Origin of the sequence: Streptomyces sp. NPDC006309 (assembly GCF_040613095.1) — a bacterium.
Lineage (GTDB): Bacteria > Actinomycetota > Actinomycetes > Streptomycetales > Streptomycetaceae > Streptomyces.
Map to the genome: position 1 here is coordinate 1 of NZ_JBEXRO010000006.1, position 113,673 is coordinate 113,673.

96 protein-coding genes and 2 pseudogenes are annotated in these 113,673 nt (G+C 72.7%); 50 read left to right on the forward strand and 48 right to left on the reverse strand.

Going from position 1 to position 113,673, the window contains the following annotated elements:
- The first annotated feature begins 28 nt into the window (after positions 1-28).
- The gene (locus ABZ117_RS10840; RefSeq protein WP_356819396.1) at positions 29-4,219 is read left to right on the forward strand and encodes an SDR family NAD(P)-dependent oxidoreductase; all 4,191 of its coding nucleotides are present in this window, start codon (positions 29-31) and stop codon (positions 4,217-4,219) included.
- Between the two features lie 101 nt (positions 4,220-4,320).
- Here the strand turns inward: ABZ117_RS10840 and ABZ117_RS10845 are convergent, their stop codons facing one another.
- Positions 4,321-7,128: an AAA family ATPase gene (locus ABZ117_RS10845; protein ID WP_356819398.1), complete on the reverse strand. Its 2,808-nt coding sequence runs from the start codon at positions 7,126-7,128 to the stop codon at positions 4,321-4,323.
- 839 nt (positions 7,129-7,967) lie between these two features.
- Entirely contained in the window at positions 7,968-9,074 is a 1,107-nt protein-coding gene (locus tag ABZ117_RS10850) for a zinc-binding alcohol dehydrogenase family protein (RefSeq protein ID WP_356819400.1), read from the reverse strand.
- Positions 9,075-9,176: 102 nt separating this feature from the next.
- On the opposite strand from ABZ117_RS10850, the gene ABZ117_RS10855 reads away from it, so the two are divergent.
- The 9 genes from ABZ117_RS10855 (at position 9,177) to ABZ117_RS10895 (ending at position 24,495) form a co-directional block, all read left to right on the forward strand.
- A complete protein-coding gene (locus ABZ117_RS10855) occupies positions 9,177-10,070 on the forward strand; it encodes a LysR family transcriptional regulator (protein WP_356819402.1) in 894 nt (297 codons plus the stop codon).
- Positions 10,071-10,625: 555 nt separating this feature from the next.
- Positions 10,626-13,229 (forward strand): Pls/PosA family non-ribosomal peptide synthetase, encoded by a 2,604-nt coding sequence (locus ABZ117_RS10860; protein WP_356819404.1) that lies wholly within the window; start codon positions 10,626-10,628, stop codon positions 13,227-13,229.
- Positions 13,230-13,242: 13 nt separating this feature from the next.
- Positions 13,243-16,500 (forward strand): amino acid adenylation domain-containing protein, encoded by a 3,258-nt coding sequence (locus ABZ117_RS10865; protein WP_356819406.1) that lies wholly within the window; start codon positions 13,243-13,245, stop codon positions 16,498-16,500.
- Positions 16,501-16,553: 53 nt separating this feature from the next.
- Positions 16,554-17,558, forward strand: coding sequence for a TauD/TfdA family dioxygenase (locus tag ABZ117_RS10870; RefSeq protein WP_356819407.1), 1,005 nt, complete (start codon positions 16,554-16,556; stop codon positions 17,556-17,558).
- The gene (sbnB, locus tag ABZ117_RS10875; RefSeq protein ID WP_356819409.1) at positions 17,555-18,625 is read left to right on the forward strand and encodes a 2,3-diaminopropionate biosynthesis protein SbnB; all 1,071 of its coding nucleotides are present in this window, start codon (positions 17,555-17,557) and stop codon (positions 18,623-18,625) included. The genes ABZ117_RS10870 and sbnB overlap by 4 nt, the downstream gene beginning before the upstream one ends.
- A gap of 37 nt (positions 18,626-18,662) precedes the next feature.
- Positions 18,663-19,637 carry a 2,3-diaminopropionate biosynthesis protein SbnA gene (sbnA, locus tag ABZ117_RS10880; protein ID WP_356819411.1) on the forward strand — a complete coding sequence of 325 codons (975 nt, stop codon included), beginning with the start codon at positions 18,663-18,665 and terminating at the stop codon, positions 19,635-19,637.
- A gap of 690 nt (positions 19,638-20,327) precedes the next feature.
- Complete coding sequence (locus tag ABZ117_RS10885; protein ID WP_356819413.1) at positions 20,328-21,308, forward strand: LysR family transcriptional regulator; 981 nt, start codon at positions 20,328-20,330, stop codon at positions 21,306-21,308.
- Positions 21,309-21,448: 140 nt separating this feature from the next.
- The gene (locus tag ABZ117_RS10890) at positions 21,449-23,050 is read left to right on the forward strand and encodes a M4 family metallopeptidase (protein WP_356819415.1); all 1,602 of its coding nucleotides are present in this window, start codon (positions 21,449-21,451) and stop codon (positions 23,048-23,050) included.
- A 260-nt stretch (positions 23,051-23,310) separates the two neighbouring features.
- Entirely contained in the window at positions 23,311-24,495 is a 1,185-nt protein-coding gene (locus ABZ117_RS10895) for a type III polyketide synthase (RefSeq protein WP_356819417.1), read from the forward strand.
- An 85-nt stretch (positions 24,496-24,580) separates the two neighbouring features.
- On the opposite strand, the gene ABZ117_RS10900 is transcribed toward ABZ117_RS10895, so the two are convergent.
- Positions 24,581-26,743: a SpoIIE family protein phosphatase gene (locus ABZ117_RS10900; RefSeq protein ID WP_356819419.1), complete on the reverse strand. Its 2,163-nt coding sequence runs from the start codon at positions 26,741-26,743 to the stop codon at positions 24,581-24,583.
- A gap of 334 nt (positions 26,744-27,077) precedes the next feature.
- Between ABZ117_RS10900 and ABZ117_RS10905 the strand changes: the two genes are divergently transcribed.
- On the forward strand, positions 27,078-27,650 hold the full coding sequence (locus ABZ117_RS10905) for a PadR family transcriptional regulator (RefSeq protein WP_356819420.1): 573 nt from the start codon (positions 27,078-27,080) through the stop codon (positions 27,648-27,650).
- A gap of 153 nt (positions 27,651-27,803) precedes the next feature.
- Positions 27,804-29,528, forward strand: a complete 1,725-nt coding sequence (locus ABZ117_RS10910; protein ID WP_356819422.1) for an acyl-CoA dehydrogenase family protein — start codon at positions 27,804-27,806, stop codon at positions 29,526-29,528.
- Between the two features lie 104 nt (positions 29,529-29,632).
- On the opposite strand, the gene ABZ117_RS10915 is transcribed toward ABZ117_RS10910, so the two are convergent.
- Entirely contained in the window at positions 29,633-32,239 is a 2,607-nt protein-coding gene (locus ABZ117_RS10915; protein WP_356819423.1) for a PA14 domain-containing protein, read from the reverse strand.
- A 469-nt stretch (positions 32,240-32,708) separates the two neighbouring features.
- On the opposite strand from ABZ117_RS10915, the gene ABZ117_RS10920 reads away from it, so the two are divergent.
- From ABZ117_RS10920 to ABZ117_RS10950, 7 genes are all read left to right on the forward strand, one after another.
- The gene (locus ABZ117_RS10920; protein WP_356819424.1) at positions 32,709-33,740 is read left to right on the forward strand and encodes a LacI family DNA-binding transcriptional regulator; all 1,032 of its coding nucleotides are present in this window, start codon (positions 32,709-32,711) and stop codon (positions 33,738-33,740) included.
- Positions 33,741-34,247: 507 nt separating this feature from the next.
- Positions 34,248-35,345 carry an ABC transporter substrate-binding protein gene (locus tag ABZ117_RS10925; protein WP_356819425.1) on the forward strand — a complete coding sequence of 366 codons (1,098 nt, stop codon included), beginning with the start codon at positions 34,248-34,250 and terminating at the stop codon, positions 35,343-35,345.
- 81 nt (positions 35,346-35,426) lie between these two features.
- The gene (locus ABZ117_RS10930; RefSeq protein ID WP_356819427.1) at positions 35,427-36,986 is read left to right on the forward strand and encodes a sugar ABC transporter ATP-binding protein; all 1,560 of its coding nucleotides are present in this window, start codon (positions 35,427-35,429) and stop codon (positions 36,984-36,986) included.
- A complete protein-coding gene (locus tag ABZ117_RS10935) occupies positions 36,979-37,941 on the forward strand; it encodes an ABC transporter permease (protein WP_356819428.1) in 963 nt (320 codons plus the stop codon). The genes ABZ117_RS10930 and ABZ117_RS10935 overlap by 8 nt, the downstream gene beginning before the upstream one ends.
- Positions 37,938-38,972: an ABC transporter permease gene (locus tag ABZ117_RS10940; protein WP_356819429.1), complete on the forward strand. Its 1,035-nt coding sequence runs from the start codon at positions 37,938-37,940 to the stop codon at positions 38,970-38,972. Before ABZ117_RS10935 ends, ABZ117_RS10940 begins: the two co-directional genes overlap by 4 nt.
- Positions 38,973-39,205: 233 nt before the next feature.
- Complete coding sequence (locus ABZ117_RS10945; protein ID WP_356819846.1) at positions 39,206-41,971, forward strand: RICIN domain-containing protein; 2,766 nt, start codon at positions 39,206-39,208, stop codon at positions 41,969-41,971.
- A gap of 25 nt (positions 41,972-41,996) precedes the next feature.
- Positions 41,997-43,889: an arabinofuranosidase catalytic domain-containing protein gene (locus ABZ117_RS10950; RefSeq protein WP_356819431.1), complete on the forward strand. Its 1,893-nt coding sequence runs from the start codon at positions 41,997-41,999 to the stop codon at positions 43,887-43,889.
- A gap of 101 nt (positions 43,890-43,990) precedes the next feature.
- Here the strand turns inward: ABZ117_RS10950 and ABZ117_RS10955 are convergent, their stop codons facing one another.
- Positions 43,991-45,298 (reverse strand): hypothetical protein, encoded by a 1,308-nt coding sequence (locus ABZ117_RS10955; RefSeq protein ID WP_356819433.1) that lies wholly within the window; start codon positions 45,296-45,298, stop codon positions 43,991-43,993.
- Between the two features lie 301 nt (positions 45,299-45,599).
- Here ABZ117_RS10955 and ABZ117_RS10960 point away from each other — a divergent pair, with 301 nt between their 5' ends.
- Positions 45,600-46,136, forward strand: coding sequence for a phosphatase PAP2 family protein (locus tag ABZ117_RS10960; protein WP_356819435.1), 537 nt, complete (start codon positions 45,600-45,602; stop codon positions 46,134-46,136).
- Positions 46,137-46,341: 205 nt separating this feature from the next.
- Here ABZ117_RS10960 and ABZ117_RS10965 read toward each other — a convergent pair whose 3' ends face one another.
- The 5 genes from ABZ117_RS10965 to ABZ117_RS10985 all read right to left on the reverse strand — a co-directional run bounded on the left by ABZ117_RS10965 (position 46,342) and on the right by ABZ117_RS10985 (position 50,785).
- On the reverse strand, positions 46,342-46,716 hold the full coding sequence (locus ABZ117_RS10965) for an STAS domain-containing protein (protein WP_356819436.1): 375 nt from the start codon (positions 46,714-46,716) through the stop codon (positions 46,342-46,344).
- Positions 46,717-47,043: 327 nt separating this feature from the next.
- Positions 47,044-47,349, reverse strand: coding sequence for a hypothetical protein (locus tag ABZ117_RS10970; protein WP_356819438.1), 306 nt, complete (start codon positions 47,347-47,349; stop codon positions 47,044-47,046).
- Between the two features lie 173 nt (positions 47,350-47,522).
- The gene (locus ABZ117_RS10975; RefSeq protein ID WP_356819440.1) at positions 47,523-47,957 is read right to left on the reverse strand and encodes a hypothetical protein; all 435 of its coding nucleotides are present in this window, start codon (positions 47,955-47,957) and stop codon (positions 47,523-47,525) included.
- A 100-nt stretch (positions 47,958-48,057) separates the two neighbouring features.
- Complete coding sequence (locus tag ABZ117_RS10980) at positions 48,058-49,689, reverse strand: alpha-galactosidase (RefSeq protein WP_356819442.1); 1,632 nt, start codon at positions 49,687-49,689, stop codon at positions 48,058-48,060.
- Positions 49,690-49,993: 304 nt separating this feature from the next.
- Positions 49,994-50,785 carry a hypothetical protein gene (locus ABZ117_RS10985; protein WP_356819444.1) on the reverse strand — a complete coding sequence of 264 codons (792 nt, stop codon included), beginning with the start codon at positions 50,783-50,785 and terminating at the stop codon, positions 49,994-49,996.
- Positions 50,786-50,987: 202 nt separating this feature from the next.
- On the opposite strand from ABZ117_RS10985, the gene ABZ117_RS10990 reads away from it, so the two are divergent.
- From ABZ117_RS10990 to ABZ117_RS11005, 4 genes are read left to right on the forward strand one after another with little or no spacing between them, the layout of a single operon-like run.
- Positions 50,988-51,932, forward strand: a complete 945-nt coding sequence (locus ABZ117_RS10990; protein WP_356819446.1) for an ATP-binding cassette domain-containing protein — start codon at positions 50,988-50,990, stop codon at positions 51,930-51,932.
- Entirely contained in the window at positions 51,929-52,768 is an 840-nt protein-coding gene (locus ABZ117_RS10995; protein ID WP_356819448.1) for an ABC transporter permease, read from the forward strand. Before ABZ117_RS10990 ends, ABZ117_RS10995 begins: the two co-directional genes overlap by 4 nt.
- 11 nt (positions 52,769-52,779) lie before the next feature.
- On the forward strand, positions 52,780-54,081 hold the full coding sequence (locus ABZ117_RS11000; protein ID WP_356819450.1) for a sensor histidine kinase: 1,302 nt from the start codon (positions 52,780-52,782) through the stop codon (positions 54,079-54,081).
- Positions 54,078-54,743: a response regulator transcription factor gene (locus ABZ117_RS11005; RefSeq protein WP_356819452.1), complete on the forward strand. Its 666-nt coding sequence runs from the start codon at positions 54,078-54,080 to the stop codon at positions 54,741-54,743. The genes ABZ117_RS11000 and ABZ117_RS11005 overlap by 4 nt, the downstream gene beginning before the upstream one ends.
- A 318-nt stretch (positions 54,744-55,061) precedes the next feature.
- On the opposite strand, the gene ABZ117_RS11010 is transcribed toward ABZ117_RS11005, so the two are convergent.
- Genes ABZ117_RS11010 through ABZ117_RS11025 form a run of 4 tightly spaced genes read right to left on the reverse strand, consistent with a single transcriptional unit; the run spans position 55,062 to position 57,688 of the window.
- Complete coding sequence (locus tag ABZ117_RS11010; RefSeq protein WP_356819454.1) at positions 55,062-55,724, reverse strand: response regulator transcription factor; 663 nt, start codon at positions 55,722-55,724, stop codon at positions 55,062-55,064.
- Positions 55,678-56,406 (reverse strand): phosphatase PAP2 family protein, encoded by a 729-nt coding sequence (locus ABZ117_RS11015; protein ID WP_356819456.1) that lies wholly within the window; start codon positions 56,404-56,406, stop codon positions 55,678-55,680. The genes ABZ117_RS11010 and ABZ117_RS11015 overlap by 47 nt, the downstream gene beginning before the upstream one ends.
- Positions 56,403-57,008, reverse strand: a complete 606-nt coding sequence (locus tag ABZ117_RS11020) for a phosphatase PAP2 family protein (protein ID WP_356819458.1) — start codon at positions 57,006-57,008, stop codon at positions 56,403-56,405. Before ABZ117_RS11020 ends, ABZ117_RS11015 begins: the two co-directional genes overlap by 4 nt.
- Positions 57,005-57,688 carry a DedA family protein gene (locus ABZ117_RS11025; protein WP_356819459.1) on the reverse strand — a complete coding sequence of 228 codons (684 nt, stop codon included), beginning with the start codon at positions 57,686-57,688 and terminating at the stop codon, positions 57,005-57,007. Before ABZ117_RS11025 ends, ABZ117_RS11020 begins: the two co-directional genes overlap by 4 nt.
- Positions 57,689-57,805: 117 nt before the next feature.
- Between ABZ117_RS11025 and ABZ117_RS11030 the strand changes: the two genes are divergently transcribed.
- From ABZ117_RS11030 to ABZ117_RS11045, 4 genes and pseudogenes are all read left to right on the forward strand, one after another.
- The gene (locus ABZ117_RS11030) at positions 57,806-58,177 is read left to right on the forward strand and encodes a BlaI/MecI/CopY family transcriptional regulator (RefSeq protein WP_356819460.1); all 372 of its coding nucleotides are present in this window, start codon (positions 57,806-57,808) and stop codon (positions 58,175-58,177) included.
- Entirely contained in the window at positions 58,174-59,103 is a 930-nt protein-coding gene (locus tag ABZ117_RS11035) for a M48 family metalloprotease (RefSeq protein WP_356819462.1), read from the forward strand. Before ABZ117_RS11030 ends, ABZ117_RS11035 begins: the two co-directional genes overlap by 4 nt.
- Before the next feature lie 648 nt (positions 59,104-59,751).
- A complete protein-coding gene (locus ABZ117_RS11040) occupies positions 59,752-62,136 on the forward strand; it encodes a phosphoketolase family protein (RefSeq protein ID WP_356819464.1) in 2,385 nt (794 codons plus the stop codon).
- A 155-nt stretch (positions 62,137-62,291) separates the two neighbouring features.
- A pseudogene (locus ABZ117_RS11045) lies at positions 62,292-62,527 on the forward strand (histidine kinase); the annotation flags it as partial.
- Between the two features lie 60 nt (positions 62,528-62,587).
- On the opposite strand, the gene ABZ117_RS11050 reads toward ABZ117_RS11045, so the two are convergent.
- Positions 62,588-64,540 carry a PAS domain S-box protein gene (locus tag ABZ117_RS11050; RefSeq protein WP_356819465.1) on the reverse strand — a complete coding sequence of 651 codons (1,953 nt, stop codon included), beginning with the start codon at positions 64,538-64,540 and terminating at the stop codon, positions 62,588-62,590.
- Between the two features lie 316 nt (positions 64,541-64,856).
- Between ABZ117_RS11050 and ABZ117_RS11055 the strand changes: the two genes are divergently transcribed.
- The 3 genes and pseudogenes from ABZ117_RS11055 to ABZ117_RS11065 all read left to right on the forward strand — a co-directional run bounded on the left by ABZ117_RS11055 (position 64,857) and on the right by ABZ117_RS11065 (position 66,206).
- Positions 64,857-65,180, forward strand: a complete 324-nt coding sequence (locus ABZ117_RS11055; RefSeq protein ID WP_356819466.1) for a hypothetical protein — start codon at positions 64,857-64,859, stop codon at positions 65,178-65,180.
- 5 nt (positions 65,181-65,185) lie between these two features.
- Positions 65,186-65,338: pseudogene (locus ABZ117_RS11060) on the forward strand (universal stress protein); the annotation flags it as partial.
- A gap of 175 nt (positions 65,339-65,513) precedes the next feature.
- Entirely contained in the window at positions 65,514-66,206 is a 693-nt protein-coding gene (locus tag ABZ117_RS11065; RefSeq protein ID WP_356819467.1) for a pyridoxamine 5'-phosphate oxidase family protein, read from the forward strand.
- Positions 66,207-66,613: 407 nt separating this feature from the next.
- Here ABZ117_RS11065 and ABZ117_RS11070 read toward each other — a convergent pair whose 3' ends face one another.
- Positions 66,614-67,072, reverse strand: a complete 459-nt coding sequence (locus tag ABZ117_RS11070; protein ID WP_356819469.1) for a GNAT family N-acetyltransferase — start codon at positions 67,070-67,072, stop codon at positions 66,614-66,616.
- Between the two features lie 290 nt (positions 67,073-67,362).
- On the opposite strand from ABZ117_RS11070, the gene ABZ117_RS11075 reads away from it, so the two are divergent.
- The 3 genes from ABZ117_RS11075 (at position 67,363) to ABZ117_RS11085 (ending at position 69,298) form a co-directional block, all read left to right on the forward strand.
- Positions 67,363-67,704 (forward strand): STAS domain-containing protein, encoded by a 342-nt coding sequence (locus ABZ117_RS11075; protein ID WP_356819470.1) that lies wholly within the window; start codon positions 67,363-67,365, stop codon positions 67,702-67,704.
- Positions 67,705-68,342: 638 nt separating this feature from the next.
- Entirely contained in the window at positions 68,343-68,831 is a 489-nt protein-coding gene (locus ABZ117_RS11080; RefSeq protein WP_356819472.1) for a hypothetical protein, read from the forward strand.
- Complete coding sequence (locus ABZ117_RS11085; RefSeq protein WP_356819474.1) at positions 68,828-69,298, forward strand: PP2C family protein-serine/threonine phosphatase; 471 nt, start codon at positions 68,828-68,830, stop codon at positions 69,296-69,298. Before ABZ117_RS11080 ends, ABZ117_RS11085 begins: the two co-directional genes overlap by 4 nt.
- An 85-nt stretch (positions 69,299-69,383) precedes the next feature.
- On the opposite strand, the gene ABZ117_RS11090 is transcribed toward ABZ117_RS11085, so the two are convergent.
- Complete coding sequence (locus tag ABZ117_RS11090; RefSeq protein WP_356819476.1) at positions 69,384-70,229, reverse strand: RNA polymerase sigma factor SigF; 846 nt, start codon at positions 70,227-70,229, stop codon at positions 69,384-69,386.
- A 285-nt stretch (positions 70,230-70,514) separates the two neighbouring features.
- On the opposite strand from ABZ117_RS11090, the gene ABZ117_RS11095 reads away from it, so the two are divergent.
- Complete coding sequence (locus tag ABZ117_RS11095) at positions 70,515-70,922, forward strand: YciI family protein (RefSeq protein WP_356819478.1); 408 nt, start codon at positions 70,515-70,517, stop codon at positions 70,920-70,922.
- Between the two features lie 8 nt (positions 70,923-70,930).
- Positions 70,931-72,076, forward strand: a complete 1,146-nt coding sequence (locus tag ABZ117_RS11100) for a DUF6596 domain-containing protein (protein WP_356819848.1) — start codon at positions 70,931-70,933, stop codon at positions 72,074-72,076.
- 406 nt (positions 72,077-72,482) lie between these two features.
- Here ABZ117_RS11100 and ABZ117_RS11105 read toward each other — a convergent pair whose 3' ends face one another.
- The 10 genes from ABZ117_RS11105 to ABZ117_RS11150 form a co-directional block, all read right to left on the reverse strand.
- On the reverse strand, positions 72,483-73,436 hold the full coding sequence (locus ABZ117_RS11105) for an anti-sigma factor RsbA family regulatory protein (RefSeq protein ID WP_356819480.1): 954 nt from the start codon (positions 73,434-73,436) through the stop codon (positions 72,483-72,485).
- Positions 73,433-74,308, reverse strand: coding sequence for an MEDS domain-containing protein (locus ABZ117_RS11110; protein WP_356819482.1), 876 nt, complete (start codon positions 74,306-74,308; stop codon positions 73,433-73,435). The genes ABZ117_RS11105 and ABZ117_RS11110 overlap by 4 nt, the downstream gene beginning before the upstream one ends.
- A 79-nt stretch (positions 74,309-74,387) precedes the next feature.
- Complete coding sequence (locus ABZ117_RS11115; protein WP_356819484.1) at positions 74,388-74,756, reverse strand: STAS domain-containing protein; 369 nt, start codon at positions 74,754-74,756, stop codon at positions 74,388-74,390.
- Positions 74,753-76,042: a SpoIIE family protein phosphatase gene (locus ABZ117_RS11120; protein WP_356819486.1), complete on the reverse strand. Its 1,290-nt coding sequence runs from the start codon at positions 76,040-76,042 to the stop codon at positions 74,753-74,755. Before ABZ117_RS11120 ends, ABZ117_RS11115 begins: the two co-directional genes overlap by 4 nt.
- Positions 76,042-76,845: an alpha/beta hydrolase gene (locus ABZ117_RS11125; protein WP_356819488.1), complete on the reverse strand. Its 804-nt coding sequence runs from the start codon at positions 76,843-76,845 to the stop codon at positions 76,042-76,044. Before ABZ117_RS11125 ends, ABZ117_RS11120 begins: the two co-directional genes overlap by 1 nt.
- Before the next feature lie 72 nt (positions 76,846-76,917).
- Positions 76,918-77,232: an ANTAR domain-containing protein gene (locus tag ABZ117_RS11130; protein ID WP_356819490.1), complete on the reverse strand. Its 315-nt coding sequence runs from the start codon at positions 77,230-77,232 to the stop codon at positions 76,918-76,920.
- Entirely contained in the window at positions 77,229-77,612 is a 384-nt protein-coding gene (locus ABZ117_RS11135) for a GAF domain-containing protein (RefSeq protein ID WP_356819492.1), read from the reverse strand. The genes ABZ117_RS11130 and ABZ117_RS11135 overlap by 4 nt, the downstream gene beginning before the upstream one ends.
- A 497-nt stretch (positions 77,613-78,109) precedes the next feature.
- Entirely contained in the window at positions 78,110-78,637 is a 528-nt protein-coding gene (locus tag ABZ117_RS11140) for a hypothetical protein (protein ID WP_333738840.1), read from the reverse strand.
- A 154-nt stretch (positions 78,638-78,791) separates the two neighbouring features.
- Positions 78,792-79,316 carry an ATP-binding protein gene (locus ABZ117_RS11145; protein ID WP_356819495.1) on the reverse strand — a complete coding sequence of 175 codons (525 nt, stop codon included), beginning with the start codon at positions 79,314-79,316 and terminating at the stop codon, positions 78,792-78,794.
- Between the two features lie 321 nt (positions 79,317-79,637).
- A complete protein-coding gene (locus tag ABZ117_RS11150) occupies positions 79,638-80,561 on the reverse strand; it encodes an NADP-dependent oxidoreductase (protein WP_356819497.1) in 924 nt (307 codons plus the stop codon).
- A 138-nt stretch (positions 80,562-80,699) separates the two neighbouring features.
- Between ABZ117_RS11150 and ABZ117_RS11155 the strand changes: the two genes are divergently transcribed.
- Positions 80,700-81,734: a helix-turn-helix domain-containing protein gene (locus ABZ117_RS11155; RefSeq protein WP_356819849.1), complete on the forward strand. Its 1,035-nt coding sequence runs from the start codon at positions 80,700-80,702 to the stop codon at positions 81,732-81,734.
- On the opposite strand, the gene ABZ117_RS11160 is transcribed toward ABZ117_RS11155, so the two are convergent.
- Complete coding sequence (locus ABZ117_RS11160; protein ID WP_356819499.1) at positions 81,686-82,195, reverse strand: DoxX family protein; 510 nt, start codon at positions 82,193-82,195, stop codon at positions 81,686-81,688. The two genes, ABZ117_RS11155 and ABZ117_RS11160, sit on opposite strands and share 49 nt — an antisense overlap.
- 210 nt (positions 82,196-82,405) lie before the next feature.
- Between ABZ117_RS11160 and ABZ117_RS11165 the strand changes: the two genes are divergently transcribed.
- Together ABZ117_RS11165 and ABZ117_RS11170 are read left to right on the forward strand one after the other, a co-directional pair.
- Positions 82,406-83,443: a zinc-dependent alcohol dehydrogenase family protein gene (locus ABZ117_RS11165; protein WP_356819501.1), complete on the forward strand. Its 1,038-nt coding sequence runs from the start codon at positions 82,406-82,408 to the stop codon at positions 83,441-83,443.
- Positions 83,444-83,608: 165 nt separating this feature from the next.
- Entirely contained in the window at positions 83,609-83,980 is a 372-nt protein-coding gene (locus ABZ117_RS11170) for a hypothetical protein (protein WP_356819503.1), read from the forward strand.
- A 261-nt stretch (positions 83,981-84,241) separates the two neighbouring features.
- Here ABZ117_RS11170 and ABZ117_RS11175 read toward each other — a convergent pair whose 3' ends face one another.
- Positions 84,242-85,105, reverse strand: a complete 864-nt coding sequence (locus ABZ117_RS11175; RefSeq protein WP_356819505.1) for an ANTAR domain-containing protein — start codon at positions 85,103-85,105, stop codon at positions 84,242-84,244.
- Positions 85,106-85,375: 270 nt separating this feature from the next.
- Here ABZ117_RS11175 and ABZ117_RS11180 point away from each other — a divergent pair, with 270 nt between their 5' ends.
- The 3 genes from ABZ117_RS11180 to ABZ117_RS11190 all read left to right on the forward strand — a co-directional run bounded on the left by ABZ117_RS11180 (position 85,376) and on the right by ABZ117_RS11190 (position 86,816).
- Positions 85,376-85,549, forward strand: coding sequence for a hypothetical protein (locus tag ABZ117_RS11180; RefSeq protein WP_356819507.1), 174 nt, complete (start codon positions 85,376-85,378; stop codon positions 85,547-85,549).
- Positions 85,546-86,244 (forward strand): hemerythrin domain-containing protein, encoded by a 699-nt coding sequence (locus ABZ117_RS11185; RefSeq protein ID WP_356819509.1) that lies wholly within the window; start codon positions 85,546-85,548, stop codon positions 86,242-86,244. Before ABZ117_RS11180 ends, ABZ117_RS11185 begins: the two co-directional genes overlap by 4 nt.
- Positions 86,245-86,351: 107 nt before the next feature.
- Positions 86,352-86,816 carry an SPW repeat protein gene (locus tag ABZ117_RS11190; RefSeq protein WP_356819851.1) on the forward strand — a complete coding sequence of 155 codons (465 nt, stop codon included), beginning with the start codon at positions 86,352-86,354 and terminating at the stop codon, positions 86,814-86,816.
- Positions 86,817-86,978: 162 nt separating this feature from the next.
- Here the strand turns inward: ABZ117_RS11190 and ABZ117_RS11195 are convergent, their stop codons facing one another.
- The 9 genes from ABZ117_RS11195 to ABZ117_RS11235 all read right to left on the reverse strand — a co-directional run bounded on the left by ABZ117_RS11195 (position 86,979) and on the right by ABZ117_RS11235 (position 95,235).
- Complete coding sequence (locus tag ABZ117_RS11195; protein WP_356819511.1) at positions 86,979-88,073, reverse strand: glutamate--cysteine ligase; 1,095 nt, start codon at positions 88,071-88,073, stop codon at positions 86,979-86,981.
- Positions 88,074-88,369: 296 nt separating this feature from the next.
- The gene (locus ABZ117_RS11200; RefSeq protein WP_356819513.1) at positions 88,370-88,960 is read right to left on the reverse strand and encodes a hemerythrin domain-containing protein; all 591 of its coding nucleotides are present in this window, start codon (positions 88,958-88,960) and stop codon (positions 88,370-88,372) included.
- Between the two features lie 11 nt (positions 88,961-88,971).
- Positions 88,972-90,171, reverse strand: coding sequence for a hypothetical protein (locus tag ABZ117_RS11205; RefSeq protein WP_356819515.1), 1,200 nt, complete (start codon positions 90,169-90,171; stop codon positions 88,972-88,974).
- Between the two features lie 302 nt (positions 90,172-90,473).
- A complete protein-coding gene (locus ABZ117_RS11210) occupies positions 90,474-91,418 on the reverse strand; it encodes a Rieske (2Fe-2S) protein (RefSeq protein ID WP_356819517.1) in 945 nt (314 codons plus the stop codon).
- A gap of 107 nt (positions 91,419-91,525) precedes the next feature.
- Positions 91,526-91,768, reverse strand: a complete 243-nt coding sequence (locus ABZ117_RS11215) for an acyl carrier protein (RefSeq protein WP_356819519.1) — start codon at positions 91,766-91,768, stop codon at positions 91,526-91,528.
- A 125-nt stretch (positions 91,769-91,893) separates the two neighbouring features.
- Positions 91,894-92,154, reverse strand: coding sequence for a GlsB/YeaQ/YmgE family stress response membrane protein (locus ABZ117_RS11220; RefSeq protein ID WP_121790226.1), 261 nt, complete (start codon positions 92,152-92,154; stop codon positions 91,894-91,896).
- A 176-nt stretch (positions 92,155-92,330) separates the two neighbouring features.
- Positions 92,331-93,299, reverse strand: a complete 969-nt coding sequence (locus ABZ117_RS11225) for a threo-3-hydroxy-L-aspartate ammonia-lyase (protein ID WP_356819522.1) — start codon at positions 93,297-93,299, stop codon at positions 92,331-92,333.
- A gap of 54 nt (positions 93,300-93,353) precedes the next feature.
- The gene (locus ABZ117_RS11230; protein ID WP_356819524.1) at positions 93,354-94,550 is read right to left on the reverse strand and encodes an alanine racemase; all 1,197 of its coding nucleotides are present in this window, start codon (positions 94,548-94,550) and stop codon (positions 93,354-93,356) included.
- 10 nt (positions 94,551-94,560) lie between these two features.
- Positions 94,561-95,235: a PAS domain-containing protein gene (locus tag ABZ117_RS11235; RefSeq protein ID WP_356819526.1), complete on the reverse strand. Its 675-nt coding sequence runs from the start codon at positions 95,233-95,235 to the stop codon at positions 94,561-94,563.
- 183 nt (positions 95,236-95,418) lie between these two features.
- Between ABZ117_RS11235 and ABZ117_RS11240 the strand changes: the two genes are divergently transcribed.
- Positions 95,419-96,198: an alpha/beta fold hydrolase gene (locus ABZ117_RS11240; protein WP_356819528.1), complete on the forward strand. Its 780-nt coding sequence runs from the start codon at positions 95,419-95,421 to the stop codon at positions 96,196-96,198.
- A gap of 66 nt (positions 96,199-96,264) precedes the next feature.
- Here the strand turns inward: ABZ117_RS11240 and ABZ117_RS11245 are convergent, their stop codons facing one another.
- From ABZ117_RS11245 to ABZ117_RS11255, 3 genes are all read right to left on the reverse strand, one after another.
- Positions 96,265-96,765, reverse strand: coding sequence for a peptidylprolyl isomerase (locus tag ABZ117_RS11245; RefSeq protein ID WP_356819530.1), 501 nt, complete (start codon positions 96,763-96,765; stop codon positions 96,265-96,267).
- Between the two features lie 272 nt (positions 96,766-97,037).
- Positions 97,038-98,111, reverse strand: coding sequence for an NAD(+)/NADH kinase (locus tag ABZ117_RS11250; protein WP_356819532.1), 1,074 nt, complete (start codon positions 98,109-98,111; stop codon positions 97,038-97,040).
- Positions 98,112-98,468: 357 nt separating this feature from the next.
- Positions 98,469-98,684 carry a hypothetical protein gene (locus tag ABZ117_RS11255; RefSeq protein ID WP_356819534.1) on the reverse strand — a complete coding sequence of 72 codons (216 nt, stop codon included), beginning with the start codon at positions 98,682-98,684 and terminating at the stop codon, positions 98,469-98,471.
- A 1-nt stretch (position 98,685) separates the two neighbouring features.
- Here ABZ117_RS11255 and ABZ117_RS11260 point away from each other — a divergent pair, with 1 nt between their 5' ends.
- Both ABZ117_RS11260 and ABZ117_RS11265 read left to right on the forward strand, forming a co-directional pair.
- Positions 98,686-99,099: a DUF4232 domain-containing protein gene (locus tag ABZ117_RS11260; RefSeq protein WP_356819536.1), complete on the forward strand. Its 414-nt coding sequence runs from the start codon at positions 98,686-98,688 to the stop codon at positions 99,097-99,099.
- 233 nt (positions 99,100-99,332) lie between these two features.
- Positions 99,333-101,144 carry a sigma-70 family RNA polymerase sigma factor gene (locus ABZ117_RS11265; protein WP_356819537.1) on the forward strand — a complete coding sequence of 604 codons (1,812 nt, stop codon included), beginning with the start codon at positions 99,333-99,335 and terminating at the stop codon, positions 101,142-101,144.
- Between the two features lie 12 nt (positions 101,145-101,156).
- Here the strand turns inward: ABZ117_RS11265 and ABZ117_RS11270 are convergent, their stop codons facing one another.
- Entirely contained in the window at positions 101,157-101,966 is an 810-nt protein-coding gene (locus ABZ117_RS11270) for a CAP domain-containing protein (RefSeq protein WP_356819538.1), read from the reverse strand.
- Positions 101,967-102,431: 465 nt separating this feature from the next.
- Between ABZ117_RS11270 and ABZ117_RS11275 the strand changes: the two genes are divergently transcribed.
- From ABZ117_RS11275 to ABZ117_RS11285, 3 genes are all read left to right on the forward strand, one after another.
- Positions 102,432-102,569, forward strand: a complete 138-nt coding sequence (locus ABZ117_RS11275; RefSeq protein ID WP_356819540.1) for a hypothetical protein — start codon at positions 102,432-102,434, stop codon at positions 102,567-102,569.
- A 10-nt stretch (positions 102,570-102,579) separates the two neighbouring features.
- The gene (locus tag ABZ117_RS11280; RefSeq protein ID WP_356819542.1) at positions 102,580-102,903 is read left to right on the forward strand and encodes a DUF2795 domain-containing protein; all 324 of its coding nucleotides are present in this window, start codon (positions 102,580-102,582) and stop codon (positions 102,901-102,903) included.
- Between the two features lie 945 nt (positions 102,904-103,848).
- Positions 103,849-104,253: an SseB family protein gene (locus ABZ117_RS11285; protein ID WP_356819544.1), complete on the forward strand. Its 405-nt coding sequence runs from the start codon at positions 103,849-103,851 to the stop codon at positions 104,251-104,253.
- Between the two features lie 109 nt (positions 104,254-104,362).
- On the opposite strand, the gene ABZ117_RS11290 is transcribed toward ABZ117_RS11285, so the two are convergent.
- From ABZ117_RS11290 to ABZ117_RS11315, 6 genes are all read right to left on the reverse strand, one after another.
- Positions 104,363-104,773: a MarR family transcriptional regulator gene (locus ABZ117_RS11290; RefSeq protein ID WP_356819546.1), complete on the reverse strand. Its 411-nt coding sequence runs from the start codon at positions 104,771-104,773 to the stop codon at positions 104,363-104,365.
- A gap of 73 nt (positions 104,774-104,846) precedes the next feature.
- Positions 104,847-105,197 (reverse strand): VOC family protein, encoded by a 351-nt coding sequence (locus ABZ117_RS11295; RefSeq protein WP_356819548.1) that lies wholly within the window; start codon positions 105,195-105,197, stop codon positions 104,847-104,849.
- A 146-nt stretch (positions 105,198-105,343) separates the two neighbouring features.
- A complete protein-coding gene (locus tag ABZ117_RS11300; protein ID WP_356819550.1) occupies positions 105,344-106,375 on the reverse strand; it encodes a LacI family DNA-binding transcriptional regulator in 1,032 nt (343 codons plus the stop codon).
- Positions 106,372-107,277, reverse strand: coding sequence for a carbohydrate ABC transporter permease (locus tag ABZ117_RS11305; RefSeq protein ID WP_356819552.1), 906 nt, complete (start codon positions 107,275-107,277; stop codon positions 106,372-106,374). Before ABZ117_RS11305 ends, ABZ117_RS11300 begins: the two co-directional genes overlap by 4 nt.
- Positions 107,274-108,155, reverse strand: a complete 882-nt coding sequence (locus ABZ117_RS11310) for a sugar ABC transporter permease (RefSeq protein ID WP_356819853.1) — start codon at positions 108,153-108,155, stop codon at positions 107,274-107,276. Before ABZ117_RS11310 ends, ABZ117_RS11305 begins: the two co-directional genes overlap by 4 nt.
- A 101-nt stretch (positions 108,156-108,256) precedes the next feature.
- A complete protein-coding gene (locus ABZ117_RS11315) occupies positions 108,257-109,573 on the reverse strand; it encodes an extracellular solute-binding protein (RefSeq protein WP_356819554.1) in 1,317 nt (438 codons plus the stop codon).
- Between the two features lie 235 nt (positions 109,574-109,808).
- Here ABZ117_RS11315 and ABZ117_RS11320 point away from each other — a divergent pair, with 235 nt between their 5' ends.
- Together ABZ117_RS11320 and ABZ117_RS11325 are read left to right on the forward strand one after the other, a co-directional pair.
- Complete coding sequence (locus ABZ117_RS11320) at positions 109,809-111,830, forward strand: beta-galactosidase (RefSeq protein WP_356819556.1); 2,022 nt, start codon at positions 109,809-109,811, stop codon at positions 111,828-111,830.
- 108 nt (positions 111,831-111,938) lie between these two features.
- Positions 111,939-113,510 (forward strand): glycosyl hydrolase 53 family protein, encoded by a 1,572-nt coding sequence (locus tag ABZ117_RS11325; RefSeq protein ID WP_356819558.1) that lies wholly within the window; start codon positions 111,939-111,941, stop codon positions 113,508-113,510.
- Positions 113,511-113,673 lie beyond the last annotated feature (163 nt).

A 113,673-nucleotide genomic window follows, 5' to 3' on the forward strand; every position in this document is an offset into this window, starting at 1 on the left:
TCACGGGGTGCTGCCGAGGACGCTGCATGTGGACCGGCCGTCCACGAAGGTCGACTGGGAGGCGGGGCGGGTACGGCTGCTGACCGAGGAGCGGGACTGGCCGGCGACGGAGCGTCCGCGCCGGGCGGGCGTCTCCTCCTTCGGCATCAGCGGCACCAACGTGCACACGATCATCGAGGAGGCACCGGCCCAGGAGCCCGCCCCGGAACCGGGGCCGGCCCCGCTGCTGCCCCTCGTGATCTCCGGCGCCACCCCCGAGGCGCTGGCCGCCCAGGCGGCCCGGCTGCGCGCGGTCGCCGACCGGCCGCTGCCCGACCTCGCCCGCTCGCTGGCCACGGACCGTGCCGCCCTCACCCACCGGGCCGCCGTCGTCGCCCGCGACCGGGACGAACTCCTCGCCGCACTCACCGCGCTGGCCGACGGCACCGCCACGGACAGCGTGGTCCGCGGCCGGCCCGGCACCGGCGGGACCGCCTTCCTCTTCACCGGCCAGGGCGCCCAGCGCCCGGGCATGGGCCGCGGCCTGTACGCCGCCCATCCCGTCTTCCGGCAGGCACTGGACGAGGCCTGCGAGGCACTCGACGCCCACCTCGACCGCCCGCTGCGGGACGTGATGTGGGCCGAGCCCGGCACCGAGGCGGCCGACCTGCTCGACCACACCCTTTACACGCAGAGCGCCCTGTTCGCCGTCGGGACCGCCCTGTACAGGCTGCTGGAGTCCCACGGCGTACGGGCCGACCGGCTGGCCGGCCACTCCATCGGCGAACTGACCGCCGCGCACGCCGCCGGGGTCTGGGACCTGGCGGACGCCGCCCGGCTGGTCACCGCGCGCGGCCGGCTGATGCAGGCACTGCCCGCCGGGGGCGCGATGCTCGCCGTCGACGCCACCGAGGCGGAGGTGCTGCCCCACCTCGGCCCCGAGGTGTCCGTCGCCGCCGTCAACGGGCCCCGCGCCGTCGTCGTCTCCGGCACCGAGGCCGCCGTGGACGCGGTCGCCGCGGCCTTCGCCGGCCGCCGCACCAAGCGGCTGCGGGTCAGCCACGCCTTCCACTCTCCGCTGATGGACCCGATGCTGGCGGAGTTCGAGAAGACCGCCCGCGAGCTGCGGTACGCGCCGCCCGCCCGCCCCGTCGTCTCCAACGTCACCGGAGCGCACGCCGGCGAGGACGAGCTGTGCGACCCCGCGTACTGGGTCCGGCACGTCCGCGAGGCGGTCCGCTTCGGCGACGGCGTCCGCGCGCTGGAGGCCGACGGCGTGCGCACCTTCGTCGAACTCGGCCCCGACGCCGTCCTGTCGCCCATGGCCGCGCACGCCGTCACCGACGCCGGACGGTCGGCCTTCGTCCCGGCACTGCGCCGCGACCGGGACGAGGAGCGGACCTTCGCGGCCCTGCTCGGCACCGCCCACGTGCGCGGGGTGCCCGTCGACTGGCGGCGGGTGTTCGCCGGCACCGGCGCCCGCCGCACCGACCTGCCGACCTACGCCTTCCAGCGCCGGCGGCTGTGGCTGGACGACGAGCCCGGCGCGGTCGCCGGCGCGAGCGGCCTCGGGCAGGCCCCGGCCGGGCACCCGCTGCTCGGCGCGGCCCTGGAGCTGGCCGGCGACGACCGGCTGGCCCTGACCGGCCGCATCTCCCTGGCCACGCATCCCTGGCTGGCCGACCACGCCGTGGCGGGCGTCGTCCTCGTCCCGGGCAGCGCCTTCGTGGAACTGGCCGTCCAGGCCGGCGACCGCACCCACTGCCCGCACGTGGAGGAACTCACCCTGGAACGCCCCCTGGTCCTGCCCGGGTACGGCGCCGTCCACCTCCAGGTGGCCGCCGCGGCCCCGGACGCCGACGGCCGCCGGCGCCTCACCGTGCACGCCCGCCCGGAGGGCGCGGACGGCGCGTGGACCCGGCACGCCACCGGCGTCCTCGCCCCGCGCACCCTGCCCGAACCGGCCCCCGCGACCCACTGGCCGCCCACCGGAGCCGTCCCCGTCGATGTCACCGGCACCTACGACCACCTGGCCGCACAGGGCTACGCCTACGGCCCGTTGTTCCGCTGCCTGCGCGGTGCGTGGCGGCTCGGCGAGGAGGTCTGGGCCGAACTCGCCCTGCCGGACGCCGACGCGGCCGACGGGTTCGCCCTGCACCCGGCGCTGCTCGATTCCACGCTGCACGCCATCGACCTGCTCGACGGCCAGGACCCGACCGTGCTGACCCTGCCCTTCTCCTGGGAGGGCGTCACCCTGTACGCGGCCGGCGCCACGGCCGTGCGGCTGCGCCTCACCCCGCACGGCACCGACCACATGACCCTGCGCCTGTACGACGGCGCGGGCGCACCCGTGGCCGAGGTGGCCTCGCTGCGCATCCGCCAGGTGACCGCCGCACAGCTGGCCGCGGCCACGCCGGAGCCCGGCGACCTGTTCCGGGTGCGGTGGACCGAACTGCCGGTCACCGCCGACGGATCCGCGCCCGCACCCCGCACCCTCACCCTCACCGTGGACACCGACCCCGGCGAAGCACCGCCCGAGGTGGCCCGCGAGACCGCCGTACAGGCCCTCGCCGCGCTGCAGGGCCACCTCGCCGACGCACCGGACGACGCACCGCTGGTGGTGCTGACCCGGTCCGCCGTCGCCGTCCACGCCGACGGCGCGCCCGACCCGGGGCAGGCCGTGATCTGGGGCATGGTGCGGGCGGCGGCGGTCGAGCACCCCGGCCGGTTCGTGCTCGCCGACACCGACGGCGACCCCGCCTCTGCCGCCGCCCTCCCGGCCGCCGTCGCCACCGGCGCACCCGAACTGGCCCTGCGCTCCGGCACGGTGTACGTGCCGGAACTGGTGCGGGCGCCCGACCCGGAGCCGGGCCGGGCGCCCGCCCTGGACCCGGCGGGAACCGTCCTCGTCACCGGCGGCACCGGCAGTCTCGGCAGGCTGCTGGCCCGGCACCTGGTCACCCGGCACGGCGTACGCCATCTGCTGCTCGCCGGCCGCGGCGGGCGGCTTCCCGAGCCCGGCGCCCTGGACGAACTGGCCGCCCTGGGCGCGACGGTGACCGTGGCCGCCTGCGACGTCACCGACCGGACCGCGCTCGGCGCCCTGCTGGCGTCGGTGCCGGCGGAGCACCCGCTGACCGCCGTGGTGCACGCCGCGGGTGTCCTGGACGACGGACTGCTCACCGACCTCACCCCCGAGCGGCTGGCCGCCGTGCTGCGGCCCAAGGCCGACGCCGCCTGGCATCTGCACGAGCTGACACGCGACCTCGGTCTCGCCGCGTTCGTCCTGTTCTCCTCCGCCGCCGGCACCCTGGGCGCGGCGGGCCAGGCCAACTACGCCGCCGCCAACGCCTTCCTGGACGCCCTGGCCGCACGGCGCCGCGCCGAGGGGCTGCCGGCGCTCTCGCTGGGCTGGGGACTGTGGGAGACGGGGCAGGGCATGGCGGCCGGGCTCGGCGAGAGCGAGTTGCGCCGGCTGGCCCGCGACGGCATCCTGCCGCTGCCCGCCGACCGGGCGCTGGCCCTGTTCGACCGCGCGCTGACGGCCGGGGCCTCTCCGGCCGCCGACCGGGCCCTGCTGCTGCCGGTCCGGGTCCAGGTCACCGAGGACGCCCCCGCCCTGGTCCGGGGCCTCGCCCCCGCGGCCGGACGGCGCACCGCCCGAGCGGCGGCCACCGCCGCGCCCGCGTCCGCAGAGCCGCTGCCGCGGCGGCTGGCCGGGCTGAGCACCGCCGACGCCCTGCGCCTGCTGGTGGAGACGGTGTGCGGACACGTCGCCGACGTCCTCGGACACGGCTCCGGCAGCGCGGTCGACCCCCAGCGCCCCCTGGGCGACCTGGGCGTGGACTCGCTGGCCGCCCTGGAGCTGCGCAACCGGCTCGGCGCCGACACCGGCCTGCGGCTGTCCACCACGCTCACCTTCGACCACCCGACCTCCGACGCCCTCGCCCGGCACCTCTTCGCCGAGCTGGGCGGCGACACCTCCGCCGGACCGGTCGACATCGAGGCCGAAGTGGTGCGCCTGGAGGCGGCGCTGGGCGCGGCGCTGGACTCGGCCGCGCTGGACGAGGAGCAGCGCGCCCGGGTGGCCGCCCGGCTGCGCATCCTCAGCGCGCGGTGGGACGGCACCGGGGAGGCGCCGGAGAGCGGGACCGAACGGACCGGCGGGGCTGGCCTGGAGACGGCCACGGCCGACGAGCTCTTCGGCATCCTGGACGACGAACTGGGGAGCTTCAACTGACCGTACGGCAGGCGGGACGCGGCCGCACCGGTGACATCACCGGTGCGGCCGCGTCCCGTTCCGTTCTCCCTTGCCCCCGGCCGGTGCGGTGCCGGGCCCGCTCAGCCCGCGGACGAGTTGGTGCAGGCCCAGCGGTCCGACAGCTTGGGAATGCGATGCTCCAGCATCTTCGACGGCAGCTCCGAACGGCTGGCCACGTTCAGCTTGCGGTACACCCGGGTGAGGTGCTGCTCCACCGTGCTGATCGTGACATGCAGGCGGGCACTGATCTCGCGGTTGGTGTAGCCGAGCGCGGCCAGCCCGGCGACGCGGCACTCGGCGTCGCTGAGGATCGCGGGTCCGCCCTCGGACCCGGCGGCCTCGAGCCGCGCCGGATCCTCCAGCAGGTGGGCGTCGACCGGCGACTCGATGCGGCAGGCCTCGGCCTCCCGGGCCGCCTGCCGCGCCACCAGGCGGGCCCGGGCGTACTCACCCAGCTCGTAGTGGGCCGCGGACAGGTCGGCGTACGCCTGGGACAGCGCGTAGCGGTCACCGCACGCCTTGAGCAGGTCGATCGACTCGCGCAGCAGCGAGCCCCTGCGGTGCGGCTTGCAGGTCGCGGCCAGCAGGCGCAGTGCCATGGCCCGGGCGCGGGAACTGTGGCCGCCGGGCAGCCGCAGCTGCTCCTCGGCCCATTCGCGGGCCGTGCGGGCCTTGCCGATCCGCAGGTTGGCCAGGGCCAGGTCGGACCGCCAGGGGATGCCCTTCTGAAGGCTGGGATTGCCCTCGCGCAGCAGCCGCCCGCAGGTCTCGAAGTCGCCCAGTGCCGCGAAGGGCCGGTCGGTGGCGAGATAGTGGTGACCGCGGGCACGCAGGTACTGGATGCCGAACACGGTGCGGTACATGGGTTCCGGCACATCGTGCCGGAGGAGTTCCTCGGCCTCGGCGTAGGCGCCCATGGCGGTGTGCGCCGAGATCGCCGTCGCCAGCGGGAGGCCGATGAGCACCCCCCAGCTCGGGGCGGCCAGGATCCCGAGCGCGGCGAGCGCGCCCTGCGATGCGGCGGTCACGTCCCCCTGGAGCAGGGCGATCTCCGCCCGGATGGAGCCGAGCAGGGCCTGCCAGGTCGTCGCCCGGCGCTCCACGGCGCACTCCAGCAGCCCGTCGCAGGCCTCGGCGGCGATCGCGGGCCGGTCCGCGTGGGCGATCGCCAGCAGGGACATCGCGACCAGCTCGAGGTTCAGATGGTCCAGCTGGTGCCCCTGGAGGGCCTGGGCGACGGCCGCCGCGGACTCGTCGGTGGCCTCCCCGCCGACGAGTGCGGCCACCCGCGAGGCCAGACCGCCGGAGTGGGCGCGCACCTGCCGGGGGTGCGGGTCGAGGCCGGTGACCGGGGCGCCCCTGCCGGGGAGCGCGACGCCGTAGAACCACTGCCGGACGAATTCCACCTCGGCGACGATCTGGGCGTCGGCGGGCGACTGGGGGTTGACGAGTGTGGCCACGGCCTGGGCGGCCAGCTCGGTGTCGCCCCGCCACAGCAGGTACCGCAGGACGGTGGCGGTGTCCCGCATGCTCAGCTCGCCGTCCAGCGCGGCCGCGCGCAGCGGTTCCAGATGGGGGCCGGCCGCCGCCGGGTTGGTGCGCCACTCCGCGCGCGCCAGGGCCACCGACAGCGCGTGCCGTTCCTGCTCGTCGGCGCAGTCGCGCAGGACCAGGCCGAGGTAGTCGGTGCAGCGCTCCACGTCGTCGGCGGCCAGCGCCTGTTCCGCGGCGGCGCGCAGGACGGCCGCGCCCCATGGCGCCGGGACGGTGTCCGCGGCGTACAGGTGACGTGCCACCTCGACGGCCCGGGCGCCGGAACGATACAGCAGGTGGGCTATCCGGCCGTGGAGTCCGGCGCGGGCGGCGGCGTCCATGTCCCCCAGGACGGCCGCGGCGGCGGTCGGGTGCCGGAAGGCGTGACCGTCCAGCAGACCGGAGGAGTTGAGGATGTCCACGGCTTCCTGGGTGCCGGCGGGTGTGGTGCCGGCCAGTTCGCCGACGGGGACCGTCTCCGCCAGGGTGCCGAGCGCGGCCAGGGCCCGGGCCACCCGGACCTGGCACGCTTCGCCGCGATGCAGCAGCGACAGCACGGCCTGGCGGTACGCGGCGCCGGCGATGGGCCGGTCGATCTCGGGGCCGAAGCGGGTGCTGTCGTCCAGCAGGGCGTGGACGAGCAGCGGGCTGCCCGCGGTGGCCCGGTGGTAGGCGGTGCGCACGTGTCCCGGCAGCGCCCGTCCGGCCTGGGCGGCGAGCAGTTCGCCGACGCCGGCCTCGGACAGCGGGGCCAGCCGCACCCGGCGGTGCGGCTGGCGGAGGAGTTCGGTGTGGGCGGCCGAGCGGATCTCGCCGAAATGGCCGGAGGTGGCGCACACCACGAGCACCCGCCGGGAGCGGCTGCGGCGCAGCAGGTGGACGACGGTCTGGAGCGAGGCGTGGTCCATGGTGTGGGCGTCGTCCAGGCCGATCACCAGGGGGTGTTCGTCCGGGACGAGACGCAGCAGCGTTTCGGCCGCCTCGTGTGCGGCGGGCGTGGGAACGGCATGCGGCCCGGAGGGCCGGGAACGGCGGTTCTCCGCCGCGAAGTTCGCCGCCGAGAACGCGTGGTGTGATGCCGAGAACGCGGGGTGTGATATCGCGCACTCGGCCTCCGCGTTGCGCAGTAATTGCCCGACCAGGCTCATCGGCTGTTCTCGTTCCCCCGAGGAGGCCGTACCCGTCAGTACGCACGCGTCGGTGCTGTTCAGGGTGGTGAGGAATTCATGCATCAGCTGGGTCTTGCCGGATCCGGGGCCGCCCGTGATGATCACGAGCCGGCCGTTTCCCCGCGTGCTGTCGGTGAACGCCTCGGACAGGGCGTGCAGTTCTCTCGAACGACCGAAAAGGTGCATCGTGGGTCCCCCCATAGTTTCTTTCCCCGAGCCGCAACGTGCGCCGTTCCCCCCGCGCGGGCGCGGCGCCGCACAACGCCGCGGTGCGAGTGTGTGAGGACGGCGGCGCCGTGGCAAAGGCGGCGCGCCGCACCGGTCCGGCCCCCTGGCGGACGGCTCCTGACCGGCGGCGAAGCGTGTGCGCGTCGGCCGGAGTGATCCGTGCCCGCGTCGCGCGAGAGGCGTCGCATCCTCTGGTCTCCCGTTTATGCCGCGTACCGCGGGCGGACCCCAATGCCGCGTCGCATTGTTGTGCCGATGCTTACCGTCGGTACGGCCGCAGAGCGGCCCGGAATCCACGGACCGAACGGTTTCGGCCAATTAGTGGCCGAAATTGATTCGGTTGTCCGCAGCTTTGCTGGTCGAGTCCCGAATTAAAGATTAGATGCTTATAGCAGGTAGAAACCGTATCTGTCTATGTCAACGTTGTCAACCATCATCCGATAGGGGTCAACTGTGGTCACCGAGGGGCAACTGCGGTCATGTCGATGGGCCTTGCCTACTGTCTCCACGGTCCGCCGAGACGTCTATTCATAGACCGTTGAATTACCGGCTGGTTAAAGAAAGGAACCGGGCATCGCCCGTCGTGAGATCGGTCACGCGAAAGCCGGTCCTTGCGCCCTTTCGGGCAGCCCCATTGCCCTTTCGGGCAATCCCGCGCCCGGGGGCCGGTCGAGGGGAGGACGGCTCGGCCGACGAGTCCGTGTACGACGTCGCCGGCCGGGGTCATCGCGCGGTGGTTCCCTGTCCTGGCCCTGCCCGGCGGGACGGCGCGCCGACGGGTGGAGGTGCGGGCGTGATCACCTGCTCGGGGACCCGGCAGTCGCCATGGGGACGAGGGCGGTGCGGTCGAAGGGGCCGCCGTTCGAGGCGGCGTACGCGACGGCGTCGTTGACGGCGTCGAGGCCGAACGACCGGACGTGTTCGGGGGCGAGGTCCAGCGCGCCCGAGGCGAGGAGCCGGATGATGCCGACATTGGCTGGACGCGGGTACATCCACTGCCCGCGCACGGTGATCGAGTTGCGCATGAGCCATGGGTACGGGAGTGCGAGGCCGTCGCCCCCGAGCATGCCGACACCGCCCATGAGGACGACGCGGCCGTACTCGCGCACGGTCATGGCCGCCGCGCGCGAAGCAGAGCTGGGTGCGCTCGGTGGGAGCAGATCGATCACCATGTCGATCGGGCCGCCGCCCGCCGCGGACATCGCCGCCCGGTCGACCGCCTCGTCCCCCGTCAGCGGCACCGGGCACACACGCGGGCCGAACCGGTCGGCGAGAAGGCCGAGCGCTGCCCGGTTGCGGCCCGGCGCGACCACGCGACCCGCCCCCATCGCGAGCGCGACAGCGACCGCACTGCTGCCGAGATTGCCGGTGGCCCCGCTGACGAGCAGCGTCTCACCGGCCGCGAGCCCGCCTGCCAGCAGCCCGCCGTAAGAGATGGTGTGCACACTGAGCGCCGCCCAGCGGGCCGGGTCGTCCCCCGCGGCGGCCGGCAGCGGGAAGACGTTCTCCGTCGGGACCCGCATGAGTTCGGCGAACGACCCGTCGTGCAGGTACTCGGCCAGCCGCGCACCACCCTCGCCGCGGGAGCTCCAGCCCTGAAGCGTGATGTCGGGTGTCAGGGCGTCGTCCCGCGAGCGCACCGTGCAGTCGCACCACACCAGGTCCCCTGCGCGCAGCCGGGTGGCGTCCGGACCGGCGTGGACGATCCGTCCCACGCCGCCGATCCCGGGCACGACGGGAGGGACCAGGGGGTAGTTCCGTTCGCCGCCGAAGACCTCGGCCGCGTACGGGGGGACGCAGGTGGCCAGTACCTCGACCACCACCTCACCGCCGCCGGCCTCGGGGTCGGGCATCTCCCGCACCGTGAGCGGGACGCCGAACCGCGTCAGTACTGCTGCTCGCATGCGATGACCTCCATGTTCGTCCGGGTCCGTCGGCATCGACACTAGGAGTCCGGCGGCCATGCGGGAAGCGACGATCTCGCATATGTGCTATGCGTATGTCGCATGGACATCTCCAGTACGGGTCTGCGGGTCCTGCGGCAGATCGCGGAATCCGGCAGCTTCACCGCGGCAGCCGCCAGGCTCGGCTACACCCAGTCGGCGGTCTCACGACAGGCCGTCTCCCTCGAACGGAGTGCGGGCGCCACCCTGTTCGACCGCCGTCCCGACGGGGTGCGGCTCACCCCCGCGGGCCTGACCCTGCTGCGCCACGCCCGCACCATCCTGGACTGTCTCGCGGCGGCCGAGTCCGACCTCACCGGCGCCGTCCCACGGACCGAAACGGTGCGGCTCGGACTGTTCCTGAGCGCGGGCGCCGTCATCCTGCCCGCCGCGCTCACCCGTCTGACGGCAACCGACCCGCAGATCACGGTCACGACGACCGAGGGCACCACGCCCACCCTGGTCCGGGCACTGCGGGCGGGCTCGATCGACCTCGCCGTGCTGACGTCCCGCCCGCCCCACCGGCCCCTGGACGGCGAGTCGCCGCGCCTGCACGTCGAGACCGCCGTGGACACCGAACTGGTCCTGGCGACGGCCACGACCGGGAGGTTCGCCGGCCGCACCACCGTGCATGTCGACGAACTGGTCGACGCCGCGTGGATCGCCACCCCGTCGTCGAACTCCGAGCCACTGCTCGGCGTCTGGCCCGGCCTGCCCGGACGGCCGCACGTCGTCCACCGCGCACGCGACTGGCTGACGAAACTCCAGCTGGTCGCGGGCGGTTTCGGGGTGACGACGGTGCCGTCCCGGCTCTCGCCGGTGCTACCGCCCGGGGTGAGCCTGGCACACGTCGAAGGCGCGCCGTGCGAGATCCGCCGTGTTCTCGTCGCCCGCCTCCCCGGCCGCCCCACCCCGGCGATCACGGCCGTCACCCGAGCGATCACCTCGACCGTCTGACACGTACCGCCGCGGCGGTACGGCCCACCCCGGTCACCGCCCGCGCGATCACCCCGCGTCCCTCGGATCCACCGATGCCGCCGGCCGGACCGGCGCGCCGGAAACGGCCACGCGCTCCCTCGGCCAGCACGCGTCACCGGCGCACCTCCGCGCCGGCGCACCTCCGCGTCGGCGCGTGGCTGAAGCCGCTGCTCGTGGTCGAGCCCGTCCCCTGCTCGGCCGCTGCCCCGGACGACCACCCCCGCCCTCAGGCGGGTGAGCGGCTGCCTCCTCCAGGCCGCCCGGCATCACGAGTGCTCTCGCCGTGGAGGGACACGCCATCGGGTGATGATCGGGCCCCCCCTCCCGAGCGTCGGCCGCCGTTCGGGTGAATCGTCCGGCACGCGGAGTCGCGCGGAAACCAAGGGGCGCGGCAACCGGCGGGGTTTTTCCGGCGGGCGCCGGGCCCGATGTTGAGTGGCAGCCCGGTGGACGCCTGTCCAGACTGAAACCGGCGCTTCCTGATCACCTGTGATCGGGTCGCCGTCGCCCATCCGTACGTTCTCAGGAGATCGAATGGTGGAGCAGTCCTCCGAGGTCCCCATAGCCGGGCCGGACGAGCCTGCCGTCACCATGAGCGACACCGGGCCGGCGCGGGCGGGGAACGAGACGGAGACCGAGCGGAGACTCGCCGCGGTACTGGCCGAGGTCACCGGCGCCGAACAGGTCGCGGTCGACCGTCACTTCTTCTCCGATCTCGGCGCGAACTCCCTGGTGATGGCCCAGTTCTGCGCGCGGCTCAGGAAGAACCCGGAGCTGCCGTCCCCCTCGATGCGGGACATCTACCGGCATCCCACGATCCGGAGCCTGACGGCCGCGCTCGCGCAGGCCGCGCCGGACGACGCCGGCAAGGCCGCCTTCGCGTCCGCACCGGCGGAGCCCGGGACGCCACCGGTTCCGGCGGCGCGCCGCAGCCGGTTCGCCCATCCGTTGTGCGGGGCGTTCCAACTGCTGGTCTTCCTGGGGTACTCGTTCGTCTCCGGTCTGGTGACCGCCGCGGGATACGAGTGGATCTCCGCCGGTTCGGGATTCACCGGGGTCTACGTGCGGTCGCTGGTGTTCGGAGGCATCGGGTTCGTCACGCTGTGCGCCTTCCCGGTCGTCGCCAAGTGGCTCCTCGTCGGCCGCTGGAAGGAAGGCGAGTTCCCCGTATGGGGGCCGGCGTACGTGCGCTTCTGGCTCGTCAAGGTGCTGCTGCACGCGAACCCGATGGTGTTCCTCGTCGGAACCCCGCTGTACGTGCTCTATCTGCGGGCGCTGGGCGCGCGGATCGGGAAGGGCGTCACGATCCTGTCCCGTTCCGTCCCGGTCTGCACCGACCTGGTGACGATCGGCGCCGGGACGGTCATCCGCAAGGAGGCGTTCTTCCTCGGCTACCGGGCCCACGCGGGCCGTATCCAGACCGGCCGGGTCACACTCGGCCGGGACGTGTTCGTCGGCGAGAAGACGGTGCTGGACATCGACACCGCGATGGGCGACGGCGCTCAGCTGGGCCACACCTCCGCGCTGCACCGCGGCCAGGCGGTACCGGACGGCGAGCGCTGGCACGGATCGCCGGCCGAGCCCACGGCGGTCGACCACGTACGGGTGCCGCCGACCGGGTGCGGTACCGCGCGCCGGACCTGGTTCGGGTGCGTGACGCTGCTCCAGGTGCTGTTCCTCTACGTTCCGCTCGCCGTCGGCGGGGTGTACATGCTGTTCACCGAGGTGCCGGCGATCGGCAAGCGGCTCGATCCGCGGACGGCGGCGCTGAGCCGGCCGGAACTCGTCTCCGACGCGCTGGCCGTCTCGCTCGTGCTGTTCACCGGCTTCCTCGTCCTGGGCCTCGCCGCCCTGTACACCGTGCCCCGGCTGCTGCGCCTGTTCGTCCGGCCCGGCCGGGTCTATCCGCTCTACGGATTCCACTACACGGTGCACCGGACGGCGGCCCGCATGACGAACGTCAAGTTCTTCGCCTGGCTGTTCGGGGACAGTTCGTACATCGTGCACTATCTCCGCGGCCTCGGATACGACTTGTCGCACGTCGAGCAGACCGGCTCCAACTTCGGCACGGAGATGCAGCACGAGACGCCCTTCCTGGTCTCCGTCGGCAGCGGGACGATGGTGGCCGACGGGCTGTCCGTGCTCAACGCCGAGTACTCCGCCACGTCGTTCCGGCTGTCCCGGGTGTCGATCGGGCCCCGCAACTTCCTCGGCAACAACATCGCCTATCCCGCGGGCGGCAGGACGGGGGAGAACTGCCTCCTCGCGACCAAGGTGATGATCCCCCTCGACGGTGAGGTCCGGGAGGGCGTGGGACTTCTGGGTTCGCCGTGCTTCGAGATTCCCCGGTCGGTGGACCGGGACGCGCGGTTCGACCATCTCCGGTCGGGCGACACGCTGCGCCGCCGGCTCGCCGCGAAGAACCGCTACAACCTCCGGTCGATGGCCTTGATGCTGTGCGTGCGCTGGGTGCACGTCTTCGCGCTCACCCTGCTCGCCCTCGCCTCCGTGGACCTGTACGGCGTGATCGGTCACGTGGTGATCGCCGCCTATCTCGCGCTGACGCTCGCGTTCTCGACCGTCTACTACGTGCTCGTGGAGCGCGGCATGCTGTCGTTCCGCAGGCTGAGCCCCAAACTGTGCTCGATCTACGACCGGAGCTTCTGGCTCCAGGAACGGCTGTGGAAGGTCCCCTCGGACTTCCTCAACGTCTTCAACGGAACCCCGTACAAGACCCTCGTCTGGCGCATGCTGGGCGTCCGCATCGGCAGCAGGGTGTTCGACGACGGCTGCTTCCTGACCGAACGCACGCTCACCACCATCGGCGACGACTGCACCCTGAACGTCGGCAGCAAGATCCAGTGCCACTCGCAGGAGGACGGCACGTTCAAGTCCGACGGCACCACGCTCGGCGCCGGCTGCACGCTGGGCGTCGGCGCTCATGTGCACTACGGCGTGACCGTGGGCGACCGCGCGGTGCTGGCGGCCGACTCCTTCCTGATGAAGGGCGAGGAGGTCCCCCCGGACGCGCGGTGGGGCGGCAATCCGGCCGTGGACATGCCCGAGACCGGCAGCCGGCCACGCGGGCCCGCATCCGCCGTGGAAACGACCGGCGCCCCCGCGTCCGCCCTGAGCTGAGGAAGGCCGATCGATGGACACGCGCGTGGAATCGGACCGGGAGTTCTGGGGCCGGGTGCTCACCGCCGGCGGCGCCACCGCCGTGCCGCGGTGGGCTCCGGAGCCCACCCCGGGAGCGCTGGAGCAGCGGACCGCGGTCCCGGACGACGTGGCGGCCTCGGTGCGCGGCCTGGCGCGGCGGTCCGGACTGCCGCTGAGCGCGGTGCTGCTGGCGGCGCACGCCAAGGTGCTGGCCGCGCTGTCGGGCGAGCAGGAGGTGGTGACGGGGTACACCGCGGGAGTGCACGGTGAGCCGTTGCCGTGCCGCCTGGCCGTGCCCGCGGGGTCCTGGCGCGCCCTGGTGTCGGCCGCCGGCCGCGCCGAGGCGGAGGTGCTGGCCCACCGGGAGTTCCCGCTGGCCGCGCTGCGGCGCGAACTGGGACTGACCGAGCCGTCGTACGAAGTGGTGTTCGGTCCGCAGGGCGCCGAGGAGACGCCGGACGACGACGCCGCCGTACTGCACGTGCGCTGGTGCGACCGGGGCGGACGGCTGCTGCTGCGCCTGCGGTACCGCACGGACGCGCTGGATCCCGGGAGCGCGGGCCGGATCGCCGGCTACCACCTGAAGGCGCTCGCGCTGCTGGCGGCCGACCCGGACGCCGACCACGCGCGGCAGGGACTGCTGTCGGCCGACGAGGTGCGCGAGCAGCTGGAAGGACAGGCGGGACCCCGCCGGCCGCTGCCGGACGCCCGCGCGCACGAACTGTTCGAGCAGCGGGTACGGGCACATCCGCGGGCGGTGGCCGCCGTGCAGGGCGAGCGGCAGTGGACGTACGGCGAACTCAACGCGCGCGCGAACCGGTTGGCGCGGGCGCTGCTGGCCCGCGGGCTGGCCCGGGAGGACGTCGTCGCCGTCGTCATGGAACGCGGCCTCGACTGGCTGGCGGCGACGCTCGCGGTGTTCAAGGCGGGCGGCGTGTACCTGCCGGTCGAGCCGCACTTCCCGACCGCCCGTATCGCGGCGACGCTGTCCCGCGCGCGCTGCCGGCTGGTGCTCACCGGGCCGGGCGGCACCGGCACCCTCGACGAGGCACTGGCGGCCGTGCCGGGAGCCGAGAAGCTGCCGGTCGGGACGGCGTACGCGGAGCCGCACGACGACAGCGACCCCGGGGTGCCGGTCGAACCCGGCCGGCTGGCCTACATCTACTTCACCTCCGGCTCCACCGGCGAGCCGAAGGGGGCGATGTGCGAGCACGCGGGCCTCCTCAACCACCTGTACGCCAAGATCGACGACCTGGGCGTCGGCGAGGGGTCCGTGGTGGCGCAGACGGCCCCGCAGTGCTTCGACATCTCGCTCTGGCAGCTGGTGGCGGCCCTGCTGGTCGGCGGGCGGACGCTCCTGGTCGGACAGGACGAGATCGTGGACGTGGAGCGGTTCCTGGACACGCTGGTGCGCGGCCGGGTCACCGTGACCCAGCTGGTGCCCTCCTACCTGGAGGTCGTGGTCTCCTACCTGGAGCAGCACCCCCGCGCCCTGCCCGACCTGCGGTGGGTGTCGGTGACCGGTGAGGCGCTGAAACGGGAGCTGGTCCAGCGCTGGTTCGCGGTGCAGCCGGGGATCAGGCTGCTCAACGCCTACGGGCTGACGGAGACGTCGGACGACACCAACCACGAGGTGCTGGACTCGGTGCCGGACCGGGTGCTGCTGGGCCGAGCGGTCGGCAACGTGCGCGTCTACGTGGTGGACGAGCAGCTGTCGCTGGTGCCGCTGGGCGCACCGGGACTGATCGCGTTCTCGGGCGTGTGCGTGGGCCGGGGATACGTCAACGATCCCGAACGCACCCGTGAGGCGTACCGGACGGACCCCTACCGGCCCGGGGAGCGGCTCTACCTGGGCGGCGACCGGGGCCGCTGGCACCCCGGCGGCAAGCTGGAGTTCCTCGGCCGCCGGGACGGCCAGGTCAAGATCCGCGGCTTCCGCATCGAGATCGGGGAGATCGAGAACGCCCTCCTGCGGGTGGACGGGGTGCGCGACGGTGCGGTGGTCGTCGTCGAGCGGGGCGGCGGGAACAAGCAGCTCGTCGCCTTCCACACCGGCACCCGCCACGAGCCCGGGACGCTCCGCGCGGCGCTGGCGGCGGAGCTGCCCGACTACATGGTGCCCGCGGCCTTCCACTGGCAGGACGGCCTGCCGCTGACCGCCAACGGCAAGACCGACCGCAAGGCCCTGATCGCCCGAGCCGGGCGGACGGCGCCGGCCGGGGGACCGGCCGCGGCGGCGGAGGGCGCGCTCAGCGCGGCCGAGCGGAGGGTGGCGGCGGCCTGGGCCGCACTGCTGGGCGTGCCCGAGGAGCGGATCGGCCGGACGGACCACTTCTTCGACTCCGGGGGCACCTCCCTGACGGCGGTCAAGCTCAGCATCGCGCTCGACCGCGCGGTGTCGCTGAAGGACATCACCCGCAATCCCGTGCTCGCCGACCTGGCCGCCCTCCTCGACGCCGCCGGCCGGCGGGGCACGGAGCTGCTGGAACTCCTGTCGGAAGCGGGCGGTGCGCCGGAGTGCGCGCTGGTGTGTTTCCCGTCCGCGGGGGGCAACGCGGTGAACTACCGTCCGCTGGCGGCGGCGCTGTCGGGCAGCGGCCCGGCCGTTCTCGCGGTGGACCCGCCCGGTCACGATCCGGCGGCCCCCCGGGAGCCGTTCGTGCCGGTCGCGGAGGTGGCCCGCCGGGTCGCCGACGAGATCGCCGCGCGCGGCCCGACCCGGGTCATGCTGTGGGGCCACTCGTCGGGCGCCGCCCCGGCGCTGGAGACGGCCAGGATCCTCGCGGAGCGCGGTGTGCGGGTGACACGGGTGTTCCTCGGCGCGCACCTGCTCGGCACCGCGGCGGACCGGCGGGCCGCCGTCGCCGAGCTGACCGCCCGGAGCGACGCGGCGATCGTCGCGGAACTGGCCGCGGACGGCGGCCATCCGGAACTCGCCGAGCTGACCGCGCCGCACGCCGAGCACATCGCCGCGGCGTACCGGCACGACTGCCTGTCCGCGCACCGCTACTTCCAGGCGGCCCTGGAGAGCCCGCCGGCGGTACGGCTGTCCGCGCCGGTCTCGGTGGTCGTCGCCGCCGACGACCCGCACACGGCCGGCTACGCCGAGCGGCACCGCGACTGGCTGCTCCTGGCCGAGCAGGTCGAACTGCACGAACTGGCCGACGGCGGCCACCACTTCGCGCGCACCCGGCCGGCCGAGGCGGCGCTGGCCGTCCTGAGCGCGGCCGTCCCGCTGGCCCCGACCTGAGGCCGGCGCCCCTCCCGACCCTCCCTCTGACGGGCGACCGAAAGGAAACCGAGATGACGTCCTCGTCCCTGGCAGCACCGCTCGACGTGGAGCCGCGGCCGGACAGACCCGCGATACTGCGCGTCGACCCGCCCGACGACCCCGCGCGCTGGGCGGCCGAGAACCGGGAGGCGTTGCGGGCGCGGGTCACCGAGCACGGGGCGCTGCTCGTCCGCGGCCTCGGCCTGCGCGACGCGGACCAGGCCGGTGCCGTCTTCACGCGGCTGGCCGGCCGGCTGCTGCCCGAGCGGGAGGCGTTCGCCCCGCGGGAGGCCCACGGTCCGGCGCTGTACTCCTCCACGCCCTGGCCGGCCAACCAGCCGATGTGCATGCACCACGAGCTGAGTTACCCGCTGGAGGTGCCCGGCCTGCTGCTGTTCGCGTGTCTGACCGCCCCCGAGCAGGGCGGCGCGACGGCGGTCGCCGACGCCGCTCAGGTCCTCGACGCCCTGCCCGGCGAGCTGACGGAACGGTTCGAGCAGGAGGGCTGGCTGCTGACACGCACCTACAACGACGAGATCGGCGCGTCCCTGGCGGAGTCGTTCGGCACCGAGGACCGCGACGAGATCGAGCGCTACTGCCGGGCGAACGCCATCGGCTTCACCTGGGGCGCCGACGGCTCACTGCGCACCGAGCAGCGTCGCACCGCCGTCGTGCGGCACCCGCTCACCGGCCGGCGCTGCTGGTTCAACCAGATCGCCTTCCTCAACGAGTGGACGCTCGCCCCAGAGGTGCGCGAGTACCTCCTGGACGAGTACGGCGCGGACGGCCTGCCGTTCAACACCCGCTACGGCGACGGCACCCCGATCGACGAGTACGCCGTGCGGCTCCTCAACGACACGTACGAGGAGCACACCCGGCGCGAACCCTGGCAGGCCGGTGACCTGATGCTGGTGGACAACATCGGCACCGCGCACAGCCGGGAGGCCTTCACCGGTGACCGGCAGGTGGTCGTCGGCCTGGCCGATCCGCACCGCCTGGCCGACCACTGCCCGACCCCGGAGGCGAGCCGACGATGACCGATCTGTTGCCGACGCCCGCCCAGCCGGCCCCGCCCGGCCCGGAAGCGGCGCCCACCTTCGCGGTGATCTCCGGCGAGCAGGTGCACCGGGCACTCGACGGGCGCGAGAAGGAACTCGTCGACCTGGTCGAGGCCACCTACCGGCTGCACGGCGCGGGGGACTCGGTCAACCCGCCCTCCTACTTCCTGCGCTTCCCCGACCGCCCCGCGTCACGGATCATCGCGCTGCCCGCGTCCCTCGGCGGCCCGGTGCGGGTGGACGGCATGAAGTGGATCTCCAGTTTCCCCGACAACGTACGGACCGGGCTGCCGCGGGCCTCCGCGGTGCTGATCCTCAACGACCACGACACCGGCTACCCGTTCGCCTGTCTGGAGAGCTCCGTCATCAGCGCCGCCAGGACCGCGGCGTCCGCCGCGCTGGCGGCCGACCGGCTCAGCCGCGCCCGGCCCCGGCCCCGCCGTGCCGGCTTCTTCGGCACGGGGCTGATCGCCCGGTACATCCACACCTTCCTGGCCGGCACCGGCTGGACCTTCGACGCGATCGGCGTGCACGACCTGTCCGCCGACAGCGCCGCCGGCTTCTCCGGCTACCTGCGCCAGGCCGGCGCCGGCGAGCAGGTCACCGTCCACGACAGCGCCGAGGACCTCGTGCGCTCCAGCGACCTCGTGGTCTTCGCCACCGTCGCCGGCCGGCCCCACGTCACGGCGCCCGGCTGGTTCCGCCACAACCCCCTGGTGCTGCACGTGTCGCTGCGCGACCTCGCCCCCGAGGTCCTGCTCGCCTCGGCGAACTACGTCGACGACGTCGAGCACTGCCTGAAGGCGGACACCTCCGCCCACCTGGCCGAACAGCTGACCGGCGGCCGCGACTTCCTCGACGGCACGCTGAACGACGTACTGCTCGGCCGGACCGTTCCGCCCCGCGACCGGCCGGTGGTCTTCTCCCCGTTCGGCCTGGGCGTCCTTGACCTGGCCGTCGGCAAGTACGTCTACGACCAGGTGGCCCGGGCGGGCGAACTCCGCGTCATCGACGACTTCTTCCACGATCTGCGCCGGTACGGCTGAGGCCGTTGCCCTCAGCCCTGGGACCAGGAGGCCTGCCGTGCCCGTCATCTCCGCTCCCCATGCCTTCAACGAGGGAAACCTCTTCATCGACCTGGAGCCGAGCTTCGGATGCCGCCTCTACCTCAAGTGCGAGGGCTTCAACTTCGCCGGCTCCATCAAGTTGAAGGCCGCGAACGAGATGGTGGAGGGCGCCGAGCGGGAAGGAACCCTGACACCGGATTCCGTCCTCGTCGAGTCCTCGTCCGGAAATCTGGGCGTCGCCCTGAGCATGATCGCCGCGAGCAAGGGCTACCGGTTCCTGTGCGTGACGGACTCCCGTTGCAACCTCTCGACCCGGCTGCTCATGGAGGCCCTCGGCAGCGAGGTGCACGTCGTGGCCGGCCTGGACACCAACGGCGGCTTCCTGGGCACCCGGCTCGACTACGTCCGCGGGCTGTGCGCGTCCGACGACCGGTACGTGTGGCTCAGCCAGTACACCAACACGCAGAACTGGCGGGCCCACTTCCGCACGACGGCACCGGAGATCGCCCGGCACTTCCCGCGCCTGGACGTGCTGTTCATCGGGACGGGCACCGCCGGGACCCTGATGGGCTGCGCGCGCTACTTCCGCGAGTGGCACCGCCCGGTGCGGATCGTCGCCGTGGACAGCGTGGGCTCGGTGGCCTTCGGCGGCGAGCCCGGCCGCCGGATGATCCCCGGCCTGGGCATGAGCATGCGCCCCCCGCTCCTGGACGAGGCGTTGGTGGACGAGGTGATCCGGGTGGAGGAGGCCGACACCATCCGCACCTGTCACCGCCTGGCCCGCCGGGGCTTCCTGTTCGGCGGCTCCACGGGGACGGTGGTCAGCGCGGCGTCGGGCTGGCTGGCCCGGCACGGCACCCGTGACCTCACCGCGGTGGCCATCGCCCCCGACCTCGGCGAGCGCTACCTCGACACCGTCTACCAGACGAACTGGTTGCAGGACCTGTACGGCGAGGGCATGCTCGACTCCGCCCGGGTGAGCCCTTCGTAGCAGGGCCGAGGGGGGAACTCCCGCTCGCTGGTGACGCCGAGGCGGCGGGAACCGCCGTCCGGCCGAACTCCGGTGGCCCTCGCCCGTGCGCCCGCCCGGATGAGGGCCACCGCCTCGACGGCACCCTGGCCGCGGCCCCACGCCGGGGACCGCACCTCCACGGCGTACGACGTGCTGGAGCGGCTCTTCGCCGGCCAGGCGCACTCCGACCCGGCCAAGGAGAGCCGCGAGTTCGAGCTGATGGCGTCGGACTGCGCCGTCGCCGTCCTCGGCACCGGCCTGGCCCGCGCGCGCACGACCCCCCGAGCGTCGGGGACCGCCTCAGCCGCCAGGGCCTGGCTCCCCTTGCCCCGGGTCACGTGTCAGCGCCCCTACGACGCTCCCGCGGTGCGGCAACCCGGCATGCTCGGCACGCATCCGGGACACACGCACGGCGCCGCCCGCATCTGGCTGGCGGGAGACGGCCGCGCGGGCCGGCGGGCGGCGCGTGGACCGAGCCGAGGAGGACGGCGTCTTCGCGCGGTGATCCGGGCGCCGCCGACATCGCACGCGCCCCGGCCACCAGGTTTTACCGTTCCGTGGTTGCCGCCCCCGCGGGTCCGTCAGACCCTTGGGTCGCCACGCGGTCGGGCAACTGGTTCTGCCGGTCGAGGGGTTGCGGGGGCCCCCGGCGCTGAGCGGGGAAGGTTCATGCACCTGGAGTTCCGGCATCTGCGTATCCTGCTCACCGTCGCCGAGGCCGGCAGCATTCGCAAGGCCGCCGCGCGGCTCCAGCTGTCCCAGCCGGCCACGAGCGCCCAGCTGAAGCGCATCGAACACGAACTGGGCGGCCCGCTCTTCATCCGGGGCGCCGACGGGGTGAAGCCGAACGAGAACGGCCAGTACGTGCTGCGCTGCGCCCGTGACCTCGTCATCGGCTTCGACCGGCTGCGCGAGTACGCGCGATCGGCGGCGGAGGCGGACAGACGGACCGCCGCGCCGCTGAGGGCGGGCGGAACGGCCGGCCCTCTGGTGTCGCTGCTGGTCTCCGCCCTCTTCGAACTCGTCCCGGAACGCCGGCTCACCATAGACGCCCGTCGTTCCGTGCACACCCTGGTGAGATCGCTGAGCCTGTCGAAGTGCGACATCGCGGTGTTCGGCGAGTTCCCGGGCTTTCCCCTTCCGGTCGGCGAGTCGGTGGTGACACGCACACTGCTCCGCGAGCCGGTCTTCGTCCTCCTCGCCGAGGACCACCCGCTGGCAGGCCAGGAGACGGTCGCCCTCCATGAGTTGGCGGACGAGGACTGGGTCATGCCGGAGGCGGACGAGAGCGGTGTGCACGCCTACCTTCATCTCACCTGCCGGTCGGCGGGATTCACTCCGCGCATCGCCCATGTGACGCCGGACCTGGCCGTGGCGCGGATCCTGGTCGCCGGCCGGCGTGCCGTCTGTGGCGTATGGCCGACCGCCGAAGTGTCCGCCCAGGGCACCGTGCAGAGGCCGCTCGTGGACATCCCGTTCCACCGGCGGCTCCTGCTGGCCTGGAACACGGAGTCGGTTCCGCCCGAGCTCGCCGACGCGGCGTGCGAGCGTGTGCTGGCCGCCTATGTGTCTCTGGTGCGGCAGCGGCCCCGGTATCTGGCGTGGTGGGAGGGCGGGGGAGCGGAGTTCGCACTCGGCGACGGCCGATGACCGGCCGACCGTGACTCCCCCTGCCCTATAGCTCCGGGGTTGTACCCCAGATGAAGTCACGTCAGGGACATGTCATTTGTTGAACACTTCGCGTCAACGTCCAAGGACGTCGTCACCCCACGACGAGCGAAGGAATCCCCATGTCCCGTCCTCTTCTCGCCCTTTCCGCGGCGGTCGCCGCCGGCGTCATCACCACGGGGGCCGTTGCCGTACCCGCGCACTCCCAGACCAGGGCGGCGCGGCACGCCGCCTCCGTCCGCGACACCGCGATATCCCGGGCCAGGGCGAACGTGGCCCGGCACGCCGGTACCTTCGGGTTCGGCGCGGGCCAGGCCCTCCACGTGAAGGATGTCGTGATCGACGCAGACGGCACCCAGCACGTCCGCTTCGAGCGGACCTACCGCGGTCTCCCCGTCGTCGGCGGCGACTTCGTCGTCCACCAGAAGGCCGACGGCTCGTTCAAGGGATCCACCCGCGCCGGGGCCCACAAGGTCGCGCTCAGGTCCGTCGTTCCCGCCGTCGGCGCCGAGGGCACCGCCGCCGGGGCCCTGAAACGCGCACACGGGGCGGTACGCAACGCCAGATCCACCCCCGAGCTGATCGTATGGGCCGCCGACGGCAGCCCGCGCCTGGCCTGGCGCACCACCGTGCAGGGCCTGGGCGACAAGGGGCAGCCGCACGGCGAGGTCTTCGTCACCGACGCCACCACCGGCGCCGTGATCGAACAGTACGACGCCGAGCGCGAGGCGACCGGCACCGGCCACTCCGAATACACCGGCGACGTCAGCATCGACACCACCGAGCAGAGCGCCGGCACCTTCGCCCTGATCGACCCGCTGCGCGGCCACGTCACCAAGGACGCGCACAACCTCTCGTCGTCGTCCCTGAAAAGCTCCTCCGGCACCCTCTTCACCGACGCCGACGACATCTGGGGCGACGGCAGGAAGTTCTCCACCGACCGCGCCACCGCCGCCGTCGACGCGCACGCCAACACGGCGAAGACGTTCGACTACTACAAGACGACCTTCGGCCGCAACGGCATCAAGAACGACGGCCGCGGCGCCACCGTCTTCGTCCACGTAGGCACCGACTGGGACAACGCCCAGTGGTCGGACTCCTGCTTCTGCATGCTGACCGGCGACGGCAACGGCACCACCGACCCCGAGCAGGTCGACCTCGACACCATGGGCCACGAGATGACCCACGGCGTCACCTCGGCCACCGCCAACCTGCGTTACAGCGGTGAGTCCGGCGGCCTGAACGAGTCCACCAGCGACATCCTCGGCACCATGGTGGAGTGGTACGCCGACAACCCGGTCGACACTCCCGACTACCTCTTCAGCGACCAGTCCACCCCGCCGTGGCTGCGCCGCTTCGACAAGCCGTCGCTGGACGGCCGCTCCGCCGACTGCTGGTCGAAGTCGGTCGGCCGCCTCGACGTGCACTACTCCTCGGGCGTCGGCAACCACTGGTTCTACCTGGCCAGTGAGGGCAGCGGCGCCAAGACCGTCAACGGCGTCTCCTACAACAGCCCCACCTGCAACAGCTCCACCGTCACGGGCATCGGCAACCAGAAGGCCTCCGCCATCTGGTACCGGGCCCTGAGCGTCTACATGACCTCCACCACGGACTACAAGGGGGCCCGCACCGCGACCCTGAACGCGGCGAAGGACCTCTACGGCGCCACCAGCCCCGAGTACGCCACCGTGGCCGCGGCCTGGAGCGCGGTCAACGTCCTCTGACACTCCCGGGCACCGCTGCGGGAGGCAACTCCGTGTGCTGCCAGGGCAGAAGATCCATGTTCGGGTGATGTGTGCCGTATCACGCCGCACAAGTCCGCTCAAGTTGTCTGAATCACAGCGGATATGTCCATTTAGCGTCCATGCTTGCCGGGACAGCGGTTCCCGAAGGGGAGCCCCTCGGCATGGGCGCGAAGTTCCGAAGTGGCCCATGGCGCAGTCCTCGTGACATTCCTCCTGGATCTCCCGGAAAGGTGCCCACCATGGCCGCTTACCTCTGTCCTCCTGCCGTGATACACGGCGAGCACGCCGTGCGGACCAGCCAGATCGTGGCGGAGGTGCGCGACCGGCATCCGCACGCGGCGTGGGCGCCCCGCATCGACGGCATCGCGGCCGGTACGGGCATCGAGACCCGCGGGTGGATGCTGCCGCTGGAGACCGCCGTCGCACCCGGCAACGGCGGCGGACTGCGGGCCGTCGGCACCGGGCCGGCCCGAAAGGCGCTGGCACGCGACGGGTTCACCGAGCACGACGTCGACCGCGCGATCGCGGCCCTCGAGGCGATGCCCGCTCCGCAGACCGTCCAGGAGCGCACCGCGCCCGCGTGGGAGGCCGTGCGGTCCTACGGCGAGCGTGCGGCACGCGGAGCCCTGCAGACAGCCGGGCTGGACGCCGCGGACGTCGACTGCCTGATCACGAGTCACTCCACCACCCCGGCGCTGCCGGGGCTGGACATCGCCCTGGCCAACCGGCTCCCGCTCCGCAACGACGTGATGCTGCTGCCGGCCACGCAGTGGGCCTGCGTCGCGGGGACCCGCTCCCTCGCCCTGGCGGCGGATCTCGTGGCCGCGGACCCCGACCGGGTGGTCCTGGTCGTGATCGCGGAGGCGCTGAGCACGACCTACCAGCCCGCGGACGACACCCTGGAGTCCCTGATCGTCCGGCTGCTGTTCGCGGACACCGCGGTGGCCGCGGTGGTCACGGGCCGCCCGAGGCGCGAGTCGGTGCTGCGGTTGGACGCCGCCTGGCACCACACCCTGCCCGGCACCCAGGACCTGCACCGCCTGGACACACGTGCGGACGGCACCCACTTCGTGATGGACCGGCGCGGGCCGCGCGCCGTGCAGGAGACGGTCACCGCGATGTGGGAGTGGCTGCGCGTCCGCTATCAGGACCACCCCGACTCCTGGCACCCCGACGTGCTGCTCGCGCACCCCGGCGGGACCCGGGTGCTGGAGTACATGGAGCAGACGATGCCCGACGCGTGGCCGTCGGGGCTGCTGGACCACAGCCGGGACAGCTACACCAGCGGCAACCGCGGAGGCGCCGCCGTGTTCGACATCCTGCGCCGGGCGCACGACGCCGGGCAGAAGTCGGGCAGCCGCGCCGTCCTGTACGCGGCGGCACCGGGCCTCACCGCCACCGCCCTGGAAGGGGAGTGGCTGTAGAGGCGCACGCCTCCGCCGCGCCCGCTCTTGCGCCCGCGTACGCCCACGCCCGCGTACGCCCGCGCGGCCCCGTCCCGCGCCCCGGTCACCTCCTGACTTCCGCCCAGACCACCTTGCCAGTGTCCGTCCACCGCACCCCCCACCGGCTGGTCAGTCTGTGCACGACGTTCAGGCCCCGCCCGCCGTCGTCGAGGAGGCCGCCCCGGCTCAGCCGTGGCCTCCCGTTGCCCGTGTCGCCCACCTCGCACAGCAGGCCGTGACCGGTTCTGATCAGTCGTACCGTGACGGGCCCCGTGGCGAAGCGCACCGCGTTGGTGACCAGCTCGCTGACCAGGAGCGGCACGTCGTCCCGGGTGTCGTCCCTGGTGGGCCAGTTGCGCAGCACCGCCGCGACGTACGCGCGGGCACGGGCGGGCGCGTCGTCGCGGGCGGGTATCCGCCAGGTGACGGTGTCCCCCTTGCGGTAGCCGATCATCCGCGCGAGCAGCAGGGTCACGTCGTCACGCCGGCGCACGGGCGTCAACGCGGAGACGATGTGCCGTGCGGCCTGTTCCAGGGCGTCCCAGGGGTGCACCGCGGCCACGGCATCCGCCAGTCTGCCGATGCCCTCGTCGATCGACAGGGCCGGATCCTCCACCAGGCCGTCGGTGTACAGGGTGAGCAGGGAGCCCGGGGGCGCGCCGAACGTGTGCACGTCGAACGGCTCCCGCAACGCGAACTCGGCGCCCAGACCGGGGTGGGGGCGGATCGCGAGCGGGCCCGCGTGCCCGTTCGGGAGCACCAGGATCGGGGGGAGGTGGCCGGCGCTGGAGAGCGCCACGTGGTGGCCGACCGGGTCGTAGAGGGCGATGCAGCAGGTGGAGCCGAGGGCGCTGTAGCCGGCCGCCAGCCCGGACTCCGCGTCGTCCAGCAGCGTCACGGTCTCGTCCAGGTGCTCCAGCACCTCGTCGGGTGCCAGCCCCGCGGACAGCAGCGCGCGGGCCTCCATGCTCAGCTGGCCCATGGTGGCCGCGGCTCCCAGGCCGTGCCCGACGACGTCACCGACCACCAGCGCGGTACGGCCGTCCGGCAGCGGGAAGCTGTTCACCCAGTCGCCGCCGACGCCCGCGCTGTCGGGGGTGGCGGGCTGGTAGACGCTGGCGATCTCGACGGTGTCGCCGCCGGTCCGGGGCAGCAGCCGGCGCTGCAACGCCAGCACCTGCGTGTGCTCGCGCTGGTGCTGACGGGCCAGGTCGACGTGGTGGGCGGTCCTGGCCACCAGTTCCTGGAGGTCGAGCAGCTCGCTGTCGCGGAAGGGGCGGTCCGCCCGCCGCCAGACCTCCGCCACGCCCAGCACGACGGGCGGTGCGCAGTCCAGGACCAGTGGTATGCACGCCACGCTCGCCGACCGGTCACCGGGCACCAGGGCGCGTATCACTCGCGGACTGCCGAGTACCCGCTCCACCGCTGCCCGGTCGGGTAGGACGATCGCCTGCGGGGCGTCGTCCCGGCGCACCGCCTGCGCCAGCAGGCGGCTCGCGTCGCTCGGCAGATCGTCGCCCGGAGTCACATAACCCTCCGGCCACGCCCGGTCCGGCACCAGGGCCGCCCGCCGTAGCCGGATGCGCCCCCGCGCCTGCTCGGTCACTCCCTCGCCCGTCCACACGGAGAAGTCCAGGTCGACGGCGGCCACGTCTCCCCACGCCAGCAGGGACTCCGCCAGCGACTGCGCGGTCTCGCCGATGTCCAGCGAGGTGCCGACCGCGGTCTCGGCGGCGTACAGGTGCAGCCTCGTGGCCATGGCGATCACGGAGACGGTCAGACCCTCCTGCGGCGCCGCGGCGGGCAGGATGCTCATCGAGACCACCAGCTCGGACCCGTCGCCGCGCCGCAGACGCTGGATCCGGGCGACATGCGCCTCACCCGTCTCCAGTACCTGCCGCAACCGCCGCGTGACCGTCGGTACGTCCCCGGGGGGCAGGAGATCGACGAAAGAACTGCCCGCCGGGGCGTCCAGACCCGCGAAGACGGGGGCGTCCAGATTGCAGCGGGTGACTCTCAGATCCCTGCCCAGGTTGACCACGCCGAGGATCTGGTCGTGACGGTCGGCTCCCGGGCCGTCGGGCACGCGTCGGCCGGCCGTGCGGTCGCCCTGCGCGTCGGCCGGACCGGTGCCCCGGGGCGCTCCGCCGCGCGGGATGTAGCGCCCCAGGGCACCGCTGACCAGTTCGAAGGGCGAAGAGGACGAGGGGGAGGGTGTGGAGTCCATACGGCTCTCTCGGCAATCCCCGGCACAGCACCGGGGCCGTACTCGCAACCGTGCGACGGGGCCCCGAGATCCCTGACCGCACACCTCATTGAATAACACCGGGGGCCGCTGCGCCCACAGCGGCGGATCGCGCGCCGCGTGTGCGGTGCCGCGAGCGGTGTCGGCCGGGACGGACTCCGCGAGCCGGCCGACACCGCCCCGCGCGACCGGCCACCCGCCCGAGACCCGCCCGGCGTCGTCCGGCGGCCCTCCTGGCGGCCGAACATGGTGAGCCGCGTCGCATCGGAGCGGGGGAGGCTTGCTGTGCAACGAGTTGCATAGCAGGATCGGTGTCATGGCGCTCGAACACGCGATCCTGGTGTCGCTCCTGGAGAAGCCCGGATCCGGCTATGAGCTGGCCCGGCGTTTCGAGCGGTCCATCGGCTATTTCTGGACCGCGACGCACCAGCAGATCTATCGCGTGCTCAAGCGCATGGAGAACGACGGCTGGGTCGACGCCCGGGAGGTCCCGCAGCAGGGCCGGCCGGACAAGAGGGAGTACTCCGTCGCCGACCTCGGCCGGGCGGCGCTGTCCTCCTGGCTGCACGATCCGATCGAGCCGGAGAGCGTCCGCCACGACCTGGCCGTGAAGATCCGGGGCGCCGCCTTCGACGACCCGGCCGCCCTGATCCGGGAGGTGGAGCGGCACCGGCAGGCACACCGGAACCGGCTGGCGCGCTATCTCGCGGGCGAGGTCCGGGACTTCATCGGGCCCGAGGCGGAGACAGCCGGCACGGAGACGCCGCTCGACGCGGAACGAGAGCTTCAGCACGTCGTCCTGCGCGGCGGCATCGCGTACGAGCGGATGATGATCGACTGGCTGGACGACGTGCTCGCCACACTGGCCCGGTTCGGGCCGGGCCGCTGATCGCCGCCGCGCCCGCGCCGGCCTCCCGGTGCGCCGGGCCTGCCGCCGGTCCTCCCGGTCCGCCGTCCCCTCCGCCGGGCCTCCCGGTCCGGCCCCTGCCCAGCCGTCGAACCTTCGATCCCCCTTTGTCCACCGGCCGAAAGGCGTCCCACCATGGCTGACCAGCTGCTGTTCAACCCGCGCGGCTACGACCCCGCGCACTTCGACCCCGAGACGCGCCGCTTGCTGCGTGCCACCGTCGACTGGTTCGAGGAGCGCGGGAAGCGGCGGCTGCTGGAGGATTACCGGACCCGCGCGTGGCTCGGTGACTTCCTCGCCTTCGCCGCGAAGGAGAACCTGTTCGCCACCTTCCTGACGCCGTCGTCCGCAGCGGGCGAGGGGGAGCCGGACAAGCGGTGGGACACCGCCCGGATCGCTGCGCTCAACGAGATCCTCGGCTTCTACGGCCTGGACTACTGGTACGCCTGGCAGGTGACGATCCTCGGCCTCGGCCCGGTCTGGCAGAGCGACAACGCCGCCGCTCGTGCCCGGGCCGCGCGACTCCTCGCCCAGGGAGAGGTGTTCGCGTTCGGCCTGTCGGAGAAGACCCACGGCGCCGACATCTACTCCACCGACATGCTGCTCGAACCCGACGGTGACGGGGGCTTCCGCGCCACCGGCTCCAAGTACTACATAGGCAACGGCAACGCCGCCGGACTCGTCTCCGTCTTCGGCCGCCGCACCGACGTAGAGGGCCCGGACGGCTATGTGTTCTTCGCCGCCGACAGCCGTCACCCCGCCTACCACCTGGTCAAGAACGTCGTCGACTCCTCGAAGTTCGTCAGCGAGTTCCGCCTGGAGGACTACCCCGTGGCGGCCGAGGACGTCCTGCACACCGGCCGCGCCGCCTTCGACGCCGCCCTCAACACCGTCAACGTCGGTAAATTCAACCTGTGCACCGCCTCGATCGGCATCTGCGAGCACGCGATGTACGAGGCCGTCACCCACGCCCACAACCGCGTCCTGTACGGCCGCCCCGTCACCGCCTTCCCGCACGTGCGGCGCGAGCTGACCGACGCGTACGTCAGGCTCGTCGGCATGAAGCTGTTCAGCGACCGTGCCGTCGACTACTTCCGCTCCGCCGGCCCGGACGACCGCCGCTACCTGCTCTTCAACCCGATGACGAAGATGAAGGTGACCACGGAGGGCGAGAAGGTCATCGACCTCATGTGGGACGTGATCGCGGCCAAGGGCTTCGAGAAGGACAACTACTTCGCCCAGGCGGCGGTGGAGATCCGCGGCCTGCCGAAGCTGGAAGGCACGGTCCACGTCAACCTGGCGCTGATCCTCAAGTTCATGCGCAACCACCTCCTCGACCCGGTCGACCACCCCGGCGTGCCGGCCCGCCTCGACGCGGCCGACGACGACTTCCTGTTCCGGCAGGGACCGGCCCGCGGCCTCGGCTCGGTGCGCTTCCACGACTGGCGGCCCGCCTTCGAGGCCTACGCGCACCTGCCCAACGTGACCCGCCTGCGCGAACAGGCCGACGCGCTCTGTGCGTTCGTCGCCACCGCCGCCCCCGACGCGGAGCAGAGCCGCGACCTCGACCTCCTTCTCGCGGTCGGTCAGCTCTTCGCCCTCGTCGTGCACGGGCAGCTCGTCCTGGAACAGGCGGCCCTCGCCGGACTCGACGAGGACGTGCTCGACGAACTCTTCGCCGTTCTCGTGCGGGACTTCTCCGCGCACGCCGTCGAACTGCACGGCAAGGACTCGGCGACCGAGGCGCAGCAGGAGTGGGCGCTGGGTGCCGTCCGGCGACCGGCCGTCGACGAGGCGCGCACGGAGCGGGTCTGGCAGCGGGTCGAGGCGCTGTCCGGCACGTACGAGATGGCTCCGTAGACGCGCCGGCACAGCACCGGGGAGGCCGGGCCGCGCGAGCCGCCCTCCGGCCGGTCGGGGTACGGCTCCGTGAGCCGCACCCCGACCGGTGCCGTCCGGTTGCGTCAAGTGGTCGGGCAGCCGGCCGGGGTGGCCCGCGACGCGTCGTCGATCAGCGCCCGCTGGGCCGCCTGGAGCCGCTGCACATCGGGCTTGACGACCGTACGGTCGTAAGTCGTCAGGCCGTTGAGCTCGCCCTCGACGTCCGAGATCTGGGTGTAGACGGCGCCGTTGCCGCCCTCGCAGGCCAGCGCGTGCACCTCGGCGAGCTTCGCCAGATAGTCGTCGGTGTAGCGGGCCGGGTCGACGTCGACGTACGACTGCTGCACCGGCCAGGCGTGGCCGGGCACCGCGAGACCGAGACCGCCGTACTCGCCGCTGACCAGGGCACGCCTGCCGTCGGGGTGCGGTGGCAGCGCCGGGCTCGGGTAGCCGTGTTCGTCCATGATGTCGCCGGTGCCGCCGTCCGCGCCGAGGTTGAGGCCCGACATGCTGTCGACCAGCCGGGTCGGGTCCCAGGACTTGGCCTGGTCGGCGATGCGGGCCATGTCGTACTGGCCCCAGCCCTCGTTGAAGGTGACCCACATGACCACCGACGGGCTGCTGATGTGCTCGTCGATCATCTGCCTCATCTCGTGCTCGTACTCGGCGCGTTGGGCGGACGTGTCGGGCACCCTGCTCATCGCCGGCATGTCCTGCCAGACCAGCAGGCCGAGCCGGTCGGCCCAGTAGAACCAGCGGTCGGGTTCCACCTTGATGTGTTTGCGGACCGCGTTGAAGCCCATCGCCTTGTGCATCTTCAGGTCGTGGGCGAGGGCAGCGTCGGTGGGCGCGGTGTACAGGCCGTCCGGCCAGAAGCCCTGGTCCAGCGTGGCCATCATGAAGACGGGCTCGCCGTTGAGGACGGTGCGCGGGACGCCGTTCACCTTCTCGACCGCGATGGAGCGCATCCCGAAGTAGCTGCCGACGCGGTCGCCGCCGACGCGCACCCTCAGGCCGTACAGGAAGGGGTCGCCGGGTGACCACAGGTGCGCGTGCGGGATCTTCAGCGTGAGGGGTTCGCCGCTGCGGCCGACGGCCGTGGCGACCTTGCGGTGACCGTCGTACGCCGTGGCCCGCACCGGGAGTCCGGCCCGCACGCCCCGCGGCTCGACGGTGAGCGTTCCCGCGGGGACGTCCGGGGTGAGCTTGAGGGTGTCGACGTGGTCGGCCGCGACCGGCTCCATCCAGACGGTCTGCCAGATGCCGGACGACGGGGTGTACCAGATGCCGCTGGGGTCGGTGCGCTGCTTGCCGACCGGCGGGTTCTCGCCGGCGGCCGCGTCCGTCGGGTCGTGGACGCCGACGATCAGCTCCTGAGTGCGGCCGGGTTCGAGGGCGCCGGTGATGTCGGCGGTGAACTTGTCGTAGCCGCCCTTGTGTTCGGCGACCTTCGTGCCGTTGACGTACACCTCGGCCTGCCAGTCGACGGCCCCGAAGTTCAGCTGCAGGTGCTTGCCCGAGCCGATCCTCCAGTCGGCCGGGACGGTGAAGGTGCGCCGGTACCACATCCGGTCCTCGTGCCGTTCGATCCCCGACAACTGGGACTCGACCGGGTACGGGACGAGGATCCGCTCGCGCAGTCGCTTGCCGACCGGGGGCCGCTCGCCGGGGGCGGCGGCGGCGAACTGCCAGGTGCCGTTCAGGTTCCGCCAGGTGTCACGGGTGAGCTGGGGGCGGGGGTACTCGGGGTGGGCGTTGCCGGGAGTGACCTCGTCCGCCCACGGGGTGCGCAGTTCGTGCGTGGAGTGGTTGGGGCCGCTGCTCCAGAAGGCTCCGACGGCCTTGCCGTCCCGGGTGCCGAGGCCGCCCCTGCCGTCGTAGTGGACGTCGGCGAGGCCGGGCGCGGTGCCGGTCCTGTTGCCGACCACGGGCTCCTTGAGCGCCACGAGCAGGGACCTGGGGTCGCCCGGGTCGGCCGTGGCCGTGCCGAGCGGCCACTCGGCTCCGCCGATCACGGCGTCGATGTGGTCGGTGACGCCGGCCGGCGGCGCGGCGAGTGCCTGGGCGAAGTCGAGCTTGAGGGTGCGGCCGTCCTTGAGGACGGTGGCGGCCAGGGCGCCGTCGTAGTCGAAGCCGTCGGGCAGACGGAAGGCCGACGACGGGATCGCCTCCTCGGCCTCTCCCGGCTCGGTCCAGCGCAGGTGGAGGTTGGAGCCGCCGAAGTGCTCGAAGTACTCGACCTTGACGTCGTACGCCTTGCCGGCCGTCAACTCCACCGGCTGGGAAGTCTGTTCGTTGTCCCAGTCGTCGACCCAGTGGTCGATGACCGGCTTGCCGTCGATCCACAGCCGGAAGCCGTTGTCGCCGGTCATCGAGAAGGTGGTGGGGCCGGTCCTCTCCGGTACGACCTTGCCGGTCCAGCGGACGCTCACGTCGTCGTTCCGGCCGGTGGCGGACCGGAGACGGGGCTCGAGGTCGCGGAAGTCGATACCGGGGTCGAAGGCGGTCGCCTTGAGTTCGTGGAAGTCGAAGGCTCCGGGTGCGGACTGGGTGTAGTACTCGCCCTTGAGGCCGTGGGGTTCCAGGGGGGAGCCGGCGGCCGTCGCGGACGGCGCTGCGGCGAGACCGGTGATGCCGAGAGCTGCGGTGAGCAGCATGGCCAGTCGCTGTCGGCTTCTGCTGGGGTGCACTTGTCTCCTTGGGGGGTGAGCTGATCGATGGCTCGTCGAGACGTTGTACAACGTTGGAAGGAGAGAGCAATGGGCATGACAGCATGGCGTCCGGCCGCCTGTCCAGAGGCGTGCGCGCCGGAACGGTCCGGGCAGGGGCGCACGCCGCCTCGGCGGTGTGACGGCGCGTCATGTCCGTAGACCGGCGACGGGCTCCCGCAGCACACTTCTCCCCACGGTCCATGGCCGGCGACTCAGGAGTCACGGCACTTGTTCGCGTGACGTCATCGCTCCGGAAGCGGTGGTGGTCCGGCCCCGCGCACACCCGCCGAGGACGGGCGGCGGTGCGGTACCGCTTGCCTTGTCAGTGTGACGAAACCGCATGTATAACGTTGTAAAACCAGCGCGGAAGGGCTCGGCCGCACGGCTCACGGCGGCGACGCCGGACCCGTACCGGCCACCCGGGTCGGGTCGCTCAGAAGGGACGAACGTGCGGGTCAGCCTCAAGGACGTCGCCGCGCACGCGGGGGTCTCCATCAAGACCGTCTCCAACGTGGTGAACAACTACCAGCACGTCACCCCCGCCATGCGGGAACGCGTCCAGCGCTCCATCGACGCGCTCGGCTACCGGCCCAACCTGGCCGCCCGGCACCTGCGCAAGGGGCGCACGGGCATCATCGCGCTCGCACTGCCCGAACTCGGCAACCCCTACTTCGCCGAACTCGCCGCCACCGTCATCGACGCCGCCGCCGAACACGACTACATCGTGCTGCTCGACCACACCGGCGGACGGCGCGAACAGGAGATCCTGGTCAGCCAGGGATTCCGGGCACGGGTCATCGACGGACTGATCCTCAGCCCGATCGAACTGGAAGCCGGCGACCTCGGCGACCGCACGGAGAACGTGCCGCTGGTCCTGCTCGGCGAGCGGGAGTACGACCTGCCCTACGACCACATCGCCATCGACAACATCGCCGCCGCCCGCACCGCCGTCCGGCACCTGATCGACCTGGGCCGCCGGGAGATCGCGTTCATCGGCGCCCGGCGCGGCCGCAGTGAGCCCGCCCAGCTGCGCGTGCGCGGCTGGCGCGAGGAGCTGACCCTGGCCGGACTGCCCGCCGATGACGGGCTCGTCGCCGCCACCGACGGCTGGGGGCACGCGGAAGGCGCGGAAGCCATGGCGCGCATCCTGGAGACGGGGAGGCGCCCCGACGCGGTCTTCGCCTACAACGACCCGATGGCCATCGGCGCGATGCGGGTGCTGCACGAGTGGGGTCTGCGGGTGCCCGAGGACGTCGCGGTGGCCGGATTCGACGACGTGGTCGAAGGACGGTTCGGCGCGGTGACCCTCACGTCCGTCTCACCGGACAAGGGGGCCATCGGCCGGCTCGCGGTGGAGTCGGTGCTGGCTCGGCTCGGCGGCAGGGCTCCCGAACCCCGGCGCATCCGGGTCGACCACCGGCTGGTGGAGCGGGAGAGCACCGTGGGACGCCGAGCGACCGGCGGCGGCACGAGCGATTGACCGCACCGGCGGGGGTGCCGCACCCCGTGGGTCGCGGCGCCCTCTTCGGGGGCCGAGCGTCCTCGCGGTCGACGGACGGCAGGCGCGGCCTCGCCGGCGACGGGGGAGGGGCGGCCGACCGGCTGGTGCGGAGCGCATGGTGCCGCGTGGTCCAAGGTCACATGTCGGTTACACGGCAGGGTAGTTCACGGGTCCGGGGACGGCCGCGGCCGATCGGCGCCTGTGACACACCGCATCACTGAAGTCCCTGTTCAGTACGTGTTTCGCGTCGCCGCGCGGTACGCCGCGGCCGGTGGGTTCGCGGCGAGCCGGCCCGGCCCCGGCCGCGTCCCGGCTCCCGGCCTGATGTCCGTACGCGGTGCGCAAGGGGTTTACAGCCCTCTTCCAACGATGTAAAAACCTGCTTGCGGCGGACCGGACAGCGTCCTGCGCCGGGGGAGAAGCACCGCTCGTGCCCGTCTGATGCCTCCTCAGTTCCCTTCACGCGTCGCCCGGATCGGGGTCACCATGCAGCGCACCACTCACCGTCCTCACCTCCTCACCCGTCCCGTGCTGGTCGCCCTGGCCGCAGCGGTGGCCCTGACCGCCACCGCGTGCACCAAGTCGGAGGACGACGCCTCGGGCAAGCCGCGCTCCACGGCGGCCGCGGACGGCGCCGAGCAGAAGGTCGTCACGCCCGGACCCGGCAGCAAGAGCTGCACCATCGGCGCCTACGGAGCGAAGAAGACCGACCTGAGGAACGCGACCGTCGGCTTCTCCCAGTCGGAGAAGGAGGCCAACCCGTTCCGCATCGCCGAGACGCGGTCCATCAAGGACGAGGCGAAGAAGCGGGGAGTCAGACTCCTGACGGCCAACGCCCAGTCGCAGTTCTCCAAGCAGATCAGCGACGTGCAGGACCTGCTCGCCAAGGGTGCCGACCTGCTGGTCATCGCCCCGCTCAACTCCGACGGCTGGGACCCGGTGCTCCAGGCCGCCGCCGCCAGGAAGGTGCCGATCGTCACGATCGACCGCAAGATCAACGCGAAAGCCTGCAAGGACTACGTCTCCTTCATCGCCTCGGACTTCGTCGAGCAGGGCCGGCGTGCCGCCGACCGGATGATCGAGGCGACGGGCGGCAAGGGCGAGGTCGCCATCCTGCTGGGTTCGGCCGGGAACAATGTCACCACCGAGCGCACCAAGGGCTTCAAGGAGCGGATCGCCGCGAAGGCCCCCGGCCTGAAGGTCGTCTTCGAGCAGACCGGTGACTTCGCCCGCGAGAAGGGCCAGCAGGTCACCGAGCAGCTCATCCAGTCCGAGCCCGGTATCAAGGGCATCTACGCGGAGAACGACGAGATGGGCCTGGGCGCGGTGGCCGCGCTCAAGGGTGCCGGCAAGAAGGCCGGCGACATCAAGATCGTCACGGTGGACGGCACCCGCAACGCCGTCCAGGGCATCGTCGACGGCTGGGTCAGCGGTGTCATCGAGTCCAACCCGCGCTTCGGTCCACTGGCGTTCCGGACGCTGGACACGTTCACCAAGGGCGGCGAGGTCCCCCAGGACATCGTCATCCAGGACAGCGCCTACGACAGCGGCAACGCCAAGCAGGACATCGGCAAGGCGTACTGACCCACGGGTGGGCCCGATGCCGACCGGGCCCTCCGCACGCTCACGTCACTCCCCTTCTCCCCGCTCTGCCTGGAGGCACAGGTGGCACCCCCCGCCGAGATCCTCGCCGTCCGCGGACTGACCAGGAACTTCCCCGGTGTCCGCGCCCTCGACGGTGTGGACCTCACCCTGCACCCCGGTGAGGTGCACGCCCTCATCGGCGAGAACGGCGCCGGCAAGTCCACCCTCATCAAGGTGCTGACCGGCGTGTACCGGGCGGACGCCGGCGACATCACCTTCCAGGGCCGCAAGGTCTCCTTCGCCACGCCGCTGGAGGCCCAGAAGGCCGGCATCTCCACCATCTACCAAGAGGTCAACCTCATCCCGCTGCTGAGCGTGGCCCGCAACCTCTTCCTCGGACGCGAGCCCCGCAACCGCCTCGGCCTGCTGGACCTCGCCCGCATGCACCAGGAGGCCGGGGAGAGGCTGCGCACCTTCGGCGTCCGGGTGGACGTCCGGCAGCCGCTGCGGACCCTCGGCGTCGGCGCCCAGCAGATGGTGGCCCTCGCCCGCGCGGTCGCCGCGGACGCCCGGATCGTCATCATGGACGAACCGACCTCCTCCCTCGAACCACGCGAGGTGCGGACCCTGTTCGCGGTGATCCGCCGCCTGCGCGAGGCGGGCATCGCCGTCGTCTACGTCAGCCACCGCCTGGACGAGCTGTACGCCGTGTGCGACACCGTCACCGTGCTGCGCGACGGACGCCGCGTGCACCACGGCCGGCTGGCCGACCTGCCCCGCCTCGAACTGGTCTCCACGATGCTCGGCCGTGAACTCGGCGAGGTCCGCCAGGAAGGTCTGACCAAGTTCACCGGCGACCACCACGCGGCCGGCGCCCAGCCGGTGCTGGAGGCAGCGGACCTCACCGTGCCGCACAAGCTGCACGGCGTGTCCGTGAGCATCCGGCCGGGCGAGGTCGTCGGCCTCGGCGGGCTGCTCGGCTCCGGGCGTACCGAGACGGCGAAGGCCATCTCCGGTGCCCTGCCGGTTCGTTCCGGCAGTGTCATGGTCGCCGGGATCCCGGTGCGCGGCGGTTCCACGCCCGGCGCCATCCGGGCCGGCATCAGCCTGCTGCCCGAGGACCGCAAGAGCGAGGGCATCGTCCCCGGTCTGTCGGTCCGGGAGAACATCGCGCTGGCCGCCCTGCCCCGGCTCTCCCGCTTCGGCCTCGTGTCCGAGTCCCGTGTGGACAGCATCGTCGACACCTTCATCGAGCGGTTGCGGATCAAGGCGTCGTCACCGCACCAGAAGGCCGGCGAACTGTCCGGCGGCAACCAGCAGAAGGTACTGCTCGCCCGCTGGCTCGCGATGAACCCCAAGGTGCTGCTGCTCGACGAGCCGACGCGCGGCATCGACGTCGGCGCCAAGGCCGAGGTGCAGAAACTCGTGGACGAACTCGCCGCGGACGGCCTGGGCGTCCTGCTCATCTCCTCCGACCTGGAGGAACTGATCGAAGGGTCCGACCGCGTGGTCGTACTGAAGGACGGTGCCGTCGTCGGCGAACTGACCGGCGACGACGTCACCGAGAACAAGCTGATGCGGGCCATCGCCGGGGACGCCCCGGCGCGGGACGCGGTGAAGGAGGCGGGCACCGATGGCTGAGGCCACGCTCCGCACCACCCCGCTGGACAGGGCCCGCGTCCTGCCATGGCTGCAGACCTACGGCGTCTACGCGGGCGTCGCGCTGCTGCTGGTCGTCAACGTCCTCATCACGCCGCACTTCCTGTCCGCAGAGAACTTCCGCACCCAGGCCGTCCAGGTCGCCCCGGTGATCATCGTGGCGATCGGCATGGCCCTGGTCATCGGCACCGAGGGCGTCGACCTGTCCGTCGGCGCCGTGATGGCACTGGCGGCCTCGGTGACCGCCCTCTACCTCGGCTACGGCCTGCTGCCGGCGCTGCTGATGGTGGCGCTGTTCGCCGCCGGCGCAGGCCTCGCCAACGGGGTGCTGGTCGCGTTCGTCGGGGTCCAGCCCATCGTCGCCACCCTCGCCCTCATGGTCGGCGGCCGCGGCCTCGCCCTGGTGCTGCTGCCGCAGCTGGAGGACGTGCGCAACCCCGCGCTGGTCTCCCTGGGGTCGGGCGACCTCCTCGGCATTCCCTGCCTGATCCTGATCGCGGCGGCGCTGGCACTGCTGGTGGCCCTCGTCGTCCGCCGCACCGCCTTCGGGCGCCAGCTCCTCGCCATCGGCGACAGCCGCCCCGCGGCCCAGCTCGCCGGCCTGCCCGTACGCAGGGTCCTCATCCTCGTCTACGTCGCCTGCGCGCTGCTCGCGGCCGTGGCCGGCGTGCTGGCCACCGCCCGGCTCCAGGCCAGTGACCCGACCTCGCTGGGCAACCTGATGGAACTGTCCGCCATCACCGCCGTCGTGGTCGGCGGCACCCCGCTGACCGGCGGCCGGGTCGACATCGCCGGCACGGTGGCCGGCGCGGTCCTCATCCAGCTGCTCACCGCCACCCTCATCAAGCACGATCTGCCGCCCTCCTGGACCCAGATCGCCCAGGCCATAGTGATCGTCGCCGCGGTCTACGCGGCACGCGGACAGGGGAAGCGATGACCGCCACCAGGACGGACCCACCCGTGACCACCGCGAGCGGCGAACCGGCGGGCGGCTCGGAGCCGGTGGGCTCAGCGCGTTCCGAACGGCTGAGCGCGCTGGTCCAGCAGCACGGCGCGCTCGCGGTGCTGGTGATCGTCTGCGTCATCGCCTCGGCCGGCTTCGACACGTTCGCCACCGGCGACAACGTCTCCAACATGGCGACCGGTTCGGCGTTCCTCGCCGTCATCGCCCTCGGTATGACGTTCGTCATCATCACCGGCGGCATCGACCTGTCGGTCGGTTCCCTCTTCGCGCTCGGCGGCGTCCTGGCGGCCTGGGGGTCCCGGCACGGCACCCTGGTGGCACTGCTGCTGCCCCTCGCCGTCTGCGGCCTCATCGGCGTCGTCAACGGCCTGCTCGTCGCCCGCTCCCGGCTGGCCCCCTTCATCGTCACGCTGGCCGCCATGCTGGGGGCGCGCGGACTGATGCTGGCGCTGACGGACGAGGGCGCCCAGACGTACCTGATCGGCAAGGGCTCGTTCCTCGCCGAACTCGGCCAGGGCAGCACCCTGGGCGTCGGCAACCCGGTGTGGATCACGGTGGCGCTGTTCGCCGCCGGAGCCGTGGTGCTGCGCCGCACCCGGTTCGGACAGCACGTGTACGCGGTCGGCGGCAACGAGGACGCGGCGGCCCTGATGGGCGCGCCCGTGGCCCGTACCAAGATCCTCGTCTACACGCTGTCCGGCGTCCTGGCCGGGCTGGCCGGGGCCCTCAACGCCGCCTGGCTGGCCTCCGGCGTGACCATCCTCGGCAACGGCATGGAACTGGACGCCATCTCCGCGGTCGTCATCGGCGGCACCCTGCTCACCGGAGGCCTCGGCTACGTCAGCGGTTCCCTGGTCGGCGTCCTGCTGCTCAAGGTGATCCAGAACGTCATCAACCAGATCGGCTCCCTGGACTCCTCCTACCAGCAGGTCGTCAGCGGCGCCTTCCTGGCCGTCGTCGTGATCGCGCAGACCTGGCTGGGCCGCAAACGGCAGCTCATGTGACGAACCCCGGAGGCGGCGGCCATGCCTCTCTCGTGCCCCGGCTGCCGCGTCCGCTCCGGGCGGCCGTCTTCGTGCCCGCCGCCTTGACCCTGCGGGAGCCGCCCGGTTCCCGCCTTGCCGCCGGGCGGCTCGCAGCCCCGGGCAAGGACAACGATGTCGTGGAAGAGAGGTCCGCTGTGCGCATCAGCAGACGTGAGGTCATCAGAGGCGGCGCCGCCGTCGCCGGCGCGGCCGTGCTGGGGCCGGTGACCGGACGGCCCGCCGCGGCGGCGACCACGCCGTGGTATCCGGCCAACCGGGCGCCCCTGCAACCGTCGGCGTTCCTGCGGCTGCCGCCCGGCGCGGTGCGTGCGCGCGGCTGGCTCGCCACGCAGCTCGCCCGTCAGGCCGACGGCCTGTGCGGACACTACCCGCAGACGTCGCACTTCCTGCGGTACGAGGACACCGGATGGATCCACGCGGGCCTGGACGGCTGGGAGGAAGTCCCCTACTGGCTGCGCGGCTTCGTCGACATGGCCTACGTGACCGGTGACGCGACCGCACTGGCCACCGCGTCGACGTGGATGAACGGGGTGCTCGCCAACCAGGCGGCCGACGGGTACTTCGGCCCGTCACGGCTGCGGACGTCCCTCGACGGGCATGTCGACCTGTGGCCGCACATGCCGATGCTGCACGCCCTGCGCTCCTTCGCCGAGTACTCCGGCGACAGCCGCGTCGTTCCCTTCCTGACCCGGTACTTCGCCTACGTCCACGCCCAGCCCGCGGCGGTGTTCTCCGACGGCTGGGGGACCTGGCGCTGGGGCGACACCATCGACGTCGTCTACTGGCTGTACAACCGTACCGGCGACGCGTTCCTGCTCGACCTGGTGCACAAGATCCACGCGAACTCCGCCAGGTGGGTCGACGGCGTCGTCGACGGGCACAACGTCAACTTCGCGCAGGGGTTCCGCGAACCGGCCCAGTACTGGGTGCTGTCCGCCGACGCCGGCGACCGCAGTGCCACGTACCGCGACTACGCGACCATGCAGGACACGTACGGCCAGTTCCCCGGCGGGGGTTTCGCCGGCGACGAGACCGTGCGCACCGGCTACGGAGACCCGCGGCAGGGGTTCGAGACGTGCGGCATCGTCGAATACATGCTCAGCCACGAGATCCTGACGCGCATCACGGGCGACCCGGTGTGGGGCGACCGCACCGAGGAACTGGCGTTCAACATGCTGCCCGCCGCACTCGACCCCGAGGGCCGGGCCACGCACTACATCACCTCGGCGAACAGCGTCGACCTGGACAACAGCGCCAAGACGCGGGGCCAGTTCGCCAACGGCTGGGCGATGCAGTCCTACCGCTCCGGGGTGGACCAGTACCGCTGCTGCCCGCACAACTACGGAATGGGCTGGCCCTACTACACCGAGGAGATGTGGCTCGCCACCGGCGACGGCGGACTGTGCGCCGCGCTCTACGGCCCCTCCACCGTCACCGCCAGGGTCGGCGACGGCACCCTGGTCACCCTCACCGAGACCACCGGATACCCGTTCGCCGACACGCTCACCTTCGCGCTGTCACTGCCCGCACCGGTGGCGTTCCCCCTGGTTCTCCGCATCCCCGGCTGGTGCGACGCACCGGACCTGCGGGTCGGCGGAACAGCCGCGTCCGCCGGTCCCGGCCCCCGCTACGTCACGGTGAACCGCACCTGGCGCAACGGCGACACGGTCACCCTGCGCCTGCCGATGCAGCCGCGGGTGAAGGCGTGGCCGTCCCAGCACAACGCCGTGTCCGTCGGCTACGGGCCCCTGGGCTTCTCGCTGGCCGTCACCGAGAACTGGGTGCGGACCGGCGGCAGTACCCGGTTCCCCGAGTACGACGTCCACGCCGGCTCCCCCTGGAACTACGGCCTGACACCCCACCAGGATTTGAGCGTGTCCACCGGCGGCAGCGTCGACGATCCCTTCACCGCGGAGGGCGCACCGGTCCGGATCACCGCGCAGGCCCAGCGCATCGACGCCTGGCGGGCCGACAGCCAGAACGTCGTCACCCCGCTCCAGGACGGGCCCGTCGCGTCCTCGGCTCCGGTCGAACAGGTCACGCTCATCCCGATGGGCGCGGCACGTCTGCGCATCACCTCCTTCCCGCAGACCGGCGGCAGCCGCCAGTGGCAGTCCGGCACCGGCGCCGCCTTCCGCATCCAGAACCGCAACTCCGGCAAGGTCCTGGGCGTGGACCGGATGTCCACCGCCGACTCGGCGGACGTCGTCCAGTACGGCGACAACGGCACGGCCGACCACCTGTGGTACCTGCTCGCCGCCGGCGGTGGCTACTACAAGGTCCGGAACGCCAATTCCGGCAAGCTGCTCGGGGTGGACCGGATGTCCACGGCGGACTCCGCCCGGGTGGTGCAGTACGAGGACAACGGCACCGACGACCACCTGTGGCAGCTGCTCGACAGCGGCAACGGCCATGTGCGGTTACGCAACAGGAACAGCGGCAAGGTCCTGGGTGTGACGGGGATGTCCACGGCCGATTCCGCGCAGGCCGCGCAGTTCACCGACGACGGCGGCGCGGACCACGACTGGCGGTTCGTCCCGGACGGCCGGGTCGGTGTCGAGAACGTCAACTCCGGCAGGCTGCTGGGGGTGGACCGGATGTCCACGGCGGACTCCGCCCGGGTGGTGCAGTACGAGGACAACGGCACCGACGACCACCTGTGGACGTTCCTGCCCGACGCGGACGGCTGGTTCCGTGTCCGCAACGTCAACTCGGGCAAGGTGCTCGGGGTCGCCGGGATGTCGACCGCCGATTCCGCGCAGGTCGTGCAGTTCACCGACAACGGCACCGACGACCACCTGTGGCGGCTCGTCCACGATGCCGACGGTGCCTTCCGTATCCGGAACTGCAACTCCGGCAAGGTGCTGGCCGTGCACGACGCGTCCACCGACAACTCCGCGAACGTCGAGCAGTTCCAGGACAACGGGACCCCCGACCACCTCTGGCGCTTCCGGTAGATCCGCCACGACACAAGGGAATGTCATGTATCCAACAAGAATAGCCGCCGGTGGCACAGGCGCACGGGACGACCGGGGACCGATCCGCGGACGGGCGAGGACCGTGGCGGCCGCGCTGGCCACGCTCGCCCTCGCCCTCGGTGTCCTGATCGGTGTCCCCGCCGTGTCGCAGGCGGCGGGCTCACTGCCGTGCGACGTCTACGCCGCCGCCGGCACCCCCTGCGTCGCCGCGCACAGTTCGACGCGCGCCCTGCTCTTCTCGTACAACGGCCCCCTGTACCAGGTCACCCGCGCCTCGGACGGGGCCCGGGCCGACATCGGGCTGCTGTCCCAGGGCGGTTACGCGGACGCCGGCCGGCAGGACACGTTCTGCCAGAACACCACGTGCCGCATCACGAAGGTCTACGACCAGACGTCACGGCACAACGATCTCACCCCGGGACCCGCCGGCACCTCGGGCATGGGCGCCGACCGCGGCGCGGACGCGAGCGAGATCGCCGTCACGGCCGGCGGCCACAAGGCGTACGGCATCTGGATCTCACCCGGCGTCGGCTACCGCTACACCGGGGTGGCGTCCGGTGTCGCCGTCAACGGTCAGCCGGAGGGCGCCTACATGGTGGCCAGCGGCACGCACGTCGGCGCCGACTGCTGCTTCGACTACGGCAACGCCGAGAGCACCCCGGCCGACACGGGCAACGGTCACATGGACGCGGTGAGCATCGCGACCACGTGCTACTTCTCGCCGTGCAGCGGCTCCGGCCCCTGGGTCGAGGCCGACCTGGAGAACGGCATGTTCCAGGGGGACAACGGGTCCAACACCGCCAACCGGGGGAACGGCACCCCCTTCGTCACGGCCGTGCTGAAGAACGACGGACAGACCAGGTACGCGCTCAAGGGCGGCGACAGCCGGTCCGGCGGGCTTGCGACCTGGTGGGACGGCGCACTGCCCACGCGCGGCGGTTACCGGCCCATGCACCAGGAGGGCGGCATCATCCTGGGCACCGGCGGCGACAACAGCAACTGGAACCGGGGCACCTTCTTCGAGGGCGTGATGGTCGCCGGCTATCCGACCGACGCCGCCGAGAACGCCGTGCAGGCAAACGTCGTCTCCGTCGGCTACTCGGGTGAGACGGACGTGCCCGACGGACCCCAGGGCACGATCACGGGGCCGGGCGGCAAGTGCGTCGACGCCGCCGCCGACGACACCGGTGGCAACGGCACCGCCGTACAGCTGTGGGACTGCCAGTCCTGGGCCGAGGACCAGCACTGGCAGCACAACGCCGACGGCTCCCTGAGCACGATCGGCAAGTGCCTGGACATCGAGGGCAACGGCACGGCGGGCGGCACCGAGGTGCAGCTGTGGGACTGCGACGGCGCCGGCGGCCAGAAGTGGGTGCAGCAGGCCGACGGCTCGCTCCGCAACCCGCAGTCGGGCCGCTGCCTGGACTCACCCAGCGGCGCGACCGCCAACGGCACCCGCCTTCGGATCTGGGACTGCAACGGCGCCGCCGCGCAGAAGTTCTCCGTGGGCGGCGGCGCCCCGGTCACCGGCCCGGGTGCCAAGTGTGTCGACGTGGCGGCCGACGACAGCGGCGGGAACGGCGCGGCGGTACAGCTGTGGGACTGCCAGTCCTGGGCCGTGGACCAGCACTGGTACCACCACACCGACGGCTCGCTGAGAACGCTGGGCCGTTGCCTGGACATCAACGGCAACGGCACGGCGGCCGGCACCCAGGTCGAACTCTGGGACTGCGACGGCGCCGGCGGCCAGGTCTGGAACCAGCGACCCGACGGCTCACTGGTCAACCCGCAGTCGGGGCGCTGCCTCGACGCCCCCAGCGGCGCGACCGCCAACGGCACCCGCCTCCAGATCTGGGACTGCAACGGATCCACCGCCCAGAAGTTCACACTGACCTGAGAAACCTCGCCCTGACCTCCGCGCGGGCGAACGGCCGTCCGGCAGTCAGAACCGCCGTACGGCCGTTCGCCCGCGCCCTGGGCAGGCTCCGGTCCCGGGTTCTAGCCCTTGTGCCGGTAGACGACCAGGTACGGCTCATCGCCCACGACGTCAGTGAAGACACCGACCCCGTCGAAGTCGGCGATCGGTGTCCGCTCCCCCTCGGCCAGCGCCTCCGGGGAACCCGTGGCCAGTGGGAGTCGGACGGGGGCCGTGGTCCCGGTCAGGCTCTTGCCCTTCGTGAGCGAGGTGCCGTAGGCGATGCCGTCGTCGGTGACGGACGTGAAGGTGAGGGGCTTGGTGTCACCGGTCTCCTCGAAGCAGTGCCCCTTCTTCGCCCGGAGGTCGAAGGCGAGGTGCTCGGAGACGAGATAGCGGCCGTTCGGGGAGAGCGCGGAGCCGGGGGCCTCGCCCGGCCCGATGAACGGCTTGGCGCACAGCACGGAGGCCTGGACCCGGCCGGTCCTGCCGTCCAGCACGGCCCACACGTTGTGGCTGCCGCCGTCCTTCTCCTCCCAGCGGGCGATGAGGTGCCCGCCGCTGCCCGGCCACACCATGCCGGTCGCCGGATCGGCCTCGGCCGGCGCGATACGGTCGTCGTCCCAGGAGCCGGGGACGCCGAACGCACCCCCGCCCTCGTTGAGCACCACCGGCTCCTGCTCGGTCAGGGCCGCGACCTCGTTGCCGTAGGCGCAGGAAGAGCAACCGGGCACCTTCAGCGAACCGGTGTCATAGGTCGTGGTCCGGCCGGTGGCCACGTCGAGGGCGACCTCGCGCTTGTCCGTGACGGGTATCAGAAGTCTTTCCCCCGCGCCGGTGACCCGGCCCGTGCCGTAATCGGTTGCCGGGATCTCGGCATGGTGCGTGGGCGCGACGGCGTCGCCCGAACCGTCGGCGGCGTAGCTGTCCACGGCGTACACCTGCGCGGCCTTGGACAGGGCGTCCCCGCCCGTCTCGCCGCGGGACCAGGTGACCAGGTAGTCCTTGCCGCCGACGGGAACAACGAGGAGGCCGGGCGTCTCGCTCTCGGAGAGGTCCTCGAACGGCTTGCCCGTCCAGCGGACCCGGCCCGTCGCGGCATCTCGCAGGGTCACCCGGTAGGTGGAGCCCGTGCTGGTCATCGTGGCTATCCCGCCGGCATGCGGCAGCACGGCGTACGAACCGAGCTGCTTGCCCGAGAGCTGCCAGCCCCGTGAAGTGTCGTAGGCGGCGGGCACCTTGAGCTTCACCGAGGGCGCCGCTGCCGGGGCGTGCACGGGAGGTTCCTTGTCATTGCCGGAGGTGTGCGCGCGTCCCGGTCCGCCGCTGCAAGCCGCGAGCGATCCGACGGTCATGACGGCGACGGATGCCTTGACGAGTACGGACTTCATGCACTGCCCTTTCCGTTTTCGCGGAGGACAGCCCACGAGCCGAACCGCCTCCCCCGATGGCGTGATCATGATGGCACGACCACCGCCGCGGTCATCACGGTTTTCCTTCAGGGCGGTGAAGCCGGCGGGCGCGGATGCGGTGCCGGCCTGGTCGGGGGCGTTGGTCGCCGTCCGGTGTGCGGCGGTCGTGCGGTGTCCGGTGTGGCGCGACAGACGCTCGCGTCCTGCCCGGTGCAGCCGCGACCTGGTCACCGTGGCGTTGTGTCTCCTGGTGTGTCCGAGCCTGCGCTGGGCTGTTCCGATGGTGCATCCGGCGCACTACGACGCGGTGCTCGCGCGGGCCGACCGGTGGCTGTTCGGTGGCCGGGACCCGCTGCCGATGCTGGACCCGCTGGTGCATCCGACACTGACCGAGGTGCTGTGCTGCGCCTACTTCTGCATGTGGGTGCCACCGGTCCTGCTCGGCGTCGTCCTGTACCGGCGGGGCCGCGACCGTGAGCTGTCCGACCTGCTGCTGGGCCTGGTACTCATCCACTGCGCGGGCTTCGCCGGGTATCGCCTGGTGCCCGCGGTGGGGCCCTGGTACGGAGTGGCCGGCCGGTGCACCGTACGCCTCGTGCTCAAGGTGTTCGGTGTCGGCCTCGCGCTCGCCGTGCTGCTGGACTGCACCGTGGTCCGCGCGTTGCTGGTCCCGGCCCTCATGAAACTCTTCGGCGACGCCAACTGGTGGCTGCCGTCCCTGCCGGCGTGGGCGCGTCACCGCCGGGCCGCACGCCCGGCACCGGAGCCTGCCCGCCCCGCCGAGGACCTGCCGGCCGCGACGTCCTCGCAGAAGTAGAGGCAGCGGGATGCGACGCCGAGCACCGGTTCAGGCCGTCGCGCGAGATCGGTGACGCCACCGGTCCGCCGGCTGTTCCGCGGAATCCCGCTCAGGCCCACGGCGTTGCACATCAACAGGCACCCACGACCGCCGGGATCGTCGCCGGTGACGTACACCGCCGGCATCTGCCGCTCGCCGCGTATCTCACGTAGCACCGCACCGGTCAGGCGGAGCGGGAGGGCTGCGACATCTCCATGTTCTCGCGGCCGGTGGCGCGGTGGGCGGCTTCCACGGTGGGGTAGAGGGGGAACAGCGAGTCGAGACCGAGAAGGCGCAGCGTCTGCTGGTAGTGGGCGTCGAGGGCGGCCAGACGCAGGCTGCCGCCGTGCCCATCGAGGAGGCGCAGCAGCAGGATGAGCATGCTGATGGCGGAGCTGTCCAGGTACTGGACGGCGGAGGCGTCCAGGATCAGGGTGCGGCACCCCTGCCTGATCAGGTCCTCGCACTGGGCACCGACCATGGGCGCGTTGTCGTAGTCGATCTCTTCCGGCAGTTGCGCCACCATGGTGTCCCCGTGTTGCCTCCGCACCGTGATCATGCTGAACGCGCTCCCGTCTCGACCCGATTCGGTCCCTTTGTGTCCCGCACACTCCTACCCCGGACCTGATCTCCCACCCAGGGTCGTGAGTCGGAGCCTGATCCTACTCAGCGGCTCACGGCCCGCGAGCCGTCCAGGGGCCGGCGGCCGGAGAGAACGGGCGGGGGTGGCCAGTGGCTGATCGGCCCCCGCCGAACGCGCCGATGGGGAAGGTTCTCCGTCGTCCGAAGACTCGGGAACCTTCCCCATCTGGCAGTTTGTGCGCGGCCGCTTCCTCTGACAGCTGAGGTTCGGCCGGTTTCCTCGGGTCAAATGGCGAAGAGGTGCTCAGCGGGACTCGTCGTAAGGGTCGCGGCTGCCGGACTTGGCCAGACCGCGGCTGATCATGTAACCGACGGACAGGATCACGACGTAGAGCCATGCCTTGTCGGCGCGGAAGTAGTCGGCGTGGCCGTCATCGTCTCCCACGACCATGGAGGCGATGAGCACCGCGACGACCGCCGCGAGATAGGCGAAGAACTCGCTGGTCTTGAAAGCGGCCTTCGTCTCGGTCGACAGCCGACGGGTGTGGTGAACGGGCGCGTCGGTGCCGGTGTGGAGGCCCGCGTTGCCCGCCGGGTTGACAGTGCTCATGTGAAGGCACCTTTCTCGTCGTGGGGAGCGCCTGGTGCGTTCCCCGGAGAGGATGTGCGCCAAGATCGACGCGGTCTCTCCTGAGTACCCGAACCCAGTGGGTTAAACGGGGTGTTAGGCCATGGGCACGTCAGGCGTGGCGAGAGCGGCGGGGCCGGTCCTGCCGTTGGGGCCTACGCCCGGCTCCGGTTCCGGTCGCCGCCACCGGTGCGGTTCTCATGGGCGCCCCGAACTTGGCGTGTCAGCACCGGCCGTCTCGGTCCGTCAGGAGACGCAGGGCCGGTCGGCGGAGTCCGGGACCTCGGACAACTGGAGAGGTCCGGCGCCCACGGGGTGTGCCCGTTGCCGGTGTACGGGTACGTCCACGAGGCGCCGTCGGGGAAGGCCGTGCCGGTGTTCCGGAAGGCCGTACGGTCCGGGGAGTACTTCGGAGCGGTGTTGTCGCCGGTGGAGGCGACCAGGTAGCCGCCGTCCGGCCGTTCGCCCATGGACGGGTCGTGCACGCCGATGTCCCCGGTGACGCGCCCGGGCGGCGGGGTGCCGCAGGCCGCCGACGCCGGATCCGACGTGTGCCGGACCACCGCCACCGCCGCGGTCACCACCAGCACCGGCGCGGTGAGCAGCCTCGGTGTGCGACCGGGCGGGCAGGCCGGTTCGCGGGGACCGGCCTGCCCGCCCGGGTTGCCGGGGCGCTGGCGGGGGGCGGATCTAGCCGAGGGTCCACTGCTGGTTGGGCCGGCCGGTGCAGGTCCACAGCTCGGCCGGGGTGCCGTTGGTGGTGGCGGCGCCCGTCACGTCCAGGCACAGGCCCGACTGGACCCCGGTGATGGTGCCGTCGGAGTTGAACAGCCACTGCTGGTTCGGCTGACCGTTGCAGGACCAGGTCTCCACCTTGGTGCCGGCGGTGGTCCGGTTGTCGTACGCGTCCAGGCACAGCTGCGAGCCGCCGGAGTAGACGGTGATCCGGTGGGACGGGGCGCGGGTCCAGATCTGACCGGCGCCGCCGTCACAGTCCCGGATCTGCGCCGACGTCCCGGCGGCGGTGTTCGGGACGTCGAGGCACTTGCCGGCGCCGACGGCGTGGATCTCACCGGCGACGGTGCCGCCGCCGGTCCCGCCCGCGACGCGGTACATGACGGTGCCGTGGGCCGGCACGGAGGCGCTGATGGTGCCCGAGGTGGTGGAGGCCGCCCCGGACCACAGATCGGTCAGGGAGTAGGCGGACGCGCCGGTCTTACCGATCGCGGCGGCGGTGGTGCTGATGGTCGCGGTGGATCCGGTCTCGTTGAACAGCGCCACGGACACGTCGCCGCCCGCGAGCGGTTTGGCCAGGACGTCCAGGCCGCCGGAGGAGGAGACCATGGTGCCCTGCTTGCCCAGGGGGTCCTGGTCGACGGCGATCACACGGGAGTTGGTGTAGACGGACAGGGTGGTGGAGCCGGCGGAGGTCAGGTCCGTGCCCGCGATGAGGGGTGCGGCCATCTCCGCCCAGAGGCTGAACTCGGTGCGGGCCTCGGTCGCGGACAGTCCCCTGTTGCCGACCTCCAGCATGTCGGGGTCGTTCCAGTGGCCGGGGCCGGCGTAGGAGGCGAGTCCCGCGTTGCTGTGGAAGATGGACAGCATGCTGGCGAAGCTCGCGCTGATGTCGCCGGTGGTGCGCCAGCTGTTGCCCACGTCCGCGCCCCAGGTCCACACGTCGTCCTGGCCCCAGTTGCACAGGCTGTACAGGATGGGGCGGCCGGTGGCCGCGAGCGCGTCGCGCATGGTGGTGTAACGGGTCCGCGCGGGCGCGCCGGTGTTGTTGCAGTTGTCGTACTTCAGGTAGTCCACGCCCCAGGACGCGAAGGTCTGCGCGTCGGTGGTCTCGTGGCCGAGGCTGCCCGGGTAGCCGGCGCAGGTGGCGGTGCCGGCGTCCTCGTAGATGCCGAGCTTCAGGCCGAGGGAGTGCACGTAGTCGGCGGTGCCCTTGATGCCGCTGGGGAACTTCGCCGGATCGGGTACGAGATGGCCGCCGGAGTCGCGGGAGTGGGTCATCCAGCAGTCGTCGATGTTGACGTACGTGTACCCGGCGGCCTGCATGCCGTTGGTGTGCATGGCCTGCGCGGTGGACCGGATGAGCGAGTCGGAGACGTTGCAGCCGTAGGCGTTCCAGTCGTTGAAGCCCATCTGCGGGGTCGGCGCGAGACCGTTGCCCGACGCGGCCGCTGCCGGCGGGGCCGCGCCGAGAGAGATCAGCGGGGCGAAGAGGAGCAGGAGGAGGCCGGTCAGGGTCAATGCCAGCGCTCTGGACGGGACCGGAGCGCCTTGACGCGGTGGTGCGGCTTTCCGACGGCTGTTCATGGTGCGTCGACCTCCTGTGAGCACTCGTGGAGGGTTGCTCCGGCGCGGCGGAACACAGAGCACGGCCCAGAGGGCGAGCGCACGGAAGCGACCATAAACAAACAAAGTTGCTCACTCAGAGAAGCGGCCTCGCCTCGCCCCGTCAACCCCTCTGCACCGTCCTTGCGGCCTGACGCCCCACGGACCCGTCGGATTCGGGCCGCCGGCCCGCCTGCCGTCCACCACCACGATCCGGCGCACCGGCCGGCGGGCCGCCTCCGCGGGCGCCGGCCCGCTGGAAGAGGCCCGGAACGGCAAGCGGCTGTCAGAGCGCGGCCGGGGAGCGTGTGCCGCGCTGTGACACGCTCAGGTAGCTCACGAAGCCGATGATCGCGGCAGTCCACGCGAGGGTGACCGGCGCCAGGCCGAGGCCCAGGCCGCCGCGGGTGTGGCCGAGCGCCATCCAGTCGGCGAGGGAGGCGCCGAGGGGGCGGGTGATGACGTACGCGGTCCAGAAGGCGGCCACCGCGTTCAGGGTGCCGAAGCGGTGGGCCAGGGCGGGGACGCAGATGGCGGCGGCGAAGAGGACCACCGACCCCAGGTAGCCGAAGCCGACCGTGGCGGTGAGGTCGCCCGCGGCGGTGCCCAGGGCGAAGGTGGCGAGAACGGCCGCCCAGTAGAACGCTTCGCGACGGCGCGTCCGGATGCTGTGGACGGACAGCGTCCGCTCGCACACGTACCAGAGCACGAACACCGCGGCCAGTACGGCCATGAACGCCGGCGTCGACACCGCGTACGGCACGCCGAGGCCGACGTGCAGGACGTCGGCGGCCATGGTGCCGAACACGCTGACCATGACGACCGCCGTCCAGTACGCCCAGGCGACGTAACGGCGCAGAGCGAACTGCACGGCCAGGGAGGCCACCAGGGCGAGGCCGCCGATCGCGACCGCCGGTACCGGTCCGAGCAGCCGGGCGAGGAGGTCCGACGCCGTCTCGCCCATGCCGGTGGTCAGCACCTTGATGATCCAGAAGTAGACGGTCACCTCCGGCACCTTGTCCGCCATCCGGCGTACGGGGGCGAGGGGGCGGTGGTCGAGGACGTGCTCAGTGGTCATGATCCGCACGATGGCATCGCGCACCTGAAAGCAGCCTGAACAGCGTGTGCGCGGCAGCGCCGTCACGTAGTACCGCGGTACGACCCGACGGCCGCGGATCAGTCCCCGGTACCACCGGCTCGGGGCGGTTCGGTGCCTAACGTGGTCAGTGAGGCGTCAGGGGCGACCGATGGACGCCCGTGCCCTACAGGAAGAAACACGAATGATCGACGCACAGCAGTTGACGAAGAGGTACGGCGAGAAGACGGCCGTCGACGGGCTGGACTTCGCCGTCAGACCGGGCACGGTCACCGGTTTTCTCGGGCCCAACGGCGCCGGGAAGTCCACGACCATGCGCATGATCGTCGGGCTCGACGCGCCGACGAGCGGATCCGTGACGGTCAACGGCCGCCACTACGCCCGGCACCGGGCACCGCTCCAGGAGGTCGGGGCCCTGCTGGAGGCCAAGTCGATCCACCCGGGCCGCTCGGCCCACAACCACCTGAAGGCGCTGGCGCTGACCCACGGGATTCCCGCGCGGCGGGTCGAGGAGGTCATCGACCTCGCCGGACTCGGCAGCGTGGCGAACAAGCGGGCCGGCGCCTTCTCCCTCGGCATGGGCCAGCGGCTCGGCATCGCCGCGGCGCTGCTGGGCGATCCGCAGACGGTGATGCTGGACGAGCCGGTCAACGGACTGGACCCGGAGGGCGTCCTGTGGATCCGCAACCTGCTGAAATCGCTCGCCGACGAGGGCCGGACGGTCTTCGTGTCGTCCCACCTGATGAGTGAGATGGCCCTGGTCGCGGATCACCTGATCGTCGTCGGACGGGGGCGGCTGCTGGCCGACACCACCGTGGCGGACCTCATCCGCGAGGCGGGCGGCGACACGGTGCACGTGGCCACGCAGGACCCGGCGCGGCTGCGGGACGTACTGGCCGGACCGGGCGTCGACATCACGGGCCGTATCGGATCCGACGGACTTCAGGTGACCGGGCTGAGCGCCCGCGAGATCGGCCTGAAGGCGGCCGAGCACGGGATCGCGCTGTTCGAACTGAGCTCGCGGACGGTATCGCTGGAGGAGGCGTTCATGGAACTGACCAGGGATGCCGTGGAGTACCACGGCACCACGACCACCGAGAGCCTCGAGACCGCCGGGAGGCTTGCATGAGCACGCTGACGACGACCGCCGAGGCGCCGCCGGCCGCGCCCGCCCGCCCCGCCTACCGGGTGACCGGACGGCGCGTGCTGGCCTCGGAATGGGCCAAACTGTGGTCGCTGCGTTCGACCTGGATCACCCTGGGCCTGGGGCTGCTCTTCCTCGTCGCCTTCGGGCTGATCGCGTCGAGCCGCTACCGGTCCGGCATCCACTCCGGTCACCTGGACAGGGACTTCGCCGCCGCGACGGCCGTCAGCCTGTCCCTCTTCGGCACCAACTTCGCCCAGCTCGCCCTGGGCGTGCTCGGCGTACTGGTCACGGCGGGGGAGTACTCCACCGGCATGATCCGCTCGACGCTGGCGGCCGTACCGCGCCGCCTGCCCGTGCTCTGGTCCAAGGCGGCCGTCTTCGGACTGGTGGCCCTGGTGGTCGGCACCCTGGGCGCCTTCGTCGCCTTCGGGTTCGGCAGCGGCATCGTCTCCGGCACGCCCGCGGCGATGAGCCTGTCGCACGCCGGAGTGCCGCGCAGCCTGCTGGGCGCCGGGCTCTACCTCGGGCTCGTCGCTGTCATCGGTGTCGCCCTGGGCGCGCTGCTGCGGTCGGTGGCCGGCGGCATCTCGGTGCTGGTCGCCACGTTCATGCTGATCCCGGGCCTCGTCTCCCTGCTGCCCAGCTCCTGGCGGGACGACATCGGCCCGTACCTGCCGAGCAACGCGGGCGAGTCGCTGTTCGCCCTGACCCACGACAGCACCACCCTGTCTCCCACGGCCGGACTGCTGGTCTTCCTCGGCTGGACGGCGCTCGCGCTGGCGGGGGCGGCGTGCCGGCTGGTGCGCAGCGACGTCTGACCGCCCGCACCATGGGGCAGGTGACCACCTTGACCACCACCGAAGACGTCAGCGGGATGGGACCGCTGGTCGCCCGGCTCGCCCGGGGCGGCCAGCGGCTGCGGCACGCCGACCGGGCACATCCCTGGGTGCTGGACACCGCGGTGGTGGTACTGGTCTTCCTGATGTTCTGCCTGCCGGACCTGCTGCACGGCGGTGCCGGCGACGGAGACGGTCCCCGCCGGTTCCGGCTCGCCTTCACCCGGCTCGCCCCGTCGGCCGTGCTGCTCCTTCAGGCCGGTCTCGTCCTGCCGCTGCTGTGGCGGCGGCGCAGACCCATGGCGGCTTTCGGCGTGATCACGGCCGTCTTCGTCCTCCAGTGGTCCCTGGGTGCCGCGCTGCGCGCGGACATCGCCCTGTTCATCGCCCTGTACAGCCTGGCCCTGCACGGGCGGCTGCGGCAGCTGCCGTGGGCCTGCGGGGCCATGGCGGCCGGGATGGTGCTGGTCGCGGTGCGTGCCTCGGCGGCGGTGTCCGTCTGGGACGCGCTGTTCTTCCTGCTCAGCACGGCGACCGCCGCCCTGGCGCTCGGCCTGATGGTACGGATCCGCCGGGCCCAGCTCGCCGGGCTGCGGGACCGGGCGGCCCGCCTGGAGATCGAACGCGACCAGCGCAGCAGACTCGCGGCCGCCACCGAACGCGCCCGGGTGGCCCGCGAGATGCACGACATCGTCGGCCACAACCTGTCCGTCATGATCACTCTCGCCGACGCCGGTGTGTACGCCACGGACACCGCTCCCGAACGCGGCAAGGAGGCCCTGCGGCTCATCGGCGACACCGGCCGGACGGCCCTCGGTGAGCTGCGGCGCGTGCTCGGCGTCCTGCGGAAGGCGTCGGACGCTTCGGCCGGGGCGCCGGAACTCAGCCCGCAGCCCGGCGTCGCGGACCTGGCGGCCCTGTGCGATGGTGTGCGCAGCGCCGGCCTGGACGTCGTCTACCGGACCGTCGGCGACGTGGAGGCCCTGGACGGCGGGGTGCAGTTGACGGTCTACCGCATCGTCCAGGAAGCCCTGACGAACACCCTCAAGCACGCCGGCCCCGGCACCCGGGTGAACCTGTCGGTCGTCGTCGAGGACACCCGGCTGGTCATCCGGGTCCGGGACGACGGCCCGGCCGGACGCCCCGGACCGCCGAACGAGGAAGGACACGGCCTGGTGGGCATGCGAGAACGAGCGGCGCTCTACGGCGGCGACGTCAGCGCCGGACCCGCGGCCGGCGGCGGATGGACGGTGCAGGCCACCCTCGACCTGACCCCCCAGGCGGGCGCCCGGTGACCACCGTGCTCATCGTGGACGACCAGCCCCTCCAGCGCTACGGCTTCCGGGTGCTGCTCGACTCCATCCCGGAGACCGAGGTGGTCGGCGAGGCCGCGCACGGCGCCGAAGCCGTCCGCAGGACCGCCGAACTGCGACCCGACGTCGTCCTGATGGATGTGCGGATGCCCGGCATGGACGGCATCGAGGCCACCCGCCGGATCACCGCCGCCGGCGGCCGCTCCCGCGTCCTCGTGCTGACCACCTTCGACCTGGACGAGTACGTTCACGCCGCGCTGCGGGCCGGGGCCAGCGGCTTCCTCCTGAAGGACGCGCGCCCGGAGGAACTCCTCGCCGGCATCCGGGCCGTCGCGGCCGGGGACGCCGTCATCGCGCCGGCCCTCACCCGCCGCCTCCTGGACGAGTACGCCCAGCACGTGCCCGCCCGCCGCGGCGGGGCCGACGACCCGAGGCTGGGCTCCCTCACCGACCGCGAGCGCGAGATCCTCGTCGCCATCGGCAAGGGCTGGACCAACGGCGAGATCGCCGCCCACTTCGTCGTGTCCGAGTCCACCGTCAAGACGCATGTCGGCCGCGTCCTGTCCAAGATCGGCGCCCGGGACCGCGTCCAGGCCGTGATCTTCGCCTACGACCTAGGACTCGCCCGGCCCGGGGCCGGATGACCGGACGGCGAGGAGCGGGGTCGTCCCCGGCGGCGCCCTCCCGGCCGGGCCGGCCCTGCTTGCCGGCCCCCCCGTCAGGCGGCGTCCGGACGGGCCGAGGGCCGAGGGAGCGTCCGTACGACCCGGTTCGCGGCCGTCTGCTGTAACAGGCCCTACGCGAGGACGGGCAGCAGCGGATGGGGTGTGCCGGGCAGCGTGGTCGTCAGCAGCACGGAGCCGGCGCTGCTGTCGTCCATTCCGCCCGAGAGTGCGGGAGGAGGAGACGAAGGCCGCGCAGGGTGCGCGGAGCCAGCCGTGACGCGAGTGACCGGGACGGGATCATGACAGGCGGTGTCCGATCCCGCGGGCGGTGCCGATGGTCAGGGCACTGCCGCTGTCGCGCAGCTTGCGGCGCAGTCGGGTCAGGTACTGGTCGAGGGTGTTCTCGCTGACCTGGGCGCCCTCGGGCCAGCCCGCCCTGACCAGTTCGCGCCGGCGTACCACGTCCCCGTTCGCCGCCATGAGCCTCGCCAGGAGACGGAACTCCGTCGGGGTCAGATCGACGCGGTCGCCGTGCACGGTCAGGCTGTGCCCGAGGGGGTCCAGGAGCAGGTCCCCGGCCGTGGCCGCGGGACCGGGTGCGGCGCGTCTGACGGCCGCGCGCAGCCGCGCGGCGAGTTCGGCGATGTGGAAGGGTTTGGGCAGATAGTCGTCGCCCCCGGCGGAGAATCCGGCGAGACGGTCCGTGAGGCCGTGACGGGCCGTCAGGAAGATGACCGGCGCCAGGAATCCGTTCGCGCGCATCGCCTGGCACACGTCCCGTCCGTCCGCGTCCGGCAGCCCCACGTCGAGCACGGCCGCACCGACCTCGCACGTGGCCAGCCGCAGCGCGGTGGCACCGTCCGCGGCGGGCACCGGGTCGAAGTCCTCCTCACGCAGGCCCCGCAGCAGCACGTCACGCAGGATGTGATCGTCCTCCACGACCAGGATCCTGGTGCGCATGGTCCTCCGTCGGGTCGATGGGGGTGTGCGCGGGGCCGGTGAGGAACCGGTCGGGCAGCCACCAGGCCATGATGCACAGCAACAGGCCGAGCCAGCCGATAGCGAGCAGCCAGCCACCGACCACATCCGTGAACCAGTGCACCCCCAGGTAGACGCGGGTCAGCCCGACCAGCGCGCCCCAGCAGCCCGCGGCGGCGGCGAGCAGGGTCCGCCCGCGCGGATCGCGCAGGCATATCGCCGAGATCAGCAGTCCGGCGGCGAGGGCCGCCGTGGTGGTGTGCCCGGAGGGGAAGGCCCAGCCCGAAGCGTGCGTCGCCCAGTCGGCCCGGGGCGGGCGGGCCCGGGCGGCCAGCGTCATCACGCCGTACCGCACGGCCTGCCCGGAGGCCAGGCACAGGACGGCGAGGCCGGCGGCGGGCAGCCGGTGACGCGGCGTACGGACCGCGACGATCCCGGCCAGCACGGCGAGCGCGTACGGCACGACACCCGTCCCGGTGGCGGTGAGCCCGCGGGCCAGCGCCACGGCCATGTCGGGACGGTGAGCCACGCACCAGGCGTGCAGACCTCCGTCCGTGAACAGCGGACCTCCGTCGCCGAACACGCACAGGGTCAGCACACAGAACCCCGCCAGCGCCCCGAGGCCGACGCTCGCCGCCACATCGGCCACCTCCTCCCGGCTCACGACGCCACCAGCAGGGCGCGCAGGCGGGTGGCCGTGACCTGCCGGACCAGCGTGTCCGCGGGGTGGCGCAGTGCCGCCACGGCGAGCAGCGCGACCAGTGCGCCGACGGCCGCGCCGGCCGCCACGTCGTGCGGGTAGTGCACGCCGACCCAGACCCGGGACGCCGCCATCGCGCAGGCCGCGACGGCCGCCACGGCGCCGAGGCGGCGGGAGACGGAGTACAGCGCCACCGCGGCCGCGAACGCGATGGCCGCGTGATTGCTCGGGAAGGACCAGTCGCCCGGTGCCGGGCAGGCTTCGAGGGTGCTGACGTGCAGGCTCTGACAGGGCCGCTCCTCGCGCACCACCAGCTTCAGGGCGGCGTCCACGCCGTAGGCCAGGACCACGATCACCGGGACCGCCAGTGCCCGCACCGCCGCGGCGGCGGCGGTGCGCCGGGCCTGCCACCAGCCGATGACCATGAGCAGCGCGAACATTCCGAGACCGTACGTCGACCAGGCCGACACCAGGCCGTCCAGCCAGCCGGGAGAGCGGTGGGCGAGATCCACCACGTCGGTGTAGGCGGAGCCGTCGACCGACGCGCCGCCGAGGGCGAGCGTCATCCGCGCGCCTCCTTCGCCTGAGCCTGCGCCCGGACCTTCGCCGCCCGCCGGGAGCGGGACACCTCGACGGCCAGCGGGATCAGCGACACGGCGACGATCACCGCGACGATGGGCAGCAGGTACCGGTCCACGTCGGGGATCGAGGAGCCCAGCGCGTAACCGGCCAGGGGCAGGCCCAGGCTCCAGACGAGACCGCCGGCCGCCTGCCAGACGGTGAACGTCCGCGCGGGCACCTGGAGCGCTCCCGCCATCGGGTTCAGCACCGTCCGCACCACCGGCACGAATCGGGCCAGCACGATCGCCTTCGCGTGCCCGTACTTCGCCAGCAGCTCCTCGGCCCGGTGCGCCCCTTCGCGCAGCCGCGCCGAGGAACTGCGGGCGAGCAGCGCGCCCCCCGCTCTTCTCCCGAGCAGGTAACCGCACTGCGCGCCGGCGAGGGCGCCCACGGCGGCGGCGGCCAGCAGCGGTCCGAGTGACAGCCTGACCGGGCCGGCCGTGCCCGTGCACAGCAGACCCGCCGTGAACAGCAGGGAGTCGCCGGGCAGGAAGAAGCCGATCAGCAGGCCGGTCTCGGCGAAGAGCACCACTCCGACGCCCAGCACGCCGAAGGCGGCCAGCAGCGAACGGGCGTCCAGCACGTTGACGGCGAGCTGCGACGATAGGTGGATGGGTGTGGTCATCGTCGTGAGCCCTTCGTGCTGACGCGACGGATACGGCGGTACGGCATCCGACCGGTGACTACAATTCTGTAGACGGTCTACTGAACTGTAGACGATGATGGGGTGAGGATCGTTCCCATGAGCGACACCAACGACGAGCGACGGCCGGCCGGCGAGCTGGAGGCCGCCGTCATGGCCGCACTCTGGGCCGCCGGCACACCGCTCACACCGGGCCGGGTGCAGCAGGAACTCGCAGCCGACCTGGCGCGTACGACGGTGACGACCATCCTGTCCCGCCTGCACGAGAAGGGCGCCGTCGACCGCGAACAGCACGGACGCGGCTACGCCTACTATCCCGTCCACGACGCCGCGGGGCTCACCGCGCGGCGCATGCACGGCGAACTCGACCGGGACACCGACCGCGAGACCGTGCTGGCCCGCTTCGTCGCCCAGCTCAGCCCGGACGACGAACAGGTGCTGCGCCGGCTGCTGGAGGCCGACCAGGCATGATCCTTCTGCTGCTGGTCCCCCTCCTGGCACCCTTGGCGGCGCCGGCCCTGGCGCGGCACGCCCTCGACCGCCTCGATCCCGTCACCGCGCTGTGGGCACTGACCGCCTCCTCCCTCGCGCTCGCGGGGGCATGCGTGACGGCGCTCGGCGTCGTCGTACTGACCGCCCTGCTCAAGATCCCGGCCTTCGCCGCGCTCGGCGAACTCGTCCACCCCCTGCGCACCCTCTCGGACGGCGTCCTCGTCCCCGCCGCCGCGGCAGCGGCCGGCGTGCTCACCGTCGGCGTCTGGGCCCTCGGCCGCTCGGCCGTACGACAGGTCGGCGCCTTCCGCACCGCCCGCACCCAGGCCGACCGCCGCCCCGCCGCCGGCGACCTGTGCGTCATCGACTCACCCCACCCGGACGCGTACGCCCTCCCCGGCCGCCCGCACCGCATAGTCGTCACCACCGCCATGCTGCGCAGCCTCGACGCGGCAGAGCGCGAAGCCCTCTTCGCCCACGAACGCGCCCACAACGCCGGTGGCCATCACTACTTCCTCGTCGCAGCCGAACTCGCGGCCCACTGCCACCCCGCCCTGCGCGCGGCCCGCCCCACCATCCGGTTCGCCGCGGAACGAGCCGCCGACGAGGCCGCGGCCACCGCTGTCGGGGACCGGCGCCTGATCGCCCGGGCCATCGCCCGGGCGGCCCTCGCCGGCCACGACTCCCGTGCGACGCGCCCGGCCTTCACCCCCGCCGCGACGACCGGCCCCGTCCCCCGCCGGGTCGCCGCCCTCCTCGCGCCCCCCGGTTCCCGCCCGCACGCCACCCGCTGGATGGCCCTGCTCCTCGCCGCCTGCGCGGCGCTGTCCGTGACCGCCGCGACCGCCGGCGTGCTCACCGTCCATCACCAGGTGGAGGTCGCCCAGGGCGAGGAGAGTCCGTGACCCGGTGAGGCGCCGAGCCGGCGCGGAGGAGCATGCCGGTGGTCAGCGCGGTGCCGGCGACGACAGGGGCGGTACGGGTCCGCACGGCGCCCCGAGGGTGAACGCTGTGGTGCCCCGGCAGGTCGACCGCCCGATGTCCGCCCGTCACGGTCGGCCACGGACTAGGTGACCCACCGGACTCGGGGTCCTACGGGCCGGTCCGTGCGGGCCCGTCCCCGGCCGTCCGCCCAGCGCCCGTGCCGTTGCCGCTCACGGCCCGCGCCGGGCTCCGTCCCCGCACGTCGGCTCCTCCATGAAGCGGACCCGTCCGCCTACATCGCTCGCCCCGCCGGGCCCGGCCGGGCCCGATCCGCCCGCGGTGCGGTGCCGGCAGGTGCCGGTTCCGATTGGGCCGTGCCTGTGGGCACCGTCCCCCGAGGAGGTGTCGGTGCGCGCCCATCCGGAGCCGGTCACCGGGCGCGGGCCGGCCGGCGGGCGGACGCTCTACGGGGTGGACGTAGCACCGTGAACGCTCCCGGCAGGGACGGCCCGGCCCGGGGACGTGGGCCGGACGGCCCTTCCGGGTACCCGCCGGGCCGCCGGAGGGTGCCGTGCCTCCGGCACGCGTCGTCACCCGCCGACCGCCTCCCGACCCGCGGAAGGACCCAGATGTCCGTCGACACGCAGCAGGCGCCCGCCGAACTCACCGACGAGGAACTCGCCACCCTGGACGCTCACTGGCGCGCCGCGAACTATCTCGCCGTGGGCCAGATCTACCTCCTGGCCAACCCACTGCTGACCGAACCCCTGCGTCCTGAACACATCAAGCCGCGCCTGCTCGGCCACTGGGGCACCTCACCCGGCCTCAACCTGGTCCACACCCACCTCAACCGCGTCATCAGCGCCCGCGACCTGAACGCCGTCTGCATCTGGGGGCCCGGCCACGGCGGCCCGGCCGTCCTGGCCAACTCCTGGCTGGAGGGCTCGTACACCGAGACCTATCCGGACATCACCCGGGACGCGGCCGGCATGGCCCGGCTGTTCCGGCAGTTCTCCTTCCCCGGCGGGGTCCCCAGCCATGTCGCCCCCGAGACCCCGGGCTCGATCCACGAGGGCGGGGAACTCGGCTACTCCCTCTCGCACGCCTACGGCGCCGCCCTCGACAACCCGGACCTGCTGGTCGCCTGCGTGATCGGCGACGGTGAGGCGGAGACCGGGCCGCTGGCCGCCTCCTGGCACTCCAACAAGTTCCTCGACCCGGTCCACGACGGTGCCGTGCTGCCGGTCCTGCACCTCAACGGCTACAAGATCGCCAACCCGACGGTGCTGTCGCGGCTGCCCGAGCCGGAACTGGACGACCTCCTCAAGGGCTATGGCCACGACCCGATCCACGTCAGCGGCGACGACCCGGCGGCCGTCCACCGCGCGATGGCCGATGCCATGGACACCGCGGTCGACCGCATCGCCGCCCTCCAGCGCGCCGCCCGTGAAGAGGGCGCCACCGACCGTCCCCGCTGGCCGGTGATCGTCCTGCGCACCCCCAAGGGCTGGACCGGGCCCGCCGAGGTCGACGGACTGCCCGTCGAGGGCACCTGGCGCGCCCACCAGGTGCCGCTCTCCGCCGTACGGGACAACCCCGAGCACCTGCGGCAGCTGGAGCAATGGATGCGCTCCTACCGGCCCGGGGAACTGTTCGACGAGGACGGCGCTCCGCGCGCGGACGTGCTGGCCTGCGTCCCGCACGGAACCCGGCGCCTCGGCGCCACCCCGCACGCCAACGGCGGCCTCCTGCTGCGCGAACTGCCCCTGCCGCCACTGGAGAAGTACGCCGTCGAGGTCGACAGGCCCGGCGCGAGCATGCACGAGCCGACCCGCGTCCTCGGCGACATGCTCCGGGACGTCATGGCCGCAACCACCGACCGGCGCGACTTCCGCCTGGTCGGCCCCGACGAGACCGCCTCCAACCGGCTCCAGGCGGTCTACACGGCCAGCGGCAAGGCCTGGCAGGCCGAGACCCTGCCGGTGGACGAGGACCTCGACCCGCACGGCCGCGTGATGGAGGTCCTCTCCGAACACACCTGCCAGGGCTGGCTGGAGGGTTACCTCCTCACCGGGCGGCACGGGCTGTTCTCCTGCTACGAGGCGTTCGCCCACATCGTCGACTCGATGGTCAACCAGCACATCAAGTGGCTGCGCACCACCCGCCGCCTGTCCTGGCGGGCCCCCATTGCCTCCCTCAACTACCTGCTCACCTCGCACGTGTGGCGGCAGGACCACAACGGCTTCTCCCATCAGGACCCCGGCTTCGTCGACCACGTCCTGAACAAGAGCCCGGAAGTGGTGCGGGTCTATCTGCCGCCGGACGCCAACACCCTGCTGTCGGTCGCCGACCACGCCCTGCGCAGCCGCGACTACGTCAACGTGATCGTCGCCGGCAAACAGCCCTGCTTCGACTGGCTGCCGATGCAGGAGGCGAAGGTCCACTGCGCCCGCGGTGCCGGCATCTGGCAGTGGGCCGGCACCGAGGACGGCACGCGCGAACCGGACGTGGTACTGGCCTGCGCGGGCGACGTACCCACCCAGGAGGTGCTGGCCGCCGCCCAGCTGCTGCGCCGCCACCTGCCCGAGGTGATGGTGCGGGTGGTGAACGTCGTCGACATCGCCCGGTTGCTGCCGGCCGGAGAACACCCGCACGGTATGGGGGACTTCGAGTACGACGGACTGTTCGCCACGGACAAGCCGGTGATCTTCGGGTACCACGGCTACCCGTGGCTGATCCACCGACTCGCCTATCGCCGCACCGGCCACCCGCACCTGCACGTACGCGGCTACAAGGAGATCGGCACCACGACGACACCGTTCGACATGGTGGTCCGCAACGACCTCGACCGCTACCGCCTCGTCATGGACGTCATCGACCGCGTCCCCGGTCTGGCGGTGCGGGCCGCGACCCTGCGTCAGCACATGGAGGACACCCGGCAGCGGCACCACGTGTGGATCCGCGAGCACGGGACGGACCTGCCCGAGGTGGCCGACTGGTCCTGGGACGACTGAACGGCCGGGCCGGGCGGGAGCGCCCGGCACCGGCCCACCTTCGAGAACGGGGGTCCCCGCGCCCCTGGCGGCCGGGTGGGCGAAGCAGGGCCGACCGGCCCTGGTCCCCGGACCCACGGCAGGGGGAGGATCGGCGGGGAGCACCGCACGCGCCGTCCGAGTCCCTGACCAGCATCGCCCGCCACGCGCACGCCGGCCACGCGGACGTGGCGCCGGAAACCGACGGCAACGAGGTACGGCTCACCGTCACCGACAAGGGCGTCGGCGTCCCGGCCGGGGGCCGCCGTGGCGGTCTGCGCAACATGACGGACGGGCCCATGGCCTCGGCGGGGACCTGGAACTCGTCCGCCCGCGGGACGGGGGCACCCGGCTGGTGCGGCACGCGCCCTGACGCGGACGCCGCCGGCCCCGCGCGGCTCGCCCGCGGCGCCGGGCGTACGGCCGGCCCGGCTCAGAGCTTCAGCGTGAACCAGGTCGTCTTGCCCTCGTCGGTCGGCCGCACCCCCCAGCTGTGGGCGAGCGTGCGGACCAGCAGGAGGCCCCGGCCGGACTGCTCGTCCTCGGCCGCGTGGCGGGGCTGGGGCAGATGCGGGCTGTGGTCGCTGACCTCCACGGTGAGGTCGGTTGAGGTGCGGCACAGACGGAGCCCCAGCGGGCCCGCGGCGTGCTGCACGGCGTTGGTGAGGGTCTCGGACAGCAGCAGGAGGGCGTCGTCGGCCGGTGCCGCGCACTCCCACGAGGCGAGCGTCCGCCGGAGGAAGGCCCGGCCCTCGGGGACGGAGGAGGCGGTGGCGGGCAGCTCGGTGGTCACGGCGGCCAGGGGGGCGGCCGGGAGCTGGGCCAGCAGGAGCGTCACGTCGTCGTTGTGGCCGTCCGCGTCGGGCAGCAGCGTGGCCAGCACGTGGTCGGCGGCGGCCTCCAGCCCGTCCGCCCGGAGGAAGAAGGTGTCGAGGACGGCGGTGAGTTCGGCGAGGCGCGCTTCGATGTCGCTGTCGGGCGTCTCGATCAGGCCGTCGGTGTACAGCACGAGCGTGGCGCCGGGCGTCATGTCGGTGCGGGACTGTTCGTAGAGGATGTCGCCGACGCCGAGCGGGGCGTTGACCGGGGCGGGAAGGGCGCGGACGCCGTCCCAGGGGCCGACGACGAGGGTCGGCAGATGTCCGGCGGAACACACCGTCACGGTACCGGCGTCCGGGGCGATGATCAGATAGCAGCAGGTGACCAGCTGGTCCGGCACGTCCAGGTCGGTGACGACCGTGTCGAGGGCCTGCATCAGCTGGCGGGGCTGCATGCCCGTCTTGGCGAGCGCGTGCGCGGCCGAGCGCAGCTGGCCCATCACGGCGGCCGCCTCCAGCCCGCGGCCCATCACGTCGCCGATGAGGACCCCGACCCGCCCCGCGCCCAGCGGTATGAGGTCGAACCAGTCACCGCCGACGCCGGCGCCCTGCGTCGCCGGCCGGTAGCGGCTCGCGGTGGCCAGGCCGGGGATGGCCGGCGGCGTCCCCATGAGACTGCGCTGCAACGTGAGCGCGATGTGCCGCTGTTGCTCCAGCAGGGCCGTGAGTTCCGCCTCCGCGCGCTTGCGGTCGCTGATGTCCCGCACGATGGCACAGGCGCTGACGACCTTCCCGCAGCTGTCCCGGGTCGGCCACAGCGTGACGTCCACGTCCAGCAGCGCCCCGCCCCTGGTGACCCGCAGGGCCTCGAAGTGCTCGACCTTCTCGCCCTCGCGCAGCCGTTCCAGCAGGGCCCGGATGTCGTCCTGCATCTCGGCCGGGGCGAGGAGCGAGACGTGCCGGCCGATCGCCTCCTGGGCGGTGTAGCCGTACAGCCGTGCCGCGGCGGCGTTCCAGTAGGTGATGTAGCCGTCGAGGGTCTTGGCGAGGATCGCGTCCTGGGAGGACTCGACGAGCGCGGCGAGTTCGTTGATGCGGGCCTCGGCCGCCTTGCGGTCGCTGACGTCGCGCACGGCGGCCGACACCAGCAGTCCGTCCGCCGTCTCCATCGGGCTCAGGCTGATCTCCACGGGGAACTCGCTGCCGTTCTTGCGCAGTCCGTACAGTTGCAGCCCGGCCCCCATGGGACGCACCTGGCGGTTGGCGGCGTAACCGTCGCGGTGACGGGTGTGATGGCCCCGGAAGCGGTGCGGGACCAGCAACTCCACGGGCCGGCCGAGCAGTTCCTGGCGCCGGTAGCCGAACAGGGCCTCCGTCTGGGCATTGACCAGCCTGATGATACCGGTGTCGTCGACGATGATCATGGCGTCCGGCGCCGCCTCCAGCAGCCCGCGGAACCGTTCCTCGGCCGCCGACGGGCCGCCCTGCCGCACGTCGGTGCCGCACCGGCACTGCCCGAGGGCCGGAGGTGCCGCGGAGTGCGCCGGCCCGTACACGAAAGCGTTCATACGTACCCGCCAGTTCGCTCGTGATGCTGCGGCCATCCCAGCGCATGCGGGACACGACGGCCGCGACTTGTCGCGTCCTGCCCGGACGGTGCGCGGAACGCTTCGACCCGTGACGAAGATGTCCTTTGGGCGCCCCTGATTGATCACAGTCGGTCACGTGGTGGCCGTCCCATAGGGCCGGTGGGCCCCGCACAGGGACCGGCGGCGGTCCGGCTCTCCTGCGAACCGTCGAGGCCCACGGTGACGGTGCGGGTGATGGTGCCCACCTCCTGATGTCGCGGGCCGCCGCTGCGGGTGTGGGAGCCGGTGGCCCCCCGTGGCGAAAGCCCCGCTGCTGGGCGCGCAGACGCACCAGCGGTGGACCGAGCGCGTCCCGGGAGAAACGGCCGAGGGCCTGCGGCTGCGGCACCCCGCGGTGGAGGCCGTCGCCGAGCAGCGCGCCGGCAGCCCCGGCGAGGTACTCACGGCGACGGCCGGCGGGCCCGAACCGATGGTGCTCGGTCCCCGGGGCCTCGGCGGTGCCGTGGGCGTCCTGCCCGGCGCTGCTCGGCGCTGCTCGGCGCTGCTCGGCGCGGCGCTGCGCTGCGGGACGCGACCACCGGCCGGACGGAAGCCCGGGTGCACCGCTCCACGCCGGTGAGCGCAGCCCGGAAGGTGCTCGTGGATCGTTCGGCCGCCGCCGACCTCGTCGTCATCGGTGCCCGCCGGCGCGAGGACCATCGCGGGCTCCAGCTCGGCCGGGTGGCGCACACCCTGCTGCACGACACCCGGCGCCCGGTGGCGGTCGTACCCCGGCGGGGGTGCCCCGACCGGTGGCGCCGAGGACGGCACGCGGTCCGCGGGGACGGGGAGCGGTTGACCGAGCCGGGGCCGCCGGAATCGGTCATGGTGGACAGGCGGGGCGACAACGGAAGCGGGCGAGTGGGCCGGGGGACACCGGAAGGTGGCTCCGCGGACCGGGGAGTGAAGGACGATGGCGGAACAGGGAGCACCGGAGCAGACCCCGTCGACCGCGGCGGGCGGTCCCCCGCAGGGCGACCTCGGACGCCGCGTCGAGCGACGGCGGACAGAGCTGGGCCTCACCCAGGAGGAGCTGGCCTTCCGGGCGGCCATGGCCCCGAGCTACCTCGCGCACCTGGAGAGGCACAGCACCGCGGCACCGGAGGCCGGCACCCTCCTCCGGCTGGCCGGGGCGCTCGGCACCAGTCTCGCGGAACTCGGCGGCGGCCACGCCGACCTGCCGGCGGGCATCGGCCACGCCGCCCGGGCCCCCCGGCTGAGCGAACTGGACGAGCAGGAGTGCCGTCGGCTGCTGTCGACCCACGGCGTGGGAAGGATCGCCGTGTCCACGGAGGGCGCCCCGCTCATCGTCCCCGTCAACTACAGCGTCGTCGACGACGCCGTCGTCTTCCGGACCCAGCCGGGGACGGTCTCCCTCCAGGCACTCGGCCGTGAGGTGGCCTTCGAGGTAGACCGGGTGGACGACGCGCTCAGTCAGGGCTGGAGTGTCGTGGTACGGGGACCCGCGGAGGCGGTGACCGATCCCGACGCCGTACGACGCCTCGCCGAGCGCGCCTACAGCACGCCCTGGGCCGGCGGGGAACGTGACGCGTGGGTCCGCATCGGGATCACCGCTCTGACCGGCCGCCGTATCGACGTGCAGTGAGCCCGTCCGGCCCCCGGGGCCGGCCCCTCGGCCGGACACCGGCGGGCCTCCGTTCCCGGCGGCCGGATCACGAGAGCGGCATTCCGTACGCCCCGATCCCCGTGCGCCCCGATCCCCGTACGCCCCGATCTCCGTGTGCCCCGATCCCGTGGGACCGAGCCCCGGAGACCCTGCGGGGAGGTCCGGCTCACCGGCGACCGCCGGCGGCTGACGCCGGTCCAGGCTGCGCACCCGCTGCCGGCACCGCGGGTCCCGCCCGCGGGCCGTCCGCCCGACCCCGCACCGACTTCGTCCCGGGCCCGGGGTCCGCGGTCCTCGACGACTGCGTCCCCGCCCCGCGCGGGGATGCGCCGCCAACGGTCACGACACGCGTGCCTCCCGGCCCTCAGGGCAGGACGGACCCGCGATCAGTGGTGACGTGCGGCCGGGGCCGGCTCGCGCACCATGAAGACGTCCACCGGGCCCTCGGCCTCCACCCTGAACCCGTGCCGCTCGTACAGCCGGCGGGCCGCACTGCCCTGGAGCACGTTCAGCCGGACCACGGCGCCCTCGTGGTCGCACCGTTCCAGAAGCCGGCGCAGCACCGAGGCACCGATGCCGTTGCCCTGCGCGCGGGGGGCCAGGTAGAAGTGCTCCAGCCAGTGGGCGTCCTCGGCCGGCCGCAGGGACACACTGCCCGCGAACGCGCCGCCCACCTCGATCACCCAGGTGTGCGCGGACGAGAACCCGTCGCGCAGCCGCTGCCGGACCCGCTGCTCGTCGTACCGCCCGAGCCGCTCCAGATCGGCCCGCAGCACCACGGCCCGCAACTCGGCCACGGCCTCGATGTCCGCCGCCGAAGCCGGCCGCGTCCCCCAATCCGCCATGATCGTCACAGTAGCGCGCCGGTTTCCCCCGGCCCCGGGTGATCCTCGTCGCGGCCTGGCCCGCGGGCCAGGGGCGGGCTGGTCACATCAGGGGGGTGTGTGCGACGCTGCGATGAGCCAGCCTGGTCTGGTGAGAGACCCCGCGCTGTCTCCAGGCCACCCCATCCCGGTGACCGGAGAGCGGTACGGGTGGTCTTGCTCGGCTGTGCGCGGCCGGACGCCGCGCGCTTGACGGCCCGCCCTCGGGCGGCAGCCGTGAGGAGGCTCGATCCCGGAACTGGGGACGATCCATGCCCGAATTCACCGTGACAGTCGCCCATCATCCCGAAGAGAGCGTCATCGCCGTGACCGGCGAGATGGACATGAGCACCTGCCCGCAGGTGGAGGAAGCCACCATGGCGCTGCCCGCCGGCAACGTTTCGCTGCGCCTCGATCTGTCCGGCATATCCTTCATGGACTCCATGGGCCTCAACCTGCTGCTGACCCTGCGGCGCCGTCTCCGGGCCGGCGGTGGCCGCCTGGTCCTGGCCGGTGTCCAGGACCAGCCCTGCGGCCTGCTGCGCCTGACCGGGGCGTACCCGCTCTTCGACATCACCGAGGCCGCCGACAGCCTCGCCGGGTCGGGGCGCTGACCGCGCCTCGCCCGGTGGCCGGCGACGCGTCACTGCGTCCCCCGTACCAGGCCCCGCATCGCCGCACCGGCCCGCTGCCCGTCTCCGCGCCGCCGTAAGGCGCCCCGCACGTCCGTGCCCAGCCGGCCGCGTGCCACCGAAGCGGAACCGCGCCCATTCCGGTCCCTTCCCGCCAGTCGCCACGCCCCGCCATGCCCGCCCGCTCCCGCGCGTGCTGCCCGGTGTCCCGCACGACACACCTCGTCCCTGTGGACGTGCGCCGGACGAGGGTGCGCGCGCTCGGCCCGCTCCTCCGCCCGCCGCCCGCCGTACGGGAATGGGGACCGTCGTGCCGGATCGTGACGAGGCGGTGCAGGGCACGCTGGCGGGCCTGCCGGCCGAGAGCCACCTGATGCCGTTCGAACGCCTGCCCTCCCGCGTGGCCGACCACGCCGCCGGGGCCGGGTTCGGCGACGTACGGATCTACCTGGGCGACCTCCAGCGCGATGTCCTGCGCCTGCTCACCGGCAAGGGACGGGACGCCGCGGAGGGCGCGCCCGAGGACGCCGGCGAGCTGACCGTGGAGGGCAGCGTCGCCGGCCGCGGCTACATGCACGGGGAGATCGTGGCCGACGGCGGCGCCCGGCCCGGGTGCACGGATGGTGGGTGCCGCTGCTGGACGCACCGAGCGGCTCGGCGTGCTGCACCTGACCTCCGCGACGGACGACGCGCGGGTACGACGCGACATGTACGCCCTGGCGTCCCTCGTGGCGATGCTCGTCGTCGGCCACCGGGACATCAGTGACTCGTACGCCCGGCTGGCCCGCGTCAAGCCGGTGAACGTCGCCGCGGAGATGCAGTGGACGCTGATGCCGCCGCGCACCTACGCCGACGGCCGGGCCGTCGTCAGCGCCGTCATGGAGCCCGCCTACGAGGTCAGCGGCGACGCCTACGACTACGCCACCGCCGACGACGTCCTACACCTGTCGATGTTCGACGCCATGGGCCACGACACCGCCGCCGGCATCACCGCCAACCTCGCCGTGGGCGCCTGCCGCAACCAGCGCCGGCAGGGCACGCCCCTGCCCGGCCTGGGCAACAGCATCGAGCGGGTGTCCTGGAACAGTTCGGACCCAGCCGGTACGTGACCGGCGTCCTCGCCGACCTGAACACCTCCACCGGCACGCTGACCTGGACCAACCATGGTCACCAGCCACCGATCCTCATCCGCGACGGCCGCTGGAGCACCCTCCTGAGGTGCCCGCCCACCCATCCCATGGGCACCGACCTGCGCCTGCCCACCACCGTCTGCCACGAGCAGCTCCAGCCCGGCGACCGGCTCGTCCTCTGCACCGACGGCATCACCGAGGCCCGCACCGCCGACGGCAGGGAGTTCGGCCTCAGCCGGTTCACCGACTTCCTCATCCGCCACCACGCCGACCAGCTGCCCGTCCCGGAGACCCTGCACCGGCTCATGCGCGCCGTCCTGAGGCATCACGACGACCACCTGCGCGACGACGCCGGCATCCTGGTGTGCGAATGGCTCGGCCCCGGCTCCCACCTGCCCAGCGCCGCACCCCTCGCCGGCATCCCCGGCCCCTGCGGCCAGGGCTGAGGAGCGGCGACCGCACCGGCGTGGCACACATGCCGAAGCCCGCCGCGGGACGGCGGGCTTCGCGCGGGGGAGTGAACGGGAGCCGTCAGTCGCTGGTGAGCATGCCCTCGCGCAGTCGGGCGAGGGTGCGGGACAGCAGCCGGGAGACGTGCATCTGGGACACGCCCAGGCGTTCGCCGATCTGGGCCTGGGTGAGTTCCTCCACGAACCGCATGTGGATGATCTGCCGGTCACGCTCGCCCAGTTCGGCGATCAGCGGGGACAGCGCCTGGAAGTCCTCCACCAGCTCCAGGGCCGCGTCCTCGGTGCCGATGAAGTCCTGGAGCGCGGTCTCACCGTCCTCGCTGGTGCCGAGCGCGGCGTCGAGGGAGGAGGAGTTGTAGCCGTTGGCGGCGAGGCGGGCCTCACGCACCTCGTCCTCGGGCAGGCTCAGCAGCTCCGACAGTTCGCGGACCGTCGGGGTACGGCCCAGCCGGCTGCGGAGTTCCTCCGTGGCGCGGGCCAGCTGGACCCGGGCCTCCTGAAGGCGCCTCGGCACGTGCACGGCCCACGTGGTGTCACGGAAGAACCGCTTGATCTCACCCACGATGTAAGGGATGGCGAAGGAGGTGAACTCCGCCTCCCGCGACAGCTCGAACCGGTCGATCGCCTTGATCAGTCCGATCATGCCGACCTGGACGATGTCCTCCATCTCCTCCGGCCCACGGCTGCGGAACCGGCCGGCCGCGAAGCGGACCAGGGACATGTTCATCTCGATCAGCGTGTTGCGGGCGTAGCTGTACGCGGGAGTGCCCTCTTCCAGCACCGCCAGCTGCTCGAAGAACAGCCGCGACAGCTCGCGCGCGTCCTTCGGCGCGACCTTGGAAGGGTCGGCGACCTCCGGCACCCCGGCCGTCCGTAGGTCCGTCGCCGTCACGCTCATGAGCGCCATACTGTTTCCCCTCCCACAATCGGATCCCGTCGCCGCCGCCCGCCCGGAGCGGCCGTCGGCGCAGCGCCTACCCCCTCATCCTGCACCCATGCATGCCATCCGCACCAATATTCGGAACCGGGGCCCGCGACTGTCCCGGAACCGGGGCCCGCGACGAGGACCGCGGCGCCCGGCTGTGGAACCCGGAGAAGATTCTCTCGCCGCGATGTCGAGAACCCGTGACCGGCTCCGTCCCCGGGGTGAACGTGACCACAATGGGTCGCGTCGGCACCGAGGAGAGACACGATGGCCAAGTACCTGCTGCTCAAGCACTACCGCGGCGCTCCCGCTCCGGTGAACAACGTCCCGATGCACCAGTGGACGCCCGAGGAGGTCACGGCGCACATCCGCTACATGCAGGACTTCGCGGCCAGGCTGGAGGGGACCGGCGAGTTCGTCGACGCCCAGGCGCTCGCCCCCGAGGGAACCTTCGTCCGGTACGACGGCGAGGGGCGCCCGCCGGTCACCGACGGGCCGTTCGCCGAGACCAAGGACCTGATCGCCGGCTGGATGATGATCGACGTCGACAGCCACGAGCGCGCCGTCGAGCTGGCCGGGGAGCTGTCGGCCGCCCCCGGGGCGGACGGGAAGCCGATCCACGAGTGGATCGAGCTGCGCCCGTTCCTGGCCGCGCCGCCCACCATCACGGAGTGACCTCTGCGATGAACGAGGCCCTGCTCCGGAGCCTCACGCCGAGCGTGCTCACCGTCCTCGTCCGCCGCGGAGCCGACTTCGCGGCGGCCGAGGACGCCGTGCAGGACGCGCTGGTCGAGGCGGTCCGCGTCTGGCCGGCCGACCCGCCGCGGGATGCGAAGGGCTGGCTGATCACCGTGGCCTGGCGCCGGTTCCTCGACGCGACCCGGGCGGACGCCGCCCGCCGCCGGCGGGAGGACCGCGTCGACGAGGAACCGGCGCCCGGGCCCGCGCCCGCGGCGGACGACACCCTCCAGCTCTACTTCCTGTGCGCCCATCCGTCGCTGACGCCGGCGTCCGCGGTCGCGCTCACGCTGCGCGCCGTCGGCGGGCTCACCACCCGCCAGATCGCCGACGCCTACCTGGTGCCCGAGGCGACCATGGGGCAGCGGATCAGCCGGGCCAAGCGCACCGTCTCGGGAGTGCGGTTCGACCGGCCCGGTGACGTCGCCACCGTGCTGCGCGTCCTCTACCTGGTCTTCAACGAGGGCTACTCCGGTGACGTCGACCTCTCCGCCGAGGCCATCCGGCTCACCCGGCAGCTCGCGGCCGCGATCGACCACCCCGAGGTGGCGGGGCTGCTCGCCCTCATGCTGCTCCACCACGCCCGGCGCGCCACCCGGACCAGGCCCGACGGCAGCCTGGTGCCGCTCGCCGAGCAGGACCGCGGCCGGTGGGACACCGCGTCGATCGCCGAGGGCGTCGCCGTTCTTCAGACGGCCCTCGCCCGCGACCGGCTGGGCGAGTTCCAGGCCCAGGCCGCCATCGCGGCACTCCACGCCGACGCGCCCACCGCCGGGGAGACCGACTGGGTGCAGATCGTGGAGTGGTACGACGAGCTGGCGCGCCTGACCGACAGCCCGGTCGTCCGGCTCAACCGCGCGGTGGCCGTCGGCGAGGCCGACGGACCGCGCGCCGGCCTGGCGGCGCTCGCGGCGCTGGACGACTCGCTGCCCCGCCACACCGCGGTGGCGGCCTACCTCCACGAGCGCGACGGCGACCTGACGAAGGCGGCCAGCCTGTACGCCGAGGCGGCCCGCCGGGCACCCAACCTCGCCGAGCGCGACCACCTGACCCGCCAGGCCGCCCGGCTCCACACCCGCCGGCCCCGCTGACGCGTCCCGCCGCGCGGAGGGACGTGGACGGACGTCGCACGCGACCTGGCCGGTGGACTGGTCCCACGCGGTCGCCGGAGCGTTCGCCTGGTGGCGGCGGCCCGCGAACCGCACCGGACGGCTGATGCTCTCCCACCACGTGGAGACCGGCACCGCCGTACGCGTGACGTCCCGCGCGCCCGCCGGCTTCGGCTGTCTCCACAAGGACCGGATCGCCGACCTGTGGAACTCACCGAGGCGGTCGAACGGGTCGCGGCGGGTGGGCCCTACATCGATCCGGACGTCGTACGGCGTCCGCTCACCCGGCACCTGGGAGTCGGCGGCAAGACCGTCGAGACGCACGTGCGCGACATCTCAGGTACCTCGAGGCGGGAGGCGAGCCGGGGCTCCGGGCGGGCCTCGCCGGTCAGTCCACCGTCACGTGCAGGCGCACGGTCAGGCCGGTGGGCAGGGCCCGGATCTCCACCAGGTCACAGAGCTGGTGCATCATCCACACGCCCCGGCCGCCGGCCGGGGAGAGCGGATCGGGGCGGCGCCGGCCCACGAGGGGATCGGTGAGCCGGCCGCGGTCCTGTGTCTCGGCGATCAGTGTGTCGTCCCAGCGCCACAGCCGCAGGGTGCCCTCTCCTCCGCCGTGGCGCACGGAGTTGCCCGTGGCCTCGTTGACGGCGAGCAGCCAGTCGGTACGGCGTCGCGGTGACAGGCCCGCCGCCTCGGCCCAGTCCGCGGCGGCGTCGCGCACGCTCCCGAGATCCCGCTCACCGAAGCGCAGGACGACCGCGTCCGCCGGTTCGGGCAGCGGTGTGTCGCAGTCGCGGCCCACCTCGTGCGCGTCCACGTGCTGCGGACTGTGCCGGTAGTCGCCGGGACCGCCGATGACCGGGTGCGTCCGGTACGCCTGCGCCAGAACCGTCTCGGGCAGCGCGGAGTCGTAGGGGCACAGGATGGTCGCGGGGCGGCCGGCGAACGCCAGGTTGATCAGGGCCTCGTGGCGGGTGGCCTCGCGTGCTTCCGCGCGGGTGCGGCCCGGCCAGATCGGCTCGCCCACGATGGACGGGTGCCGGTCCGCGTGCCGGTCGGCGAACTCCTGGAGCATGGACAGGATGCGCCCGGGGTTGCGTCCGGCCTGCCGCATATCGACCCAGGTGACCTCCCCGGCCTCCGCGCCGAGGACGTCCCGGAGGAGATTCAGGCGTGTGCCGGGCACGGCGACCAGCTGGGGGCGGCCCCGCACCGCCTCCGCGCGGACGAAGCCCCCGACGCCCTTCAGGTAGTCGTCGTCCGTGGTGTAGAAGAGCGCCGGATGGTGGAAGGCCGCGTACTGACCCGGCTCGGCGGACGGTCTCGTGTAGGTGGTCATCGGCCTGCCGTCTCTATGCCGGCGCCCAGCTCCGGGAAGAGTTCCAGCATGCGGTGGAGCGCGGGCGGCGCCCCCAGGAGTCGCACGGGTGTGTCCGAGGGGCGTCGCAGCGCCGCCCGGGCGATGTCCGCCAGCGCCGCGACGTCGAGGTGGTCGAGGCCCGACAGGTCCAGCGTGACGTCTTCGGCCGAGGACACGGAGAGCGCCGCCGCCGCCGAGGCGGTGACGCGCCGGTTCTCCCAGCCGGCCGACCCGGACAGCCGGAATCCGGCCGGTCCGGCCAGCGGCGCGACCGCCATTCCCGGCTCGCCGCCCGGGCACGCGGCGGGGTCCGACCGCGCCAGGTGTGCCGCCGACAACGCGGCCAGGTCCTCGGGGGGCACCAGGCGCCGGTCGTAGAAGCACCAGGCCCGCAGGGGCAGCTGCTCGAAGACCTCGTGGTGGATCCGCAGCTCGTACTCCAGCAGACGCTCGGCGCCGGCTATCTCCCGGTTGCCCCAGGACATCTCGCCGATCGCCCGCAGCCCCCGGTATCCCCGCGCCGCGGCCGCCTGCACGGCCTGCCGCCACAGACCGATCATCGCGTCCGGGTCGAAACGGTCCCCGGCCAGATACGTCTCGGCGGCGGTGGTCACCACGAGCTGTCCGCGCCGTACGGCGGAGGGGGCGTCGATGCCCCGGTCGAGGAGCGTGCGCGTCACGAGATCGGGCGCGGTGGCATCCGCGAAGTACCGCACCTGTTCGTCCCGGTCGAATCCGGCCCGGACGAAGCTGACGAGATGGCCGGCCCATTCCGCGTCGGTCGCGTACGTCACAGCGGCATGCCGGTCCGCGGCGGTCTCACCGCTCGCGCTCACGGACGTGGCGTGCATCGGACCACCTTGCCCCTTCCGGTGCGACCGACCGCCACACGGATTCACCACATTACCGCAGGGTCTCCACCGTTCCGGGTCAGGACAGGGCGGCGTTCTCGCTGCCGTTGTCACTGCCGTTGCCGTTGCCGTTGCCGGGGAGGAGGGGAAAGACCTGGTCGAGGCCGACGATGCGCAGGATGCGCAGTGTGTGCACGGGGACGGCGGCGAGCGCCATGTCCGCGCCGGCGGCGAGGGCGTGGTGGTGGGCGGCGATCAGGGCGGTGATGCCGCTGGAATCGCAGAACGTCATGCCGGCCAGGTCCAGGACGAGGCGCCGGCCTGCCGGCAGGGCGAGGGTGGGGAGCAGCTCACGCAGCTCGGTGGCGCTGCCGTAGTCCAGGTCGCCACTGATCTCCAGGACGGGACCGTTCGCGGCGTCCCGGACGGTGATCCTCAGCGGGCTCATCGGCTGCTACGGGTCCGGGGGCCGGCGGCGGGGACGCCGAGGGCGAGCAGGGCGGTGTCGTCGTCGAGGCCGTCGCCGAAACTGGCCAGCAGTCCGGCCAGGGCTTCGATGACGGCTTGCGGGGAATTCCCCGCCTGGCCGGCGGCGAAGGCGAGCAGTGCCTCGTCCCCGTACAGGCCGGTGCGGTCCTCGCCGGTACGGGCTTCGGTGAGGCCGTCGGTGTAGAGCAGGAGGGTGTCGCCGGGGGTCAGGGTGGTGGAGGCGGTGACGAAGCGCGCGGCGGGCAGGATGCCGACGAGGAGCCCGCCCGGGGTGGGCAGGAAGTGGGCGGTGCCGTCGGCGCGCAGGACGACGACCGGGGGATGACCGCCCGAGGCCAGCTGGACGGCGACCCGACCGGTCGTGGGGTCGGGTTCGAGCGTGCCGAAGACGGCGGTGCAGTAGCGCGGGTCACCGCTGCCGGAGTAACGCTCGTGGAGCACCTCGTTCAGGGTCGACAGGGCGGCGACGGGGTCGGCGTCGTGCAGGGCGGCGGCGCGCAGGGTGTAGCGGGTCAGTGAGGTCACCGCGGCGGCCTGGGGCCCCTTGCCGCACACGTCGCCGAGGAAGAAGGCGAAGCGTTCGCCGCCGATGGGAAAGACGTCGTAGAAGTCGCCGCCGAGCCGGTCGGGGGACGCGGTGTGGTAGTGGGCGGCCGCCTCCATGCCGGGCACCGGCGGCAGCGCGTCGGGCAGCAGGGACTGCTGGAGCACGGCGAGCGCGTCCTTGAGCCGGGCCCTGTCGGCCTCTGCCTGCTTGCGCGCTTCCTCGGCGACCTTCCGGCCGCGCAGGAGTTCCTGCTCGTAGGCGCGGCGGTCGCGGGCGTCGAAGACGGTGGTGCGGATCAGCAGCGGCTCGCCCGTGCTGCCGTGCTTGACCAGGGAGGAGACCAGCACCGGGATCCGGCCGCCGTCGGCCTGCTTGATCTCCAGGGCGATGCCGCTGATCTCGCCCTGCATCCGCAGCAGTGGCGCGAAGTGCGTCTCGTGGTACAGCTTGCCGCCCACGGGCAGCAGGTCGGCGAACCGCATCCGGCCCACCACCGCCTCCCGCTCCAGGCCGAGCCAGGCCAGCAGCGTGGCGTTGATCTTCGCGATGGTGCCGTCCATGAGGGTGGACAGGTAACCGCAGGGCGCGTTCTCGTACAGTTCCTCGGCGCTGTCCTCCAGCAGGGCGGCGAAGGCGGCATCCGACGTCTTGTCGTCACCGGCTTCGCAGGGGTCGGGCTGCTGCCCGGCGCGGCACATCACCGCAGGCCCGCCAGGAAGCCGGTGATCGCCTCGTTGGTGGCCTCGGGCGCGGACAGGTGCGGGCAGTGCCCGGTCGCGTCGAGGGTGACAAGCGTCGAACCGGGAATCGCCTGGTGGACGAAGGCGCCGACCTCGCGGGGGGCGATGACGTCCTGGGTGCACTCCAGCACCAGCGTCGGCACCTGCACACTCTTCAGGTCGTCCCGCGAGTCCGACAGGAACGTGGTCCGGGCGAAGGCGCGCGCCATGTCCGGGTCGGTGGCGCAGAAGCTGTTCCTCAGCTCCTCACCCAGTTCGGGCCGGTCCGTGTTGCCCATGATCACCGGTGCCATCGCCGCCGACCAGCCCAGGTAGTTGGACTCCAGGGAGGCCAGCAGCTCGTCGATGTCCTGGGCGCTGAAGCCGCCCCGGTACCCCTCGTCGTCGACGTACCGCGGGGACGGCGCGACCATGACCAGCGCCCCGATGCGCTCCGGAGCCGCTGCGGCGGCCAGGACCCCGATCATCGCGCTGACCGAGTGCCCCACGAACACCGCGTCGCGCAGGTCGAGTTCCTCGCACACCTCCACCACGTCCCGGGCGTACCCGTCCAGTGAGGCGTAACGGTCCTCCGAGAAAGCGGAGGCGTCGGAGCGGCCCGAGCCGACGTGGTCGAACAGGACCACCCGGTAGTCGTCGGCCAGGGCGGGCACCGTGAGCCGCCACATGTTCTGGTCACAGCCGAACCCGTGAGCCAGCACCACCGTCGGCCCCTGCGGGTTGCCGGTGATGGTGACGTTGTTCCTGCGACCGATGTCCATACCCTCAGTGTCGCAGGCCGCGACGACCGTCACCGCAGGGGCGCCGATCGCTCCACGCCCCACCCGGCACCTTCACACGTACACCCGGTCACCTGCACATATGTCCGTACGGCAGAGGCTCTCGGGGGCGCGGGTTCGGGAGGCTTTCGCGTGGGTCGGATCACCCTGGGTCGCGGGGCCGGGGTGACGGGGCGGCTGGGGGTCATGGCCGGGGCCGCAGGGGCGGCAGGGGGTCGGGGGCCGGCCGGCGATGTCGGTCAGCAGACGGGTGCGGATGGCGCGGAGCTTGAGGTCGGTCTGCTGGGGGAGCCTGCGCAGCAGGTCGTAGTCCTCCTCCGCGGTGCGCTGCCGCTGCCGCATCACGCTTCCGACGGCCTGGTCGATCACGCTGCGGGACGCGAGCGCGCTCTGGAGGTCACGGTGAAGTCCTCCGCGCCCGCCAGGCGCTGGGCCAGCGCGATCGCGCCGCGGGCCCGGGCGGCGAACAGTGCCAGCTCCCGCCGGTCCCGCTCGGTGAAGGCGTTCCGGCCGGTGGCGTAGAAGTCGAGGGCGCCGGCGGTGTGGGTGCGTGCGCAGACCGGTACGGACAGCGAGGAGCGGACGCCCGGACCGGCCGCGAACCGCGGGCAGCCGCCCCACCGGGTCTCCTCCAGCACGTCCGGCACGTGCACGAAGCGGCCGGTCCGCAGGGCCTGGAGACAGGGACCGTCGTCCTGGCCGTACTGCCTCTCGTCCAGCTTGTCCGCGACGCCTCCGGTACTGACCACGGTCAGGGGCCGTCGACGGCGCTGCAAGGTCACACCGCAGCCGTCCGCTCCGTCGTCCGGGGTGCTCAGGAGCCGTAAGGCAAGTAAGGCACGTGGCCCTGATCAGTCCGTGCCTTACAGATGTACGGGGGTTCGTCAGGCACGTACGTCAGCGGCGGTCGTACTCGGCGCTCTGGGCCCGGGAAGTGGGTGAGCCGTTGCCGTGGCGGGAGCTGCCGGACGGCACTGCGGTGCCGGCCGAGGACGGCTCGCTCCAGCGGTACGAGACGATGTGCACGCCGATGCGCAAGGACCTGGAGTGACGTGGGATCTCACCCACGACGGCATAAGCACCCCTCGCTCCCGCCACGAACGTCATCCTCGCCGACGACGCGACGGGCGAGCCGGCCGCGCGCGACGGCTACCGCTCCGCGCGGCTCGACCTGATCGCCCCCGCCAGCCCGCCGACGATCGGGCGAGCGGCTCAGAACGTCCTCCCAGTCGGACTCTGCCAAGGCTCAGTCGAGGCTTCTGTCAGGTCGGGTGTAGAAGGACTCGACGCCCCGCCAGGGCGAGGGGCCGCCCAGTGATCGGTCCAGGCGCCGTTGGGACGGGGCGAGGGAACAGCGGGCCGCATTGACGAAGCTCAGGTGAGCTTCGCCCAGCGCGGTATGAATCGGCCGCAGTTCTTCGAGGTCGGTCGGCTGACGACCATGGAAGAGGATGGTGAAGTCCTCCAGGATCTCGCAGACCCTCTCGGCTGCTGCGCTGGTCGCCGGGTCGGCAACGAGGCTGACCGAGTGCTGGGCGGCCACGAACGGCACCCAGTCGACGGCAGGCCTGCGCTCGTCGAGGAATGCCTCGCGCAGCTCCGCCTCCACGGCCCCGAACGCCTGCAGGAACTTCTCGTAGGCGGCGGTCTGCGTCCCCTGCAGCCATTGCTGGTGCTGGCCGCGGCGCCCGACGACACCGCCGGCGATGACGCCCACGACCGTTGCGGTGACACCACCTGCGGTGGATATCAGCAGATCCCATGAGACAGTCAAGCCAGGTCTCCTCACGATGGATGAGCGAGGCGCCCACGGGTGGCCCCGCGCTGAACGAAGCCCACGTGATGAGCGTCAATTCTTGTCCACTGGGAACCAGCCCGAGCCGGTGCGGGCATGCCCGGTACGGCTGCGTTGTCGTGGGCCGCAGCCGTCACGCGAACGACGGCCACCGGGCGGCCGCCCACTCCCGCCAGCCCGCGTAGCCGGGCGGCGGGCCGGCGGCCCCGCGGCCAGCCAGCTCCGCCGCGTCGGGCTCCTCGAAATGAGCCCGCCCGTGCAGGATGTCGGCCTCCGACATCGGCAGCGTCTCCTCGGGGGCGGTCGCCCAGCGGTGGGCGATACGGGAGCGTTGGGTCTCCTCGTCCACCGGCAGGTAGACCATGCGGAAGCACGCCCCCTCGGCCTCCGCCAGCCAGCGGATCGCGAACCGTTCGTCCCGTGACCAGCAGCCGTAGTCCACGACGACGTCAGTGCCGAGTCTGACCGCCTCCAAGGCGAGCCAGAGCATCCGCCCCTCCAGCACGTCGCGCTTCCCGTCCGCCTCCGCCGCGCCGAACAGGGGAATCATCCAGTCGTCGGGCGTCAGGCGCAGCGCGCCGTGCTCCGCGGCGAGCTGCCGGGCCCGCGTGGTCTTTCCGGCCCCTGGCAGGCCGACCATCAGGAACAACGTGGTCACACCCGGATCGTGGCAGGGAAGCCGATCAGACCACCACCGTTTTTTCCAGATGCCCACTGACCTGCTCGGACAGCCCAGGAACACCAGATAAAAGGGGGAGACACCGACGGCCTCGTCGATCAGGTGCTGGAGGAACTCCGTCAGCGAGTCGGTCTCTCCAGCAGCCGGTCGATCATGTCCATTTCGTGCTGTACGCGGCCCGGCCGGTCCACCGCCTCTCGCCTCCCGCAGCGAACTGCGCTGCCGGCTCGGCCTCGCCGCACTGATACCCCCGCCGGCGGATGTGTCCCCACCGGCTCGGGGCGCCGCCCCGCTCCCCGGTCAGACGACCGTCAGGACGATCTTGCCGGTGGTGCGGCCCCGTTCGCCGATCTCGTGCGCCTTCGCGGCCTGTGCCAGCGGTACGACGGTGTCGACCACCGGCCTCAGCGCGCCGCGTTCCACCAGGGCGGCGATCTCGCGCAGACCCAGGTGGTCCGGTTCGACCAGCATCCACACCGCCCGCACCCCGTCCCGGGCGGCGGGGACGTCGTCCGGGCCGGGCAGGGTGATCAGCCGGCCGCCGGCCCGCAGCACCCCCACGGACCGCTCGGCGATCTCCCCGCCGAGGCCGTCCAGTACGACATCGATGCCGGACACGACGTCCTCGAACCGTACGGCGCGGTAGTCGACCACCTCGTCCGCGCCCAGCTCGCGCACCAGGTCGTGCTTGCCGGCGCTGGCGGTGCCGATGACGTACGCGCCGCGTGCCTTGGCGATCTGCACCGCGAGATGGCCGACCCCGCCGGCCGCCGCGTGCACCAGCACCCGCTCGCCGGGACGCACGTCCGCCGTGTCCACCAGCGCCTGCCAGGCGGTCAGCGCGGCGAGCGGCAGCGCCGCCGCCTCCACGTGCGTCAGGCTCGCCGGCTTGGGGGCGAGATGCCGGGCCGGCGCCACCACGTACTCGGCGTAGGCGCCTGCCTGGCGCGGGAACAGCGGCATGCCGAAGACCTCGTCGCCGGGACGGAAGACGCCCACACCCGGGCCGACGGCCTCGACGGTGCCGGACACGTCCCAGCCGACCGCCGGCACGGCGCCCCACTCGATGAGGGCCCCGCCGGCCCGGGTCTTCCAGTCCACCGGGTTCACCCCGGCCGCGTGGACGCGCACCAGCACCTCGTTCAGTCCGGGTTCCGGGCGCTCGACCTCCCGCTCGGCCAGGTTCTCCGGTCCGCCCCACTTTTCCACGACCACCGCGCGCATGATGTCCGCCTCGTTTTCCGTATCGATCGGCTCGGCGCCGGGACCTCCCCGGCGCGACGCGGTCCACCATCCGGCACCCGGGCCCGCCGCGGCTTTGGCCGTTCGGCCATGATGTGCCAGGATCTGGCCATGAGTGACATGTGGTGCGCGGCGGCGGAGGACGAGCGGGACCCGGCGGGGCCGGTGCCCCGGCGGCACCGGATCGCGGTGCTCGCCCTCCCCGGGGTCCCGCCCTTCGAGCTGGGCATCCCCTCCCGTGTCTTCGGCAGCGTGCAGGACGCCGGGGGCCGCCCGCTCTACGCCGTCACCGTCTGCACCGCCGACGGCGCCCCCGTCCTCAGCGACGCCGGGTTCACCGTGCAGCCCGCGGCCGGCCCCGAGGCCCTGGCCGCCGCCGACACGGTGATCGTCCCGCCCACGCACGCGATGCCCGAGCTGGGCAGCGGCGGCCCGCTGCCCCCCGAGGTCACCGCGGCCATCGCCGGCATCCGGCCCGGCACCCGGCTGGTGTCCATCTGCACCGGGTCCTACGTGCTGGCCGCGGCCGGGCTGCTCGACGGCCGCCCGGCCACGACCCACTGGAACCTCGCCCCGGAGTTCCGCCGGGCCTACCCCAGGGTCAAGGTCGACGAGGACGTCCTCTTCGTCGACGACGGCGACGTGCTGACGTCCGCCGGCGTGGCCGCCGGGGTCGACCTGTGCCTGCACATGATCCGCCGCGACCACGGTGCCGCCGCCGCCAACCGGGCCGCCCGCATGTGCGTGGTACCGCCCTGGCGGGACGGCGGGCAGGCCCAGTACATCGACCGCCCGGTCCCCGTGCCCACCGTCGCCAGCACCACCGCCACCCGTGCCTGGGCCCTGGAGCACCTCGGCGAGCCGCTGTCCCTCGCCCGGCTCGCCGAGCACGCCCGGATGAGCCTGCGCTCCTTCTCCCGGCGGTTCCGCGACGAGGTCGGCATGACCCCCGTGCAGTGGCTCACCGCACAACGCCTGGAGCTGGCCAAGCAGTTGCTGGAGACCACCGACCTGTCGATCGATCTCGTCGCGCACCGGGCCGGCTTCGGTTCCGCGAACTCCCTGCGCGCGCACATGAGGACGGCCTTCGGGGTGTCACCCGCCGCCTACCGCCGGACCTTCAGCGCCAACGACCTCGTCGGCAGCCGCGGTTGACCGCACCCGCCGGCCCCGGCGGCGCCACCGGCGTCGGACGCGGCGGGCGGGCGCCTCTTCGGCAGGACGTCGACGGCGCAGGCGCCGGGTCCCGGACAGGCGATCAGGAGGAACGGCCAGCAGAACAGGACGGCCGGCTCGCCTCCGTTGCCGATCGGGAACAGGGCGTGGGACCGGTGGACGCCGAAGTAGGCGTAGGCCATCGAGCCGGAGCAGACGACGGCCGCGCCGCGGGTGAACAGGCCCAGGCACACGGGGACGCCTCCGGCCGGCTCGATGGCCGCGGCCCACCGGGCGGGCCACTGCACGGCGGGCACCGTGCCGCGGCCGTGGGCGCCGCCCAGCACGCCGAACAGGGACGCCACGCCGTGACAGGCGAGGAGGAAGCCGGTCACCAACCGGAACAGGGCCTCCAGGGCGGACCGCGCCGCGCCCGACGGCTGTGCCGGTGAGAGGTTCATGGGGGTCACTCCACAGGTCTGAGTTCCCTCTGAGGGCCGCACACCCGCGGGGATCATTCCGGCACAGGTCGCGCCGGTCTGGGTACTGGTCCGGGGCACGGGGTGGCGGCGACCGCGTGGAGCCGGACGCCGTGACCGTGCCGACAGGCGGCCGTCACCGCTGACCGGCCGCCCGCACCCACCGTCAACGCCGAGCGGAGAACACCTCTCATGCGAGCCACCTTCATGTACGGCAGCGGCGACGTCCGGGTGGAGGACGTCCCCGAACCGACGATCGAGCAGCCCACCGACGCGGTGGTCCGCGTCGTACGTTCCTGTATCTGCGGCAGCGACCTGCACCCCTACCACACCATGGAGAAGTCGGACCTGGGCGCTCCCATGGGGCACGAGTTCCTCGGCGTCGTCGAGGACCTCGGCGCCGAGGTGTCCGTCCTGCGGCGCGGTGACCTGGTGGTGGCACCGTTCGCCTTCGCCGACAACACCTGCGCGCTGTGCCGGGAGGGCCTGCACACGTCCTGTCCCCAGGGCGGTTTCTTCGGCCCCGGCAGCGGCTGCGGCGGCCAGGCCGAGGCGGTCCGCGTCCCGCAGGCGCAGGGCAGTCTCGTGAAGCTGCCCGTCGGCGAGGACTCCGGGCTGCTGCCGTCACTGCTGACGCTGTCCGACGTGTACGGCACGGGGTACCACGCCGCCAGGACGGCGCACGTCGGCCCGCGCACCACGGTGACCGTCATCGGTGACGGCGCGGTCGGTCTGCTGGCGGTCCTCTCCGCCCGGCAGCTCGGCGCCGAGCGGATCATCCTCATGGGGCGGCACAAGGACCGTACCGACCTGGGCGGCGAGTTCGGTGCCACCGACGTCGTCCCGGAGCGCGGGGAGGAGGGCGTCGAGCGCGTGCGGGAACTGACCGGCGGTGACGGCACGCACACCGTCCTGGAATGCGTCGGCTACATGAACGCCTATGAGACGGCGGTCGGCGTGGTGCGCCCCGGCGGTGTGATCAGCCGGGTCGGCGTACCGCAGTACGAGGAGGCGCCGGTCGGCTTCGGCAGCCTGTTCCGCCACAACATCACCCTCACCGGCGGCCCGGCCCCGGTCCGCGCCTACATCGAGGAACTCCTGCCCGCCGTGCTGGACGGCACGGTCGACCCGGGGCGCGTCTTCACCCGCACGATCGGCCTGGACGAGGTGCCCGACGGCTACCGGGCCATGGACCGGCGAGAGGCCCTGAAGGTCCTGGTCACACCCTGACGCCGTCGGGCGGAAAGCCCGACAGGCTTCAGCCGAAGGGGCGTCGAGGACGGCGCGAGGCGGTTTGGACGGTACCGGGCGAGAGACTCGGCCTCTGACACGGAGGGCGCCCGGGACCCGCGGGCGCATCAGCGCATCGGCGCATCGGCGCAGAAAGGAGTCCTCATGTCCGACGAGAAGACCGGGACGCACGTGCCAGGACACGAGACACTGCCGCTGCCGGACTACGACCACCTTCCGCTGGGCAGCCTCCAGCACCGCATCCGCACGCTCGACGAGCCTGGCCTGCGCGAGGTGCTGACCTACGAGGAAGCGCACGGCAACCGGCTTCCCGTCGTGGAGGCTCTGCGGGCCCGGCTCCAGGAGCTGCGCGAGGGGGCACAGCCGTCAGGGGGCTCCCCGCTCGCGCCGGCCCCGGAGCGCGCGCCCGCGCCCGACACCGGCTCCCCGGTCTCGCCCGCCACCACGGGCCCCGCGATGAACCCGCCGGCCCACGGCACCCCCGAGAATCCGGCGCAGCCCCGCTCGACGGGCTGACGCACGGCGGACCGGCGCCCCCGCCGGACCGGCTGCTCACTTCCCTGTACGTCCCACCTGTTCGGTGAGAGTGTGGAGGCGAGCGAGCCCCGGGCCGGCTGTCACAGCCGGCCCGGGGCTCGTGAGGGGTTCGCTTGGGCAGTCAGGCGAAGGCCGTCAGCCCGTGAGAGCCGACAGCTGTGCGCCCGCCGGTCCCGGCACCGCCGGTCGGCGGACGCATCCCCGCTCACGCCGCGGCGCCGCGCGGATCACGCCGGGACATCAGGCGCGCGCTGCTGTGGCCGTGGCGTGCAGGTGTTCCAGGGCGTCCAGGACGACGGTGCTCCGGTGCCAGGACAGCCAGCGCCCGGCGTCCGTCCCGATGCGCTCCAGCGCCGACAACTGCGCTCGGGTCAGTGCGCGCAGCGGCCGTTCGTGGTGGGAGGAGACCATGCCGAGCACCGCGCCCGCCCTGCTGACCAGGGGAACGCTGTGGGCGGCCCGGCTGCCCGCCTGGAGGATGGCGTGGCGGGAGGCCTCGTCGAACACGGCCGCGGTCGCCACATCGGCCACGGTGACCTGCCGCCGTTCGGCCGCGGCCTGCGAGCAGGCGGTCGTCGGGGTGTCGACGAAGGCGAAGAAGTCGGTGAAGTACTTGTTCAGCCCGGTGTGCCGGGCCAGATGCAGCCGTCCGTTCCCGGCCAGCTGCACGTTGCCCATGGGAGTCTGCGTGAGGGACAGCACCCGGTTCAGCAGCGCTTTCAGCACCGCTCCCTGACTGCTCCGCGCGCCCCGGTCCAGGGCGATCCCGGTCAGCGGGGGCGGGCTGTGACGGGCACGGCCCGGGAACCACAGGACCGCGTCGTGGTCGGGCGCCGGCGTGCGGACCACCGCCTCGGCCAGTGTGTGCAGCTTGATGTTGAACCGCTGGGAGGCGTTTCTCAGCAGGACGAACGCCTCCTCGGCGGAGGCGAGGGCATAGCGCCCGAGCAGCACGTCCTGCGCGCGGGAGACCCCGGCGTGCCCGAACAGCCGGTTACGAGCGTCCAGTTCCTCCTGTGACGGAAGCGGGACACCGACCTCTTCACACGTGTTACCGGCAACCTGGACGGCTTCCTCCTCAGGGAACCGGGGCAGCTGGGTCATGCGGGCACTCCAGACGGAAAAGGGCAGGCAGACGGACCGACGCGGCCCGGCCGAACCCGGCCGGGCGCAGGTGTCTGCTTCCCAAACACTCATCCCGAGCCTAACCACGCCCTCGCAGCACAAACACCCAGGCCCCCGGGCACGGACACCCGGCACCCGGCGCCCCGCGCCGGGCGATGAAGAGGGCCCATCGAATTACCGAATGTCAGGGGTGAATTGCCGCAAATGTGGGGACCCGACCGCCAGTACAACGTTCCGCGAGGAGACGATATGAGCAGCCCCAAGGAGCACGAGGCCTCCAGCCCGCTGGAGCAGGTCACCGGTGAGAAGGACGTGCACCCCGAGGAGGAGGGCCGACAGCCCGAGTCCGCACCGGGCGCCACCCCGGACGAGGAGGACGGCGCCACGGACGCCGGAGACACGTCCACGCAGGCCGGGACATGAGCGTCTCGATCGCGCAGCGGGATGCCACGGCGCTCGGCGGCGAGGGCAGCATCCTGATGCGCCAGCGCCGCGACCACGCCCGCCTCGACGCGATGATGCGGCGCTACGCCGCCGCCCACGGTCCGAGCCGTGACCTGGAGCGGCTGTGGCAGGACATCGTGCAACTGGTGTTCAGCCACGCTTTCGCCGAGGAAACCGTCCTGTGGCCGGTGCTGCGCCGCGTCGCCCCCGACGGGGAGAGCCTCACCGGCCGGGTCGAGGAGGAGCACCAGGCGATCAACGATCTGATCGCACAGGTCGAGAGGTCGGTCGACGACCCCCGGCGCACGGCCTGGATCGAGGAGGCGTTCGCTCTCATCCGCCAGGACATCCGTGACGAGGAGGACGAACTCCTGCCACGCCTGCGCGAGGCCTTCGACGACCGCCGGCTGCGGCGGATCGGCGCCACCTGGGAAGCCGTACGGGCGACCGCCCCGACGCACCCTCACCCCGGCGTGCCCCGCCGCCCGCCCGGCAACGCGGTGCTGGGCGTCCCCCTCAGCGTCTTCGACCGCATCCGCGACGCCGTTCCCCGCATCAGCCCCACGGTCCGCACCGCCGTGACCCTCACCGGCGCGGCGGTGGCCGCGGCCGTCGTCGCCCTGCTGGTGCGCGCCGTCCGGGGCCGGGCGAGGCAGGCGCGCGGATCCACATGACCGACCGCCGGGCCGACGCCGTACCGGCCGAGACCTGGGTACCTCCGACAGACCAGACAGCCCCCTTCGTAAAGGTGAGGATCATGGCAACTTCCCCCAAGCCGTCGATGGAGACGCACCCGGACATCATCGACATGCGGCAACGCCACGAGATGGCCGAGCGCGCGACCACCACCCCCAAGGGCCAGGCCATCGAGACTCTGGCACTGCTCACGGGCCTGTACCTCGCCGCGTCGCCCTGGATCACCGGGTTCAACGGCCTGTCGACGCTGGCCGTCAGCAATCTGATCACCGGCATCGCCTACGCGCTGCTGATGAGCGGCGGCTTCGGCCGCGCCTACGAACGCACCCACAGCATGGCCTGGGCGGCCTGCGCCCTCGGCGTGTGGGCGATCATCTCGCCCTGGGTGGTGGCCGGCAACGTCAGCACCACCAAGACCATCGTGAACAACATCATCACCGGTGCGCTGGCCCTGCTGCTGGCGCTGGCCGCCAGCGCGGCCGCCCGGGCGGCGGAGTCGTCCCACGCCCGGCGCGACATGTCCGCGCCCTACGCGTCGGGCCGCGGCTGACCGCACGGCCGGACACGGCTGACGGTACGGGGCGCGTGCGCCGGGTGAACCGCCCGGCGGACGCGCCCCGTACGTGTGGGCCCCGTACGTGTGGGCCCCGTACGTGTGGGCCCCGTACGTGTGGGCCACGCACGTGTGGCCACGCACGTACATGTGGGCCCGTCAGGGCATGCCGCTCGTCTCGACCAGCATGTCGATGACGGCGTCGAGACCGCCGTCGGCCAGCGCCTGCCGCTGACGGTCCGCACCGGTGCCCTGCTGGAGCAGCCGGTGGACCAGCGAGGTCACCTCGCGGGTGTCACCTGCCGCGTCCAGGGCCGGCCCGATGTGCGCCATCAGCCGGTACACGGCATCGCCCGCCCGGCAGCGCTCGCCCCCGGGAAGGATCAGATCACCGCCCAGCCCGTACCGTGCCGCCTGCCACATCGCCACATCAACCAGCTCGGGAGGGGTGTCCGGCGCCGGGATGCCCGCCGCCGCCCGCTCCCTCGCGGTGTCGACCAGGGCGCGCACCAGGCCGGCGAACATCGCGGCCTCGTCGGTGCGCAGCTGCACGTCCAGACAGCGGACCTCGACGGTGGGATACGTCTCGGACATGCGGGCCTGCCAGTACAGCTGGCCGGTGTCCCCGATCACCCCCGTCTCCAGCAGCCGTTGCACCCGCAGGTCGTAGTCGGCCTCGTCGGTGAAGCACGGCGGGACGCCGCTGACCGGCCAGCGGTCGAAGACCACGGTGCGCCAGCTGGCGAACCCGGTGTCGTGCCCCTCCCACAACGGGCTGTTCGCCGACATGGCGGTCAGGACGGGGAGCCACCCCCGGATCCGGTTCAGTACCTGCACACCCACCTGCCGGCCGGGGATGGCGACGTGCACGTGCATGCCGTTGACCATCTGCTCGGCCACCAGCTGCGGCGCCTGCTGCTGCATGGCACGGTAGCGGGCCTGGTCGGTGACGGGGACGGGCAGCGCCTGGCGCAGCGGCGGTGTCCCGCTGGCCACCAGGCGGCAGCCGTGCGCCTCGGCCGCCCCGGCCACGGCGTGCCGCAGACGTAGCAGGTGGCCGCCGACCTCGTCCAGCGACTCGCACACCGGAGTGGCCACCTCGACCTGGGCCTGGAGCAGCTCCGGCTGGATCTCCCGCGGGGCGATGAACGGTTCGAGGCCGGCCGCGGCGCGGACCTTCTCCGCGCGCGCCGCCAGCCGGCCACTGGCCGGCTCGACGAGCAGGTACTCCTCTTCGACACCGACGGTCGTCATCCTGGGCCTCCCGTTCCCGCGGCGCGCTGCCCGGAAGGCAACGGGCACGCCCTTCGGGCCGGCGCGCTGCCGCTCCGTCCCCGGCGCCGCCCCGATCGTGTCCGGGGACGTATCCAAGTGCCACCATGGTTCCGCCTCCGAACCCGCCGCGCATCCTGTGCCGGGCGGGCGGTGGCCCCGGGCGGTCCCGGGCGCCCCGGCGCGCTCCCGGCACCGCGAGCGCGCCCGCCGGCCACCGGATCGTGGTCAGTGGCCGGCAGGCGCGGGCGGTCGGTGCCGCGGAAGTGCAAGGCGGCTCAGTGCTTGCCCATCGCCTTGCGGACGGCGTCCTTGGTGCGGTCCATGAGGGCCGCCACCGGGCCGATCGCCAGGTTGGCCGCGCCCGTCTGGACGCCGGGGTGGGGCCGGGTGGGGGCCATGGCCTCCGCGGCCTTGACCGCCTTCGCCATGGTGGCGAGGTTGGTGACGTCGGTGCTGCGGCGGATGTGGGAGAACTCGTAGCGCTCCTCCGCCCGCGCGTGCTCCTGCACGTCCGTGCGCAGCTTCATCAGCCGCGGCATGAACGCCGGGTCGTCGGTGTCCATGTCGTCCAGCGCCGCGAGGGTCTCCTTGGCGGCCTTCTCCTCGGCGAGCCGGTCCTCGACGACCTGCTCCCCACCCGACACCGCCCGCCGGACGAAGGGATGCACGACCTCCTCCTCGGCGGTCTCGTGCACGGCGAGCAGCCGTACGAGGCGACGGAAGGCCTCGCGGCGCTCCTCGCCCTCGCTCTGCTCCACCTCGTCGAACAGGTTGCGGATGTCACCGTGCTGACGCATCAGCAGGGCGACGACATCGATGTCGGGTACGTGGTCGTCACCGGCCTGCGGGGTGTGCAGCTCGGACATGTGCGGCCGCCTCACTTCTCGCGCTGGGCGGGGTTGGGGTGCTCGCCCTCGGACTGCACGCGGTACTCGCGGCCGAACATGGCGTCGTGCTCGGCCATGACCCGGTCGCTCGGGGGCTCCTCGCCGCCGTGGATGCCCTCCTGCATCCTCTCGAACCGCTCGTGGGCCTCGCGGACGTAGCCCGCGCCGAGGGTGGTCAGATCCATCTGGGTGTCGAGCAGTTCACGCAGGTACTGCTTGTTCGGCTCGAAGGTGAGCACGTTGGGCAGCTCCGGGGCCACGACCTCCTGCGGGTCGCGGCCGTCGTGGCGGCGCATCAGGTCGCACGCGATGTGCAGGTGCTCCAGCTCCATGTTCAGGTGCAGCTCCCAGATCGCCTTCACCCTGGGGTCGCTCTCCTGCTCCATGAAGGAGTAGTACAGGTAGCACTCGTTGTACTCGTGGTTGACCAGCTGCTCCCACCAGGTCTCGCCCGGGTCGACGAGGGACTCGTAGTGGGTGACGTGCTCCTCCTCGATCAGCCCGATCTCCTGGTAGAGCTGCCGGGCGATCGGCTCCATGTAGGTGGGGCCGGTGTTCATGTAGAAGTTCATCGTCTGCTGTTCCGCCGACATGATCGTCAGCGCGTGCAGCTTCGACAGCGGGTTCGTCGTGTTCTTGTCGTACGGGTCACGGACGTTGTCGACCGGGTCGCGGTGGTGGTACCGGGTGGGACGGCCCGGCATGACCTCGGTGAGGTTGTCGACGATCGACTCCGCCTTGCGGTGCTCGATCATCTCGTACAGGTTCGCGTACCGGTACAGGTGGTCGAAGTCCTCCAGCACACCGAACTGGTACGCCTGCTTGAGGTACGGATCCGGCTCCATCCGTGCCACCCACGCCGTCAGGTCCACCGCGACCTGCTCGTAGGCGATCGTCGTCTCGAGCACCGAGGAGACCCCCGGCAGCAGCCAGTTGACCACTTTCTGCTGCTGTGCCTCGATGTACCGGGTCCGGGCGAGCTGCCGCTTCAGCTCCGGGTCGGGCGTGTGGCGGGCGAGCTGGTGGCTGAAGAGGATGGCCTCCACCTCGATCCCGTTCATCGTGATGATCCGGCAGCGGGTGTACGGGTCGCAGCGGTCGGGGTCGATCGGCTGCACGTTCAGCTCACGCCAGCTGCGCAGCTGGCGGTCGAGCGGGATACCCCGCTGCTCCAGTGGGTTGAACGTCATGGGGGGTGCCTCCAAGAGCAGGGCGAGTCGTGGGCCGGCGGGTACCCCGCCATGGACACGGGCCACAGGTCCGTCACCGAGTCTGGGCGCTACCGGTGCGTCTCAGCCACCGGTGGGGCTCGGGTGACACATGGTTCGCCCAGGTGGGCCAGCTGACGTGACACGGCGAGTGACGTATGAGATGACTGAATCGGCATCTGTACGAGCGGTTCGGCCACCGGTCCCGGGGGCCGGCGCACCCCGTGCGCGCGACCGCGGCGGGCCGGTCACCCGCCGCGGTCGGCGCCCGTGTCCGCTCCGGGTCAGGTCTCCCGCCCGTCCCCCTGCCGGCCTGCCGGCGATCCGTGGTCCCGGTCCGGCCGGCGCAGCCGCACCTCGACGTGACCGTCGACGGTCCGCGCGTCGAAGGCGGGCTGGGGCGCGGTGGCCGGACCGCGTACGTTGAGGCCGTCCGAGAGCCGGAAGACGCTGCCGTGCCAGGGGCACCGGACACAGCCGTCGGCGACCGTGCCCTCCGACAGCGGCCCGGCGAGATGGCTGCACCGTTCGGCCAGCGCGTGCAGCGTCCCCCCGTCCTCCCGTACGACCAGCACGGGGACGTCGTCCACGCTGCGCCGCACGGCCTGACCGGGCGGGAACGTCTCGACGGGGCCGACACGGTGCCAGCCCTCGGTGACGACGTGCGGAACCTCTTCCGTGTGATTGGCGCCGGAGGCCTGGCGATAGGCCAGGTGCCCGCCCAGGGCTCCGCCGAGTCCGACCGCGGTCAGTCCCAGGAACCCGTACGCGCGGCCCGCCGCCTCACGGCCCTGGAGGCGCCGGACGAGCGAGACGCCGTACAGGCCGACCGCCGCCGTGTTGGCCAGGGCGTGCACCAGACCGATGCGCTGCTGCTGGGGGTGCAGCTCGGCCCAGTCCACGGCACCGGCCAGGGCGGCGGGCGCGGCCGTGGCCAGCCCGACGCCGATCAGCAGCGCCGAGCCGGGGGAGCGTACGGGCCGCAGATCCAGCACCGCGGCGGACAGCCAGCTCCCGATCGGCACCTGCACCATCAGCGGATGCACCGGGTGGCCCAGCCACCTGCCATGGAGCGCGTCCCGTGCCGCGCCGAGCGGCAGGGACCGCGTGCCCGTGCGCAGGGCGTCGATCACACGGTCGGCCCGCGGGTCCCGTTCCAGCCGGTCCAGCAGCCGAAGGAATGTGTTCTGCCGCGGGGAACGGCCGCGGCTACGAGGCGGAGTGCTCATGGGCGGCCGGGTCCCCCGCTGCCCGGACGGCAAACGGAGGCGGCTGCCGGACCGGCAGCCGCCTCCGTTCGCCGTCCCCCGGCCCGCGCCGCGGGCCGGGCATGCCGTCAGCTCACCGCCGGACCGGCGTCCTCCGTGCCGGACAGCTCGGCCAGGAACCGGTGACAACGGGCGGCGCGCTCGGAGTCCTGCTCCATGACGCCGCGGAAGAAGTCGGCGATCTCCTTCTTGCCCGCGTTCTCCGCGTCGCGCACGTACTGGCCGTAGTCGTGTCCGGCCTTCAGGGAGTGGTACTGCACGGAGATGAGGTCGAACACGACGTCACTGAATCCGGTCTCACCTGTAGCCATGAGTCCTCCTGGACCATCTCGTCATAGGGACAAGAGCTGGGTTTCACCGTTTCGGGGGCTGAAACGCCCCGTACATGGGCAAGTCCCCGGCAGCGGGTGCTGACGGGGACTTCTCACGCGGGGGTTCACGCGTGTCGTCGGGCCCAGAGCGGGGTGACGAAAGCGATGAGGAGAGCTGCGACGCCTATCTGGAAGATGTGGCGGATCCAGTCGATGCCGCCGGTGTCACCGACGCCGAAGGCAGTGGCGAGCGCGTTACCGGCGACCGCGCCGATGATACCCATGATGACCGTCAGCCAGAGCGGGATGGGCTGACGCCCCGGGAGGACCAGCTTGGCCAGCAGTCCGATGATCAGTCCCGCGATGATGGCCCACAAGAACGACACGACTTCTCCTTCCACGGTGCACAAAGTCTGTTGATCCTCACGTGCCCCTGGAAGAAGGGCTTACGCCTGCCCATTGGGAAGACATCCGGCGTGAGGACGTCTTAGCCCGTCGACGGCAGGGAACCGCGGCCACGGCCGGAGCCGGCCCGCCGGCCCGCACGGCCGGTCAGCGCCGGTCAGGCGGTGAGGAGTTCGGTGAAGCGCCGGGTGTCGATGTTGCCGCCGGACGCGATCAGGCCGATCCGCCGCGGCGGGTTGTCGACGCGGCCGGCCAGGAGGGCGGCCAGCGGTGTGGCGCCGCTCGGTTCGAGGACGATCTTCAGGCGCTCGAAGGCGAAGCGCATGGCGGTGACGATCTCGGCGTCGCTGACCAGGGCGATACCGTCCACCAGGCGCTGGTTGAGGGGAAAGGTGATCTCGCCGGGCGTGGCCAGCGCCTGTCCGTCGGCGATGGTGCGGGGGACGGGGACCGTGACGCGTGCGCCGCTCTCCAGGGAGCGCTTGGTGTCGTCACCGGCCTCCGGCTCGACGCCGATGACCCGGATGCCCGGGTGCAGTGCCGTTGCGGCGGTGGCGCTGCCCGCGATCAGGCCGCCGCCTCCCACGGGCACCACGAGGGCGTCCAGCGGGCCGGTGTCCTCCAGGAGTTCGAGAGCGGCGGTGCCCTGCCCGGCGATGACGTGCGGGTCGTCGTAGGGCGGGATCAGGGCCAGGCCCCGGTCCGCGGCCAGGGCGTGGCCGAGCGCGGTGCGGTCCTGCGTGTAGCGGTCGTACGTGACGACCTCCGCCCCGTAGCCGGCGGTCGCCTCCCGCTTGGAGCGGGGCGCGTCCTCGGGCATCAGGATGACGGCCGTGGTGCCCAGTTCGCGGGCGGCCAGGGCGGTGGCCTGGGCGTGGTTTCCGGAGGAATAGGCCGCGATGCCCCTGGCCAGCTGCCGGGGCGGCAGCTGGGCGGCCGCGTTGTAAGCGCCGCGGAACTTGAAGGCACCGACCCGCTGGAAGTTCTCGGCCTTGATGAACACCTCGGCGCCCACGAGGGAGTTCAGGGTGCGGGAGGTGAGGACGGGGGTGCGGTGGACGATGCCCTTCAGGCGGGCGGCGGCCTCACGGACGTCGTCGAACGAAACGGGCGGTACGGCGGCCATTCGGGGTCCTTGGGGTGGTGAGGGGGCGGGGGACCGGGTGATGCCGGGGGCAGGTCACCAGCCGGTGACGCGGGGCCGGAACGCCTGGATCGCGGGAGCGCCGGCGGAGCCCCGGGAGCCGTCCACGACGTGATAGCCCCGGTGCTGGGCGGCGGTGGCGCAGGCGTGGTTGGGCAGGACGCGCAGGCGGGTGCCGACGGGGAGGGCGGGCAGCGGGGCGCCGTCGCGGGCGGTGAGGGTGCCGTGCTCCTGGCTCGTGGCGGTCATGACCAGGCCGGGGATCAGCGTGCCGGACAGGTCGGCGACCAGGCCGTAGCCCTGGTCCCGTGCCTGCGCGGCGGTGCCGCGGTCGCGGGACATGGCCATCCAGCCGCCGTCGGTGATGAGCCGGCCGTACTCGGGGCGGTGGCCGATGACGGTGACGGCGACCGACAGGGCGAGGTCGTCGACGGCGCACACGCCGAGGCCCGCCATCACCAGGTCGAGGAAGACGTAGTTGCCGGCGCGCAGTTCGGTGACGCCGGTCTGGTCGTCGGCGGCGTGGGCGGTGGGGGTGGAGCCCACGCTGACGGTGGGCACGGGCAGACCGTCGGCGCACAGCCGGCCGGCCGCGGCGACGGCACTGTCGCGTTCGTGGCCGGCCGCGACGCGCCGCTCCTCGTCGGTGGGGGCGAAGTACGACTCGCCGGCGTGGGTGAGGACGCCGTCCAGGCAGCCGGCGTCGTCCAGGATGCGGCCGATGCCGGTGAGTCCGGGGTCGTCCGGCTTCAGTCCGCCGCGATGGCCGTCGCAGTCGATCTCGATCTGGGCGGGGACGGCGATGCGGGCCTCGCCCGCCGCCGCGGCGACGCACCGGGCCTGCTCGGCGCTGTCCAGCAGGACGCGCAGGGTGACCCCGCGGCCCGACAGGGCGATGACGCCCGGGAGTTTGCAGGGATCGATGCCGACGGCGTAGGTGATGTCGGTGTAGCCGGCGTCGGCGAAGGCCTCCGCCTCGGCGAGGGTGGAGACGGTGATGGGGCCGGGGGTGCCGTCGTGCAGGAGGGCGGCGGCGTCGAGGCTCTTGGCCATCTTCACATGGGGGCGCAGGGGAACCCCGAGCCGGTCGGCCCTGGCCCGCAGGCGGGCGATGTTGCGCCGCGTCTGGTGGACGTCGACCACGGCGAACGGGGTGTCGGGACCGGCCAGGGCCGGGGCGGCGGGGGCGAGGGCGGCGGGGGAGGGAGCGGCGGGGGAGGAGGTGGCGGTCATGGGCGGGCCTTCACTTCGCGTAGTTGTAGACCGTCGCCCGGGACACGCCGAGCAGGTCCGCGATGGTCCGTGCGGCGTCGCGCGAGGTGAAGTGGCCGTCGCGCCGAAGCTGTCGTACGAGCGTCTTCTTGTCCTCCCGGCTCAGCGAGCGGGGCGTCGCCGCACGCTCCGCGGCGTGCGCCTCCACCGCCTGCCGCAGCTCGCGCGCGTTGCGGTCCCGCAGGGTCTCCAGCGGCTCGTCGCGGTGCCCGGTGTCCGTGGCCACGAGGTTCGACAGCGCGAGGGTCACCGGGGACAGGACGGACACGTCGAGGTTCAGGCACAGCGCCGCGATGTACTCGCCGGCCGCGTTCCTGATGCCGATGGACGTGCTCTTCGCGGGGCGGCCGTCGGGGAACCGGTTGGGATAGTTCTGGAGGACGCTCGGGTACGCCGGGTCGGCAATACGGGCCAGGCCCAACTCCGTTACCGAGTCGCCGATCCGGCGCCCCGAAAGGTTGTTCTCGATCACCCGCACCGCGTGGCGCGGGGTCCGCAGGTCGTGCAGGACCACCTCGCACAGACCCGGGAACATGCGGCCCAGGGCGACGGCGATCTTCTCGGCCTCCCGGACGAGGTGCTCGTCCTCCTCTGCCTCCCGGACGAGGTGCTCGTCCGCCTCCGCGCCGTCCGCGAGGTCGTCCACGGAACACGCTCCTCCCACGGCCTTCGACCGAACGTCCAACTCTGGACGGTAAGGCTAAGAAGTTGGCCGTCCGGTGTCCAGCCCCCCGGGCGCCGCCCGTCGCGCACGGGGAGCCGGCGCGCGGGTACCGTCTGTCCGAGCACATGTCGCATCGCACGTATCACAGTCCAGCGAGGGGGACCCATGGCCGAACGGCCCGCCGCGGAACACCAGTTGTGGCTGCGCAGTTTCCACCGCCCGACGCCGGGCGCGCCGCGGCTGCTCTGCCTGCCGCACGCCGGCGGCTCCGCGAGCTTCTACTTCGCTGTCTCCAAGGCGCTCTCGCCCGCCGCGGACGTGCGCGCGGTGCAGTACCCCGGCCGCCAGGACCGCTACGACGAACCCCCGGCCGGCTCCATCCAGGAGCTGGCGCAAGGGGTGTTCCGCGCGCTGGACGACGGGGAGGACACGCCGCTGGTCCTGTTCGGCCACAGCATGGGCGCGATGGTCGGGTTCGAACTGGCCCGGCTCCTGGAGGCCGCCGGGCGGCCCCCCGCGATGTTCTTCGCCTCCGGCCGCCGGGGCCCGTCCCTGGTGCGGACCGAGACCGTCCACCAGGGCGACGACGCGCAGCTGATCGCGGAGGTCACCAAGCTCGACGGCACCGACGCCGCCCTGCTGGAGGACGAGGAGCTGCTGCGGATGGTCCTGCCCGTGCTGCGCGCCGACTACCGCGCGGTGGAGACCTACCGGCGCACTCCCGGACCGCGGCTGAGCTGCCCCGTCGTCGCGATGACCGGCGACGCCGATCCCCGGTTGACCCCCGACGAGGCCCGGACCTGGGCCGAGGAGACCGACGGGGCGTTCGAGCTGCGGGTCTTTCCCGGCGCGCACTTCTATCTGGTGGCGCAGCAGGAGGCCGTACTGGCCGAGGTCAGGGCCGCGCTACGGCGGCTGGGGCCCGCCGCGGGGGCGGTGGCCTGAGCGGCGCCGGCGGCCCGGGACGACACAGGCGGCACCGGCGCAGCGGTGCCGCCCGCGTGGTGTGCGTCAGCCCAGGACCTTGGCGGACTCGATCACCACGGGCTCGGCGGGAACATCCTGGTGACCCTGCCGGCTGCCCGTCTTGACGCCCTTGATGGAGTCGACGACGTCCTGGCCCTCGGTGACCCGGCCGAACACGGCGTAGCCCCAGCCGTTCGGGGTCTTCGCCGTGTAGTTGAGGAAGGCGTTGTCCGACACGTTGATGAAGAACTGGGCCGTCGCGGAGTGCGGGTCGCTCGTCCGCGCCATCGCCACCGTGTAGGCGTTGTTCTTCAGACCGTTGTCGGCCTCGTTCTGGATCGCGCCGAGGGTGGGCTTCTGGGACATGTCCGGGGTGAAACCGCCGCCCTGGACCATGAAGCCGGGGATCACCCGGTGGAAGATCGTGCCGTCGTAGTGGCCGTTGCGCACGTACGTCAGGAAGTTCTCGACGGTCTTGGGCGCCTCGGCGTCGTTGAGCTCCAGCACGATCCGGCCGAAGTTGGTGTTCAGCTCGACGGACGACATCACAATCTCCTTGTTCCCGTGGGGCTCGCCCACGCGTACGGTACGGCCGGGCGGCCGTTTCTCCGGTGCGACCGAGGACCACGACGATCAGCGGCCTCGCGCGCACCAGGGAATATATGACCACAGAGGGCACACCCGGCGCGGCAGCGCCCCGGGCGTCGAACGGCCATCCGGGTCAGCGCCGTGCCGGCCGCGTCACCTCCGGACGGCCCGTCACCTCCGGACGGCCCGGCGGCTCAGGACGGCCCGTCACCTCCGGACGGCCCGGCGGCTCAGGACGGCCACGGTGCGTCGTCGGGTGCCGGCGGCATGGCCAGGTGGGCCAGATCCTCCGGCGGTGGTGTGGTCACCGGCCACAGCGGCGCCGCGGCCCCGTCGGCGAGCGCGGCCGGTGCGTCGGTGAGGTTCATGCGCTCGCGCAGCCGCCCGTAGAAGTCCGTCGGACCCAGCCGGACCGCCTTCAGCCGGCGGGGCGCGGCATACACACCGATCCAGTCCCCGGGGCTCAGCACACCACGCAGCTGGCCGTCGATGCTGACCGCCGCCTGACCCGACCGTTCGAGCACCCGCAGCGCGATCGGCTCATCCGGCGCCGCCACGACCGAGCGGTTGAACACCATGTGCGGCGCGACCGGCGTGAAGACGAGCCCCTCCACCCGGGGCGAGACCACCGGGCCGCCCGCGGCGAAGCTGTACGCGGTGGAGCCCGTGGGCGTCGCCACCAGCAGCGCGTCGGCCGAATAAGCGGCCAGGAGCCGGCCGGCCAGATAGACCCCGACCGACACCTGCCGGTCCCGCGCCAGCTTCTCCACCACCACGTCGTTCAGCGCGGTGACGTTCAGCGCCACCCCCCAGTCCCCGCCCGCCGTACAGTCGGCCCGCACCCGGGGCGGGGGCAGCAGCGGCCCGCGGCCGTACCGCAGCAGTGCCTCCATCTGCGCCGGCACCTCCAGCCGGCACGACGCCCGCAGGGTGAGGAGCATCCGGCTCTCCACGGTGATCCGCCGCTCCCGTACGGCGTCCAGCGCGGCCCGCACCGCCGTGGCCGGAACCTCCGTCAGGAAGCCGACGCGGCCCAGGTCGACGCCGAGCACCATGGCGTCGTTCTCGGCCGCCAGCCGGGCGCCGCGCAGGAACGTGCCGTCACCGCCCAGGGTGACGACCAGGTCGGGATCGCCCGCGGCCTCGACCTCCTCCCGGGCGCTGTGCCGCGCGCCCTCCCGCCACACGTCGATGTCGGTGCAGCCCACCGCGTGCTCGGCGCACCACTCACGCACCGCCCGCGCGGCGGCCACCGCCTCGGCGCGCCCGCCGTGCACGACCAGGCCGACCCGGTTCACCGTCATACCCGCCTCACCCGCACACCCGTCTCCCAGCCGGTTCGTCCCCGGCTGCCATCCTCGTCGCGGACCGGGCCCGCCCGGCGCGCGCCACGCCGCCCGGGACGCGGCGCGGGAGTCTCGCCCCGCTCGTCCCGGCCGCTGTGACGGACCGGACCTGATCACGTCACCGCCGTGTCACAGGAGCGGCTCACGGGAACCCGGAGCCCCGGCGACCGGTCTGTGCACGTGAGACCGGCGCCGCGCCGGTCGTCCTGGACGCACACCGCACACATCGGGGGACCCCATGCAGAACCGACACACCAGCCGCGTCAGCGCTGCGGCCCTGGCCGCCGTCGTCGCCACCCTGTCGCTGACGGCCTGTCAGTCGGCGAGCGCGGCACCGGCGGCGGGCACACCGATCGCCAGGACGCCTTCCACCACCGCCACTTCGACCACGGCACCGGCCACCGCCCGCCCCACCGCCACCCGGCCCGCGTCAGCGGCTCCCACGTCAGCCGCCTCCACGTCAGCCGCCTCCACGTCAGCCGCGCCCGCCCCGGCCGCCACCGCGTCGGTCTGTGCGGCGAAGGCGCTCAAGGTGACGGCGTACCAGGCCGCCCACCGTCCCATCGGCACCGGCACCGGCGCGGCGATCGTCCGGTTCACGAATGTCTCCGCGACGGCGTGCGTGCTGCGGGGCCACCCGACGGTGGCCGGGGCGGCCAACGGCTCGCCCCAGCACTCCGTCCCGCTGGCGGTGACCCGTAAGGGCACCGCGTCCGCCGTGCGGGTGGCCCCGGGCGGCAAGGCGTGGCTGAAGCTGACCTTCGTGCAGGTGCAGGGTGAGGGAGACGGGTACTGCGTGTCCGGCGCGACGCCCTCCGTGTTCCCGACGCTCGTGGTCGGCCTGCCCGGTGCCGGGTCGCACCAGGTCGCCCTGGACGACGGGCAGTTCGCCGAGTGCGACAACAAGGTCACCGCGACGGCGGTCTCGTCGGTGAAGCCCTCCTGATCCGGCGGACACCGGACCGACCGGTGTCCTGACCTCATCGGTGCCCCGGCCCGGCGGCCACTTGCCGCCGGGCCGGGGCACCGTCGCGGTGTGATCTTCTCCATTGCGGCCGTGGCACCGCCCCTGTGAGTCTCACGTCGAACGATTTTCCGAAGAACTGTTATCGGCACCGCACCCAGCGGTCTCCCAGGTAACGGACAGCATCGTTCGGCGTCGAGGACAGGGAAGCTCTGATGAGGACACAGCACACGGTGGACACGGCGGCACTGGTCGACGCCGCCCGAGGGGGAGATCCGGCCGCCCAGGACGCCCTGGTCAGCGCCTACCTCCCGCTCGTGTACAACATCGTGGGCCGGGCCCTGAACGGTTCGGTCGACGTCGACGACGTGGTGCAGGAGACCATGCTCCGCGCCCTCGACGCGCTCGGCGACCTGCGGACCCCCGAGAGTTTCCGCTCCTGGCTCGTGGCCATCGCGATGAACCGTGTCCGGGCGCACCGGAAGGACCGGCAGCTCGCTCCCGGCGCCGTCGAGGAGGCCGCCGACGTCGCGGACCCGGGCGCCGACTTCGTGGACCTGACCATCGTCCGGCTCCAGCTGTCCGGCCAGCGCCAGGAGACGGCGCGCGCCACCCGCTGGCTGGAGCCGGACGACCGGGAGGTGCTGTCGCTGTGGTGGCTGGAGTGTGCCGGCGAACTGACCCGGGCCGAGGTCGCCGCGGCGCTGGGCGTGCCGCCGCAGCACACCGCCGTACGGGTGCAGCGGATGAAGGCGAGGCTGGAGTCGGCCCGCGTGGTCGTACGGGCGCTCGACACCCGGCCGCCCTGTGCGGAACTGCGCGGTGTACTGGGCTCCTGGGACGGCATGCCGTCCGCCCTGTGGCGCAAGCGAATAGCCCGGCACGCCCGTGACTGCGCGCGGTGCGGCGGGCTGTGGAGCGGCCTGCTGCCCGCGGAGGGGCTGCTGGCCGGACTGGCGCTGGTCGCCGTGGCACCGGCGCTGCTCGCGACGGTACGGTCCGCGATGGCCGGCACGTCCACGCCCGGAATGACCGCGGCGGGCATGACCACGACCGGCTCGGCCGCACCCGTCGCACCGGACACGGCAACCGCTCACCCGGCCGCGGACGCCGGACAGACCGGATACGCGGGGCACGCCGAGTACCCGGGGCACGCGGGGCACGCCGGCTCGGACGCGGGGGACGCCGGTGCGGAACCGGGCGGCGGAGGCGGTACCGGTCCGGGCGCCCGGGCCGGGCTCCGGGGCGCTCGCCGGCGTACGACGGCCCGCGACGAGGCACGACGACGGCGGCGGAACCGGCGCCGGGCCGTCGGGGGAGTCGTGGTCGCGGCCTGCGTCGCAGGTGGCGGCCTCTGGTACGTCGGCACCGGCTCCGGCCCGCGCTCCGGGGACGCCACCGCCGCGCACACCGCGGGCGCTCCCGTCGTCGACATGGCGGCCCCGCGCCCCGCCGAGACCTCGTCCTCGCCGTCCGCGTCCCCGTCACCGTCCGCGTCGCACCCGAAGAAGCCGAGCGCCTCCAAGAGCCCGCGTCCGGCCCGCAAGAGCGGTACGCCCGAGGCACAGCGCACCGCGCGTGTCACGCCCAGTGCCACCCGGCCCGCGCCGGCGCGGACACAGCCGGCGCCGGCCCCGGCGCCCGCGGGCACGGTGGCACAGGTGGTCGCCCTGGTGAACAAGGAGCGGTCGGCCGCCGGGTGCGGTCCGGTCACCGAGGACGCGCAGCTGGACAAGGCCGCACAGGGCCACTCCGACGACATGGCCGCCCGCGGCTTCTTCGACCACACCAACCCGGACGGCGCCGGCCCCGGTGAACGGATCACCGCGGCCGGCTACCGCTGGTCCACGTACGGCGAGAACATCGCCCGGGGCCAGCAGACGCCGCAGGCCGTCATGGACTCCTGGATGCACAGCCCCGGCCACCGCGCCAACATCCTCAACTGCTCGTTCAAGAACCTCGGCGTGGGCGTCCACAACGGCTCGGGCGGCCCGTGGTGGACCCAGGACTTCGGCACCAGGCTGTGACCGCGGCGGCTCTCACCGGGCGGTGGCGAAGTCCTGCGTCCAGTAGCTGCCGGGCTGGGCGAGACCGACGCCGATCTCCTTGAAGGAACAGTCGAGGATGTTGGCCCGGTGGCCCGGGCTGGCCATCCAGCCGGCCATGACCTGCTCCGCCGTGCCGTAGCCGTAGGCGACGTTCTCGCCGTAGCCGCTCCAGGCGTAGCCGGCGGCCGTGATGCGGTCGCCCGGGGACGAGCCGTCGGAACCGGTGTGCGACATGTTCTGGTGGGCCGCCATGTCCGCGCTGTGCGCCTGCGCGGCCTTGGTCAGCGCCGAGTTCAGGGTCAGGGCCTGGCAACCGACCTTGGCGCGCTCGGAGTTGACCAGTCGCAGGATCTCGGCGGTGACCCCGGACGCCGTGGCGGTGGGCTTCGGGGTGGTCGGCGCGGCGGGGGCCGCGGAGGCCGGCGCGGAGGGGGTGACCCTCGGCGTCCGGGGAGCGGTGGTCGCCCCGGGCTCATGGGCGGCGGCCTTCGGGGCGAGGCTCGGGTGGGCCGTCGGACGGGCCGTGGTCTTCTGCGCGGCGCTCGGAGGAGCCGTGACCCGGGGCGCGGGCGGCGGGGTGGTCTGCGGTACTCCGGTCTCCTGGACGTTGCGGTGGTGATGCATGCGCGCGTACTGCCACTGCCCCACGGGCGCGGTCGTCGCGGCGGCTTGCGGCTGCCCGTCCGGACCGTACGGCCACTCGGAACAGGCCAGGGCGATGGACGGTACGCCCACGGCGCCGATGGCGAGGGCGGTGATGACTATCCGCCGGTAGTGCTTCGTTTTGCGGTGCTGGCCCATACGTCAACCTCACTCGGTGATCGCCGAGCGCTCATTCTCGGGACGCCTTCACAGACAGCGCAAAGGGCCTGTTTCACTAACCCGCCTAGTAGGCCCACCCGGCTCTTGTCGGGCGGCCCGAGAGATGCCGACTTCGCGACAGCGATGTTTGCGCGTTCATGTCTGTCCGTCAGATGCGCGTGGGCGGAGGGCAACGCGGTGAGGTGCCGAACGGCCGGTGCGGCGACGAGCGACACGTGGTCGTGTGCACGGCAAGCCGGACAAATCCCTTATGTCGTGGGAGTGCCTTCTACTATGCGGAGCGCTTAGTGGGCGAACCCGGTGTGATGGATGTCTCGTCCCTGCCGGTGGACCGGGCGCCGGCCCACCGGCAGCGGAACGGGAACGCCGCCAGGTGAGGGACGTGTGGCCCACGGGTACCCGGAGGCCTGTGACGCCTATGCGACCCATGTGGGAGGAGACCCGATGAGCGAGAACACCCCGTCCCAGGCCGAGGGCGAACCGGAGGACGAGGCCCCCGAGACGGAGCAGCCGCCGCGCACCACCCCGTCCCAGGCGGAGGGGGAGGACCCGGACGAGGACGAGGACGCGGGCGACGTGTGAGGGAGGCGTCATGGGCGCTGCGCACACCATCGTCCCCGAGGTGCTGGATGCGCTGAAGGACGTGTCCTACCCGGCGGACAGGGACCGGCTGCTCACGGCCGCGCGCGAGGCGGGCGCCCCGGACGAGGTCGTCAGGGCCCTGCGCGGTATTCCCGCCGAGGTGTACGGCGGCCGGGAGGAGGTGGCGCGGGCGGTCCGGGCGACCCCGGACTCCGGCCCCGGTCGCGACACCACGCAGGCGTCGCCACAGGCACGGCACCGCGGCAGACCCGGGGTCGCGCAGCACCTGCGGGAGGAACCGAAGACTCCGATCCATGAGGAGTTCGACCGCTGAAGTGAAGCGGGCACGGTGACGCCGGTGGCAGCCGGGTGGGCGGCGGTGCGGCTCACGCTCGCGCCGCCCCGGGCCGCCTTGACGCCCCCGGGGCAGCACCACTCCCATGTATGTCAGGGCGCTGCGCATCATGGAGCCGTACCGGCCCTTGATCCGGACCACCACCCTCGCCGGCCCTGGCGCGCAGGCCGGACCGTGAGCGGGCCGCAGTCCGCCCGCAGCTTCCGCCGCCCGTGCCCGGCATCAGTGAACTGCCCGCCCGGGCCTCGGCGGGGAAACAGTTGACGTACGTGCTGCCGTGACCGGGTCGCGACCCGGTCACGCAGAACAGCGGGTGTCCGCGCGGCGGAGCGGCTCCGGTGCGCCCCGGGGGGAGTGGTTCTCCGCCGTCCGGGGCGCACCGGCCGGACGGCGGGCGGCTCCTTCGCCGAGCACGCCGTCGGCCTGTGCGTCCCCGGCCACCTCGTCCTGACGCCCCCCTCCGGCCGAGCCGGCACGGACACCCCGCAGGACGACACCGGCACCGGGCACCGGCACCGTACGGGCACGGACACCGGCACCGCGCAGGAACGAGGACGACGGCTTGGCGGAACGCCGGACACGGCCCGGGCCCCGGCTGCCGCCTCGGTCACCCGGCGGAACCGGGGCGGCCCCGGCCCGGCGTCGCTCACCGGCGCCCGGTCTCGCCTCGCCCCGGTCTGGCCTCGCCCCGGTCTCGCCTCGCCCGGTCTCGCCCCGCCCCGGCGTCGCTCACCGGCGCCCGGCCCCGCCCCGCCGCGGGAAGGCACGGCCGCGTCCACGCGGCCCACCAGGCATGCCCGGCCCCGCGACCTCCCGTCGGCCCCGACGCATGCCGCGCACCCCACCGGGTACGCGAGGCGGAGCACGCCCGGGCAGCAGCCTGCCCGGCCGGCCCGTAACACCGCCGCTACCTGGGGATCTGCCATGGAAACACCCGCACACGACGACCTGCCGACGCCGACGCCGGCCCAGCAGGCACTGGACGCGCTCGCCGTGAACGCCGAGGACCAGACCGCCCTGGACACCCTCGCCCACAGCGAGGTACTCGTCCCGGTCCCGGACGACGCGGTCAACGGGGAGGGCGTCGACGCCTCGACGGTGGCGCTGCCCGTCCTCGAACAGCCCGGGGGCGACCCGATCGTCCCGGTGTTCACCTCGGAGGGCGAGATGGCCGAGCTGCTGCCGTTCGTGTCCCGCTACCGCCTGATCCCGCTCGGCGCACTCGCCTCGCAGTGGCCCGAGGAGGACCTCTCCCTCGCCATCGACGGCAGCTCCGCCCACGGACTGACCCTCACCTCGCAGGGCGTACGCACCCTGCTCGTCCGCTGACCCCGCGCCCGGGAGGGCGCGCGGATGCGCCCGGCGCCGGACAGACGCTGTGGACCGGCTGCCGGCGTTGTGCCGCCCGCAAGGGGCGCGGAGATCCCGCCGGGCGGGCTCAGCCGCCGCTCGGGCCTTCCTGCTCGGCCAGCATGCGCCGCAGCACGGCCCGCTGGAGGGGCAGCACCTCGGCGTGCAGCGCGCGGCCCCTGGGGGTGAGCGCGACCCACACCCCGCGCCGGTCCTCCGCGCACACGGAGCGCTCCACCAGACCGTCCTTCTCCAGCCGACCGATCAGCCGGGACAGCGCGCTCTGGCTGAGATGGACCCGGCCGACCAGGTTCTGCACCCGGCACTGGTCGCCCTCGGCGGGCGACTCGGCGGCCAGGATGTCCAGTACCTCGAAGTCGCTGGCGCCCAGACCGTGGGGGTGCAGGGCGCGGTCGATCTCGCACATCGTGTGCGCGTGCACCGTGAGGATGCCCCGCCAGCGTTCCTCGAGCCGGGCCTCGGCCGTCTTGACTGCCATACCGGCACCGTAGCACCGATCCGGCCACTTGTTGAGTGTGCAACTAATGCTCCGGGCCGGTCCGCCGCAGACCTCAGGCGGCCGGGTCCTGGAGGAGTCCCACCAGGTTGCCGTCGCTGTCCTTCACCGAGGCGATCAGCCGGCCGCCGCCGACGTCCTGCGCGTCCTGGAGCAGTTCCGCGCCGGCGTCCAGCAGGGCCGCGAGCCGCTTGGCGAGATCGGTGACGTGCCAGTACGGCACCGGACCGGTCATGCCCTTCGCGTGCCCGTTCGGGTCCAGGCCGACGTCCTGCCCGGCGGCCTTGTAGCCGACGTAGTAGGGCTCGTCCGCGTACGGCTCGACGCCCAGCAGCGCGGAGAACAGAGCCTTGGCGCGGTCCAGGTCGCGCACGGGGTAGATGATCGTCCGGAGACCCTCGGTCATGGGACTCACTCCTTCGGGATGGGTGGCCCGACGGGTTCCCGCCGGTGCTCCCAACGTAGGGCCGCAGGACCCGCCACGGCTTCTCCGATCCTGACCGGTTGCCGGCCCCCGCCCATGCCGGGGAGGCGGCCGACGGGTGCCGGCCGTCACGCCGAGTCGCGCCGTACCAGCTCCGTCGGGAGGATCACCGCCGCCGGGTCCTCACCGCCTATCTGCGCGAGCAGCACCCGCACCATCTCGGCGCTGATCCGGTCCCAGGGCTGCCGGATCGTGGTGAGCGCCGGACTGGCGGCGGTCGCCGCCGGCGAGTCGTCGAAACCACCGACGGCGATGTCGTCCGGCACCCGCTTCCCGGCCCGGTGCAGGGCCGCCAGCACGCCCTGCGCCATCAGGTCGGAGGCGACGAACACGGCGTCCATGTCCGGCGCCCGGGCCAGCAGCCGTTCCGCGCCCGCCTCGCCGCTGGCCCGGCTGTAGTCGCCGGAGACGACGAGCCGCTCGTCGGCCGCGATGCCCGCCTCGGCGAGGACCTCCCGGTAACCGGCGAGCCGCTCCACGCCGCCGGGGGTGTCCAGCGGGCCGGTGACCACGCCGATCCGGCGGCGGCCCAGCGACAGCAGGTGCCGGACCATGTCCCGGGCCCCGTCCCGGTCGTCGGCGGCCACATAACTCACCTTCGAGCCGAGGCCGATCGGCTTGCCGCAGGCGACCAGCGGCACCCCCGCCTCCCGCAGCTCCTCGGCCACCGGATCACCGGAGTGGCTGGAGACCAGCAGCACCCCGTCGACGTGGCCGGCCGTGATGTACCGCGTGATCCGGCGCCGTTCGTCCTGCGTGCCCGCCAGCATCAGCAGCAGCGGGACGTCGTGCGCGGCCAGCGCCTGGGTGCAACCACGCAGCAGCACATTGAAGTTGGGGTCCTCGAAGAACCGCTCCTGCGGCTCGGTCAGCAGGAAGCCCACCGAGTCCGACCGCCCGGTGATCAGCGAACGGGCGTGGCGGTTGACGACGTAACCCGTCCTGCGGATCGCGGCGTTGACCGCCTCCTGGGCCGCGGGGCTGACGTAGTGCCCGCCGTTGAGCACGCGTGAGACCGTGCCGCGCGAGACACCCGCCTCGCGCGCCACGTCGTGGATCGTCGGCGGTCTGCGCCGGCCCCCCGTATGGCTCATGGTCATGACTTTACGGCCCCGGACAGCAGGTCCAGGCTCCAGAACCGCTGAATGACCAGGAAGAGCGCGATCAGCGGGAGGACCGCGAGGAAGGCGCCCGTGATCACCAGGGTGTACAGCGCGGGCGTGTTCGAGCCCTGCTCCAGCAGCGTGTACAGCCCCAGCGTGAGCGGGAACTTCTCGTCGTCGCTCAGCATGATGTACGGCAGCAGGAAGTTGTTCCAGATGGCCACGAACTGGAACAGGAACACGGTGACCATGCCGGGGACCATCATCGGCAGCGCGATCCGGGTGAAGATCCGCCACTCGCCCGCCCCGTCCATCCGCCCGGCCTCCACCACGTCGTCCGGAACGGCGGCGGACGCGTAGACCCGGGCGAGGTAGACGCCGTAGGGGGAGAGGATCTGCGGCAGCAGCACGGACAGGTAGGAGTCCGTGAGGTCGGCCTTCGCCAGCAGCAGGTACTGCGGGATCGCGAGGATCACCGGCGGCATCAGCACACCGGCGAGCAGCACGTTGAACATCGTCTCGCGGCCCCGGAAACGGTAGGTCGCGAGCGCGTACCCGCTGACCGCCGACACGGCGGTCGACAGCAGGGCGCCCAGGCCCGCGTACAGCGCCGAGTTGCCCATCCAGGTCCAGTAGACGCCGTCCCGGTAGGCGTTGAGGTCGGCGAGGTTGCCGGCGAACCCGGTGCCCGGCAGGAACGTGAAGGTGGAGAACAGCTCGTGCCCGGACTTGGTGGACGCGATCACCACCCAGGCGACCGGCAGCAGGGTGTAGACCGCGCCGAACAGCAGGGTGACCGTCGGGACCAACGCGGTCCGGCGGCGCCGCGGCGGACCCAGCGCCGTGCCCGGGGTGGTGCCCGCGGCCGGGGCCGCCTTGTGGACGGCGAGAGTACTCATCCTGCTTCTCCTTGACTGACGTCCCGCTTGTTGCGGCGGTTCGCGGCCCGCAGGAAGCCGAACGACAGCAGCAGCGTGACGACGGCGATCAGCGTCGCCTCGGCCGCCGCCGAATAGATGTCGTTCCGGCCGAAGGCGTCCTGGTACACCTTCATCAGCGGACTCCAGGTCGTGCTGACGGAGTTGGTGAGCGGCTTTAGGGTGGTCGGCTCGTTGAACACCTGGAGCGTCGCGATGATCGAGAAGAAGAAGGTCAGCACCAGCGAGGGCACCACCATCGGGATCTTGATCCGCAGCGCGATCTGCGTGGGGGTGGCGCCGTCCAGTTTCGCCGCCTCGTACACCTCCGCCGGGATGGACCGCAGCGAGGTGTAGATGACGATCATGTTGAAGCCGGTGCCGCCCCAGACCGCGATGTTCGACAGGGCGAGGAAGAGCGGCCCGCCGTCCAGCAGGTCAGGCTGCGGCAGGCCCAGCCGGCCGAGCACGAAGTAGAACGGGCTGACGTCCGGCAGGTACAGGAAGCCCCACAGCAGGGCGGCCACCACGCCGGGAATGGCGTACGGCAGGAAGATCGCGAGCCGGGTGACCGGGGCGAGCCGCACCTTCTCGGAGTCCAGCATCAGCGCGAACAGCAGCGCGAGGCCGAGCATCACCGGGACGACGACGCAGCCGTAGCCGAGCACGCGCAGCGCGCCCCGCAGCAGCTCGCTGTCCCGGAAGGCCCCGGTGTAGTTCTCGAAGCCCGCCCACACCTCCGTGCGGGCACCCGAGCCGAGGCCCAGTCCCGAGACGTGCACCTTGCGGAAGCTGAGCCAGACCGCGTAGCCGATGGGCAGCGCGAAGAAGAGGGCGAACAGCAGGGTGGCGGGCACCAGGAAGACGTAGGGCGCGCTCCGCGCCCGGCGGACGGTGCTGGGTGACGGGCGGCCGTACGGGGCCCCCTCGGCCCCGTACGACGTCCCGCTCGCGGAGCTGCTCACCGAGCGACCTCGAAGCCCTGCTTCTTCATGTCGGCGACCGTGTCGTCCTGCATCGCCTTCAGGGCGGCGGTGAAGTCCGACCTGTTCTTCGCGGCGGCGCCGAAGGCGTCCTTGAAGGACGTGTAGGCGACGTTCACGTTCGGGCCCCACGCGGACGGCGCGGTGGTCTTCGCGATGGCGGCGGCCCGGGTGTAGAAGTCCGGCTGGCCGGCGAAGAACGCCGGCGGGTTGGAGAAGGCGCCGCTGAGCTGGGCCGAGGTGGAGGCCGGATAGATGCCGCTCTCCCTGGCCAGCGCGTTGAGGGCGTCGTGGTCGGTGTTCAGCCAGGTCGCGAACTCGGCGGCGGCCTTCTGGTGCGCGGAGTCGGTGGTGACCGCCGTCGAGGAGCCGCCCCAGCTGCCGGTGGCGTCCTGGTCCAGCGACCACTGGGGGAGCGGGGCCATGGCCCACTTGCCCTTGGTGTCCGGCGCCGCCGTGGTCAGCGTGCCCGGCGCCCACACGGCGCTCACCCAGGCGATCTGCCTGCCGGTGTCGAGGGCCTTGTTCCAGGAGGGCGTGTACATCGGCTGGTTGTCGATGACGCCCTCCTTGACCAGGCCGCCCCAGAACCCGGCGACCTTCCGGGTGGCCGCGTCGTCGATCGCGACCTTCCACTTGTCACCGGACGTGGTCCACCACTTGGCGCCGGCCTGCTGGGCGAGCCCCGCGAAGAGTCCGGAGTCGTTGGCGGAGAAGGTGGTCAGGTCCTTGTCGGGCGCCTTCCGCTTCAGCTGCCGTGCCGTCTGGGCGAACTGCTCCCAGGTGGTGGGGACCTTCAGCCCGTACTTCTCGAAGAGGTCCTTGCGGTAGTAGAACATCATCGGGCCGATGTCCTGCGGCACCGCGTAGACGGCGTCCGTGCCGAGCGTGGTCTGCTGCCACACGCCGTCGGCGAACTTGTCCTTGACGCCGCCGGCCTCCTGGGAGATGTCGGCCAGCGCGTCGTTGCTGACCAGCGTCGGCAGCGCCTGGTACTCGGCCTGCACCAGGTCGGGGGCCTTCTTCGCCTTGTGCGCGGTGAGGATCTTGGTGACCAGCGTGTCACCGGACGCCTGCTTCTTCACCGTGACGGTGATCTGGTCCTTCTTGCCCGGCCCCTTGTTCCACAGGTCCACGACCTTGTCCATGCCGGGGGTCCAGGTCCAGTACGTCAGCGAGACGGGACCCGACTCGGCCTTGCTGCCGTCCTCGGAACCGCAGGCCGCGAGGGCGGTGGCACCGAGAGAGACGGCGAGGGCGGTTGTCACGAGGCGGCGGCGCTTCGTGTGCGGCATGGTTTCTCCCCTGACCTGGGCCCCCGCCCGCTGCGGGGACCTGCCATGCAGATGTGCACGTTCACATGACCCGGGCGTTTCCAGCCGGAGAGCCCCTGCCATGCTTCTGTGAGCGTTCACAGTAGAGAAACATCCCGGACACTTGTCAATGGTTGTTGCTGTGCGGTTATGTTGGGCTCGCGCCGCTGACGATGTGTGTGCACGTTCCCAAATGATCGATCTCCGGGAGGCATCCATGCCTGACCTCAGCCCCAGGGGCCTCACCAGACTCGCCTTCGGCGGCGACTACAACCCCGAGCAGTGGCCGGAGTCCGTCTGGCAGGAGGACGTCCGGCTGATGAACGAGGCCGGCGTCACCATGGTCAGCGTCGGGATCTTCTCCTGGGCGCTGCTGGAACCCGCCCCGGGAGAGTACGACTTCGGCTGGCTGGACCGCGTCCTCGGTCTCCTCCACGACCACGGCATCCGCGTCGACCTCGGCACACCGACCGTGGTGCCTCCGGTCTGGTTCTACCGGGCGCACCCCGAGGCGCTGCCGGTCACCGCGGAGGGCATGCGCTACGAGTTCGGCTCACGCGGCGCGATCTGCCACAGCAACGCCGACTACCGGGCCGCCGCCGCGGCCGTCACCACCCAACTCGCCGAGCGCTACGGCGACCACCCGGCGCTGGCGATGTGGCACGTCCACAACGAGTACGGCGTCCCCGTTTCGGCCTGCTACTGCGACTCCTGCGCGGCCCACTTCCGCCGCTGGCTCGCGGATACCTACGGCACGGTCGACGCCGTCAACGAGGCCTGGGGCACCGCTTTCTGGGGCCAGCGTTACTCCGGCTTCGAGCAGATCAACCCGCCCCGGGCCACCCCGACCGCCGGCAACCCGGGCCAGGCCCTCGACTACCGGCGCTTCGCCGACGCCACCGTCCGGGAGAACTTCCGCGCCGAACGGGACATCCTGCACCGCCTCTCACCGGGCGTGCCGGTCACCACCAACTTCATGACCGCCCTCAGTCAGTGCGACTCCATGGACTACTGGGCCTGGGGCCGCGAGGTCGACCTCGTCACCAACGACCACTATCTGATCACCGACGGCCGCCGCACCCACGTCAACCTCGCCATGGCCGCCGACCTCACCCGCTCGGTCGCCGGCGGCGCCCCCTGGCTGCTGCTGGAACACTCCACCTCGGGCGTCAACTGGCAGCCCCGCAACCCCGCCAAGGCCCCCGGCGAGATGGCCCGCAACTCCCTCGCGCACGTCGCCCGCGGCTCCGAGGGCGCGATGTTCTTCCAGTGGCGCCAGTCCCGGCGGGGCGCCGAGAAGTTCCACTCGGCGATGCTGCCGCACGGCGGCACCGACACCCGCGTCTGGCGTGAGGTGGTCGAACTCGGGTCGGCCGTCGACGCGTTGAGTGCCGTCCGCGGCACCCGTACCGAGGCCGACGTGGCCATGCTGTGGGACTGGCAGTCCTGGTGGGCGCAGAACCTCGCCTGGCGCCCCAGCGAGGACCACGACCCGCGCGAACGCGCCGACTCCTTCTACGAGGCCCTCTACGACCGCCACCTCACCGTCGACTTCGCCCACCCGGAAGCCGACCTGTCGGCCTATCCCCTCGTCGTCGTACCGGCCCTGTACCTGATGACGGAGGCGGCCGGGAACAACCTCCGCGAGTACGCCGAGAACGGCGGCACGCTGCTGGTGTCGTACTTCTCCGGCATCGTCGACGAGCACGACGCCGTGCACGAGGGCGCCTGCCCGGGCGTGCTGCGCGACGTCCTCGGGCTGACCGTGGAGGAGTTCTCGCCGCTGCTGAAGGACGAACGCGTACATCTGGCCGCTGCGGACGGCTCCGCGCTGACCGGGGACGTGTGGAGCGAGTTCGTCGTCCCGCGCGGCGCCGAGACCGTGTGGACGTACGCCGACGGGCTCACCGCGGGCCGGCCGGCCGTCACCCGGCACCGGACCGGCCGCGGGACCGCCTGGTACGTCTCCACCCGCCTCGACGCCCAGGGCCTGGACGCGGTCCTCGCCCGGGCGGCCGGCGACGCCGGGATCGCCCCGCGCGCCGACCTGCCCCGCGACGTCGAGGTCGTGCGCCGCGGCGGCCCGTCCGGCACCTACCTCTTCGTCATCAACCACACCGCCGGCGACACCAAGGTGCCGCTGGAGACGCCCGGCACCGAACTGCTGACGGGCGAACGCGCCGCGGGCCGCCTCGCGGTCCCGGCGGGGGCCGTCCGGGTCGTACGACTCGACGGCTGAGCCGGCTCCCCTCCGTCCGCGTGTGCCACGAGAGCCACGGGCGGAGGGGTCCTCCTCCGGCCCTACCGGAGGACACCCTCCCCAGTTACGTCGAAGGGACGACGGACGATGAAGTTCCATCCCAGACGCACCATCAGGGCCCTGCTGCTGCCGCTCGCGGCCGGGCTCGCCCTCACCGCCCTGCCCGCCCAGACCGCCCAGGCCGCGAGCACCCTCACCAACGGCGGCTTCGAATCCGGCGGTTCGGGGGCGGCCACGCCCGCCGGCTGGTCCGAGTACGGCGACACGGGCGCCTCGTACACCGAGTCCGGCGGCCACGGCGGGAGTTACCGCCTCAGCCACTACTCGGCGTCCGCCTACAAGGTGGAGACCTACCAGTACCTGTCCGGACTGGCCGACGGGAACTACACGCTCACCGCGTGGGTCCGCTCCAGCGGCGGGCAGAACGCGGCCTATCTCGCCCTGAAGAACTGCGGCAGCCCCGAACAGCGCACGGATCTACCCGTCTCGTCCAGTGGGTGGATACGCATCGTCACGCCGGTCAAGGTGACCGGCAATCAGTGCACCATCAGCGTCAACAGTGATGCCAATGCAGGCAACTGGATCAACGTTGACGATGTGACCTTCACGTCCGGCACCACCGGCACCTCCGGCACTTCCGTCCACGGAGCCGACATCTCCTCCCTCGCCAAGAGCGAGGCCAAGGGCGGCGTCTACCGGACCGGCTCCGGCACCGCCGGTGACGCCCTGGCCATCCTCAGGTCGTCCGGCATGAACTACGCCCGTCTGAAGGTGTGGGTGAACCCGGCCGACGGCTACAACGACAAGGCCCACGTCCTGGCCATGGCCAAACGCGTCAAGGCGCAGGGCATGAAACTCCTGGTCGACTTCCACTACTCGGACACCTGGGCCGACCCCGGTGCCCAGACCAAGCCGGCCGCCTGGGCGGGCCACAGCTACAGCCGCCTGAAGACGGACGTGTACGACCACACGTACGACGTGCTGAGCGCCCTGAAGGCACAGGGCACCACCGCCGACATGGTCCAGGTGGGCAACGAGATCAACGGCGGCCTGCTGTGGTCCGAGGGATCCACGGACAACTGGAGCCAGCTCGCAGGACTGATCAACTCGGGTTACGACGCCGTCAAGGCCGTCAACTCCGCCACCCCCGTCGCCCTGCACCTGGCCAAGGGCGGGGACAAGGCCGGCACCGAGTGGTGGTTCGACAACGCCCTCGCCAACGGAGTGAGGTTCGACGCGATCGGTCTGTCCTACTACGGGTACTGGCACGGCCCGCTCGCCGACTTCCAGACCACCCTGGACGACGCGGCCGCCCGCTACGGCAAGCCCGTCTTCGTCGCCGAGACGGCCTACCCCTTCCGCCTCGACAGCGACGACCCGCTCACCAACCAGATCGACACCACCGCGGAGCTGGTCCCCGGCTACCCGGCGACCGCGGCCGGCCAGGCCAGGTGGATGAACGACGTGGCGAGCATCGTGGAGGCCGTGCCGAACGGCCGGGGCCTCGGCGTCTTCTACTGGGAGGCGACCTGGACCGCCGTCCCCGGCAACGGCTGGGACCCGGCCGACGCCACCTCCGGCAACGGCTGGGAGAACCAGGCCCTGTTCGGCTACGACGACCGTGCGCTTCCCTCCCTGTCGTGGTTCAACCACCGCTGAGCCGACCTGGGCTTCCCTCCCTGTCGTGGTTCAGCCACCGCTGAGCCGTCCTCGGCGGGCCCGGTCGCACACCGCGGCCGGGCCCGCGCCGTGCCCGGCGGGGGCGTACGACCGCTCCCGGTCACACCGCCGTCCGGTACCGGACAACGGGCGCCGAGTCCCG

Bases quoted from the DNA above. Each gene is read 5' to 3' on its own strand.
- sbnB (WP_356819409.1), top strand. From the start codon at position 17,555: ATGACCGATCTGTTGCCGACGCCCGCCCAGCCGGCCCCGCCCGGCCCG.
- ABZ117_RS11280 (WP_356819542.1), top strand. From the start codon at position 102,580: ATGGGCGCTGCGCACACCATCGTCCCCGAGGTGCTGGATGCGCTGAAG.
- ABZ117_RS11250 (WP_356819532.1), bottom strand. From the start codon at position 98,111: ATGACGGTGAACCGGGTCGGCCTGGTCGTGCACGGCGGGCGCGCCGAG.
- ABZ117_RS11120 (WP_356819486.1), bottom strand. From the start codon at position 76,042: ATGTGCCGCGCCGGGCAGCAGCCCGACCCCTGCGAAGCCGGTGACGAC.
- ABZ117_RS11100 (WP_356819848.1), top strand. From the start codon at position 70,931: ATGAACGAGGCCCTGCTCCGGAGCCTCACGCCGAGCGTGCTCACCGTC.
- ABZ117_RS11105 (WP_356819480.1), bottom strand. From the start codon at position 73,436: ATGACCACCTACACGAGACCGTCCGCCGAGCCGGGTCAGTACGCGGCC.
- ABZ117_RS11225 (WP_356819522.1), bottom strand. From the start codon at position 93,299: ATGGCCGCCGTACCGCCCGTTTCGTTCGACGACGTCCGTGAGGCCGCC.
- ABZ117_RS11300 (WP_356819550.1), bottom strand. From the start codon at position 106,375: ATGACCATGAGCCATACGGGGGGCCGGCGCAGACCGCCGACGATCCAC.
- ABZ117_RS11035 (WP_356819462.1), top strand. From the start codon at position 58,174: ATGATCCTTCTGCTGCTGGTCCCCCTCCTGGCACCCTTGGCGGCGCCG.
- ABZ117_RS10935 (WP_356819428.1), top strand. From the start codon at position 36,979: ATGGCTGAGGCCACGCTCCGCACCACCCCGCTGGACAGGGCCCGCGTC.
- ABZ117_RS11065 (WP_356819467.1), top strand. From the start codon at position 65,514: ATGGCGGAACAGGGAGCACCGGAGCAGACCCCGTCGACCGCGGCGGGC.
- ABZ117_RS10855 (WP_356819402.1), top strand. From the start codon at position 9,177: ATGGACATCTCCAGTACGGGTCTGCGGGTCCTGCGGCAGATCGCGGAA.
- ABZ117_RS10895 (WP_356819417.1), top strand. From the start codon at position 23,311: ATGGCCGCTTACCTCTGTCCTCCTGCCGTGATACACGGCGAGCACGCC.
- ABZ117_RS11230 (WP_356819524.1), bottom strand. From the start codon at position 94,550: ATGACCGCCACCTCCTCCCCCGCCGCTCCCTCCCCCGCCGCCCTCGCC.
- ABZ117_RS11170 (WP_356819503.1), top strand. From the start codon at position 83,609: ATGTCCGACGAGAAGACCGGGACGCACGTGCCAGGACACGAGACACTG.
- ABZ117_RS10955 (WP_356819433.1), bottom strand. From the start codon at position 45,298: ATGAAGTCCGTACTCGTCAAGGCATCCGTCGCCGTCATGACCGTCGGA.
- ABZ117_RS10905 (WP_356819420.1), top strand. From the start codon at position 27,078: ATGGCGCTCGAACACGCGATCCTGGTGTCGCTCCTGGAGAAGCCCGGA.
- ABZ117_RS11125 (WP_356819488.1), bottom strand. From the start codon at position 76,845: ATGGACATCGGTCGCAGGAACAACGTCACCATCACCGGCAACCCGCAG.
- ABZ117_RS10860 (WP_356819404.1), top strand. From the start codon at position 10,626: ATGGTGGAGCAGTCCTCCGAGGTCCCCATAGCCGGGCCGGACGAGCCT.
- ABZ117_RS11190 (WP_356819851.1), top strand. From the start codon at position 86,352: ATGGAGACGCACCCGGACATCATCGACATGCGGCAACGCCACGAGATG.
- ABZ117_RS11200 (WP_356819513.1), bottom strand. From the start codon at position 88,960: ATGTCCGAGCTGCACACCCCGCAGGCCGGTGACGACCACGTACCCGAC.
- ABZ117_RS11320 (WP_356819556.1), top strand. From the start codon at position 109,809: ATGCCTGACCTCAGCCCCAGGGGCCTCACCAGACTCGCCTTCGGCGGC.
- ABZ117_RS11275 (WP_356819540.1), top strand. From the start codon at position 102,432: ATGAGCGAGAACACCCCGTCCCAGGCCGAGGGCGAACCGGAGGACGAG.
- ABZ117_RS10985 (WP_356819444.1), bottom strand. From the start codon at position 50,785: ATGACCACTGAGCACGTCCTCGACCACCGCCCCCTCGCCCCCGTACGC.
- ABZ117_RS11050 (WP_356819465.1), bottom strand. From the start codon at position 64,540: ATGAACGCTTTCGTGTACGGGCCGGCGCACTCCGCGGCACCTCCGGCC.
- ABZ117_RS11295 (WP_356819548.1), bottom strand. From the start codon at position 105,197: ATGACCGAGGGTCTCCGGACGATCATCTACCCCGTGCGCGACCTGGAC.
- ABZ117_RS11285 (WP_356819544.1), top strand. From the start codon at position 103,849: ATGGAAACACCCGCACACGACGACCTGCCGACGCCGACGCCGGCCCAG.
- ABZ117_RS11265 (WP_356819537.1), top strand. From the start codon at position 99,333: ATGAGGACACAGCACACGGTGGACACGGCGGCACTGGTCGACGCCGCC.
- ABZ117_RS11040 (WP_356819464.1), top strand. From the start codon at position 59,752: ATGTCCGTCGACACGCAGCAGGCGCCCGCCGAACTCACCGACGAGGAA.
- ABZ117_RS11305 (WP_356819552.1), bottom strand. From the start codon at position 107,277: ATGAGTACTCTCGCCGTCCACAAGGCGGCCCCGGCCGCGGGCACCACC.
- ABZ117_RS10890 (WP_356819415.1), top strand. From the start codon at position 21,449: ATGTCCCGTCCTCTTCTCGCCCTTTCCGCGGCGGTCGCCGCCGGCGTC.
- ABZ117_RS11090 (WP_356819476.1), bottom strand. From the start codon at position 70,229: ATGGCGCTCATGAGCGTGACGGCGACGGACCTACGGACGGCCGGGGTG.
- ABZ117_RS11245 (WP_356819530.1), bottom strand. From the start codon at position 96,765: ATGTCGTCCGTCGAGCTGAACACCAACTTCGGCCGGATCGTGCTGGAG.
- ABZ117_RS11000 (WP_356819450.1), top strand. From the start codon at position 52,780: ATGGGGCAGGTGACCACCTTGACCACCACCGAAGACGTCAGCGGGATG.
- ABZ117_RS11115 (WP_356819484.1), bottom strand. From the start codon at position 74,756: ATGAGCCCGCTGAGGATCACCGTCCGGGACGCCGCGAACGGTCCCGTC.
- ABZ117_RS10940 (WP_356819429.1), top strand. From the start codon at position 37,938: ATGACCGCCACCAGGACGGACCCACCCGTGACCACCGCGAGCGGCGAA.
- ABZ117_RS11070 (WP_356819469.1), bottom strand. From the start codon at position 67,072: ATGGCGGATTGGGGGACGCGGCCGGCTTCGGCGGCGGACATCGAGGCC.
- ABZ117_RS10910 (WP_356819422.1), top strand. From the start codon at position 27,804: ATGGCTGACCAGCTGCTGTTCAACCCGCGCGGCTACGACCCCGCGCAC.
- ABZ117_RS11315 (WP_356819554.1), bottom strand. From the start codon at position 109,573: ATGCCGCACACGAAGCGCCGCCGCCTCGTGACAACCGCCCTCGCCGTC.
- ABZ117_RS11025 (WP_356819459.1), bottom strand. From the start codon at position 57,688: ATGACCACACCCATCCACCTATCGTCGCAGCTCGCCGTCAACGTGCTG.
- ABZ117_RS10950 (WP_356819431.1), top strand. From the start codon at position 41,997: ATGTATCCAACAAGAATAGCCGCCGGTGGCACAGGCGCACGGGACGAC.
- ABZ117_RS11195 (WP_356819511.1), bottom strand. From the start codon at position 88,073: ATGACGACCGTCGGTGTCGAAGAGGAGTACCTGCTCGTCGAGCCGGCC.
- ABZ117_RS11325 (WP_356819558.1), top strand. From the start codon at position 111,939: ATGAAGTTCCATCCCAGACGCACCATCAGGGCCCTGCTGCTGCCGCTC.
- ABZ117_RS10870 (WP_356819407.1), top strand. From the start codon at position 16,554: ATGACGTCCTCGTCCCTGGCAGCACCGCTCGACGTGGAGCCGCGGCCG.
- ABZ117_RS10925 (WP_356819425.1), top strand. From the start codon at position 34,248: ATGCAGCGCACCACTCACCGTCCTCACCTCCTCACCCGTCCCGTGCTG.
- ABZ117_RS10995 (WP_356819448.1), top strand. From the start codon at position 51,929: ATGAGCACGCTGACGACGACCGCCGAGGCGCCGCCGGCCGCGCCCGCC.
- ABZ117_RS11110 (WP_356819482.1), bottom strand. From the start codon at position 74,308: ATGCACGCCACGTCCGTGAGCGCGAGCGGTGAGACCGCCGCGGACCGG.
- ABZ117_RS11270 (WP_356819538.1), bottom strand. From the start codon at position 101,966: ATGGGCCAGCACCGCAAAACGAAGCACTACCGGCGGATAGTCATCACC.
- ABZ117_RS10980 (WP_356819442.1), bottom strand. From the start codon at position 49,689: ATGAACAGCCGTCGGAAAGCCGCACCACCGCGTCAAGGCGCTCCGGTC.
- ABZ117_RS11185 (WP_356819509.1), top strand. From the start codon at position 85,546: ATGAGCGTCTCGATCGCGCAGCGGGATGCCACGGCGCTCGGCGGCGAG.
- ABZ117_RS11030 (WP_356819460.1), top strand. From the start codon at position 57,806: ATGAGCGACACCAACGACGAGCGACGGCCGGCCGGCGAGCTGGAGGCC.
- ABZ117_RS11095 (WP_356819478.1), top strand. From the start codon at position 70,515: ATGGCCAAGTACCTGCTGCTCAAGCACTACCGCGGCGCTCCCGCTCCG.
- ABZ117_RS11155 (WP_356819849.1), top strand. From the start codon at position 80,700: ATGTGGTGCGCGGCGGCGGAGGACGAGCGGGACCCGGCGGGGCCGGTG.
- ABZ117_RS11215 (WP_356819519.1), bottom strand. From the start codon at position 91,768: ATGGCTACAGGTGAGACCGGATTCAGTGACGTCGTGTTCGACCTCATC.
- ABZ117_RS10865 (WP_356819406.1), top strand. From the start codon at position 13,243: ATGGACACGCGCGTGGAATCGGACCGGGAGTTCTGGGGCCGGGTGCTC.
- ABZ117_RS10845 (WP_356819398.1), bottom strand. From the start codon at position 7,128: ATGCACCTTTTCGGTCGTTCGAGAGAACTGCACGCCCTGTCCGAGGCG.
- ABZ117_RS11150 (WP_356819497.1), bottom strand. From the start codon at position 80,561: ATGCGCGCGGTGGTCGTGGAAAAGTGGGGCGGACCGGAGAACCTGGCC.
- ABZ117_RS11010 (WP_356819454.1), bottom strand. From the start codon at position 55,724: ATGCGCACCAGGATCCTGGTCGTGGAGGACGATCACATCCTGCGTGAC.
- ABZ117_RS11075 (WP_356819470.1), top strand. From the start codon at position 67,363: ATGCCCGAATTCACCGTGACAGTCGCCCATCATCCCGAAGAGAGCGTC.
- ABZ117_RS11175 (WP_356819505.1), bottom strand. From the start codon at position 85,105: ATGACCCAGCTGCCCCGGTTCCCTGAGGAGGAAGCCGTCCAGGTTGCC.
- ABZ117_RS10965 (WP_356819436.1), bottom strand. From the start codon at position 46,716: ATGATCACGGTGCGGAGGCAACACGGGGACACCATGGTGGCGCAACTG.
- ABZ117_RS11210 (WP_356819517.1), bottom strand. From the start codon at position 91,418: ATGAGCACTCCGCCTCGTAGCCGCGGCCGTTCCCCGCGGCAGAACACA.
- ABZ117_RS10970 (WP_356819438.1), bottom strand. From the start codon at position 47,349: ATGAGCACTGTCAACCCGGCGGGCAACGCGGGCCTCCACACCGGCACC.
- ABZ117_RS11240 (WP_356819528.1), top strand. From the start codon at position 95,419: ATGGCCGAACGGCCCGCCGCGGAACACCAGTTGTGGCTGCGCAGTTTC.
- ABZ117_RS11165 (WP_356819501.1), top strand. From the start codon at position 82,406: ATGCGAGCCACCTTCATGTACGGCAGCGGCGACGTCCGGGTGGAGGAC.
- ABZ117_RS10960 (WP_356819435.1), top strand. From the start codon at position 45,600: ATGGTGCATCCGGCGCACTACGACGCGGTGCTCGCGCGGGCCGACCGG.
- ABZ117_RS11290 (WP_356819546.1), bottom strand. From the start codon at position 104,773: ATGGCAGTCAAGACGGCCGAGGCCCGGCTCGAGGAACGCTGGCGGGGC.
- ABZ117_RS11205 (WP_356819515.1), bottom strand. From the start codon at position 90,171: ATGACGTTCAACCCACTGGAGCAGCGGGGTATCCCGCTCGACCGCCAG.
- ABZ117_RS11020 (WP_356819458.1), bottom strand. From the start codon at position 57,008: ATGACGCTCGCCCTCGGCGGCGCGTCGGTCGACGGCTCCGCCTACACC.
- ABZ117_RS11160 (WP_356819499.1), bottom strand. From the start codon at position 82,195: ATGAACCTCTCACCGGCACAGCCGTCGGGCGCGGCGCGGTCCGCCCTG.
- ABZ117_RS10900 (WP_356819419.1), bottom strand. From the start codon at position 26,743: ATGGACTCCACACCCTCCCCCTCGTCCTCTTCGCCCTTCGAACTGGTC.
- ABZ117_RS11180 (WP_356819507.1), top strand. From the start codon at position 85,376: ATGAGCAGCCCCAAGGAGCACGAGGCCTCCAGCCCGCTGGAGCAGGTC.
- ABZ117_RS10990 (WP_356819446.1), top strand. From the start codon at position 50,988: ATGATCGACGCACAGCAGTTGACGAAGAGGTACGGCGAGAAGACGGCC.
- ABZ117_RS10850 (WP_356819400.1), bottom strand. From the start codon at position 9,074: ATGCGAGCAGCAGTACTGACGCGGTTCGGCGTCCCGCTCACGGTGCGG.
- ABZ117_RS11080 (WP_356819472.1), top strand. From the start codon at position 68,343: ATGGTGGGTGCCGCTGCTGGACGCACCGAGCGGCTCGGCGTGCTGCAC.
- ABZ117_RS10885 (WP_356819413.1), top strand. From the start codon at position 20,328: ATGCACCTGGAGTTCCGGCATCTGCGTATCCTGCTCACCGTCGCCGAG.